118 protein-coding genes and 1 pseudogene (2 of these 119 only partly in view) are annotated in these 115,343 nt (G+C 28.3%); 23 read left to right on the forward strand and 96 right to left on the reverse strand.

The genetic code is table 11. The features are described 5' to 3' along the window. From MTX53_RS06990 to glyA, 10 genes and pseudogenes are all read right to left on the reverse strand, one after another. On the reverse strand, window positions 1-182 hold the 5' end (the start) of the coding sequence (locus MTX53_RS06990) for a PFL family protein (RefSeq protein WP_244833005.1). 1,174 nt of this gene lie to the left of the window's left edge; 182 of the gene's 1,356 nt are visible here — the first part of the coding sequence; the start codon lies at window positions 180-182; its stop codon lies off the left edge, out of view. Window positions 183-196: 14 nt separating this feature from the next. Continuing rightward, window positions 197-466, reverse strand: a complete 270-nt coding sequence (locus tag MTX53_RS06995; protein ID WP_244833006.1) for an ACT domain-containing protein — start codon at window positions 464-466, stop codon at window positions 197-199. A gap of 198 nt (window positions 467-664) precedes the next feature. Then, complete coding sequence (locus MTX53_RS07000; RefSeq protein WP_244833007.1) at window positions 665-1,168, reverse strand: QueT transporter family protein; 504 nt, start codon at window positions 1,166-1,168, stop codon at window positions 665-667. A gap of 249 nt (window positions 1,169-1,417) precedes the next feature. Continuing rightward, window positions 1,418-1,768 (reverse strand): DUF1667 domain-containing protein, encoded by a 351-nt coding sequence (locus MTX53_RS07005; protein WP_244833008.1) that lies wholly within the window; start codon window positions 1,766-1,768, stop codon window positions 1,418-1,420. A gap of 28 nt (window positions 1,769-1,796) precedes the next feature. Then, window positions 1,797-2,756: pseudogene (locus MTX53_RS07010) on the reverse strand (NAD(P)/FAD-dependent oxidoreductase); the annotation flags it as partial. 18 nt (window positions 2,757-2,774) lie between these two features. Then, a complete protein-coding gene (locus tag MTX53_RS07015) occupies window positions 2,775-4,205 on the reverse strand; it encodes an NAD(P)/FAD-dependent oxidoreductase (protein ID WP_244833009.1) in 1,431 nt (476 codons plus the stop codon). Window positions 4,206-4,217: 12 nt separating this feature from the next. Next, window positions 4,218-4,961: an SDR family oxidoreductase gene (locus MTX53_RS07020; RefSeq protein WP_244833010.1), complete on the reverse strand. Its 744-nt coding sequence runs from the start codon at window positions 4,959-4,961 to the stop codon at window positions 4,218-4,220. Window positions 4,962-4,976: 15 nt separating this feature from the next. Then, a complete protein-coding gene (locus tag MTX53_RS07025) occupies window positions 4,977-5,897 on the reverse strand; it encodes a metallophosphoesterase (protein ID WP_244833011.1) in 921 nt (306 codons plus the stop codon). Between the two features lie 58 nt (window positions 5,898-5,955). Further along, window positions 5,956-7,068, reverse strand: a complete 1,113-nt coding sequence (gene aroB, locus MTX53_RS07030; protein WP_244833012.1) for a 3-dehydroquinate synthase — start codon at window positions 7,066-7,068, stop codon at window positions 5,956-5,958. 70 nt (window positions 7,069-7,138) lie between these two features. Next, complete coding sequence (glyA, locus tag MTX53_RS07035; protein ID WP_244833013.1) at window positions 7,139-8,374, reverse strand: serine hydroxymethyltransferase; 1,236 nt, start codon at window positions 8,372-8,374, stop codon at window positions 7,139-7,141. Between the two features lie 188 nt (window positions 8,375-8,562). Here glyA and MTX53_RS07040 point away from each other — a divergent pair, with 188 nt between their 5' ends. Beyond that, window positions 8,563-9,336, forward strand: coding sequence for a threonine/serine exporter family protein (locus MTX53_RS07040; protein ID WP_244833014.1), 774 nt, complete (start codon window positions 8,563-8,565; stop codon window positions 9,334-9,336). Between the two features lie 84 nt (window positions 9,337-9,420). Here MTX53_RS07040 and MTX53_RS07045 read toward each other — a convergent pair whose 3' ends face one another. Then, on the reverse strand, window positions 9,421-10,722 hold the full coding sequence (locus MTX53_RS07045; RefSeq protein ID WP_244833015.1) for an IS110 family transposase: 1,302 nt from the start codon (window positions 10,720-10,722) through the stop codon (window positions 9,421-9,423). A gap of 419 nt (window positions 10,723-11,141) precedes the next feature. On the opposite strand from MTX53_RS07045, the gene MTX53_RS07050 reads away from it, so the two are divergent. Next, the gene (locus tag MTX53_RS07050) at window positions 11,142-11,585 is read left to right on the forward strand and encodes a threonine/serine exporter family protein (RefSeq protein WP_244833016.1); all 444 of its coding nucleotides are present in this window, start codon (window positions 11,142-11,144) and stop codon (window positions 11,583-11,585) included. Here MTX53_RS07050 and MTX53_RS07055 read toward each other — a convergent pair. The 3 genes from MTX53_RS07055 to MTX53_RS07065 form a co-directional block, all read right to left on the reverse strand. Then, window positions 11,576-12,028, reverse strand: coding sequence for a Ger(x)C family spore germination C-terminal domain-containing protein (locus MTX53_RS07055; RefSeq protein WP_244833017.1), 453 nt, complete (start codon window positions 12,026-12,028; stop codon window positions 11,576-11,578). The two genes, MTX53_RS07050 and MTX53_RS07055, sit on opposite strands and share 10 nt — an antisense overlap. A 64-nt stretch (window positions 12,029-12,092) precedes the next feature. Beyond that, window positions 12,093-12,752, reverse strand: coding sequence for a DUF6483 family protein (locus MTX53_RS07060; protein ID WP_244833018.1), 660 nt, complete (start codon window positions 12,750-12,752; stop codon window positions 12,093-12,095). A 16-nt stretch (window positions 12,753-12,768) separates the two neighbouring features. Next, a complete protein-coding gene (locus MTX53_RS07065) occupies window positions 12,769-13,890 on the reverse strand; it encodes a ComEC/Rec2 family competence protein (RefSeq protein WP_244833019.1) in 1,122 nt (373 codons plus the stop codon). Between the two features lie 141 nt (window positions 13,891-14,031). Between MTX53_RS07065 and MTX53_RS07070 the strand changes: the two genes are divergently transcribed. Together MTX53_RS07070 and MTX53_RS07075 are read left to right on the forward strand one after the other, a co-directional pair. Further along, complete coding sequence (locus MTX53_RS07070) at window positions 14,032-15,216, forward strand: AI-2E family transporter (protein WP_244833020.1); 1,185 nt, start codon at window positions 14,032-14,034, stop codon at window positions 15,214-15,216. Window positions 15,217-15,222: 6 nt separating this feature from the next. Next, the gene (locus MTX53_RS07075) at window positions 15,223-15,693 is read left to right on the forward strand and encodes a hypothetical protein (RefSeq protein WP_244833021.1); all 471 of its coding nucleotides are present in this window, start codon (window positions 15,223-15,225) and stop codon (window positions 15,691-15,693) included. A gap of 114 nt (window positions 15,694-15,807) precedes the next feature. Here MTX53_RS07075 and MTX53_RS07080 read toward each other — a convergent pair whose 3' ends face one another. From MTX53_RS07080 to MTX53_RS07095, 4 genes are all read right to left on the reverse strand, one after another. Next, the gene (locus tag MTX53_RS07080) at window positions 15,808-16,584 is read right to left on the reverse strand and encodes an alpha/beta hydrolase (RefSeq protein WP_244833022.1); all 777 of its coding nucleotides are present in this window, start codon (window positions 16,582-16,584) and stop codon (window positions 15,808-15,810) included. A gap of 18 nt (window positions 16,585-16,602) precedes the next feature. Next, entirely contained in the window at window positions 16,603-17,052 is a 450-nt protein-coding gene (locus MTX53_RS07085; RefSeq protein WP_244833023.1) for a GNAT family N-acetyltransferase, read from the reverse strand. 1 nt (window position 17,053) lies between these two features. After that, window positions 17,054-17,854, reverse strand: coding sequence for a pseudouridine synthase (locus MTX53_RS07090; protein ID WP_244833024.1), 801 nt, complete (start codon window positions 17,852-17,854; stop codon window positions 17,054-17,056). An 81-nt stretch (window positions 17,855-17,935) separates the two neighbouring features. After that, complete coding sequence (locus MTX53_RS07095; RefSeq protein ID WP_244833025.1) at window positions 17,936-18,109, reverse strand: hypothetical protein; 174 nt, start codon at window positions 18,107-18,109, stop codon at window positions 17,936-17,938. Between the two features lie 133 nt (window positions 18,110-18,242). Here MTX53_RS07095 and MTX53_RS07100 point away from each other — a divergent pair, with 133 nt between their 5' ends. Next, entirely contained in the window at window positions 18,243-19,799 is a 1,557-nt protein-coding gene (locus MTX53_RS07100; protein ID WP_244833026.1) for an ABC-F family ATP-binding cassette domain-containing protein, read from the forward strand. A gap of 216 nt (window positions 19,800-20,015) precedes the next feature. Beyond that, the gene (locus MTX53_RS07105) at window positions 20,016-20,438 is read left to right on the forward strand and encodes a YjdF family protein (RefSeq protein ID WP_244833027.1); all 423 of its coding nucleotides are present in this window, start codon (window positions 20,016-20,018) and stop codon (window positions 20,436-20,438) included. Between the two features lie 39 nt (window positions 20,439-20,477). On the opposite strand, the gene MTX53_RS07110 is transcribed toward MTX53_RS07105, so the two are convergent. The 15 genes from MTX53_RS07110 to MTX53_RS07180 form a co-directional block, all read right to left on the reverse strand. Beyond that, on the reverse strand, window positions 20,478-21,062 hold the full coding sequence (locus MTX53_RS07110; protein WP_348521773.1) for a YdcF family protein: 585 nt from the start codon (window positions 21,060-21,062) through the stop codon (window positions 20,478-20,480). A gap of 96 nt (window positions 21,063-21,158) precedes the next feature. Then, the gene (locus MTX53_RS07115) at window positions 21,159-22,127 is read right to left on the reverse strand and encodes an SDR family NAD(P)-dependent oxidoreductase (protein ID WP_244833029.1); all 969 of its coding nucleotides are present in this window, start codon (window positions 22,125-22,127) and stop codon (window positions 21,159-21,161) included. A 236-nt stretch (window positions 22,128-22,363) separates the two neighbouring features. After that, the gene (locus tag MTX53_RS07120) at window positions 22,364-22,579 is read right to left on the reverse strand and encodes an aspartate dehydrogenase (protein WP_244833030.1); all 216 of its coding nucleotides are present in this window, start codon (window positions 22,577-22,579) and stop codon (window positions 22,364-22,366) included. Window positions 22,580-22,710: 131 nt separating this feature from the next. Next, window positions 22,711-22,956 (reverse strand): hypothetical protein, encoded by a 246-nt coding sequence (locus MTX53_RS07125; protein ID WP_244833031.1) that lies wholly within the window; start codon window positions 22,954-22,956, stop codon window positions 22,711-22,713. Between the two features lie 67 nt (window positions 22,957-23,023). Next, entirely contained in the window at window positions 23,024-23,737 is a 714-nt protein-coding gene (locus MTX53_RS07130; RefSeq protein ID WP_244833032.1) for an acyl-ACP thioesterase domain-containing protein, read from the reverse strand. An 83-nt stretch (window positions 23,738-23,820) separates the two neighbouring features. Beyond that, window positions 23,821-25,062 (reverse strand): cation diffusion facilitator family transporter, encoded by a 1,242-nt coding sequence (locus tag MTX53_RS07135; protein ID WP_348521774.1) that lies wholly within the window; start codon window positions 25,060-25,062, stop codon window positions 23,821-23,823. Window positions 25,063-25,095: 33 nt separating this feature from the next. Beyond that, on the reverse strand, window positions 25,096-26,520 hold the full coding sequence (locus tag MTX53_RS07140) for a SpoIIE family protein phosphatase (protein WP_244833033.1): 1,425 nt from the start codon (window positions 26,518-26,520) through the stop codon (window positions 25,096-25,098). Between the two features lie 32 nt (window positions 26,521-26,552). Further along, entirely contained in the window at window positions 26,553-26,834 is a 282-nt protein-coding gene (locus tag MTX53_RS07145) for an STAS domain-containing protein (RefSeq protein WP_244833034.1), read from the reverse strand. After that, the gene (locus MTX53_RS07150; RefSeq protein WP_244833035.1) at window positions 26,835-28,844 is read right to left on the reverse strand and encodes a methyl-accepting chemotaxis protein; all 2,010 of its coding nucleotides are present in this window, start codon (window positions 28,842-28,844) and stop codon (window positions 26,835-26,837) included. A 22-nt stretch (window positions 28,845-28,866) separates the two neighbouring features. Continuing rightward, window positions 28,867-29,253 carry an ATP-binding protein gene (locus MTX53_RS07155; protein WP_244833036.1) on the reverse strand — a complete coding sequence of 129 codons (387 nt, stop codon included), beginning with the start codon at window positions 29,251-29,253 and terminating at the stop codon, window positions 28,867-28,869. A gap of 145 nt (window positions 29,254-29,398) precedes the next feature. After that, on the reverse strand, window positions 29,399-30,610 hold the full coding sequence (locus MTX53_RS07160; protein ID WP_244833037.1) for a DUF819 family protein: 1,212 nt from the start codon (window positions 30,608-30,610) through the stop codon (window positions 29,399-29,401). Between the two features lie 216 nt (window positions 30,611-30,826). Beyond that, entirely contained in the window at window positions 30,827-32,437 is a 1,611-nt protein-coding gene (locus MTX53_RS07165; protein WP_244833038.1) for a cell shape-determining protein, read from the reverse strand. Window positions 32,438-32,516: 79 nt separating this feature from the next. Further along, window positions 32,517-33,176, reverse strand: a complete 660-nt coding sequence (locus MTX53_RS07170; RefSeq protein ID WP_244833039.1) for an HAD family phosphatase — start codon at window positions 33,174-33,176, stop codon at window positions 32,517-32,519. Continuing rightward, entirely contained in the window at window positions 33,163-34,368 is a 1,206-nt protein-coding gene (locus MTX53_RS07175; RefSeq protein ID WP_244833040.1) for an AI-2E family transporter, read from the reverse strand. Before MTX53_RS07175 ends, MTX53_RS07170 begins: the two co-directional genes overlap by 14 nt. Window positions 34,369-34,470: 102 nt before the next feature. Then, a complete protein-coding gene (locus MTX53_RS07180) occupies window positions 34,471-35,130 on the reverse strand; it encodes a hypothetical protein (protein ID WP_244833041.1) in 660 nt (219 codons plus the stop codon). A 307-nt stretch (window positions 35,131-35,437) separates the two neighbouring features. On the opposite strand from MTX53_RS07180, the gene MTX53_RS07185 reads away from it, so the two are divergent. Then, complete coding sequence (locus tag MTX53_RS07185) at window positions 35,438-35,917, forward strand: CarD family transcriptional regulator (RefSeq protein ID WP_244833042.1); 480 nt, start codon at window positions 35,438-35,440, stop codon at window positions 35,915-35,917. A 57-nt stretch (window positions 35,918-35,974) separates the two neighbouring features. Here the strand turns inward: MTX53_RS07185 and MTX53_RS07190 are convergent, their stop codons facing one another. From MTX53_RS07190 to MTX53_RS07325, 28 genes are all read right to left on the reverse strand, one after another. Continuing rightward, a complete protein-coding gene (locus tag MTX53_RS07190; RefSeq protein ID WP_244833043.1) occupies window positions 35,975-37,267 on the reverse strand; it encodes a homoserine dehydrogenase in 1,293 nt (430 codons plus the stop codon). A 182-nt stretch (window positions 37,268-37,449) separates the two neighbouring features. Next, the gene (aspS, locus tag MTX53_RS07195) at window positions 37,450-39,246 is read right to left on the reverse strand and encodes an aspartate--tRNA ligase (RefSeq protein ID WP_244833044.1); all 1,797 of its coding nucleotides are present in this window, start codon (window positions 39,244-39,246) and stop codon (window positions 37,450-37,452) included. A gap of 240 nt (window positions 39,247-39,486) precedes the next feature. After that, window positions 39,487-40,917, reverse strand: a complete 1,431-nt coding sequence (locus MTX53_RS07200; protein WP_244833045.1) for a coproporphyrinogen III oxidase — start codon at window positions 40,915-40,917, stop codon at window positions 39,487-39,489. Window positions 40,918-40,930: 13 nt separating this feature from the next. Then, window positions 40,931-41,530: an MBL fold metallo-hydrolase gene (locus MTX53_RS07205; RefSeq protein WP_244835475.1), complete on the reverse strand. Its 600-nt coding sequence runs from the start codon at window positions 41,528-41,530 to the stop codon at window positions 40,931-40,933. A 14-nt stretch (window positions 41,531-41,544) separates the two neighbouring features. Then, entirely contained in the window at window positions 41,545-41,994 is a 450-nt protein-coding gene (dtd, locus tag MTX53_RS07210; RefSeq protein WP_244833046.1) for a D-aminoacyl-tRNA deacylase, read from the reverse strand. 17 nt (window positions 41,995-42,011) lie between these two features. Then, the gene (locus MTX53_RS07215) at window positions 42,012-44,216 is read right to left on the reverse strand and encodes a bifunctional (p)ppGpp synthetase/guanosine-3',5'-bis(diphosphate) 3'-pyrophosphohydrolase (protein WP_244833047.1); all 2,205 of its coding nucleotides are present in this window, start codon (window positions 44,214-44,216) and stop codon (window positions 42,012-42,014) included. A 111-nt stretch (window positions 44,217-44,327) separates the two neighbouring features. After that, window positions 44,328-44,849: an adenine phosphoribosyltransferase gene (locus MTX53_RS07220; RefSeq protein ID WP_244833048.1), complete on the reverse strand. Its 522-nt coding sequence runs from the start codon at window positions 44,847-44,849 to the stop codon at window positions 44,328-44,330. After that, complete coding sequence (locus MTX53_RS07225) at window positions 44,833-45,747, reverse strand: DHH family phosphoesterase (protein WP_244833049.1); 915 nt, start codon at window positions 45,745-45,747, stop codon at window positions 44,833-44,835. The genes MTX53_RS07220 and MTX53_RS07225 overlap by 17 nt, the downstream gene beginning before the upstream one ends. 113 nt (window positions 45,748-45,860) lie before the next feature. Beyond that, window positions 45,861-46,745, reverse strand: a complete 885-nt coding sequence (gene secF / locus MTX53_RS07230) for a protein translocase subunit SecF (RefSeq protein ID WP_244833050.1) — start codon at window positions 46,743-46,745, stop codon at window positions 45,861-45,863. Then, entirely contained in the window at window positions 46,738-48,009 is a 1,272-nt protein-coding gene (secD, locus tag MTX53_RS07235) for a protein translocase subunit SecD (RefSeq protein ID WP_244833051.1), read from the reverse strand. Before secD ends, secF begins: the two co-directional genes overlap by 8 nt. 165 nt (window positions 48,010-48,174) lie before the next feature. Further along, entirely contained in the window at window positions 48,175-49,200 is a 1,026-nt protein-coding gene (locus MTX53_RS07240; protein WP_244833052.1) for an AI-2E family transporter, read from the reverse strand. After that, a complete protein-coding gene (locus MTX53_RS07245) occupies window positions 49,181-49,681 on the reverse strand; it encodes a PRC-barrel domain-containing protein (RefSeq protein WP_244833053.1) in 501 nt (166 codons plus the stop codon). Before MTX53_RS07245 ends, MTX53_RS07240 begins: the two co-directional genes overlap by 20 nt. A 125-nt stretch (window positions 49,682-49,806) precedes the next feature. Continuing rightward, on the reverse strand, window positions 49,807-50,883 hold the full coding sequence (gene mnmA / locus MTX53_RS07250; RefSeq protein WP_244833054.1) for a tRNA 2-thiouridine(34) synthase MnmA: 1,077 nt from the start codon (window positions 50,881-50,883) through the stop codon (window positions 49,807-49,809). Window positions 50,884-50,895: 12 nt separating this feature from the next. Continuing rightward, window positions 50,896-51,327 carry a Fe-S cluster assembly scaffold protein NifU gene (gene nifU / locus MTX53_RS07255; protein ID WP_244833055.1) on the reverse strand — a complete coding sequence of 144 codons (432 nt, stop codon included), beginning with the start codon at window positions 51,325-51,327 and terminating at the stop codon, window positions 50,896-50,898. Between the two features lies 1 nt (window position 51,328). Continuing rightward, the gene (gene nifS, locus MTX53_RS07260; RefSeq protein ID WP_244833056.1) at window positions 51,329-52,507 is read right to left on the reverse strand and encodes a cysteine desulfurase NifS; all 1,179 of its coding nucleotides are present in this window, start codon (window positions 52,505-52,507) and stop codon (window positions 51,329-51,331) included. A gap of 1 nt (window position 52,508) precedes the next feature. Beyond that, window positions 52,509-52,964, reverse strand: a complete 456-nt coding sequence (locus MTX53_RS07265) for an Rrf2 family transcriptional regulator (protein ID WP_244833057.1) — start codon at window positions 52,962-52,964, stop codon at window positions 52,509-52,511. Window positions 52,965-53,071: 107 nt separating this feature from the next. After that, the gene (locus tag MTX53_RS07270; protein WP_244833058.1) at window positions 53,072-54,316 is read right to left on the reverse strand and encodes a replication-associated recombination protein A; all 1,245 of its coding nucleotides are present in this window, start codon (window positions 54,314-54,316) and stop codon (window positions 53,072-53,074) included. A gap of 172 nt (window positions 54,317-54,488) precedes the next feature. Further along, complete coding sequence (locus MTX53_RS07275; RefSeq protein WP_244833059.1) at window positions 54,489-55,304, reverse strand: acetyl-CoA carboxylase carboxyltransferase subunit alpha; 816 nt, start codon at window positions 55,302-55,304, stop codon at window positions 54,489-54,491. Then, a complete protein-coding gene (gene accD / locus MTX53_RS07280) occupies window positions 55,297-56,175 on the reverse strand; it encodes an acetyl-CoA carboxylase, carboxyltransferase subunit beta (RefSeq protein ID WP_244833060.1) in 879 nt (292 codons plus the stop codon). The genes MTX53_RS07275 and accD overlap by 8 nt, the downstream gene beginning before the upstream one ends. Beyond that, entirely contained in the window at window positions 56,168-57,520 is a 1,353-nt protein-coding gene (locus MTX53_RS07285) for an acetyl-CoA carboxylase biotin carboxylase subunit (RefSeq protein WP_244833061.1), read from the reverse strand. The genes accD and MTX53_RS07285 overlap by 8 nt, the downstream gene beginning before the upstream one ends. Window positions 57,521-57,528: 8 nt before the next feature. Beyond that, a complete protein-coding gene (fabZ, locus tag MTX53_RS07290) occupies window positions 57,529-57,951 on the reverse strand; it encodes a 3-hydroxyacyl-ACP dehydratase FabZ (RefSeq protein WP_244833062.1) in 423 nt (140 codons plus the stop codon). Next, entirely contained in the window at window positions 57,951-58,451 is a 501-nt protein-coding gene (gene accB, locus MTX53_RS07295; protein WP_244833063.1) for an acetyl-CoA carboxylase biotin carboxyl carrier protein, read from the reverse strand. The genes fabZ and accB overlap by 1 nt, the downstream gene beginning before the upstream one ends. Before the next feature lie 23 nt (window positions 58,452-58,474). Beyond that, the gene (fabF, locus tag MTX53_RS07300) at window positions 58,475-59,710 is read right to left on the reverse strand and encodes a beta-ketoacyl-ACP synthase II (RefSeq protein WP_244833064.1); all 1,236 of its coding nucleotides are present in this window, start codon (window positions 59,708-59,710) and stop codon (window positions 58,475-58,477) included. Window positions 59,711-59,728: 18 nt separating this feature from the next. Beyond that, a complete protein-coding gene (gene fabG, locus MTX53_RS07305) occupies window positions 59,729-60,469 on the reverse strand; it encodes a 3-oxoacyl-[acyl-carrier-protein] reductase (RefSeq protein WP_244833065.1) in 741 nt (246 codons plus the stop codon). A 16-nt stretch (window positions 60,470-60,485) separates the two neighbouring features. Beyond that, window positions 60,486-61,424, reverse strand: coding sequence for an ACP S-malonyltransferase (gene fabD / locus MTX53_RS07310; protein WP_244833066.1), 939 nt, complete (start codon window positions 61,422-61,424; stop codon window positions 60,486-60,488). Next, entirely contained in the window at window positions 61,414-62,358 is a 945-nt protein-coding gene (gene fabK / locus MTX53_RS07315) for an enoyl-[acyl-carrier-protein] reductase FabK (RefSeq protein WP_244833067.1), read from the reverse strand. The genes fabD and fabK overlap by 11 nt, the downstream gene beginning before the upstream one ends. Before the next feature lie 99 nt (window positions 62,359-62,457). Continuing rightward, entirely contained in the window at window positions 62,458-63,432 is a 975-nt protein-coding gene (locus MTX53_RS07320; RefSeq protein ID WP_244833068.1) for a beta-ketoacyl-ACP synthase III, read from the reverse strand. A gap of 11 nt (window positions 63,433-63,443) precedes the next feature. Next, window positions 63,444-63,890: a MarR family transcriptional regulator gene (locus MTX53_RS07325; RefSeq protein WP_244833069.1), complete on the reverse strand. Its 447-nt coding sequence runs from the start codon at window positions 63,888-63,890 to the stop codon at window positions 63,444-63,446. Between the two features lie 198 nt (window positions 63,891-64,088). On the opposite strand from MTX53_RS07325, the gene MTX53_RS07330 reads away from it, so the two are divergent. Next, window positions 64,089-64,700 (forward strand): hypothetical protein, encoded by a 612-nt coding sequence (locus MTX53_RS07330; RefSeq protein ID WP_244833070.1) that lies wholly within the window; start codon window positions 64,089-64,091, stop codon window positions 64,698-64,700. Between the two features lie 59 nt (window positions 64,701-64,759). Here the strand turns inward: MTX53_RS07330 and MTX53_RS07335 are convergent, their stop codons facing one another. The 16 genes from MTX53_RS07335 to MTX53_RS07410 form a co-directional block, all read right to left on the reverse strand. Continuing rightward, entirely contained in the window at window positions 64,760-65,926 is a 1,167-nt protein-coding gene (locus MTX53_RS07335; protein WP_244833071.1) for a pyridoxal phosphate-dependent aminotransferase, read from the reverse strand. A 170-nt stretch (window positions 65,927-66,096) separates the two neighbouring features. Beyond that, window positions 66,097-67,347: a phosphoribosylamine--glycine ligase gene (gene purD, locus MTX53_RS07340; RefSeq protein WP_244833072.1), complete on the reverse strand. Its 1,251-nt coding sequence runs from the start codon at window positions 67,345-67,347 to the stop codon at window positions 66,097-66,099. Window positions 67,348-67,371: 24 nt separating this feature from the next. Continuing rightward, complete coding sequence (gene purH, locus MTX53_RS07345) at window positions 67,372-68,877, reverse strand: bifunctional phosphoribosylaminoimidazolecarboxamide formyltransferase/IMP cyclohydrolase (protein WP_244833073.1); 1,506 nt, start codon at window positions 68,875-68,877, stop codon at window positions 67,372-67,374. A gap of 11 nt (window positions 68,878-68,888) precedes the next feature. Beyond that, window positions 68,889-69,503, reverse strand: a complete 615-nt coding sequence (gene purN, locus MTX53_RS07350; protein WP_244833074.1) for a phosphoribosylglycinamide formyltransferase — start codon at window positions 69,501-69,503, stop codon at window positions 68,889-68,891. Beyond that, window positions 69,491-70,492 (reverse strand): phosphoribosylformylglycinamidine cyclo-ligase, encoded by a 1,002-nt coding sequence (purM, locus tag MTX53_RS07355; RefSeq protein WP_244833075.1) that lies wholly within the window; start codon window positions 70,490-70,492, stop codon window positions 69,491-69,493. The genes purN and purM overlap by 13 nt, the downstream gene beginning before the upstream one ends. A gap of 8 nt (window positions 70,493-70,500) precedes the next feature. Continuing rightward, window positions 70,501-71,919: an amidophosphoribosyltransferase gene (gene purF / locus MTX53_RS07360; protein WP_244833076.1), complete on the reverse strand. Its 1,419-nt coding sequence runs from the start codon at window positions 71,917-71,919 to the stop codon at window positions 70,501-70,503. A 22-nt stretch (window positions 71,920-71,941) separates the two neighbouring features. Continuing rightward, complete coding sequence (gene purC / locus MTX53_RS07365; protein ID WP_244833077.1) at window positions 71,942-72,649, reverse strand: phosphoribosylaminoimidazolesuccinocarboxamide synthase; 708 nt, start codon at window positions 72,647-72,649, stop codon at window positions 71,942-71,944. Continuing rightward, complete coding sequence (gene purE, locus MTX53_RS07370) at window positions 72,649-73,128, reverse strand: 5-(carboxyamino)imidazole ribonucleotide mutase (RefSeq protein WP_244833078.1); 480 nt, start codon at window positions 73,126-73,128, stop codon at window positions 72,649-72,651. The genes purC and purE overlap by 1 nt, the downstream gene beginning before the upstream one ends. Before the next feature lie 69 nt (window positions 73,129-73,197). Further along, window positions 73,198-76,941 (reverse strand): phosphoribosylformylglycinamidine synthase, encoded by a 3,744-nt coding sequence (locus MTX53_RS07375; RefSeq protein WP_244833079.1) that lies wholly within the window; start codon window positions 76,939-76,941, stop codon window positions 73,198-73,200. 210 nt (window positions 76,942-77,151) lie between these two features. Further along, window positions 77,152-78,408 carry a chloride channel protein gene (locus MTX53_RS07380; RefSeq protein ID WP_244833080.1) on the reverse strand — a complete coding sequence of 419 codons (1,257 nt, stop codon included), beginning with the start codon at window positions 78,406-78,408 and terminating at the stop codon, window positions 77,152-77,154. A 71-nt stretch (window positions 78,409-78,479) separates the two neighbouring features. After that, window positions 78,480-78,647 carry a zinc-ribbon domain-containing protein gene (locus tag MTX53_RS07385; RefSeq protein WP_244833081.1) on the reverse strand — a complete coding sequence of 56 codons (168 nt, stop codon included), beginning with the start codon at window positions 78,645-78,647 and terminating at the stop codon, window positions 78,480-78,482. Window positions 78,648-78,784: 137 nt separating this feature from the next. Continuing rightward, a complete protein-coding gene (locus MTX53_RS07390) occupies window positions 78,785-79,471 on the reverse strand; it encodes an amino acid ABC transporter ATP-binding protein (RefSeq protein ID WP_244833082.1) in 687 nt (228 codons plus the stop codon). Window positions 79,472-79,484: 13 nt separating this feature from the next. Beyond that, window positions 79,485-80,126 (reverse strand): amino acid ABC transporter permease, encoded by a 642-nt coding sequence (locus MTX53_RS07395; RefSeq protein ID WP_244833083.1) that lies wholly within the window; start codon window positions 80,124-80,126, stop codon window positions 79,485-79,487. Between the two features lie 25 nt (window positions 80,127-80,151). Further along, window positions 80,152-80,976 (reverse strand): amino acid ABC transporter substrate-binding protein, encoded by an 825-nt coding sequence (locus MTX53_RS07400; RefSeq protein ID WP_244833084.1) that lies wholly within the window; start codon window positions 80,974-80,976, stop codon window positions 80,152-80,154. A 316-nt stretch (window positions 80,977-81,292) separates the two neighbouring features. After that, the gene (locus MTX53_RS07405; protein WP_244833085.1) at window positions 81,293-82,234 is read right to left on the reverse strand and encodes an SPFH domain-containing protein; all 942 of its coding nucleotides are present in this window, start codon (window positions 82,232-82,234) and stop codon (window positions 81,293-81,295) included. After that, complete coding sequence (locus tag MTX53_RS07410) at window positions 82,231-82,662, reverse strand: NfeD family protein (protein ID WP_244833086.1); 432 nt, start codon at window positions 82,660-82,662, stop codon at window positions 82,231-82,233. The genes MTX53_RS07405 and MTX53_RS07410 overlap by 4 nt, the downstream gene beginning before the upstream one ends. Before the next feature lie 210 nt (window positions 82,663-82,872). Here MTX53_RS07410 and MTX53_RS07415 point away from each other — a divergent pair, with 210 nt between their 5' ends. The 3 genes from MTX53_RS07415 (at window position 82,873) to MTX53_RS07425 (ending at window position 86,672) form a co-directional block, all read left to right on the forward strand. Continuing rightward, window positions 82,873-84,855 (forward strand): NAD(+) synthase, encoded by a 1,983-nt coding sequence (locus MTX53_RS07415; RefSeq protein ID WP_244833087.1) that lies wholly within the window; start codon window positions 82,873-82,875, stop codon window positions 84,853-84,855. Between the two features lie 255 nt (window positions 84,856-85,110). Further along, a complete protein-coding gene (locus tag MTX53_RS07420; protein ID WP_244833088.1) occupies window positions 85,111-86,139 on the forward strand; it encodes a branched-chain amino acid aminotransferase in 1,029 nt (342 codons plus the stop codon). A gap of 137 nt (window positions 86,140-86,276) precedes the next feature. Next, on the forward strand, window positions 86,277-86,672 hold the full coding sequence (locus MTX53_RS07425; RefSeq protein ID WP_244833089.1) for a hypothetical protein: 396 nt from the start codon (window positions 86,277-86,279) through the stop codon (window positions 86,670-86,672). 10 nt (window positions 86,673-86,682) lie between these two features. Here MTX53_RS07425 and MTX53_RS07430 read toward each other — a convergent pair whose 3' ends face one another. After that, complete coding sequence (locus MTX53_RS07430; protein ID WP_244833090.1) at window positions 86,683-87,546, reverse strand: NAD(P)/FAD-dependent oxidoreductase; 864 nt, start codon at window positions 87,544-87,546, stop codon at window positions 86,683-86,685. A gap of 145 nt (window positions 87,547-87,691) precedes the next feature. On the opposite strand from MTX53_RS07430, the gene MTX53_RS07435 reads away from it, so the two are divergent. Then, window positions 87,692-87,946 (forward strand): hypothetical protein, encoded by a 255-nt coding sequence (locus MTX53_RS07435; protein WP_244833091.1) that lies wholly within the window; start codon window positions 87,692-87,694, stop codon window positions 87,944-87,946. Here MTX53_RS07435 and MTX53_RS07440 read toward each other — a convergent pair. Genes MTX53_RS07440 through MTX53_RS07455 form a run of 4 tightly spaced genes read right to left on the reverse strand, consistent with a single transcriptional unit; the run spans window position 87,943 to window position 90,806 of the window. After that, the gene (locus MTX53_RS07440) at window positions 87,943-88,608 is read right to left on the reverse strand and encodes an ABC transporter ATP-binding protein (protein ID WP_244835476.1); all 666 of its coding nucleotides are present in this window, start codon (window positions 88,606-88,608) and stop codon (window positions 87,943-87,945) included. The two genes, MTX53_RS07435 and MTX53_RS07440, sit on opposite strands and share 4 nt — an antisense overlap. Continuing rightward, entirely contained in the window at window positions 88,592-89,359 is a 768-nt protein-coding gene (locus MTX53_RS07445; RefSeq protein ID WP_244833092.1) for an ABC transporter permease subunit, read from the reverse strand. Before MTX53_RS07445 ends, MTX53_RS07440 begins: the two co-directional genes overlap by 17 nt. Beyond that, the gene (locus MTX53_RS07450) at window positions 89,334-90,341 is read right to left on the reverse strand and encodes an ABC transporter substrate-binding protein (RefSeq protein WP_244833093.1); all 1,008 of its coding nucleotides are present in this window, start codon (window positions 90,339-90,341) and stop codon (window positions 89,334-89,336) included. Before MTX53_RS07450 ends, MTX53_RS07445 begins: the two co-directional genes overlap by 26 nt. Before the next feature lie 42 nt (window positions 90,342-90,383). Beyond that, window positions 90,384-90,806: a YaaR family protein gene (locus MTX53_RS07455; protein WP_244833094.1), complete on the reverse strand. Its 423-nt coding sequence runs from the start codon at window positions 90,804-90,806 to the stop codon at window positions 90,384-90,386. A 130-nt stretch (window positions 90,807-90,936) separates the two neighbouring features. On the opposite strand from MTX53_RS07455, the gene MTX53_RS07460 reads away from it, so the two are divergent. After that, a complete protein-coding gene (locus MTX53_RS07460; RefSeq protein ID WP_244833095.1) occupies window positions 90,937-91,239 on the forward strand; it encodes a hypothetical protein in 303 nt (100 codons plus the stop codon). Between the two features lie 42 nt (window positions 91,240-91,281). Here MTX53_RS07460 and asnB read toward each other — a convergent pair whose 3' ends face one another. Beyond that, a complete protein-coding gene (asnB, locus tag MTX53_RS07465) occupies window positions 91,282-93,126 on the reverse strand; it encodes an asparagine synthase (glutamine-hydrolyzing) (protein WP_244833096.1) in 1,845 nt (614 codons plus the stop codon). Between the two features lie 147 nt (window positions 93,127-93,273). Here asnB and MTX53_RS07470 point away from each other — a divergent pair, with 147 nt between their 5' ends. Beyond that, on the forward strand, window positions 93,274-94,689 hold the full coding sequence (locus MTX53_RS07470) for a spore germination protein (protein ID WP_244833097.1): 1,416 nt from the start codon (window positions 93,274-93,276) through the stop codon (window positions 94,687-94,689). Between the two features lie 13 nt (window positions 94,690-94,702). On the opposite strand, the gene MTX53_RS07475 is transcribed toward MTX53_RS07470, so the two are convergent. Further along, on the reverse strand, window positions 94,703-95,536 hold the full coding sequence (locus tag MTX53_RS07475; RefSeq protein WP_244833098.1) for a S1-like domain-containing RNA-binding protein: 834 nt from the start codon (window positions 95,534-95,536) through the stop codon (window positions 94,703-94,705). A 116-nt stretch (window positions 95,537-95,652) separates the two neighbouring features. On the opposite strand from MTX53_RS07475, the gene MTX53_RS07480 reads away from it, so the two are divergent. Next, window positions 95,653-96,654, forward strand: a complete 1,002-nt coding sequence (locus MTX53_RS07480; RefSeq protein ID WP_244833099.1) for a histidinol phosphatase — start codon at window positions 95,653-95,655, stop codon at window positions 96,652-96,654. 34 nt (window positions 96,655-96,688) lie between these two features. On the opposite strand, the gene MTX53_RS07485 is transcribed toward MTX53_RS07480, so the two are convergent. After that, entirely contained in the window at window positions 96,689-97,027 is a 339-nt protein-coding gene (locus MTX53_RS07485) for a hypothetical protein (protein ID WP_244833100.1), read from the reverse strand. A 181-nt stretch (window positions 97,028-97,208) separates the two neighbouring features. Here MTX53_RS07485 and MTX53_RS07490 point away from each other — a divergent pair, with 181 nt between their 5' ends. Further along, window positions 97,209-97,676 (forward strand): Lrp/AsnC ligand binding domain-containing protein, encoded by a 468-nt coding sequence (locus MTX53_RS07490; protein WP_244833101.1) that lies wholly within the window; start codon window positions 97,209-97,211, stop codon window positions 97,674-97,676. Between the two features lie 291 nt (window positions 97,677-97,967). Further along, the gene (locus MTX53_RS07495) at window positions 97,968-98,723 is read left to right on the forward strand and encodes a putative ABC transporter permease (protein ID WP_244833102.1); all 756 of its coding nucleotides are present in this window, start codon (window positions 97,968-97,970) and stop codon (window positions 98,721-98,723) included. A 24-nt stretch (window positions 98,724-98,747) separates the two neighbouring features. On the opposite strand, the gene MTX53_RS07500 is transcribed toward MTX53_RS07495, so the two are convergent. Continuing rightward, entirely contained in the window at window positions 98,748-100,508 is a 1,761-nt protein-coding gene (locus MTX53_RS07500) for a phosphoenolpyruvate carboxykinase (protein ID WP_244833103.1), read from the reverse strand. Between the two features lie 192 nt (window positions 100,509-100,700). On the opposite strand from MTX53_RS07500, the gene MTX53_RS07505 reads away from it, so the two are divergent. Next, the gene (locus MTX53_RS07505; RefSeq protein ID WP_244833104.1) at window positions 100,701-101,549 is read left to right on the forward strand and encodes a ComEC/Rec2 family competence protein; all 849 of its coding nucleotides are present in this window, start codon (window positions 100,701-100,703) and stop codon (window positions 101,547-101,549) included. Between the two features lie 64 nt (window positions 101,550-101,613). On the opposite strand, the gene MTX53_RS07510 is transcribed toward MTX53_RS07505, so the two are convergent. Further along, window positions 101,614-102,309, reverse strand: a complete 696-nt coding sequence (locus MTX53_RS07510) for a class I SAM-dependent methyltransferase (protein WP_244833105.1) — start codon at window positions 102,307-102,309, stop codon at window positions 101,614-101,616. A 332-nt stretch (window positions 102,310-102,641) separates the two neighbouring features. Next, complete coding sequence (locus MTX53_RS07515; RefSeq protein ID WP_244833106.1) at window positions 102,642-103,187, reverse strand: NADH peroxidase; 546 nt, start codon at window positions 103,185-103,187, stop codon at window positions 102,642-102,644. A 212-nt stretch (window positions 103,188-103,399) separates the two neighbouring features. Here MTX53_RS07515 and MTX53_RS07520 point away from each other — a divergent pair, with 212 nt between their 5' ends. From MTX53_RS07520 to MTX53_RS07530, 3 genes are read left to right on the forward strand one after another with little or no spacing between them, the layout of a single operon-like run. Continuing rightward, window positions 103,400-104,311 carry a DUF5685 family protein gene (locus MTX53_RS07520; protein ID WP_244833107.1) on the forward strand — a complete coding sequence of 304 codons (912 nt, stop codon included), beginning with the start codon at window positions 103,400-103,402 and terminating at the stop codon, window positions 104,309-104,311. Beyond that, window positions 104,298-104,924 carry a DnaJ domain-containing protein gene (locus MTX53_RS07525; protein ID WP_244833108.1) on the forward strand — a complete coding sequence of 209 codons (627 nt, stop codon included), beginning with the start codon at window positions 104,298-104,300 and terminating at the stop codon, window positions 104,922-104,924. The genes MTX53_RS07520 and MTX53_RS07525 overlap by 14 nt, the downstream gene beginning before the upstream one ends. Window positions 104,925-104,937: 13 nt before the next feature. Then, entirely contained in the window at window positions 104,938-105,432 is a 495-nt protein-coding gene (locus tag MTX53_RS07530; RefSeq protein ID WP_244833109.1) for a hypothetical protein, read from the forward strand. Between the two features lie 21 nt (window positions 105,433-105,453). Here the strand turns inward: MTX53_RS07530 and MTX53_RS07535 are convergent, their stop codons facing one another. Further along, window positions 105,454-106,470 carry a pyruvate kinase gene (locus MTX53_RS07535; protein WP_244833110.1) on the reverse strand — a complete coding sequence of 339 codons (1,017 nt, stop codon included), beginning with the start codon at window positions 106,468-106,470 and terminating at the stop codon, window positions 105,454-105,456. Window positions 106,471-106,596: 126 nt separating this feature from the next. Between MTX53_RS07535 and MTX53_RS07540 the strand changes: the two genes are divergently transcribed. Together MTX53_RS07540 and MTX53_RS07545 are read left to right on the forward strand one after the other, a co-directional pair. Beyond that, on the forward strand, window positions 106,597-107,079 hold the full coding sequence (locus tag MTX53_RS07540; RefSeq protein ID WP_244833111.1) for a DUF4883 family protein: 483 nt from the start codon (window positions 106,597-106,599) through the stop codon (window positions 107,077-107,079). Between the two features lie 34 nt (window positions 107,080-107,113). Then, complete coding sequence (locus tag MTX53_RS07545) at window positions 107,114-107,947, forward strand: PHP domain-containing protein (RefSeq protein ID WP_244833112.1); 834 nt, start codon at window positions 107,114-107,116, stop codon at window positions 107,945-107,947. Window positions 107,948-108,000: 53 nt separating this feature from the next. Here the strand turns inward: MTX53_RS07545 and MTX53_RS07550 are convergent, their stop codons facing one another. The 7 genes from MTX53_RS07550 to MTX53_RS07580 all read right to left on the reverse strand — a co-directional run. Next, window positions 108,001-109,392 (reverse strand): aminopeptidase, encoded by a 1,392-nt coding sequence (locus tag MTX53_RS07550; RefSeq protein ID WP_244833114.1) that lies wholly within the window; start codon window positions 109,390-109,392, stop codon window positions 108,001-108,003. Window positions 109,393-109,415: 23 nt separating this feature from the next. Beyond that, on the reverse strand, window positions 109,416-110,330 hold the full coding sequence (hprK, locus tag MTX53_RS07555; RefSeq protein WP_244833116.1) for an HPr(Ser) kinase/phosphatase: 915 nt from the start codon (window positions 110,328-110,330) through the stop codon (window positions 109,416-109,418). 15 nt (window positions 110,331-110,345) lie between these two features. Next, entirely contained in the window at window positions 110,346-110,534 is a 189-nt protein-coding gene (locus MTX53_RS07560) for a DUF896 domain-containing protein (protein ID WP_244833118.1), read from the reverse strand. Between the two features lie 413 nt (window positions 110,535-110,947). Further along, window positions 110,948-111,343 (reverse strand): hypothetical protein, encoded by a 396-nt coding sequence (locus tag MTX53_RS07565; RefSeq protein ID WP_244833119.1) that lies wholly within the window; start codon window positions 111,341-111,343, stop codon window positions 110,948-110,950. Window positions 111,344-111,401: 58 nt separating this feature from the next. Beyond that, window positions 111,402-113,669, reverse strand: a complete 2,268-nt coding sequence (gene helD, locus MTX53_RS07570; RefSeq protein ID WP_244833121.1) for an RNA polymerase recycling motor HelD — start codon at window positions 113,667-113,669, stop codon at window positions 111,402-111,404. 120 nt (window positions 113,670-113,789) lie between these two features. Continuing rightward, window positions 113,790-114,323, reverse strand: a complete 534-nt coding sequence (locus MTX53_RS07575) for an ECF transporter S component (RefSeq protein ID WP_244833122.1) — start codon at window positions 114,321-114,323, stop codon at window positions 113,790-113,792. Window positions 114,324-114,394: 71 nt separating this feature from the next. After that, window positions 114,395-115,343 carry the final stretch of a homocysteine S-methyltransferase family protein gene (locus MTX53_RS07580; RefSeq protein WP_244833123.1) on the reverse strand. 1,424 nt of this gene lie beyond the right edge of the window, so the window shows 949 of its 2,373 coding nt (coding positions 1,425-2,373); its start codon lies beyond the right edge, outside the window — the gene reads right to left on this strand; it ends in the stop codon at window positions 114,395-114,397.

Here is a 115,343-nt window from a genome sequence, read left to right on the forward strand (position 1 = left end):
TCATTTCCTACTTTTACAAGATTTTCTGCTGATTTAGTTATTTTATCATAAATCTTATCTCTTGACTTTTTTCCATCACTATCAATACAATCTAGGAGAGAAATACCCATTGTAATAGTTCTGATATCGAGTTTTTCTTCCTCTATCATTTTTATTGTTTCTAAAATTTTATTACTATCCATATTCTCCTCCAAAATTATAATGTATGCATAGACTTAAATATTTCTTCTCTTTGAATCTTTACATCTACTCCAAGATTTTTTCCTTTATCTTGAAGACCTTTCTTTATCTCATCAAAACTGCATTTAACGTCTTTACAGTCTAATACCATTATCATTGTAAAAAAATTATGCATAATTGTTTGGTTAACATCAAGAATATTAATATTATATTCTTCAAGTTTAGCACTTACACCTGCTATAATTCCTACTTTATCTTGCCCAATTACTGTTAATATTGCTTTCATGCTTATCGACTCCATTCATCTTTATTAACTTTACAGTTTAACACTCTTAATTTTATTATTATAATCAGTCTTTGTCAATTTTTAGTGAACATTTTTAATAAAAATATTATTCTTGTTCGTAATTTGTCTAAAAAGTGAAAGCAATATTAAATATTTTTTTAAAATACCTAAATAAATCGTCAAAAAAGTGAATATTTACTAACAAGATGTGAGTATTGACTTTAGTTTTTCTTTTAATAATAAAGTAATAGGTACACCTATAATAGTTACTACAACAAATTCTCCTGCCGCAACTTGACCCATAGTTAAAAATAATGGCAAAGAGTATACTTTATTAAGCATCCATCCAATTATAAGTCCATTAAAAATGGTTGGCCAAAGTGAAGCAATTACTAATGATACTTTTTTTATCTTTACATATCTTCCTGTTAAATAAATAAAACTTACACTTATAAATGTAGCAATTGTTCCAAATACTATATCCATTACACCATTAGGACCAAGCATGTTTGCGATTAAGCATCCGAGAGTAAGTCCTCCTATATACATAGGATCAAATAAAGCTAGAAGCACCATAATTTCAGATATACGAAACTGTATATTTCCATAACTAAATGGTGCAAGTGCTAAAGTTATAGCCGCATAAATAGCTGCAATAACTGCTGTTTTTACTATTCTTTCTACTGTTTGATTTTTTTCCATAAAAAAATCCCCTTTAATTATTATTTTTAATACTTAGGATTTTTATCTGATTTTAAATATAAACACAATAAAAAATCGCAGGAAAATCCTACGATAATAAAACTGCATTAGAAACAAAGCTTCAAATCATAAAAATTGAAACTTAATTTTGAAATACCGTAGTTTTATTTAAAGTCAGGAGGCTTTCGAACTGACTAAGTATTAAATTCGTAATTTATTATATCAAGCTTTATTTTAAAATGCAAATATTTACTCTAAAATAGTTTTTGAAGCTACAATATTTACTCCTGTTTCTAATACATCTTTAAGTAGTACATCCCCTACTTTAACAGGACACTTCGCATTTATTTTATTTATTTCTTTTATGCATTTTAGCATAAGATCTTTTTTTATTGGTTTATCTGTCTTTACTGGAATAACAGCAAAATTTATGCTGTTAATTTTAGCTGTAGAAGTTACTGTCCTAACAGGATTTGTAACCTCATTTATTCCATACTCCTCTCCTTTTATACATGAATTTCCTTCTACTTTTTTTAAGTCAGTATCTACTTTTAGATGACATCCTTTAGGACAACATATGCAAATAAGATTTTTAATCATTATAATCACCCTGCTTTTTTTCTAATTCTTTTATAAAGTAAGCTGCCGATTTTCCTGCTTTTTCAGCTTCATAAGTAACCTTATCAACTATATCATGTACTTTTGCAACATTTCCACATGCAAAAATTCCTTTTTTAGATGTTTGCATATCTTTATCAGTAATAACTCCATTTGTTAAAGAATCTATTTTAAGACCTGCATTATATGATATTTCATTTTCAGGTATAAGACCTACTGATAATAAAATTGTATCAGCGTCAAATTGAATTTCAGAGCCTTCTATAGGAGCTTTATTTTCATCAATCTTTGATATAGTAACTTTTTGAAGTCTGCTTCTGCCTTTTATATCAGTTATAGTATGAGATAAATATAAAGGTATATCAAAATCTTCAAGGCACTGAACTATATTTCTTCTAAGCCCTTTAGGTTTATCTAGAATTTCAACTACTGCTAAAACAGTAGCACCTTCAAGAGTAAGTCTTCTTGCCATTATAAGTCCTATATCTCCTGAGCCTAAAATAACTACTCTTTTTCCAACCATATATCCTTCAACATTTACATATCTTTGTGCTTCGCCTGCTGTAAATATTCCAGATGGTCTATCACCTGCTATGCTTATAGCACCTCTAGTTCTTTCTCTACATCCCATAGCAAGTACAATAGCTTTTGATTTTATTTTTAAGAGTCCATTTTCTGATACAGCTTTTATTGTATAATCATCTCCAATTTGAAGAACCATTGTATTTGTTAAAATCTTAATATCTGTACCCTTTAATTTATCTATAAATCTCTGTGCATATTCAGGACCTGTCAGTTCTTCTTTAAATATCTGAAGACCAAATCCATTATGTATACATTGATTTAAAATTCCACCAAGTTCTATATCACGTTCAAGTATTACTATATTTCTTACTCCATTTTCGTATGCTGAAAGTGCTGCTTCAATTCCTGCAGGACCTCCACCGATAACTGCCAGATCATACTCCATATTTCTAATTCTCCTTTCCTACTTTGTTTTACCATCTAAAATGTAAGATCCTTCTCTATCTTTTAATACCTCATCTTTAGAAATGTTATATTCTCTACTTAAAATATCAATAACTCTAGGTCTACAAAAGCCTCCCTGACATCTTCCCATTCCTGGTCTTACTCGTCTTTTTATTCCATCAGTTGTAAGTCTTATAGGGCTTCTTTTAATTGCATCTACAATTTCTCCTTCAGTTATGCTTTCACATCTACATACTATTTTCCCATACTCTTTATTTTTCTTAATTAAACTATCTTTTTCTTCATCACTTAATTCACTAAAACGAATTATATCTCTATATTTATTAAAATTTTTCTTATTTTTAAGATCTAAACCTGCATCAGACAAAATATTTATAACTTTTTCTGCTATTGCAGGTGCTGATGAAAGACCTGGAGATTTTATTCCTGATACATCAATAAATCCTTTAGTTTCTTCATCTTCACAGATATAAAAATCACCTGTATTAGATACAGCTCTAAGACCTGCAAAATTTCTTATATTCTTTTTAAAATCAAGTTTTTCTGTTATCTTTAAAGCTGCTTTTTTTACACTTGATAAGCCCTGTGCATTTGTAGAAAAATCATATTTTGAATCAGTATCTCTAGCATCTGGTCCAACTAATATATTTCCATGTACAGTAGGGGTTACAAGTATACCTTTTGATATTTTACTAGGTACTGTAAAAATTGTATGGCTAATCTTTTTTCCTTCAGTTTTATCTAAAACAAAATATTCTCCACTTCTTGGAGTAATTTTAAACTTTTCTTTGCAAACCATATTATGAATGTCATCAGAATATATGCCTGCTGCATTTACAATATATCTTGTTTTAAAAGCATCGCCTTTTTTCGTATAAACATAAAAGAAATCACCATTTTTCTCAATTTTTACAACATTCTCATTAACTTTTATATTTCCACCATTTAATACTCCGTTTTCACATAGTGCATATGTAAAATCAAATGGATCTATTATTGCACTGTCTTTTACATATAATGCAGATGACACATTTTTGTTTAAATTTGGCTCCATTTTTAAAATTTCTTCATTTTTTAAAACTTTCATATTTTTAACGCCATTTTTTAAGCCATTTTCATAAAGATATGAAATTCTTTTTAAATCCTCTTCAGTAAAGCCAATTACTAGTGCGCCATTTTTCTTATAGGGAACATTTAAATCTTTTACTAAGCTTTCAGTCATTCTGCTTCCTTTTACATTTAATTCAGCCATAGATGTTCCATTTTCAGGATCATGCCCTGCGTGAATTATAGCAGAATTTGCTTTTGTAGTTTCACATGATACGTCATTTTCTTTATCGATTAGTAGTACATTAAGATTAAATTTAGTAAGTTCTCTGAAAATTGAAGAGCCTATAATTCCAGCTCCTATTATTAAAACATCAGTCATAAAAAAACCTCCTTAAATAAGAGCACCATCTACTCTTAATATTTGACCTGTAATATACGATGCATCATTGGAACATAAAAATGATACAGTTTTAGCTATTTCTTCAGGTTTTCCAAATCTTCCAATTGGAATTTCTTCTTCAAGATCCTTTCTTTCATTTTCACCTAAAAATGAATTCATAGTAGTATCAATTACTCCAGGTGAAACTGCATTGACTCTTATATTTGAAGGGGCCATTTCTTTAGCAAGCGCCTTAGTAAAAGAATCTATTGCACCTTTTGTCATTGAATATAAAACTTCACATGATGCTCCTACCTGTCCCCACATTGAAGATATATTTACTATGCTTCCTTTTTTAAGTGGTGTCATTACTTTTAAAACTTCTCTTGAAAGATAAACTGCAGCTTTTAAATTTGTATTTATTATTTTTTCAATATCCTCATCTTTTGAGTCTTCAAAAATACCAACAATACTTATTCCTGCATTATTAACAAGTATATCTATTTTTCCAAACATGTTTTCTATTTCTTTAACAAATAATTTTATATTGTTTTTATCAGATAAATCACATTTTTTTAATATACCATATCCACCCTGCTTCTTTATCAATCTTAAAGTTTCGTAAGCTCCTTTTTGATCTTTTGAATAATTTATAATAACAGATGCACCACATAAAGAAAGTTCTAAAGCTATTGCTCTTCCTATTCCTCTTGATGCACCTGTAACTACTGCTATTTTACCTGTTAGTTTTTCCAAATTTTACACCTCATTTTATAATCTTTTTGCAAAATTTAAATAATCATCAATCTTCTCAGGTCCTTTAGTAATTGTTCTTTTCACACATAATACATTTTTATTACTTACCTCAATGCTCCATTTAATAAGAGATATTTTTCCTTCTTCAATTTCAATGCATGTTTCTGATGTAGGAAAAATAATACATCCATCATTAAAATAAATACTTTTAGAAGCTTCAGGGAAAATATCATTATGAGTGTGTCCACATATAATCATTACTCTTTCTCTTTTTGATAGATCATCAAGTTTTTGATCTATTAAACCACCCTTTTTATAGTTGTTAGAAGGACTTACCGGTTCTTTAAATCCAGCAATTCCTTCTAAAACTTTCCATACATATCTTACTAAAAATCTAGAAAATTTATTTAAAGTGCAATTCATAAAATCAACCTGATGACCATGAAATGCAATTATATCTTTATTATTTTTTAGATATTTAATAACGACACCTTCATAAAAATTTATATTAGAAAAAAGTTCAACTACTTCTTTGCCAAATCCAAGACTTATTCTATTTAGTATCTTTTCCTGTTTTTTAATAAAATTTTTATCTTTCTTTACCATATCGTGGTTGCCATAAACCATATATAATCTTTCATCTTTATTAAACTCAAGGAGAATCTTAAAAATATCACTATAAGAATATGATATATCTTTCATACTCTTATTTTTCCAAAGTTCATCACCATCTCCAAGTTCTATTAAAGTAAAATCATTTTTCAAATAATATCTAAGTGAAGACTTATATATATTCTTATTATGAATAAGAGTATCATTATAAGTTCCATCTCCTCTATGACAATCACTCATAAAAACTACTCTTGAGCTATCATCAATTTCAAGTTTAGCACTATTTTTTAAAATCTTATTTATAACTTTGCTTTCATACTTCAAAGTGTCTGCTCCTAGTAAATTAATTATAATTATATATACTAGAAATACACACTTAAAATTACATCTTAATTATGATGTTTCGTACTGTATCTTCATCTATAACTGTAGCATAATTTCCTTTTTCAAATTCTACAATCTCACCAATACCTCTTTGAATTACAAATCTAAGCTTTCCATTTCTTACTTTTTTATCGGTATAAAGTTTTTTAACTAAAGATTCTTTATCGATATATTCTGGTATTTTAACTGGAAGATGAGCCTTCTTTAAAAGGTTAATAACTTTTAGACATTCTTCATCTGTCATAAATCCAAGTTTATTAGAAAGTTTTACTTCAAAGCTTAAACCAATTGAAACTGCTTCTCCATGTAAAAGTTCATAATTACTTACTGTTTCAACCGCTCTTCCTACAGTATGACCAAGATTTAATACTTCTCTAAGTCCTGCTTCCTTTTCATCTTTCATTACTACGCTGTCTTTAATTTTACAATTTTCTTCAGCCATATGCTGACATACTTCTTTCTGACAATCTAGTATTTTATCCATATTGTCATCAAGATATTCAAAGAAATTTTTATCAGCAAGACATGCTTGTTTTATAGTTTCAGAAAGTCCATTATAAATATGTTCTTTAGGCAGAGTTTTCCATGATGCTATGTCTATGTATACTTTCTTAGGCTGGTTAAAAAGTCCGATAAGATTAGTTGCACGAGGAGTATCAACTGCAGTTTTTCCTCCAACTGATGCATCAGCTGCTGCAAGAAGTGTTGTTGCATAATTTATGAATGGTATGCCTCTTGCAAAAGTTCCTGCTATAAATCCTGCAATGTCTGTAACAACTCCTCCTCCTACAGCTATTATAAGAGAATCTCTTCTATAATCGCAATTAAGCATTCTGTCTTCAATCTCTTCTTTAGTTTTTCTTGTTTTGCTTTTTTCCCCTGCTTCAAATGAAAAAATATTGCATACAAATCCTTCATCATTTAATTTCTTATTGATTTTTTCTGCATATAATTTTTCAACGTTACTATCTGTTATTAAAGCGATTTTAGAAAAATTTTTAACAAGACCCTTTTTTATATCTAAACAAAGTTTATCTATCAAATCAAATCCTATTTCAATTTGATACGAATCATCTACGATTTTTTTTAATTCAACATTATATATACTCATAAAACGCCCCCAAAATATAATTATACCCCCAGCATAAGATTAGTTAACTGGGGGAAAAATATTAATTTGATTATTTGTATAAAGGATATTTAGCGCATAAAGCATTTACTCTATTTTTGTATGGAGTTAAATCTTTATCTCTGTTTTGGATAGTATCATTTATGATTGATGCTATTTCTTTCATATCTTCCTTCTTAAATCCTCTTGTAGTTATTGCAGCTGTTCCTACTCTAATACCAGATGTAACAAATGGACTTCTTGTTTCGTTTGGTACAGTGTTCTTGTTAGCTGTAATTCCAACTGAATCTAAAAGAGCTTCTGCTTCTTTACCTGTTATATCCTTGTTATTTAAATCAACTAAGAATACATGGTTGTCAGTTCCTCCTGAAACAATTTTAAATCCGTTATCTTTAAGTCTATCTGCAAGTTCCTTACAGTTTTCAATAACATTTTTAGCATATTCTTTAAATTCAGGTTGAAGAGCTTCTTTAAGGCATACTGCTTTAGCAGCAATAATATGCATTAATGGTCCTCCCTGCATTCCTGGGAATATGTTCTTATTTAAAGCCTTAGCATATTTTTCTTTGCAAAGGATAAGTCCACCTCTTGGTCCTCTTAAAGTCTTATGAGTAGTTGTTGTTACAAAGTCAGCATATGGTACTGGTGATGGATGAAGTCCTGCTGCTACAAGTCCTGCAATATGAGCCATATCTACCATTAAGTATGCTCCAACTTCATCACAGATTTCTCTGAATTTAGAAAAATCTATTGTTCTTGAATATGCACTTGCACCTGCAACAATAAGCTTTGGTTTGCATTCTTTTGCTATCTTTAAAATTTCATCATAGTCAAGCATTTCAGTTTCTTTATTTAATCCGTAAGGAACAAAGTTAAATAATTTTCCTGAAAAGTTAACTGGTGAACCATGAGTTAAATGTCCGCCTTGACTTAAATCCATTCCCATAACAGTATCTCCTGGCTCTAATACTGTAAAGTATACTGCCATATTAGCCTGAGATCCTGAATGTGGCTGAACATTAGCGTGTTCTGCATGGAATAATTCTTTTGCTCTATCAATTGCAAGCTGTTCAACTTTATCTACTACATAGCATCCGCCGTAATATCTCTTTCCTGGATATCCTTCAGCATATTTATTTGTAAGGTATGAACCCATAGCTTCCATAACTGCTTTTGATACTATATTTTCAGAAGCAATAAGCTCTATCCCATTTTGCTGTCTTTCTAATTCTTCATTTATAAGATCATAAATTTCTTCATCATCTTTTTGTAAATTTTCAAAATTCATCTATTTGCATCTCCATTTCTAATTATCCTTTTTATTAAATTATATGGGTATTCATCAACATTTTCAAGTGATTTCTACATAAATTCTGTATAAATTAATTAATTTTCTAAGAAATTTATATTAAAATAACAGATTATATATACTGTTTTATGGTATAATTTTGATAATAAAAAATGAAAGGGAAAAAGATGAATCTAAATAAATTATTAAAAATTTCTACGCTTGCTGGAAAGATATTAATTGAAAACGGTGCTGAAACATATAGAGTTGAAGAAACTGTAGTAAGAATATGTCTTTCTTTTGGTGCAAGTTCATGCGAAACCTTTGCGACACCAACAGGAATTATAGCTACTGTTACTTATAATGAAGAAGTTTCATCTCTTGTAAGACGTATAAAAAAACGCACAGTAGACTTAAATAAAATTGATAGTATAAATGATCTATCAAGAAAATGTCAGCAAAACACGTATTCACTTGACCAATTTTATAGAAATCTTCTTAAAATTGAAAATGAGAAAAGATATTCAAAGAATTTAACCAATTTTTTATCAGGTATATCTGCTGGAAGCTATGCTGTAATGTTTGGTGGAAATTTTCAGGATTTTTTTGCTGCATTTATAATAGGATATTTAATTAATATATTAGCATCATTTTTTTCAAAATTTCAAGTTAATGAATTTTTCATTAATTCATTATGTGCAGGATTTTGTGCCTTCATTGCAGTTATTCTCACAACTTTTGGCTTAAATGGTCATTACGATAAAATAATAATGGGTTCTATTATGCTTCTTGTTCCAGGTCTTGCTATAACAAATGCAATAAGAGATACTATTGCAGGTGATCTTTTAGCTGGCATAACAAAAGCTATTGAAGCTGTTTTAGTTGCTATGTCAATAGCAGTTGGTACAGGTGCAGTATTAAGTATACTTTTAAATTTAGACCAGCTAATAATAGTCAAGTAAATTTCTAAAAAATATTAATTCTAAAAAAGTGCATAGCAAACAAACCGTTCAAAAACACGAACGATTACAAAAACAGGAAATAAATTAAGCTACCTTATGTAGATGCTTATTTTCTAAAAACATTTGTTTATGTAGTTTAGGATCTCTTTGTTCAAAGGGCGTTTGATCTCGAAGAACAGCAAAAATATAATTCAATATTTTGTGCATTATAGCAACCAAAGCAACTTTAGCTTTTTTGCCTTTTAGATTAACTTGATAGTATTCCAATAAAACTTTGTTTATAGGGATTCCATTACGATTACGCCTAATTGAGGCAAGAGCTACAGCATACAATGCTCTTCGACCGATTCGAGTTCCACGTTTGGATATTTTGCATTGGTCACCTTGAAATTTACCAGACTGATTAATAGAACTGTCTATACCAAAGAAAGCTACAAGATGTTTAGGCTTAATAAAGCCGTTAATATCACCTATTTCAGCTATTAAAGTAATAGCTGTTAAGCGTCCTATTCCTGGAATTGAATTTATTAATTCAATATTATTTCTGATAGATTCAGGAAATTCAGATGATTCAATCAGTGTGTTGATTTCATTTAATAAGTTATCTATTTGTTCTTCAAAAGCTTTTATTAATGCCAAAGAACTAGATATTTTAACAGACAAACCGCTTAGCGGAACGCCAATAGTCGCAGCTTCTTTTGCAACAGCAATTAACTTTGAATAGATGTTTTCAGACCAAGTTAAACCTTTTTTAGATTTTTCAACAAGAATTTTTAGTATATCTTCTTTTGAGGCATCTATTATTGATTTTGGAGTTGGATAGTTACTTAAAATTTCAAGTGATGTATTAGATGTGGAATCTGAAAATACAGTATTGTAATTTGGAAAGATAACTCTCAAATCAGCAGATAACTTCTTTTTATAAATAGAACATGTATCTGTAAGCTTATAGTATTCTCGCACGATATTTTTCAAAAGAAAAATATCAAGATCATTTGGCGTAGATAACTTAATATTTTGAAATTCTCCTATGTTCGCAATAGATAAAGCATCTTTTTTATCATTTTTCACTTTTCTTATATCCACATTTTTGTTACACTTAGTAACGAGTGGATTGATAACAAATGTGTTATCAAAATTATTATTAAGATAGTGGAAAAGAGATAAGTGGTACACACCAGTGGACTCCATGAAAATGCCAGTTTTCATGTTAAACTCTTCTTCCACTTTTTTTATTTCATTAACTAAGTAATTGAAGCCGCTTACGTCATGCTTTATCTTAAATGATTTTTTATAAACATCACCATTAGGTGCGAGTATTGCAGCATATGAAAAATCAGCTGAAACATCAATTCCAACTACAGGACTATTAAAAAATTTAGACATTGTATATATCTCCTTTAAATTAAATTTGAGATAGAATAGAACTTCCAATCTATCAGATAGCTTATAACCTTGTTTGTGACACGGGTAATTCCCAAAGGGAAACCCAACCAGCTAAACATAGAATTCTACCTGATGGAATGATACGCTAACTTACGGGTATAGGTTCTAAATAAACCTCCCAGGAGGGATACATCTATCTTCTATTCAGGAGTATTATACTAAACTATATTAAATTTGGTTAGATTCCTTTTGGAATTTAAATAAAAAACTATTTTAAGTATGAAATGCATATTCCCTATCGGGGCGTAGGCAGAGTAATAAATAAGAATATTAAGAATAATTAGAAATGTAATGTTCGTTAGTAGACTAAATGGTTTTCTATCAAATGTTACAACTAGATTATACAAGGAGGGAAATAAATGTTTATTCATTTAATATCATCATTTGCAGCCTCTATAGGTTTTGGAATATTATTTAATATAAAAGGAAAAAAACTTTTATTTGCCGCTATTGGTGGAAGCATAAGCTGGATGTCTTATTTAACTTTTAAAAATCTAGATTACAGTAACGTTTTATCATTTTTCTTATCAGCTGTAATTTTTAGCATATATTCAGAAATCTTTGCACGAATTTTAAAAACTCCAGTTACAACTCTTATAGTAGTTGCTCTAATTCCTTTAGTTCCAGGAACAGGGATGTATAACACTATGTATGAAACAGTAACAGGTGATATAAATAGCGCTTCTTTAACCGCAATAAACACTATAGCAAGCGCTGGAAGTCTTGCTCTTGGAGTTATTTTTGTTTCTTCTATAACAAGGCAAATTGCAAAAATAAAACATATAAAGCATAATCATTTTTGAAGCTTTTTTAAAGTCTCTTTTATTTCTTCTATTTCCTGCTCTAGCTTTTTGATACGTTCATCTTTATCATAATTATTTGAATTTTGAGATTTTTCCATATTATCTTTAGTAGCTGAGTAGGAATTTGTTTCACTTTCATCATTACTTCCAGATTGTTTAGTACAAAAAGGATTTGATACATTGTAATCTCTTCTATCAAAATATCTTCCAGGGCCTCCTTGAAAATACTGCTGCTGAGAATTGCATGTAAGAATCACCTGTCCTACAAGCTCAAACCAATTTCCAAGCGCATTTTGAACATTAAAAGGGACTTTTCCAGCAATTACATTTCCAAGTATTTCTCCAACCATAGTAAAAAATTGAGGATCTAGTCCTTGAAATCCACATGGTATATCTTTGCAATTTTTTATAAATTCATTCATATCAAAATAATTATTGTTCATCACACTATCCTAAACTAAAAAGAGTTCAATCTATTATATTAGATTGAACTCTTTTTAGTTAATGTTAATTGCATAATCGTTTTTCTATTTCTTCTATGCCGTCTGTAACCTCATTAATTGGCAGATTACCTTCTTTAAGTGTATCTTCATCAAGTAACTTAAGCCTATTATAAAATTTCATTCCATTTATAAGTTCTGTACTGTTATTATCAGTTTTTCTCAAAATATAAAATAGAGTATCTTCTGCCTTATCATACATTTGTGAAATTTCATAAAGGTAAAAAATCTCTTTATCAGAGCTTAGTTCAAGATTATATGCTGATAAAGAAAGAAATGTGTCTTTCAAATTTTTTAAGATTTCTTTATCAAGTTCATCATCTATAGTATACGCAATATATAATGAATGAATTGATTTCAACCCATTATCTATAGCATATTCTTCTTTCCCCTGTTTCTTTAAAATATTAAAATAAAGTGCTAAGTATACTCCAAGTGCAAGGTATTTATAACCATTATGCTCATTTTCATCTTCAATCATATTCTTTAAACTTTCAAAAGATAAAACTGATATAGTATTAAGTTTAAGACCTGTAACTATACGCAGTGAATTATCAATCTTATCTATTGCAGAATTAGTATCATCATTTAATAAATCTTTTTTGATTTCAATTTCTAAATTCTTAAGTGTATCTTCAATTTCTTTATGAAAATTATTTTTTAACATAATATTTCCCTCCTCTCTACTTAACGCATCTATTACATGGATCTGTTTTAGGACATTCACCGAGTTTTCCACTTAATATATTTTTGCTTTTAGAAAGCCCACTGCAATTTTTATCATAATGATATGATTTACCATTTTTAGTCCAATATACAGTTTTATTATCAGAATCATCATTTTTAACGCTGCTTTGTGATGTATCTACATTACTCTGTGCATCTTTATCAAAATTTATATTTTTACCGTCAGAAATACATACAATGCTTCCACACTCATCAGTTCTATAAATTGTTGTTCCAAAATTTTCAAGCCTTTTGATTATTTCATCGTTTGGATGTCCATAATCATTATCTTTTCCAACACTTATAACAGCGAATCTAGGACTTACAGCATTTAAGAATTCTTTAGTTGTAGATGAGTGACTTCCATGGTGCCCAACTTTTAAAACATCCGCTTTAAGATTTAAATTTTTATTAAGCATTTCTTTTTCAGAAACATCTTCAGCATCACCTGTAAATAAAAATGATGTATTTTTATATTCAACTTTTATTACAATTGAATAATTATTTAAATCCTCATACTTTTCAGAATTTGGCGCCATTATAGTACATTTTGCATCTCCAAGCATAAATGTATCAGACACTTTAGGCACAGTGAGACTTAAATTTTTATTTTTACATGCATTTATAAAATTTTTAAAAGTTTTAGTAGTTGTAGTTACTTTAGGAAAATATACTTTATTTACATCGTAATTATTAACTATGTAATCTAGAGAACCTATATGATCTTCATGAGGATGAGTTCCTACGACATACTTAAATTTTGATACATTAACTTTTTTAAGATAATCTTTTATTGTATTTTCATCATCATTATTTCCAGCATCTATAATCATTGATTCATCGCCTTGCTGAATTAGTATACAGTCTGCTTGTCCAACATCAATGTAGTGAATCTTTAAAAGATCTTTTAAATCTTTATCACCTATTTCATATTTACTGTTATCATCACTTTGTTCTAGATCATTACTACTGTTTTCTAATGGCAGTGACGATTTTGCAGAACATCCAGAAAATAATAAAAACAGCGACATTATAGTAGTTAATATAAATATTATTTTTCTTCTCTTTATTTTTTTCAAAATAACACCTCCCTGTCTATTTTATAATACTTATCTTTTTTATCAATACAATACATAGAATTTTTTATATAATTATTGTAGAATTTATGATAAAGTAGTAAAGTAATAATATATAGTCATTAATTGAAAGGATTGAAATATTTGAAACTTGATATAGATAAAAAATTATTAAAATTTTGTATATATGTAGTTTGTACTGCAATAACAATTTACTTTTCGTTTGCAATTCTCCAAAATACAAGGAATATTTTTGATTTTATTATTGATAATACTGTAAAGGTTTATAGCATGGTAAAACCTCTTATATTTGCAATTATAATAAGTTATTTAATGTTCCCTATTATGAATTTTATAGAAAATTTTCTAAGTACGAATAAAATATATGCTATTAAAAGTAAATCAAGATGCAGATTTATAGGAATAATAACATCATATGTCTTTATACTATCTATCATAGTTAGTCTGTTTTTAGGAATTTATTATATGGTTGGAGGACAAATTTCAAAAAACACAACAATTACCAAGATGATAAATGAAGTAATTACATATGTACAGACAAATTCATTTTCTACTTTTTCAGTAAAAGCAACATTAGAGAGTTTAAATGTTCCTTTTGCAAATACTATTGAACCATATATAGTAGATGCACTAACAGGATTTCAAAATTATCTTGTTGGAAATTTAAATAATTTTACTGATTATTTAATGTCTATAGGAAGTGGAATTATTACATTATTCATTTCTATAATATTAAGCATATATATTCTTAATGATTATGAATACTTTATTAACCTATGGGAAAAAATATATTTTCTTATATTTAGAAACAGTATAGTTGGTAAAAGAATAATATATGTATTCAAAATTATGGATACAAACTTTGGTAAATTTATAAAAGGGCAATTATTAGAAGCATTATGCGTAGGAATTCTTTCTGGAATTGCATTATATATTGTAGGAATTGATTACGCATTTGTAATAGGTATGATTGGTGGCTTATGCAACATAATACCATATCTTGGGCCATTAATAGGTACCATACTTGCAGCGATAATTGGTCTTTTAAGTGGTCATCCTATTAAAATACTTTATGCTGTACTTGCTATGCAAGTTGTCCAGCAGATAGATAATAATCTTTTAGCTCCTAAAATAGTTGGAGATAGTGTTGGACTTCATCCTGTATTTACGCTTATTGTAATATTAATTGGTGGTAATATTGGAGGCTTACTTGGAATGCTTCTTGCAGTTCCTCTTGCAGCATCATTTAAAGTAATATTTAATAACTGGTATGACTCATATTCAAAAAAAATTAAAGAAAAGGAATGATAATTTATGAAAAAATGGGAAATCAATATCAAAGGTAATATACATAAGATTGAATTTAAATCATTTTTTAAAAACATTCTTATAATAGATGGGAAAGAATATAATTTAAAATCTGAATATTCTTTTGTAAGTAAAATAGATTACAAATTTTATTTAGATAATAGCGTTCTTCATTTTGTTAAAGTTGGAAAAAAGACTGATATATCACTTAATGGAAAATATATTGATAGCCAAAAAAATTATAGCCCTCTTCCTCAAATACCAAAATGGGTTTATATTTTAAGTGCAATAAGTATAATTGGTGGTTTTCTTTTATTTGGAGGACTTATAGCATTAATAGTAGGTATTATTTTCTCACACTTTTATTTTACTAATTTTATAAATGGTAATCCTAAATACACAAAAGAATGTTTTATTGCTTGCACTGCATTTCAAATAATTTTATGCTTTACTATACTAAGTACAATGGCAAGATAAAAAATATTTTGTACAAGCTAAAAAGCTACAGGAAATATATATTTTCTGTAGCTTTTTTATTAATATAATTAATTTATCAATCTGTTTTATATGATTTAAAATATACTTGTCCTTTTATTTTAAATTCTTTAAAAAGTTTAATGATATTTTATTTACTTCATCCGGGCAGTCTATGTTTATAATATGTCCTCCATTTTTTATAACATGAATCTCTGAATTTTCATCTTCCTTAGCAAATTTTATAGTTGGTTTTAAAAACATATGATCGCTATCACCCATTACAAATAATTTAGGTATATTATTATGAAATGATGATACTGGATGGAATTTTTCAAAATCAATAATTATTTTATACCATGCAATAAATTCTTTTCTATCCATCTTAGTAGCCTCACGTATAAACATCTTTCGTGATAATTTATGATTAGATTTTGGTATCAAAATATTTACAAAACAAATATATAAAAACTTAAAACTAATAAAATTTTTAAAGATATAACCTGTTTTTAGAAGAATTCTTGCAGTATTATTAAATGAAGTCGTATTTCCAAGAGCAATAACTGACAATATCCTTTTCTTTATCATAGTTGTAAGAACTGCAATTATCATAGTTCCAATAGAAAGTCCTAGAAGATGAACCTTATCTATTTTTAACAAGTCTAAAAGTTCTATTATCTCTTCTGCTATTTTTTCTATAGTAGGCGATTTAAGATCAGTTAGTTTTACATCTTTAGATAAACCATGACTCCTTAAATCTATTAAAATAATATTATACTTTTTTGAAAAATCATCAATCTGCTTTTTAAATACGTTTGAATTACCTCCAAATGCATGTATAAATAAAATAGTTTCCCTATTTTCTTCTTTATAGAATTTTTTATAATTTATCAAATAATACCTCCCTTAAGTTTACTTCCATTTTTTTATCATTTTTATAAGCGGATAACCTGTCTTTTCGGAAATAAACTCTTCCCCTATTGTAATAAAACCATTTTTCATATAAAAATTAACAGCAGAAGTTCTAGCATCAAGTTCTACATATGAAAGATTTAATTCTCTTGCTTCTGATACAAGCTTATTTATAAGTTTGAATCCTATCTTCATACCTCTATAATTTTCATCTACAACAACTTGTGAAATTTTTGCCCATTTTTTATTAACCTTAGTAAATCGTGCATGTCCTATAACCTTTTCATTAAAAACAGCAACAATATGGTGTGCATTTTCTTCATATATATCATCCATCATCTCACGTGGATGGTTATATTTTTCGAAAAACTCCATAAATGCCATATATAGCCCATCTTTAAAATAATCTGTTCCTTTTTCTGCAAATATGAATTTTGTTTCATCTTTCAATTTAATCCCCTCTAAATTCATTTTTATTTAATTTTCTAAGTTTTCCTGTTTCAAGCCCATCTAAGTGTATCTTATCTATTCTTATTCTTTTTAAAAACGTCACATTATATGAGAATTTTTTACACATTCTGCGTATCTGTCGATTTAGTCCTTGCTTTAGAATTATTCTAAATTCATAATCTGAAATTTTTGAAGCTTTGCATTGATCTGTCTTTACAATCTCATCTTTAGATATAATCTTTTTCAAATTTTCAAAAGTATCTTCTATTTTTATCTTACTGCCTTTGTCTACTATCTCAACAAAACCCATCTTATCTGTTAAACGATTTATCTTAGTTTTTCCTCTTTTTGACAAAACAACTCCATTTTTTATATTCTCTATAAAGTCATCATCAATTTTTTTATCAACTCTCACAACATATTCTTTTTCAAAATGTGATAAACCATTTATTATTCTATCTGAAAAATCTCCATCGTTTGTCATTAAAATAAGACCTTCTGAATCTTTATCAAGTCTTCCTACAGAAAAAATATACTGATTATAATTTATGTAATCTATTATATTATTTTTTACATCATGATCAGATGTACATATAATTCCTTTTGGCTTATTAAAAGCAAGATATATACCTTCCTTTTTCTTTATTCTTTTTTTATCAAGCTCAATTACAGATTTCTCTGTAACCCACTGCCCTAAAGAGCATTTTTCTCCATCTACAGTTACTCTACCCTCTTCTATAAGCTTATTAGTTTCTTTACGTGAACATATTCCATAATTGCTAAATAATTTATTAATTCTCATTTCTTATTGCCTTTTCTTTTTATAATGTGTACATATACTTAAATATGTACACATTATATTTGATTTTCATTATAATTTCAATTACATATGATCTTTATCAAAAGCATCTTTGACATCATCTTTTATATTACTAAATGTATGTTTTACCTGATGTGCTTTTTCTTTGATATTGTCTCCTGCAATTTCTGCATCTTCTTTTATTATATTACTAATTTCTCTCATGTCACCCTTTAAATTCATTTTTGAATCTTTCATTTAAAAATACCTCCTTATTATTATATACATAATAAGTTTGTGTATATTTTCAAATAATATGAGTGATAAAAAAATTTTGACAACTTTAAATACTATAAGTAAAATAATAATATCACACTTTTTGGAGGAATATATGAGTATACTTACATTAAAACACGTTAATCACGGCTTTGGTGACAGAGCAATTCTTGAAGATGTATCCTTTAGATTATTAAAAGGAGAACATGTAGGTTTAATTGGTGCAAATGGTGAAGGTAAATCAACATTTATGAATATAATAACAGGAAATCTTATGCCTGATGAAGGAGACGTAATATGGTCTAATAATGTAAGAGTAGGCTATATGGATCAGCATGCCGTTTTAAAGAAAGGAACTACAATAGGAGATTCTCTTAAAACTGCTTTTAAATATTTATTTGATCTTGAATCTGAAATGAATTCTCTCTATGAAAAAATGGGCGATGTAGATGAAAATGAAATGAATAAAATGCTTGAGAAAACTGCTGTAATTCAAGATATGCTTGATCATAATGGATTTTACATAATTGACAGTAAAGTTGAAGAAGTTGCTAAAGGTCTTGGGCTTTTAGATTTAGGACTTGATAAGGATGTAGATGAATTATCTGGTGGACAAAGAACTAAAATTCTTCTTGGAAAACTTCTTCTTGAAAACCCTGATATTCTTCTTTTAGATGAGCCTACAAATTATCTAGATGAAGAACATATTAACTGGCTTAAAAATTATCTTATAAATTATGAAAATGCATTTATTCTAATTTCACATGACATTCCATTTTTAAATTCAGTAGTTAATCTTATTTACCATGTTGAAAATAGAATTTTAACAAGATATGTTGGAGATTACAACGAATTTTTAAGACTTTACAATTTAAATAAAGAAAAATTAGAGCAGGCTTACGAAAAACAGCAGAAAGAAATTGCAAAGTTAAAAGATTTTGTTCAAAGAAAGAAAGCAAATGTAGCAACAGCTAATATGGCAAAATCAAGACAAAAAAAGCTTGATAAAATGGATATAATAGAACTTAATAAAGAAAAGCCAAAACCAGAATTTAATTTTAAAATTGCAAGAACTTCTGGAAAAACAATATTTGAAACTAAAGATCTTGTAATTGGATATGATTCTCCTCTTACTAAAAAGCTTAATATTCTAATGGAAAGAAATCAGAAAATTGCATTAGTTGGAGCAAATGGTCTTGGTAAATCTACTCTTTTAAAAAGCCTTCTTGGAATAATAAAACCTCTTGACGGAGAAGTTATAAGAGGTGATTATCAAGAAATAGGATACTTTGAACAGGAAGAAAGAGAATCTAATAAAAATACATGTATTGAAGAAGTATGGAGTGAGTTCCCAGGATTTACTCAATATGAAGTACGTGCAGCACTTGCAAAATGTGGACTTACTTCAAAGCAGATAGAATCACAGATAAGAGTTTTATCAGGTGGTGAGGCTGCAAAGGTAAGACTTTGCAAAATTTTAAACAGAGAAACTAATATACTCGTTCTTGACGAACCTACAAACCATCTTGATGTTGATGCAAAAGATGAATTAAAAAGAGCATTAAAAGAATATAAAGGAAGTATCCTTCTAGTTTCACATGAACCTGAATTCTATAAAGATATAGTAACTGAAACATGGAACTGTGAAAATTGGACATTAAAGACAATATAATAATTCTTACTATAAAAGAAGCTGGTTTTAAAATAACTAGCTTCTTTTATTTAGCATAATATTGTATTTTATAAACTGCTTTGATAAAATGGTAAACAGAGATAAAAACACAGTTTCTGTTGGTAGTCAGAACCTATATAAATTTAATATAGCAGTAACCTGCCCTCCTGGGGTTGTCCATTCTCTGAGATTTTTACTTAACAGGAGGAGATGTTTATGTTAACATCAATTAAATTAACAGTCCTTTTTAAAGAACCTTTTTGGATAGGTGTCTTTGAAGTATATGAAAATGCCGGCTATAAAGTATGTAAAGTTACTTTTGGAGCAGAACCTAAAGACGAAGAGATCTATAGCTTTATATTAAAAAGATTTAAAAAATTAAAGTTCAGTAGTTTAATTACTAATTCAAATCAAAAATCAGTTATAAAGCGAGAAAATCCTAAAAGAGTTTTAAGAAAAATAAAAAAAGAAATTAAAAGTGATGGTATAGGAACTAAAGCTCAAATAGCTTTAAAAAAACAGTTTGAAGAAAGTAAATTAATTCACAAGAAAAATAACAAAAAGCGAAAAATTGAAACAGAGGACAGAAAATTCAAATTAAAGCAGCTAAAAAGGAAAGTAAAACATAAAGGACATTAAATTTTAAAACAAAAACTAAAATAAGTTAGATTCTATATGTTAGTATCCTAATATGTAGAATCTAATTACTGCAGGAATTTCTCTTAGGAAACCTATTCTTTCATGATTTTTATATGGAGTAACATATACACCTGAATAAGAAGCATTAAGATTTATTTTTTCAGCCATTAAAGATGCCCTTTTTAAATGAAACTTATTTGATACTATTATAGCTGTTTTAAATCCTTTCTCATCCATAATCTTCTTTGAATTAATTAAATTTTCCATTGTGGATTCTGATTCATCTTCTACTATAATTTTCTCTTCATCAATTCCATTTTCTGATAGTTCTCTTTTTATAGCTTCTCCTTCTGAAATATTTTCTCCAGATCCTTTTCCACCAGAAGCTATTATGTAATCTGCATATCCTTCTTTTATAAGCCTTTCTCCTTCTTCTATTCGCCAACTTAAAAATGGACTAGGTGTATCTCCATATACACTACAACCAAGAACTATAATACAATCGGCTTTTTCAGCTTTAGCATTTTTACCAAAACTCTCTACATTAAATCCTACTAAAATAATAATAGCAAAACCTATTATAATAAATGAACTAATTATTTTTATAAATTTCAAATATATCACCTCCTATAAGCACTATTATATCAAATAAAAAAAGCTAATGAAATTAATAAAATTTCTTTTCATTAACTCTTTTAAATAAAATTATATTTACTTAATTTATTTATCTGCTTCTATATATTCACGTAATTTTGTAAGTCCTTCTTCTAATTTTATATTAATTTCCCATCCTAATAATTCTTTTGCTTTAGATGAATCTAATACTGAACGCTTTACATCGCCTTTTCTTGGCCCTTTAACTATAATATTAGGTTCAACATCAAATACATTCACTATTTCATCGTATATATCAAGAATAGATACTTCTTCTCCAGAACCAATATTAATAACCTCATTAGTAAATTTTTCTGTTGCAAGTAAATTTGAATTAACAATATCATCTACATACACATAATCTCTAGTACATCCTCTAGGCATATCATCATACGTCATTAATATAGACTGCTTGTTATTATAAATATTATCTAAAAATATAGGGATTACTCCACATTCCCCGTCTGCTATTTGTCTTGGCCCATATACATTTGCATAACGTAGTACATTATACTGAAAATCATATTTTTCAGCATAAATATTAATATATTTTTCTGCTAAAAATTTATCTATAGAATATGGAGATATTAACTGAGGCATGTCTGTTTCTTTAGATTTTTCATCTCCAATAATTTCCTTAGAAAGTGCGCCACCCGAAGAAACAGTTATAATTCTTTTTACATCATATTTATGTGCTAAATCAAGTAGATTTAAAAAACCAATTATATTTATACTTAAATCATATCTTGGATTTTCTACCGAATATATTACAGATTTTTGTGCTGCATGATGATTTATTATATCTGGCCTATACCGCTCAAATACCTCGTCTAATCTTCCAAAATCTCTAATATCTACATTACAAAAAGTTAAATTTTCATTATCTAATAAATGCTTAATGTTATTTAAAGATCCTGATGATAAATTATCTACTATTATAACTTCATATCCATCACGTAAATACCCTTCTGCTATATTAGAACCTATAAAGCCTGCCCCACCAGTCAATAATACCCTCTTGTTAGTTGAATTCATAAAATTTGTCCTCCTAAAATTTACCAGCTATATATATTATACACTATAAATACTATTCTTTTAAATTAAAATTTATTTTTACCATAAAATAAATCCTGCATTCTTACATAAATAATAGGCAAAAAATAGCCTGCATATCCTTCATTTAATATTTTAATCATCATTATTGAAGAATGTGCAGACTATTTAATCTGAAAAATTTTTAGTATTCAGTTTTTATGAATTAAGTTTAATAACTAATATATCTTCTCTACATTATCTACTTTATAATCGCTCTTAAATTTTTGTAAATCTTTATCATTCTTAATTAAACATATATCAATAAATTTACCAGTTTTAATTTCCATGAATCCTGCTGTTTTTTCTCCTGTACATACACTACATTTTAATACAGGCTTGTACTCTTTAGAGTCAAACAAAACTGTCATTTTCTTCTTTTTCTTAAAAAACATTAAATTCACTCCACTATAAAAAAATATTTTGATATATTATATTCGTATAGTTTTAAAAAATACTTAAAGCCTAAATCAAAATGTATAAAAATTTCTTTATTTATTTTTCAATTTTATAACATAAAATCTACTTAAATGAATATAACTATCCCTGTGCATATAACCCATACTGCAAGTACAGCTGCATTTATTTTTGCATCTTTTTTTGTTATTTTATCTTTATGCTTTCGCATATATAAATTATCTGCCAAAGATAAAATAGCCCCAAATAAAAACAATAAATTCCATAAGCTATACGGAAGTACTTTAAAAAATACGAGTACATTTGCTGCTGAAAGAATTAACATTGCTATATTATATAGTTTAAATATTAACATTTGTTTATCACCCCTTAAATTAAGTTTATCATATTATTTTACATTAAAAAGAAATTATTTTAAATAGCTAATATAATTCAATAACAGCACTTTTTTTATCATTGCTTTTTACTGTAATAATATGTTTACCATCTACTTTTGAATAAAAGCACATAATTTTGCTTCCATATACTATTTCTTTTTTATATAAAATTCTTACATTATTAAATATTGAATTTTTATATATGTTTTCAGGAAGAATTTCATATGCCATATCAAGATAGCTTAAATTATGCATATGATTATTTAAATCAATATCTCTTCTCTGAATTTTAAATTCCTTTTCAAATAAAAATTCATTAACTCTGACATCTTTAATTTCTTCAGAAAATGCCTGCTTTTGAGGTTCTACTTCATATAATTTTTTAATATCATCTGTTATTTTAATAGGTCTTCTTTTTTCAGTATCCATTAATATCCATCTTGATGTTCCAAGTGCTATGCTATTACAGCCTTTATCTATAATTTCAAAATCACGATACGCACATAGACTTTTAATTTTTCTTGGCCATGTCTTTGCAATTACTATATCATTATACATAGGTCTTTTATTAACTTTAATCTTCCAGTCAAGCAGTATCCATACTTTCTTTTTACTTTCTATATCTAAAACTCCATAATGAACAGTCTGAGAATGAAGACATGCAATATCTTCCATTATGCTAAGAAGTGCTTTATTAGTAGCATAATTATTTCTGCCTATATATTCTATCCCTATTCTATAATTTTTCTCAAATATCAAAATAGTCACTCCTTTATCTTATCATGTACTTTTTTAAAAAAGCAGACAAGCAATATTTTTTAAGATTCTTATCTGCTTTTCTTTTAAACAAATGGTTTATCAACTTTTATAACTGCATTATAGTTTGGCCATTTTTCTTTTATACTCTTTGATATTATGCTTTTTATTTCTTCATCTGATTTATTAATATCAAATGGAACAACAACATCAAAAATCAAATTCGTATGAGTATTACCATTAACCATTCTAAAATCATGTATTGAAAGCTCATTATTATATTCCTTAACTAAATCATTAACTTTCATCTTCATATTCATTACCTCTTTATTATTAATATCAAGAGGATCCATATGAATAACAGCTTCGCAGTTAAGTTTTTTACTTAATTCAACCTCTATTCTATCTATGCAATCATGTATCTCATAAATATCAGAACTTCCAGGAATTTCAGCATGAAGTGATATTATACGTCTTCCAGGGCCATAATCATGAACTATAAGATCATGCATTCCACATATTTCTTTATGTGCTAACACTATCTTTCTTATACTATCTAAAAGTTCTTTGTTTGGAATATTTCCAAGAAGTGGATTTATTGTATCTTTTGCAGCACTATATCCTGAATATAATATAAATGCAGATACTAAAATTCCAGATATCGAATCAAAATTATAACCTGTAATTTTATAAACAATTATAGAGATTAAAACTACAAATGTTGCTATAGAATCTGTAAAACTATCAAGAGATGTAGCACTCATTGCTGAAGAATTAATCTTTTTAGAGATAACTTTATTATAATAAGACATATATAATTTTGCTATTATTGATATTATAAGTATTGCTATTATAATAGGACTTCCATCTAAAGGCTCTTTATCAAAAAGCTTTGAAAATGAAGATTTAAAAAGTTCAAATCCCATTAAAATAATAGCCATAGAAACTATAAACCCTGAAATATATTCTATCCTTCCATGACCAAACGGATGCTCTGTATCTGGCTTTTTATCTGCCATCTTAAATCCTATAAGAGTGACTATTGAAGAGCCTGCATCTGAAAGGTTATTTACTGCATCAGCAGTAATTGCTATAGAACCACTTACAGAACCTGCAATAAACTTTACTATGAATAAAAATATATTAAGAGTTATTCCAAGAACTCCGCATACAATTCCATATAACGTTCTAACTTTAGGATCATTTACATCTTCACTATTTTTTATAAAAATTCTTGTAAGTATTTTTATCATACACTTTATATTAAAATTTATTAAAAACCTTAATATTTTTCCTCCTTTATCTTTTATCCATCTTATAGTATACACTCTTTTATGTTTCTATTTCAATATTTTCTATGTTTAAAGTATCTGCATACCGATAAAAGTACAGTCATCTTTTAAAGATCCCTCTTCTATTATAATATCTTCTATATAATCATTTAAATACTTTATAAAATCCTTCATTAAAACTTTCCCAAGGTACTTTTTTATAATATCATCTAATATAAAATCCATTCCATCAGTAAATAAATAAAATTTATCTCCCTTTTCAAACTTTATTGTAATTTGAGAAAATTCACTATTATCAAACATTCCTAAAAAAGATCCTGGAATACTTATAGTTTTTGCTTTATCTTTATTTTTCTGATAGATAAAACTATTCATTCCAGCACCTACTATAGTAAACTCTTTCTTTTCAAAATCTATAGAAAATGAACATACTGCAATATAATTTTCTTCATAATAATTTATTAATCTCTTATTTAAATTTTGTACTATTTTCATAGGATCAGGTTTATTTGTATTTTTAAGTTCCTGCATATATAAAATATCAAAAGCTGATATATTAAGTGCTGCCGATACTCCTTTTCCCTTTACATCTGTAATCATTCCTATTAGATAATTATCATTAACTTTTTTGATTCTATAAAAATCTCCACTTACAATTCCTGATGGTTTATATATTTTTTCAATGTTTACTTTATCTATCGGATAATCTAATTGAAGACTATTTGTCTGATATGTATATGCCCTATCAAGTTCTTTTTTCTCATCTGTAATATCTTTAAAAAGTACAATCATCTTAGAATGTCCATTATGCTCAAAATAGCTGCTTGAAATACTAGCATTCAATTTCTTCCCATTTTTTAAATTAAAGTTGTAGCAGTCATAATAATTTACTTTCTTATCCATCTTTAAATTCATTATTTTTTTATGCATTCTCTTTTGATCTTTCTCATTTAAAAATGAATATAAACTCTTCCCTATCATTTCTTCTGGCTTTATACCTATGAGCTTAGATGCATGCTCATTCATTTCTACAACCCTATTATCTTCTAATATAATTATTGCAATTGGAAAGTTATTCATCATATTAAAGTACTTGCTATTTCTATTTTCTATTTTTTTATCATAAACTTCTTTTTCTGTAATATCAGTACTCCTTACAAGCATCTTTATAATCTTTCCATTAATATCTCGTATAGGATTATACGAGATATTAATAAATTTATTAAGTTCTGGAATATAAATATCACCTGAAATAGCTTTTCCTATCTTTAAACTTTTTTCAAAAAGACACCCTTTGCATGTCTCATTTCTATTTAACATTTGATAACATTTCTTTTTTATAATTTTATCACTTTTTATACCATAAAAAGAATATCCTGATTTATTAAGAAAATAAACTGTCTTATCTAGATTAAGCACATTTATTATATCTTTTACATAATCTAAAGCATCTAAATGTTTCATATCTTCTTTGCTATCAGTTTTATCTGTCATATCTAATTCTTGTCCTCTCTTATTAGCCTTAATTAGATTATTTTAAAAACTTTATTAAGTCTTGTCATTTTGAATAATTTTAAAACATCTGGCTTCATTGATTTAAGTACAATATCACCATTTTTTTCAACACATTTTTTATAAACTGAAACAATAGTTCCAAGTCCTGTACTATCAATAAAACTACATCTTTCAAAATTGAAAATAAAATTTATAGTTCCATCATCTATATATTTATTTATATTTTGTCTAAATTTCTCTACTTCATCAACTATAAAATTATCAGGTATATATATTTCCTTTTCACTAATCATTTATTTCACCTCATATTTAAATTTCTCAACAAGTTTTAAAAGTTCTTCAGACATAGCACTTGTTTCTTCTGCTGTAGATGTAAGATTCTCAACAGCTTCAACCTCTTGATTTATTGCTGTAGCAACATTTTCACAGTTTGCGCTATTGTTTTCACTTATTGTTGCTACTTCATTTATTGTCTTTACAATCTTATCTGAAGATGCAACCTCATCATTTGTGATATCAAGTATTCCAGATATATGTTCTATAATATTTTCTATTGCTTTTAATATATTTAAGAATGCTTTATCAGTTTCTGAAACAATATTCACACCATTTTCTACTTTTTTATTAGCTCTTTCCATACATGATACAGCATTTTTAGTTTCATTTGTCATTCTATTTATTAAATCTGAAATTGCCTTTGCTTTATCATTAGATTCTTCTGATAATTTTCTTATTTCTTCTGCTACAACACTGAATCCTTTTCCATGTTCTCCTGCTCTTGCAGCCTCAATAGATGCATTAAGTGCGAGAAGGCTTGTCTGATCTGCAATATCATTTATTGTTGTAACTATTCCATTTGCTTCTTTTGATAAATCAGAAACTGCAAAAAGAGCTTTAGATGTTTCTTTGCTTTCATTTTTTATTCCATCTATTGCGCTAACTGTCTCTTGAACTTTTTCTCTTCCAAGAGAAGCTACGTCTTTAGATTCAAGTACATTTTTATTTGCTGATTCTGCTCTATTTTTAGCAAGTTGTACAAGACTTGATAACTGCACAAGAATTTCAGATACATTAACAACTGACTTGTTTTGAGTTTCTGAATCATTAGCAACATTTGTAATCGCAGCATCTATCTCTTCTGTTGTTGCACTTATTTCCTGTGATGATGACGATAAATCTTCTGAAGCCTTAGTAAGCTGTTTTGATGCACCTTCAACATTTCTTACAATATCTTCTATATTGCAAAGCATATCGTTAAATTCTCTTTCAAGTTCACCAATTTCATCTTCATTTTTAGTCTCTGTCTTTACTGTAAGATCTCCCTGTCCTGCTAATACCATAGCTTTTTTAAGTTTTTTAAGTGGATTTATTATTCCTTTTACAGAATAAAAATATGCCCATATTAAAGCTATAATAATTGCAACTAATGAAATCCCTATAGTATTATTTCTTATTTCTGTTGCTGCTTTCATGCATTCATTATAATCAGCAGTTACGCAAATACACAAATTATCTGCTACATGGAATGAACAATATTTTTTATTCTTCTCATACATATATAAACCTTGAGCTTCATTTTGATTTTCTGCTAAATCATACATAGATTCAAGGTTAGAATCTCCTAAATCACTTATCTTTTTATCTGAACCTAAATCCTGATCTGGATGATAAACAATATTTCCTTTATCATCTAATATGCATATGTATCCCTTTTCTCCAATTTTAACATCTGAAATATAGTCTGCTAAACTTGAGAATTTTATATCAGCTACAATAGTTCCTATAACACTTCCATTATTGCTTAATGGGTAAGAAATACATATTGAAGAATTATTTGTTGATCTTGAAACTAATACTCCACTTATAGATTCTTTCTTATCAGATAAAGTTTCTTTTATATAATCTCTATCACTTAAATCTATATCTGGATTTTTACTACTACTATTAAGTATTACTTTTCCATTACTATCTGTAATAATAATATCTTCAATAATTGCACTATTCTGATTTTTAACATCACCTATGTATTCAAAAACTGAATCTTTATATGATTCATCAGAGCTCTTCTCTAAAAGAGAAATCTCTTTATTTAAGCTCACATTTTTAGCTACACTTTTTGCCAAATTAATTTGTCTGTTTATTAATTTTGCATTTTCAGAAGATTCTATATCCACTTGCTTTTTCATTGAAGATTCAAGGGCTTTTGCGGCCATATTATAAGAAATAACTCCAAGAATAAACATAGGTGCAATTATTAGTATAATAAATCTAATCATTATTTTTGTTTTCAGTGAAATTTTCATTTTTTACACTCCTTTTTAGATTTTAAAGTAAAATTTTCTTAATGCTGATAACGCCTTTTCCTATTTTTACTTCATCGCTATATGATTTTATAATCTCTAATCCTCTACCCGATTCTGATAATATATTATCATCTGATTTTTTAATATCTTCATAACCAAATTTTCTACTTCCACAGTCTTTTACAGAAATATTTATACTATCTTTGTCTAAAGACCATGTTATAATTATTGGTTTTTTAGAATTACCCATATTTCCATGATAAAAAGCATTCGTAATTGCCTCTATCATTATGAGCTTTACTTCAAATATTTTTTCTTTTATATTCAGCATAGCTGTTACATTATCAATCTTACTTGCTAAATTTTTTATACCATATAAAACTATTTTACCATCTGAATATTTAAACATAGTTCCCCCTTTCCTTGTATTATTATACATCATTATTCATTATATGCTAATTTTTTTACATTAAAACTTAATTACAATTTTTATCCATATAAATAATCAGTAAAAAAAGGCTGTCATATTTCTATGACAGCTTTAAAATTAAAGTTTAAGCTCCTAAAATGCTTCCTATTATTATTCCAAGATACGTTCCAAGAACATATCCTAAAGTTCCAATAAGCATAACTGGTCCAACAAGTTTAGTCCATCCCTTTGATATTGCCATCGCAGCTGCAGTTGTAGGTCCTCCTATATTTGCATTTGATGCAAGAACAATATCTTCAATATCAAATTTTAATATTTTACCAAAGACAAGACAAAAAATAATATTTGTTGCTGCTATAGTAAATGTAAATACGAATAATAATGGAGCATTCAAAATTATCAATTTAATCGATGCAGGTACACCTATTACAAAGAAAAATAAATAAATTAAGTAAGTTCCTATTTCATTATAACCTGATAAAGTTTTAATTCTTTTTTCAAATCCAGTAGATATAATAATTGAAATTGTAGTAATCCATACATACTGACTCCCAAAGAAAGTATTAAACATATCAAGTACCATATTACCTTTAGGTATTATACTAGATAATGAAGATGATATAAATTTTGATAATGTAACAACAAGTGCTGCATATGCAAAATCTATAGCAATATCTTTTAAAGAAATTTCTTTTTTTGACCAATATTTTGCTACTATATTCTCATCCTCAGATTTACATGATTTTGATTCAATTAAATCAATATGTGGATGTTTGAAATGTTTTTTTATAAATTCCATAGATGGAATCGTAAGAAGCGCAAATATTGAACATGCTGTAACTAAATTATCTGCTACTGTAGTTGCCGATATTATTGTTTTTGATGTATTAAAAGCATCAGCTAAGGCAGTATAATTAATACCTCCTCCTATATATGATCCTGTCATCATAGCAGCTACTTTATTAAGCTCAGGAATATAATCTTTAAGCATAAAGAAGCTAAAAACAGCACCTATACATGAACCTAAAGAGCCAATTAAAAATATTATAAGCATTCTTCCAGATTCTTTCCATATTTTCTTCATATTGCATTGAATTAAAAGAAGAGGAATAGCCATTGGAACTGCAAATCCCCATATTACATCATCATATAAAGGACAGCTTGTCGGAATTATATTTAAGTTTGTAAATACAAGCGCAAATATTAAAACTATAATTGCTCCTGATATTTTAGATGCCCACTTATATTTCTGTTCAAGATATATTGAAACTGCAACAGAAATTAACATTATCGATAATAATGTCCATGTATCATCAGCCTTAATTAATGTATTCATTAAAATACCTCCATATCATTTGTCATCAATTATATAATATAACAAAAGATTTCTATTAAAAGAACCAGCAGCATACTTTTTTTTACTATACGTGACACTAATTCATTCTATTATAGACAATTAATATGAAAATATACTAAAAAAAGATCCTCACAAAATGTGAAGACCTTTTTATATTAAATTATTAGATTAATATTATGAACATTTACTTTAATTTTATTTTTGCTCTTCTTCATTATTTGAAGAAACATTTGAAAATGAATTAACAATTATATATTTGTTGTCTCCAACTTTAATATATTTTATATCTACAGTATCTCCTATCTTTGTAAGTGCTGCTTCTCGTGCTATTTCTGTAGATACTGAATAAATGTTATCATCACCTTTAAGCTTTATATCATAAATACTATTTCCATCTTTTAATACGAGCCCAATTCTTTCAACCTCTCCACTAATTTCTTGGTCATTATTTCCACCTTTTAAAGAAATATTAGTATCAGTAAGAGATTCTAAGTATTTATTAAGTGCTGACTGAACACTATCTCCTACACCAATAGTATTATAATTTTTCACATTAACCATGGCATATTGTTTTACAAGACCATTAGAATCTTTAAGTGTCATAAAATAAGTAGGTTCATTCTGTATATTAATTAAATATGGGAATGTTGCTGTATATTCATACTGCTGAACTTTTCCTTCTGCAGATTTCATTCCTGCATTTTCAGTTGCTCCTGATGTTTTATACATCATAGTCTTTCCAGTTCTTGTATCTGTAAGAGTAAAACCAACTAATGATTCATCACTACCTACTGAAGTTATTCCAGTATAATAATAACATTTATTATTATTATTATATATCATTGTCATTCCATCAGTTGTTTCAAGCTTATCTTTATCAGTAAAGTTTAAAATACCATGAACAAGCTTTCCCCACTTATTAAGATATCTATTTGTATACTCCATTGGCTGTATTCTATCTATCCACTCTGGTGCATCTTCTATGCCGTAAGTATTTGACTCACCAGTTTGAGCATCCATAACAAGTACACCTATAGCTTTACTTTCTTCAATGCCTACTGCATTATCGTATCTTGTAATAACGTAATAAGGTTTTCCTGTATCATCTAATTCAAAAGTAAAATCAGTGTGTCCTGCTTTCATATCTCTTAAATATGCTGCTCTTTTAAGGCTACTAAAGATATATGATGAATCAAGATACTTAATATGCAGATCTTCTCCATTAAGATTTGTTACAAGCTGCACATCATTTTGGTTAGTAGCACTAACCTTTATGTATCCTTGAGTACCAACTCTATTAGAAAACCATTTTAAAAATGATGAATGCTCAAGAGGTGCAACATAATAAAGTTCGCCATTTATTGACTGAAGAGTTAACTCACCAACTGTTACCTGACTTCCAAGACTAGATATTTCTCCAAGTTTTTTGTCTGCAAGCTTAAATGCTAAATCTTTATCAATAGTAGGAAGCTGATTTAAATCTATATATTTAATTTCACTCGAAAAATCTACTTCTTCTATATTTCCTATTAAATTTCTATGAGATTTATAATTTATAATAGGACTAAAAAATAATGCGGTAACCGCATATACTAAAAACACTATAGCAGATGCCATTATATATCTTTTATCCTTTTTTAGTATTCCAAATCCTAATGAACATAACACAAAAATTATTGAAATAAGAAATGCATTTAAACTAAAATCAAATATAAGTCTGTTAAAAATGAGCAAAAGTAGTGCGATTATAATATACACTGGTATCAGAACTGTTATAAACTTAAATATATTATTTTCTTTATTCATAGATTAATCCCCCTATTTCTTTTATAGTAACTATTATATCATAAAAGGTTTTTAATTACCATATAAGTATGATAATTTTTTAATTATTTTTTATAAGATACTCTTTAACCTCGCTAAGATCATTAAGCACTGCTATTGGAAGGTTTTCATTTGTTTTTTCTAATTTCTTTAAATCAGGAACCTGGATTGATTTTATTGATGCTCTACTTGCTGCTATAACTCCTGCATCAGAATCTTCTATAACAAGACAGTTATCTACATCTAATTTTAATCCTGCTGCAGCTTTTAAAAATATTTCAGGATTTGGTTTTGAATTTACTACCTGATCTCCACATATTAAATAATCTGATATATTTAAAACTCCTATTCTATCTAAAAGTTCAGATGCTCTTCCCCTTGATGTTGATGTTGCAACAGCTATTTTATACCCATTATCTTTAAGATATCTCATTATATCATCTAGACCTTTTTTAGCTATATTAGGAGTATTATCAACTGTATCTATAGATATTTTTCTCTTTTTTTTATAAATTTCATCAAATGGAATATCATCTCCATAAAAATCCATAAAAAGTTTTTTACATGCTTTTACATTTCTTCCTATTAAGGTTAGATAAAATTTCATATCCATTGAATATCCATAATCTTTCATTACAGTTTTAAAAGCATTAAATGATGGTATTTCTGTATCAACTAAAACTCCATCCATGTCGAATATTACACCCTTAATTTTCATCATCACTATGCGCCTCATTTCTATTTTTTATATAATCTTCTGTTCTTATTTTTAATCCTTTTTTTCTTAAACGATCCTCTATCTCATTTTTAATTAATACATATATTACAGCAAATAAAGGAACCCCTATTATCATTCCTATAATTCCAAGGAACTTACCTGTAACAAGTATTGCAAATAATATCCAAAATGCAGAAATACCTATTGAATTTCCTAATATCTTAGGTCCTATTACATTACCATCAAGTTGCTGAATTATAAGTATTATCAAAATAAACCATAAAGCCTTTATTGGTGATACAAATAAAATTATTATAATTGCAGGAACAGCTCCTATTATTGGTCCAAAAAATGGAATAATATTAGTTATTCCTATTATTACTGCTATTAAAAGATTATACGGCATCTTAGTTACAGTAAGAACAATAAATGTAAGCACTCCTATTATAAATGAATCTAATATTTTTCCAACAATAAAATTTCCAAATGTATCATTAGTCATATTTACAATATAAAGCAATTTATCAGATATTCTCTTGCTAAATAATGCACAGACTATTTTTTTTGAAAGAGCACAGAATCGCTCTTTATCAATTAAAAGATACATTGATATTATTGTCCCTAAAATAATATTCCATATGCTTGATGCAATCATTCCTAAAACGCTTCCAATTATAGGTATGAAATTTGTTCCTAGTTTTATTATGTAATTTATAAATTCATTAAAATTTCCATTCAATATTCTAAGATATTCATTCTGAATGTTTAAATTCATCAAAAGCTTGTCTGTAAACTTAACTGATTCATTTATGTACAACGGAATATCATTAACTAGTCCAATTATACTAGAAACAAGCTGAGGAAGCATAAATTTTGTAAATGTAAAAATCAAAAGTGCTGTTACTATATATGTTAAAAATAATGAAAAACACCTTTTAATTTTACTATTTAAATTTAGTTTTTTTATAAAACCTATACTAAATATATTATTTTCAAAAAATTTTAATACAAAATTCAAAATATATGCAATTGCAAATCCTATAATAAATGGCTCTAGTATACTTAGTGCAGCGCTTATTTTATCCAGTAATTTTTCAAATTCTGATATACATTTAAAGAAAATAATTACTGCACATGATACTAGAAAAGCATATATGGAAATTGTAGTATATTTCTTATTCCATTCAATTTTCATATTCAATACTCCTCTTCTATATAATATCTTACTATATTTTACTACATTATTTAAAAGAATTATATCAAATATTAATTAATTATAAGATTTTATCTATCTTTCTTAAGCTTTTTTTCTATAAAGATAAATCGTGAGATTGTTTTCATTTTTTGAATCTTTAAGTTTTACGACCTGTTTTTTACTACCATCAAAAAATTCTACTGCTTTATCAAAATACATAATTTTACCATTGTTAACACAGCACAATATTCTTTTATCATCATTACGAATTTTATTTATATTAATTTTACCTTTAGTATTATTTTTTAGGAGTTCTTCTATTTTAGTAATAAATTTTTCTATCATGCTTATTGTTTTTAAAAGTTCTTTATACTCAATAGATTTACATGGATACTGATTTTTAAACTCATAAAGCATATCATCAATTTTATTTCTGTCAAATATTCCTTTAAAAGATATGTCATATGATATTTTATCAATAATACAGTTCATTCTATAAAAACGTATATTACTGAATGATATAAGAAGGAAAATTATAGCAGTTAAAATTAGTGGAATCGCTAAATAATATATTTTGTACAAAAGGAAACTAAGAATAACCATAGCAATAAATTTTTTTCTTGCTTCTTCATATCTTTCTATCCCATTTTTTATAATCACACTATATGAATTCATTCTATCCATTATTAATTTTTTATTCTTATTATTTATCTTTGCTTCTTCCAAATACTTTTTACAATATAATCCTCTTCCCTTTTTCATAACCTCATCCCTTAATTAATTTAATTTACTTTATTTTACATTATGTATTTCTTATCTTCAATGAATAAATTTAGAGTATATTTCTTATATTCTATTAAAAATTCATAATATTAATTTTGAAATAGTAAAATACTTCATCATTTGTTAGAAAATTATTGTAAAAAATGTTTATTACCGTCGTTTAAAATTTTCTTTAACTATTTGTCCTATACTTATTGACTGTTATATCTATATATGCTATTATAAAGTTTTATATTTTTTGAGTTTTGTGGTATAATATAAATATATAATAAAGGAGGTGATATAATTGTTTTCTATCGGTGACAAAGTAGTTTACCCTATGCAGGGGATAGGTATTATCGAAAAAATAGAAAATAAAACAATATCAGATGAGGAGAAAGAATACTTAAAAATCAAAATTCTATCTAACGACATGGAAATAATGATTCCAACAGATAGAATAGAGACTTCTAATCTAAGAAAAATTAGTGATAATTCAGAATTAACAAATGTTATAAATGTTTTAAGTGATGATGATAGTTCATCTGAATATAACGATTTATCATTTAAGGAAAGATACCAATTGAATTTTAATAAAATAAAAACTGGTACTCTTGAAAATAGTGCTGAAGTAGTGCATGATTTGATGCTAATAAAAAAGAATAAGAATTTAAATTCTTCTGAAAAACAACTTTTAAAAACGGCACGAAGATTTCTCGTTGATGAAGTTTCTGTTATGAAAAATATTTCAACCACTGAAACGACCGAGCTATTAGGCTTAAATTAATTATTTCAATATAAAAGAAGGGCTATTAAAGCCCTTCTTTTATATTACTAATAAATATTATTTAAAATCTTCTATTCTTATCATATTCTCAATCTCAACTACATTTTTAAGATCTCCAATTTGTTTCATAGCTTTTTTAAATTCGCCTTCTGTTGTCATATGTGTAACTATTACTATAGTAACGTTTCCGTCTTCATTTTCTTCACCTTTTTGAATGACTGATCTTATACTTACATTATTCTTTCCAAGCACTGAAGTAATATCAGACAATACTCCTGGTTCATCTTTTACAGAAACTCTAAGATAAAACTTACTCTTTACATCCTTCATAGGAAGAATTTCTCTATCCCAAAGATTATTATTAACTTCTGAAACTTCATTTTGAATACCACTTCTTATTATAGAGACTATATCAGAAACAACAGCACTTCCTGTTGGAAGATCCCCTGCTCCTCTTCCATAAAACATAACATCTCCAACTGCATTACCATTAATAAAAACAGCGTTGAATGAATCATAAATGTTTGATAAAGGATGCTTTTTCGGTACCATTGTAGGATGAACTCTAAGCTCTATTTTACCATCTGTTTCTTTAGCAATAGCAAGAAGCTTAATACCCATCTTAAATTCTTTTGCATACTGCATATCAACAGATTCAATCTTTGTAATACCTTCTCTATATACTTTTTCAAGATCAATCTTTGTTCCAAATGCAAGAGATGCTAAAATAGCAAGCTTATACTGTGCATCATATCCTTCAACATCTGATGTAGGATCTGCTTCTGCATAGCCTTTATCTTGAGCTTCTTTTAATGCATTTTCAAATGAAGAACCTTCAAGTTCCATTTTACTTAAAATATAGTTTGTTGTTCCATTTACTATACCATAAAGCTTTTCTATTTTATTTGCAGTAAGACTTTCATCTATACCTTTAATTATAGGAATTCCACCTGCTACACTAGCCTCATACTTTAGCATAACTCCCATATTGTTAGACATCTTAAATAGTTCATCACCATCAGTTGCAAGAAGCATCTTATTTGCTGTTACAACATGTTTCTTATTTTTCATGGCTTTTAATATATATTCTTTAGCAGGATTCATCCCACCCATAACTTCAATAACTATCTTTATAGAATCATCATTTAATATATCATTATAATCAGTCGTAATTAAATTGTCAGGAACATCTACCCCTCTTTTTTTATTTTTATTCCTTACAAGTATTTTAGATACTTCTACTTCATATCCTGCTCTTTTTCTTATTTCTTCTTTATTTGAATTTAATATCATCCAAACACCTCGGCCTACAGTACCTAGACCTAAAAGTGCAATTTTAATCTTCTTCATATACCTGCCCCCTTAAAAATTGTAAAATGAATATGTTATTTTTATTATAATGCTATTTAAGCCTTTTTTCTAGTTATTTTTAGCAATCTATTGAAAATCTAGCTGAATAAATGATAATTCAGATAAAAAAAGAATAAGATTAATGCAATTTTGCATCAATCTTATTCTTTTCGTACTTATTTCTATTTATCAGAATCTTCTTCGATTTTAGTACTTGATAACTTTAATTCATCAAGCTGTTTCTTATCTACAACATTTGGTGCTTCAGTTAAATAACAGAAAGCATTTTGATTCTTAGGGAATGCAATAACATCCTTAATATTTTCTGTTCTTGCTAAGAACATAATCATTCTATCAAGTCCAAATGCAAGACCACCGTGTGGTGGTGCTCCATATTTTAATGCTTGAAGCAAGAATCCAAAATTGTTCCATGCAGCTTCTTTACTAAATCCAAGTGCTTTAAGCATTCTTTCCTGAATAGCTGTATCATGTATTCTTATAGATCCTCCACCAAGTTCTTCACCATTTAATACTAAATCGTATGCTTTTGAACGTACTTTTCCTTGATCTGATTCAACAAATTCAAGATCTTCATCCATAGGTGCTGTAAATGGATGATGGCATGCCATGTATCTGCCTTCTTCATCGCTCCATTCGAATAATGGGAATTCAGTTACCCATGTAAAGTTATATTCATTTTTATCTTTAACAAGATCAAATTGTTTTGAAAGTTCAATTCTTAAAGCACCAAGGCTCTGGAATACTACAGGATTCTTATCTGCAACTATTAAAATTGCATCTCCTGTTTCAGCATCCATTGTCTTAACAATCTTTTCTGTAACTTCATCAGTTAAGAATTTTGCAATTGAAGATTTAATTCCATTTTCTTTAAGCTGAATCCATGCAAGACCTTTAGCTTTATATGTCTTAACGAATTCTCCAAGTTTATCAAGAGGCTTTCTTCCAAGAAAAGCTCCACCTTTTAAACATAATGCTCTTACTGATCCACCATTTTCAATTGCTGATTTAAATACATTAAAGTCCATGTCTTTAACATCATCTGAAATATCAGTTATAAGCATTTTAAATCTTACATCTGGCTTATCTGATCCGTATTTTTCCATTGCTTCTTTAAATGTCATTCTCTTTATAGGAAGTTTAACATCTACGTTAGCAATTTCTTTAAATATGTATGCAATAAGACCTTCAGCCATTTCCATTACATCGTCTTCTTCAACGAAGCTCATTTCCATATCGACTTGTGTAAATTCAGGCTGTCTGTTTGCTCTTAAATCCTCGTCTCTAAAGCACTTAGCTATCTGAAAATATTTATCAAATCCAGATATCATAAGAAGCTGTTTTAAAAGCTGTGGTGACTGTGGAAGTGCATAAAACTTTCCAGGGAAATTTCTTGATGGAACAAGATAATCTCTTGCACCTTCAGGAGTACTCTTTGTTAAAATTGGTGTTTCAACATCTAAAAATTCCTTATTATATAAGTATTCACGAATAGCTTTAGTTGTCTTACTTCTTATCATAAAAATCTTTTGCATATCAGGTCTTCTAAGATCAAGGTATCTATACTTAAGTCTTATATTTTCAGCTGCATCAAGATTTTCTTTTATATAAATAGGCGGAGTTAAAGATTCTGAAAGTATTTTTATACTTTCGCACTGAAGCTCTACATATCCTGTCTTCATCTCTTCATTTATATCTTGTCTTTTTACAACCTTTCCTGTAACTGCAATACAGTATTCAGGTTTAACTGTCTTAGCTTTTTCAAAAGCTTCTTTATTTATTTTTTCTCCAAAAACGACCTGCATAATTCCAGTTCTGTCTCTTAGATCAATAAATTCAAGACCTCCAAGTTTTCTATTTTTCTGAACCCATCCCATTAACGTAACTGTTTTATCAATTTCGTTTTTAGATGGTTCTGCGCACATCATAGTACGTTTTAATCCATTTAAGGCTTCACCCATTTTTATTATTCCTCCTTTAATATTTAACATTTCTCTCTTTTTTTATACATCTTTACTTTAAGATGCTTTTTAGCTAAATATTATTTTAAAATATTTTTTGTTATTATTATTACATACAATTTTAAACTAAAATGTCTTTTTATATACAATTTTACAATAACAATTCTAAATTTGTTTATCGTTAATTGCCCATAAGTATTATAATACTCTTTGCAATATAAATAAACAATGATTTAATCTTTATTTATATATAGTATCTAATAAACTAATTTTACCATCAATAAGTGAATCAACTCTATTTACATATTCAGTTACATTTTTTAAATTAGGATATCTATCTATCTTATTTCCAGAAAAATTAACAATTTTAGAAACCGCTCCTGCTCCTAGAGCAATTGTTGTCTCTCTTTCCTCAATCATCTGAATATTATAGTGACATTCTTTTCCATCTTTACAATAACCGACATTTTCAAGATTTCCCACCATGTTTTTCTGTCTATACATATAGTAAGGAGAAAGCTTAAGCTCAGATACTAAATTTCTCGAAATCTGATACATTTTAAGTATTTCTTTATGTTCTGTCATCTTTATTCCCTTATTAAGTACAAACTCTTCATGCATTCTCGAGCCTCTTTTTAAAGAAAGTCCATGTACTGTAATACTATCAGGTTTAAGTTTTAAAAGTTCATTTTTAGTTACAGTCATTTCAGATTGAGTTTCATTAGGAAGTCCTATAATTATATCCATATTGATATCATCAAATCCAAGCTTTCTTGCAAGATTAAATTTTTCAATAATATCACTTTTTGAATGAGTTCTTCCAATTAAGTGAAGAGTCTTATCATTCATAGTTTGAGGATTTATACTGATTCTCTTAACCATGCATTCTTTCATTGTCTTAAGCTTATTTTCTGTAATTGTATCAGGTCTTCCACATTCAACTGTAAACTCAGTTTCATTCGAATCTTTTATAAACGCATTATAGATTTCATCCATAACCATCATAAACTCTCCATCACTCACAGCTGTTGGAGTACCTCCTCCAAAATAGACACACTCTATTTTTAAATTTTTTTCTTTTATGTAACTTCCTAAAGCTCTTATTTCTTTTCTAAGGGCTTCAAGATATGGTACGACCATCTTGCCATTTGTTTTAAGAGAATTTGATACAAAAGAGCAGTACAAACATCTAGTTGGACAAAAAGGCATGCCTATATATACAGAAACAGTATTTTGATCTCTGTTAACAAACTTTTCTTCATTTTTTGCAACTTTAATACAAAGTTCTGCTTTTTCTTTAGATGCAAGATATTTATTCTTAAAAATATCTATTATCTCTTCTTCTGATTTTTCTTCTTTTAGATAATTAAGTGCTATCTTAGATGGTCTTATACCTATAAGTATTCCCCATGGATGCTCATCGCCTGTAATTTCTTTTAGACATCTAAAAAGAAACCTTCTTATAGAGTCTTTAACATCATAGGCATCTAGTTCAGATTTTTTGTTTAATTTCATACTATTAAATGTAATATTATTTCCATCTATGATAAGTCTATATGAAGATTCATCATATGACGTAAATTTTATTTCAGTCATTGGGAAATAAACATTAAAAAGCTGAAATACCTGATAATTATAATTTGTGTCATTTAAATAAATATTTATTTTCATAATTCTGTCCTTTTTAATCAATATACGGATTCATCGCTTTCTCATATCCAAGATTTGTTTTTGGTCCATGCCCTGGATAAACATCAATATCATCTGAAAGTTTAAAGAGCTTATTTTTTATGCTTTTAACAATCTCCTCATAGCTACCGCCTTCAAAATCTGTTCTTCCTACAGAACCTTGGAAAAGAGTATCTCCAGTAAATAACATATTATCTATCAAAAACGATACCGAACCTTTTGTATGCCCAGGAGTTTCTATTACTTTTATCTTTTTACCTGCAAAATTAATTTCATCATTTTCTTTTAAATATTTATCTGCTTTTCTTAATTTTCCAAATATTTCTGTATTTTTCATCATATATTCTTCATCTTTTTTACTAAGATAAAATGGAATATTGTAAAGTGATGAAAGTTCTTCTACGGCATCTACATGATCAGCATGACCATGTGTTAAAAGGATAAGCTTTGGAACGCCGCCTATGCTTTTAATCGCTCTTATTATCTTTTTACTATTTCCACCTGGATCTATTATGCAAATTTCATTTTTGTCTTCATCTAATAACAGATAGCAGTTTTCTTCATAAAGTCCTGCCAGTATTGAATTTACTATTATCATCTACTTCACTCCTAAAATGTTTTTTTGCTGTCTAAAAGTATTGTTACAGGGCCATCATTTACGATATTTACTTCCATATCCGCTCCAAAAATACCTGCTTCAATCTTAAGACCTGATTCTTTTAATAAAGAAATAAATTTATTATATAAATTTATCGCTTCATCACCATTCATAGCTGCCATAAAATTCGGTCTGCGACCTTTTCTACAGTCTCCATACAATGTAAACTGAGAAATACATAAAATTTCCCCATTCGTATCTAAAATAGAATTATTCATCTTTCCTTTTTCATCATGAAAAATTCTTAGATTAATTATTTTATCTTTTATATATTTAAGATCATCTATTGTATCATCATCTGTGATTCCTATAAGCACATTAAATCCTCTATCAACTGAGCCTACAATTTTTCCAGAGACTTTAACAGATGATGATTTTACTCTTTGAATTACCGCTCTCATTTTTATCACCTTTTTATCTAATTGTTAAGCCTATAAACATCAATTACACCTTTTATCTTTTTCATTTTTTTCATAACATCTTTTAGTATATCAACTGAAGGAATCTTCAATTTTATATTTATAAAAGCATATACTTGTTTATTTAAATTGGCATTAATTGCATTAAGCTGAAGCTTTTTATCAGAGATTACGCTCATTAAATCCGAAATAAGCCCATTTCTATCCTCTGCTTTAACCTGTATTTCTGCAAAATACTCATTTCCCTTAGAAGTTCCCCAACTTACATCAATTACTCTTTCCTTATCAGTATCTATAAGATTTTTTAAATTCTCACAATCTTTTCTATGAACTGATACGCCTCTTCCTTTTGTTATATATCCAAGAATTGCATCTCCCGGCACCGGATTACAGCATTTAGCAAATCTAACCATAAGATTGCTTTCACCCTTAACAAAAATTCCATATGAATTATCAGATTTTTTGTTTTCAGTTTTAACTATATGTTCATCAATAGCTTTAGTTATAGCCTCTTGATCCTCTTTTTCATGTATAGGCTTTTCTATTCCATTTTCTTCTTTAAGTTTTGAAATAAATGAAGATACACTTATATCTCCAACACCAATTATATCATAAAGATCATCAATATTATGTACATTATATCTTTTTATAAGTCTCTCATAAGTATCACCTTTTGAGATTTCAGCTAATGAAACATTCTGTTTTTTAAGTTCTTTATCAAGCTGTTCTTTTCCTTTTGCAATATTTTCTTCTTTTTTAGCTTTTTTAAACCACTGTTTTATTTTACTTTTAGCCTGATTACTTTTTGCAATATTAAGCCAATCCATTTTAGGGCCTTTTGAATTTGAAGATGTAAGAATTTCTACTATTTCACCTGTTTTTAATTTATAATCAAGAGGAACTATTTTACTATTAGCTTTCGCACCTATACACCTATTGCCAACATCTGTATGAATTCTATATGCAAAATCAATAGGGGTTGCTCCTGCACATAAATTAATAACAACACCTTTTGGAGTAAATACAAAGACTTCATCTGAAAATAAATCTATTTTAAATCCTTCCATAAATTCTTCTGCATCAGATGTTTCCTTCTGCCACTCTAGCATATCACGAAGCCATGCAAGTTTCTTTTCAAATCCTTTATCTTTTGAATCTCCGGAAGCATTACCTTCTTTGTATTTCCAATGCGCAGCAATACCATATTCTGCTGTCTTATGCATTTCAAATGTTCTTATCTGGATTTCAAATGTTTTTCCTTGTGGTCCAATTACTGTAGTATGAAGCGATTGATACATGTTTGGCTTAGGCATAGCTATATAATCTTTAAATCTTCCTGGTATAGGTCTATATATTGTATGTACTATTCCAAGTACTGCATAGCAGTCTTTTACTGAATTTACCAAAACTCTTATTGCTGTAAGATCAAATATCTGTTCTATACTCTTATTTTTATTGACCATTTTTCTATAAATACTATAGAAATGTTTAGGTCTTCCTTCTATATCAGATGTAATTCCAGAATTTTGTAATCTTTCGTGAAGATCTTTTACGATTTCATTTATATAATTTTCACGTTCAACTCTTTTTTCAGCAATTTCATCAACAAGTTTATAATATTCTTCTTCTTTCAAATATCTAAAGCAAAGGTCTTCAAGTTCCCATTTGATTTTAGACATACCTAATCTATGTGCTAAAGGAGCATAAATATTAAGTGTTTCTTTCGCTTTTCTCATTTGTTTTTCTTTTGGTGTGAATTTAAGCGTACGCATATTATGAAGTCTATCAGATAGCTTAATTATTATCACACGTATATCTTTAGCCATTGCAAGAAGCATTTTTCTTACATTATCAGCTTGCTGTTCTTCTTTTGTTTTATACTGCATTTCACCTAACTTTGTAAGTTTTGTAACACCTTCAACAAGATCAGCTACTTCCTTGCTAAAATTTTCTGCTACAAGTTCATATGTAGCATTTGTATCCTCAATTACATCATGAAGAAGACCTGCAATAATTGTATTTGTATCCATCCCGAGATCTGCAAGTATCTCAGCAACCGCAATCGGATGAATTATATATGGCTCTCCGGACTCTCTTTTCTGTCCGTTATGAGATTTCTCTGCGAAATCATAGGCTTTTTTTATCATATCGATATTGACATTATGGCAATTTTTATCAATTTTTTCAAGTAATTTTTCAATCATAAGGTGTTCCCCTTTTTTTGTCAAATAGTTTTGAATTAAATTCAAAGGCTGGTTAAAAACCAGCCTTAATTAAATTTATTATATATTATTTTATATATTTTTTCAACAAATTTAAATATTATACTTTACTAAAGAGAATACATCATAATCTTTAAGTAATTTTTCTTTTGCTTTAAGATCTGTAAGCTCAACAACAAAATCAATAGAAACTACTTCTACTCCACATTTTTTTGCAAGTTTTGCAACTGCCTCAGCAGTTCCTCCTGTTGCAAGTAAATCATCTACAATTGCAACTCTCTGACCTTTTTTTATAGCATCTTTATGAATTTCAAGTTTATCAGTTCCATATTCAAGATCATATTCCTGATCAATAGTTTCTGCAGGAAGTTTTCCTGGTTTTCTAACTGGGATAAATCCAGCACCTAGTGCATATGCTACAGGCATACCAAATAAAAATCCTCTCGCTTCAGGAGATAAAATCAAATCAACATTCTTGTCTTCTAAATGTTTAGCTAATCTATCAACTGACTCTTTTAAACCATCTTTATCTGCTATAAGTGTAGTAATATCTTTAAAACTAATTTCTTCTTTTGGAAAACCATTTATTACCCTTATTTTATTTTTTAAATCCATCTAAGATACCTCCATCAACAAAACTAATTTTTGAATTGTCAAGTAATTTATCTTTTTTTAAATTATACAAATACTTAACAATCTGATCTGCTCTATATTTGCTGTTTGTAGTAAGAAGTTCAAGAACAATTCTAGCATTGTCCATAATTCCTACTGCTCCATTAGGAGGTATAATAAACTGAATAATTCTCTCTACCCCCTGCTTATTAAAATCTTTTATATTATTAAACTCAATAATAGATAATAATCCATTATTATTAGTATTTATTAAAAATTTATTTCCTTCTTTAACAAATAGACCATTTTCACCTTTTAAAGATACATCAGCCCATTCAACACCTATAAGAATAAGATCTAAATATTTATTTATACTCTTCATATTATAATAAATCGCAATTGCCTGCATAAGCTTAAAAGTAAGCCCACTTACAGATAAATTTTTATATCTGTACTGACAACCTTTCTGATTCGGGTTTATATAGATATAGCCATCAGACTCGACATCCTTCTTATTTTCAAGGACTATCAAATCAATATTAAGTAATCTACATAATTCAACTTCTTCATTCGATTTTAATCCAACTCCTAAAGTAATAAGTAAATCTGCACCTAGAAAATCAACATTATCTTTTATATCGTTCTTATTTATTCCTTCACATTTGTCTGACTTTTCATATATAAGATACTCTACATCAGCATTTAAATATCTAAGAACAAGTATAATTGATGAAACAGCACAGATTCCGTCTACATTATATGTACCATAAACAACAATTTTCTTTCTATTATTAATTGCTAATGACAATTTTTCTATTGCACGATTCATTCCTTTAAGAATAAACGGATTATAGCCTGATATATAATTTGGGCTATAAATACTCTCCCAGAATTTACGCATCGCCTTTTTCCTCCATAAAATAGAAAACAACTCTATTATTATATACGATTATTAATAATATTACAAATAAAAATATAAAAACCTCCATTTACTACTAAAAGGAGGCTTTTTATTTAGGCCTTTTTAAGCTTATTTTTTCTATTTTTCTTGCCTTTGATTTTAGTTTTTAAAATCACCCATACAGGGGAAGCAATAAATATTGATGAATAAGCTCCAGTTATTATACCGATCATAAGAGGAAGTGTAAATTCTCTTACTGTTGGAACTAACACATTAATTGCAATAATAGTAACTAATGTTGATACTGATGTATTAATTGATCTTGCCATAGTTTCTGTAAGACTTGTATTGGCGATTTCATTAATATCTGATCTTCTCATTATCTTATTATTTTCTCTTATTCTATCGAAAATAACTATTGTATCATTCATTGAATATCCTATTATTGTTAATATAGCTGCTATAAACGCTGTATTTACTGGTATATTAAATATAGCATAAAAACTTACTGTGATTAAAATATCATGAAATGTTGCAACAATTGCAGCAATTCCAAATCTAAATTCAAATCTTATAGCTATATATATAAGCATTACTATAAATGCAGCTAAAAGTGCAAGAAGTGAATTTTGTGTAAGTTCTTTACCTATAGATGCACCAATTTCATTCTGCGAAATAAGCGCTGTCTTATCTAAAGAATATTTATCTTCTAAAGCCACCATAACAGAATTAACTTTATCACTGTCAAAATCAGTTGCTTTAATATCATATTCATATTTATCAGATATTGTTGTAACTGCTTCTGAATCAATATCTTTTACAATAGAATCTACATCTGCTTTATCTATATCTTCATTAAGTTGAATTGAGACTTCTGTACCGCCTTTGAAATCAATACCAAAATTTAATCCTTTTACTGATAAAAAGCCGATACCAATAATTATAATTGTTAAGGAAAGACAAAACCAGATTTTACTCTTCTCAATTATTTTATACATCTTTCTCGTCCCCCTTTTTCTCCTTTACTCCAAAATATGATGTCTTATTTAATAATCCAGAATTTACTGCTAAATTAATTAGAGTTTTTGTAATTATAAGAGCAGTAAACAAACTTACTAAAATACCAATCATAAGTGTTATAGAGAATCCTTTTACTGAACCTGAACCTATAAAGTATAAGATAAGTGCACATAATATAGTTGTTACATTAGAATCTACTATAGAAGATAATGCATTATCATGTCCTTTCTTTATAGATGATTTTATTGAAACTCCTTTTTTAAGTTCTTCTTTTGTTCTTTCAAAAATTAAAATATTTGCATCAACAGCCATACCAATTGTTAAAAGGAATGCTGCTATTCCTGGAAGTGTTAATGTTATACCAACTTCCACAAATAATAAAAGTGCAAGTGTAATATATAATGTTAATGCAATATCTGCAAAAAATCCCTGTACTTTATATAAAAGTATCATAAATAAAAATACAATGCAGATACCAATAATTCCTGCTTTAACTGCATTAGGAAATGCTTTTTCTCCAAGCTGCGCTCCTACATTTTTTACTTCTACTGCTTTTACTGTTGTTGGAAGTGCACCAGAATTTATAATTCCTGCTAATTTTTTATTAGCTTCAAGTGTATCATGTGTTTCAATTCTAGCTTCTCCATTAGTAATCTGAGACTGTACTGTAGGTGACATTATAACATCATCATCCATGCAAATTGAAATTGCTTTACCAATATTTTTAGCTGTAGCATCAGAGAATTTTTGCTGTCCATCTTCATTAAGCTGCAGAGCAACTTCATACTGTCCTGATTCCTGATTTAACTGAGCTGTCGCTTTTTTTATATCCTTACCTGTTAAAATTTCTTCTCCATCTGGACCTTTGAATACTAGATTACCTGCTTGACTTAAGCTATCTACTATTTCTTTAGAATCACTTTGACCAGGCACCTCTACTCTTATTCTTTTATTTCCTTCTGTTGTAACAACAGTTTCTGCAACACCTAATTTATTAACTCTAAGTTCTAGATGCTGTTTTGTACTTTCAAGTTCTTCCTGTGTCACATCATCATCCTGAATCTCCATAACAACAGAAACTCCACCCTGAAGATCTAATCCTTTTGTAAGTACTTTTTCAAAAGATTTAAATTCATATCCAAATAAATAAAATCCTCTGAAACATGCAAAAGCTAGAGCTACTATAATAGAAATAAGTAAAACGAGCAGCACTGCTGATAAACTTTTGCTCTTCTTTTTCATTTTAATCCTCCTCCACAAGTTCCTTATCAAAATATAAAATATATTTTGAAGATGCTTTAATAAACATCATTATAGATTTAATCGATGTCATAATTTCATATAAATAAGCACATTTTTCATTATAGCATACAATAAAATCATATTAAAGTTTTTTATATTTGCTTTTTAAAACAGATAATAATTTATGTCATCATAAATTACTTTTATACATACGATAACAGGTATAATTATAATCATCCCTAAAAAGCCTCCAAAAGTATCTCCTAGAAGAAGAGAAATTATTATAATAGCAGGATGTATCTGTGTACTATCTGATGTTACCATTGGAGCTAATAGATTTCCTTCAACTTGCTGAATCAAAAACATTCCAAGCAAAGTATATACTGCTTTTGAAGGAGATATACTAAATGCAATTAAAACAGCAGGTACAGCCCCAATAAAAGCTCCAAAATAAGGTATTATATTAACTATTCCATTAAGAATAGCTAAAACTATTACAAATTTTATATTTAAAATCCATAGCAAAATAAGTGTTAGCATAAATACAACAAAAGATAAGATAAGTTGACTTGATATATATCTTGTCATAACTTTATCTATATCAAAAAGTATGTCTTTTGAAATTTGTCGTATTTTAGGTGGAATCAAAAAAATCATTTTATCTATTATCTGCTTTCCATCTGCCAGAATATAGTATATTATTATAGGACTTACAAAATATGATATTATATTTTGTGAAAATTCAACAATAAAAAGTGCTGTCTTCCTTGGAAGATTTTCAGCTATATATTCTTCTTTTTCAGATATCATATTATATAAATCACTTATTACAGGAGTACTTTTTAATTTGAATCGACTAGTAAAATCCTCTATATACCCCTGAGCTTTTATTTGCATATCTCCTGCAGCTGACATTTCACTGATTACTACTGGTATTATAATAAATACACTTATTATAATTATATTTATTATAAGTATTATTACAAAAAATGAAGCTTTTCTATGACTCATATTAAACTTATTTTCAAAAAAACTAGCAAATGGTTTTAATATATATGCAAAAATAAAAGAATAAATTAATAGATTTATAATACTCTTTACTGATTCTGAAAACATATAAATTATTATAAATAAAATTATACTTATTAAAATACCTATAAATATTAATCTTTTAACATCTTGTTTTTTCATAAATACACTCCATGCTATGAGGAATAGATTTAAATGAAACTGTATCAGTATTTGTATATATGACAAAATTTTCTCCTAATATACAGTCATTTATAAGTAATATCTTCTTTCCATTTATAAGCTTATCAAAAAAGCCTGAAGAAACAATAAGCGCTTTAATTGAAAAATCTCCTTTGTTTATAATAATATCCTCAATTGCTCCTTTTGTAGTTCCATTAGAATTTTTTACTTCCATATTTTTTATAGATTTAAATTCAATTCCTTCATTCTTTTGTGCCTCCAAAGCAATAACACAGTCTGATATATCTATCACTTTATCAATAGGTACAAAATTTCTTTTTGATAAGATAAATCTATTACTAACTTTAAATCCTAAAAGTATACCTTTGTAAAAATCTATGACAACATCAACAATAGTTCCTAATTTTCTTCCATTAAGATCAATTACTTTTTTTAAATAAAAATCTTTTACTCTATACATAATTTAGTCCTCCACCATTTTTTATCTTTAATAATTTCTCCAAAATTATATGTTTTAATACAAAAAAAGCTCCTAAAACTTGATGAATTACTATCACCTAAGTTTTAGGAGTAAAAAAGTATTTATTAAAGAATCTTAGATATTATTCCGCCGCCTACTACTATATTTCCATCATAAAATACAACCGACTGTCCTAAAGTTATAGCACGTTGTTTTTGAAGGAACTTAACATGTACACTTCCATTTTTATAAGGTTTTATAACAGCATCAGCTTGCTTTGCTGAATATCTTATTTTAGCTTTTACGTTCATTTCTTTTTCAAGATTATCAAACGGTATAAAGTTTAAATCTGTAGCAATCAGTTCATCTTTAAATATATCATCTTCAGCACCGATAACAACTTCATTTGTTCTAGCATTTATACCAGTAACAAATACAGGTCTTCCAAGTGATAATCCAAGACCTTTTCTTTGACCTATAGTATAATATACAATTCCTTTGTGACGACCTAATATATGGCCATCTTTATCTACAAAGTTACCAGGTCTTACTCTATCTGGTTTACATGACTTTATATATTTTCCATGATCATTGTCTGAAATGAAGCATATCTCTTCACTGTCTTTCTTATTATGAACTGCAAGACCAATCTTTTTTGCAATCTCTCTTATTTCAGGTTTCTCATATTCTCCACATGGCATAAGTGTCGCACTTAATTGATCCTGAGTAAGATTATATAATGCATATGTCTGATCCTTATGGTCATCATCAGACCTTAAAAGAAGAAATCTGCCATCTTTTTGAGTAACTTTTGCATAATGACCTGTTGCCACATAGTCTGCGCCTATTCCCCTTGCTCTTCTTAAAAGCTCATTGAATTTCAAATATTTATTACACTGAATACATGGATTTGGAGTTCTTCCGTCTATATATTCTTGAACAAAATTATCTATTACTTTGTCTTTAAAATAATCTCTAAAATTTAAAACATAAAAAGGTATACCAAGCTTATCGCAAACCATTCTTGCATCATTTACTGCAGAAAAAGAACAACATCCACCTTCTTTTTCTTCATAGTCATTGTCTTCCTGCCATATCTGCATTGTTGCACCTATAACATCGTATCCCTGCTCTTTTAAAAGATATGCAGCGACAGAACTATCTACTCCACCACTCATACCAACCAATACTTTCTTTTTCATATAACACCTCTACTAATTTTCCTGTACTTGTTCATGAACATCATCGCTATGTGAATTCATTGGCTTTTCTTCAAGATTATGTTTTTTTCTGTAATCATTAATAGCTTTATGAATAGCATCTTCAGCTAAAACTGAGCAATGCATTTTTATAGGAGGAAGTCCATCAAGTGCTTCAGCAACCGCTTTATTTGTAAGTTCCCATGCTTCATCTATTGTCTTGCCTTTTATTAATTCTGTAGCCATAGAAGATGATGCAATTGCACTTCCACATCCAAAAGTTTTAAACTTTACATCTTTAATTATGTTGTCTTCAACTTTTAGATATATCTTCATTATATCACCGCACTTAGGATTTCCAACCTCTCCTACTCCATCTGCATTTTCTATTTCTCCTACATTTCTTGGGTTTTTAAAATGTTCTAATACCTTATCACTATATATCATATTATTTTTCTCCTTTCTTAAATTCATCCCATAAAGGTGACATATTTCTTAATCTCTCTATAATTGGAGGAAGTTCTTTTAAAAGATAATCTACATCTTCTTCAGTAGAACCATATCCAAGTGTAAGTCTTAATGAACCATGTGCAATTTCATGAGGAAGTCCTATTGCAAGAAGAACATGAGATGGATCTAATGAACCTGATGTACATGCACTTCCACTTGATGCACATATTCCTTTAAAATCTAAAGAAAGAAGTATTGATTCACCTTCAATAAATCTAAAACATATATTTGTATTTCCAGGAAGACGTTTATCGCCCCTTGGACCATTTAATCTTGAATATGGTATCTTTAATAAATTATCAATTAATTTATCTCTAAGTTTTGTCATCTTTTCCATATGAGGTTTAAGATTCTCTGTAACAATCTCAATAGCTTTTCCAATTCCAACTATAGAAGCTATATTTTCTGTTCCAGCTCTTCTGCCTCTTTCTTGTCCGCCTCCATGAATTAGATTGTCAATCTTTATACCTTTTTTTATATAAAGGACACCTATTCCCTTTGGTCCATAAATTTTATGACCAGCAAGAGAAAGCATATCTATATTCATTTCTTTTACATCTACTGGAATATTTCCTACTGCTTGAACCGCATCTGTATGAAAAATCACATTCTTTTCTCTACATATTTCGCCAATTTCTTTTATTGGCTCTATAGTTCCAATTTCATTATTTGCAAACATTACAGATACAAGTATTGTCTTATCTGTAATCGCATTTTTTAATTCATCAATATTTATAAATCCTTCTTCATCAACATCTAAATATGTAATATCAAATCCAAGCTTCTCAAGATACTGACAAGTATGAAGAATTGCATGATGCTCGATCTTAGTTGTTATTATATGATTTCCTTCATTTCTATGAGCTGATGCTATACCTTTTAGAGCCCAGTTATCCGACTCAGATCCTCCACCTGTAAAATATACTTCCTCAGGAAGACAATTAATAGCCTTAGCTACTCTTTCTCTTGCTATATCTATAGCTCTTTTAGTCTCTCTAGAAATTCCATAAAAAGATGATGGATTTCCAAATTTTTCAGTAAAATATGGAAGCATCTCTTGTAGAACTTCAGGCTTTACATAAGTTGTTGCTGAATAATCCATATAAACAGTTTTCATATTATTTATCACTCCCGTCTGCAATTTTTATTTTAGAATTTTTCTCTGATGCTTTTTTATAATCATCAATAATATCTTTAAGAGTAATAGAATTTAGAACATCATCAATGCTCTTTTTCACTTTCTCCCATACTTTTTTAGTCGCACATGTATCAACATTATCACATGATAGACCATCTATACAATCTGCTATTTCAATTGGTCCTTCAAGTACTGTTATAATATCTCCAACAGTAATTTCATTTGGCTTTCTACATAATATATATCCACCTTGTGCTCCTCTTATACTTCTTATTAGATTCGCTCTCCTTAAAGGACTAAAAAGTTGTTCTAGATAATATTCTGAAAGATTTTCTCTCTCGGATATCGTTTTTATAGAAACTGGGGTTGTTCCATAATTAGATGCTAAATCTACCATGGCTCTTACTCCATATCTTCCTTTAGTTGAAAGTTTCATTTCAAATCACCCCTACATTTATCTTCTTTTCATATATATCATATCAAAATACTATGAATTTGTCAAAGTATCTTTTTTAATTATATTTTAAAGAAAATTAAATCTTTTTAAGACTTAATTTTCTCCCAGTATTTTTTAAGACTTTGCTCATATTTATTCTGTTTTTCAATATAATATTTTTTGTTTTTAAGTTCTTTTGGCATATATTCCTGTTTTACATAATCGTAATTATAGTCATGAGGATATTTATATCCTGTAACTCCTAATTTTTCAGCACCAGAATAATGTGAATCCTTTAAATATACTGGCATATCACTACATTTAGTATTATCTAGATCAGAAAGTGCACTTTCTATTGCAAGATATGCACTATTTGATTTAGGAAGTGTTGCAAGATATATAACCATTTCAGATAAAACTATTCTACATTCAGGGAAACCTATTTTTAAGCAGAGTTCAATTCCAGAATTTATTACAGATAATGCATTTGGACATGAAAGCCCTATATCTTCTGCAGCTATTACTCCAATTCTTCTAACGATTGCATTTAAATTTCCACTCCTAACAAGCTTTGCAAGATAGTGAATAGATGCATCAGGATCACTTCCCCGTATGCTTTTTTGAAGAGCACTTAAAAGATTATAAAATTCATCGCCACTATTATCTGCTCTCATACTTGACTGACCTAAACTTTCAACATATTTTTTATCTATTTTAATTATTTCTTTAACTTGAGAGTTTACTGAAAGTTCTAAAATATTATATGCTTTTCTATAATCGCCTTGAGAGATATCTGCTATATATTTAAAAGCATCATCATCACATTCAACTTTTATTCCTTTATCTATAAGCTTTTTTACTGCTTTTTGAAGTCCATCTATAATATCTTCAGTCTCTAAAGGTTCAAATTTAAATATATTACATCTACTTATAATAGCTTTATGTAAAACAAAAAAAGGATTTTCAGTAGTGCTTGCAATTAACGTAATTCGTCCATCCTCTATAAATTCAAGAAGCGACTGTTGCTGCTTTTTATTAAAATCCTGTATTTCATCAATATATAAAACAATACCATTATAATTTAATAAATTTAATGAATCGTTTGTTATTTCTTTTATATCACTTAAATTTGCTATTGTTGCATTTATTTTATAAAATTTCTTGTCAACATATTTTGCCATTATATTAGCAAGTGTTGTTTTCCCCGTTCCAGGAGGTCCATAAAATATGCAATTACATATATTTTTATTCTTTATAAGATTATAAAGAGGCTTTCCTTCACCTATAATGCTTTTTTGTCCTGCAAAATCTTCAAGTAAGGAAGGTCTCATCAAATCTGCTAACGGCCTCATAAACACACTCCTTAAAATTTACTAGCCTAATTAAACACAAAATAATTAGCATTTAAATAGGCTAAACTTTATCTTCTATTATACATTAAAGAATAAAATATTGCATTTTAAAATCTTATTAATGTTAAAAATGGCTTAATACTAAATTCGATTTAGTATTAAGCCATTTTTATTATATAAGATTACCAATCTTTCGATACTTATTATATCTTTCAGCAACTAGTGAATTTTTTTCTTTATTTATTATTTCGTTTAAAGACTCACTTAATGCTTCTTTTAAATATTCACACTGTTTTTCAGGATTCTTATGTGCTCCTCCTCTAGGTTCTTTAACTACTTTATCTATAATATCATAATCATAAAGATCTTTAGCAGTTACCTTCATTACAGAAGCAGCTTCTTTAGCTTTTGATGCATCTTTCCATAAGATAGAAGCAAATCCTTCAGGAGATAAAATTGAGAATACTGAATTTTCCATCATTAAAAGTCTATCTGATACTGCAAGTGCAAGTGCTCCTCCACTTCCACCTTCTCCAGTAATTACAGAAATTATAGGAGTTTTAAGTCTTGCTAAAGTAAATAAGTTTCTTGCAATAGCTTCTCCCTGACCTCTTTCTTCAGCTTCAACTCCACAAAAAGCTCCAGGAGTATCAATTAAACATATTATAGGTCTTTTAAATTTTTCAGCCTGTTTCATAAGCCTTAAAGCTTTTCTATAACCTTCAGGGTTTGGCATACCAAAATTTCTTTCAATATTTTCATTAGTATTTGATCCTTTAGTTATTGAAATTACAGTAACAGGTCTGCCTAAAAAGAATCCTATTCCACCAATAATAGATTTATCATCTCCAAAATTTCTATCACCATGAAGTTCAATAAAATCAGTAAAAATATTATCTATATAATATTTTCCAGTAGGTCTATCTTTATACCTCGCTATCTGAACTTTATCCCAAGCAGAAGACGATAAAATAAAATCTTTATTCATCAGAATTCACCTCATGTATCTTTAATATTTTATATATACATTTTCTAAGCTCAGATCTCTTTACAATTGCATCTACAAAACCTTTCTCAAGTAAAAATTCTGCCTTTTGAAAAGTATCAGGAAGTTTCTCATTAATTGTATTTTCAATTACTCTTCTTCCTGCAAATCCTACAAGAGCATTAGGTTCACTTATAATAATATCTCCAAGCATAGCAAAACTTGCAGTAACTCCTCCAGTTGTAGGATCAGTTAAAACTGTAATATATAAAAGTCCAGCTTCATCATGTTTTGAAAGAGCAGCACTCACCTTTGCCATCTGCATAAGAGAGAACATTCCTTCCTGCATTCTAGCACCACCTGATGTTGTAAAAATTATAAGTGGAAGTCGTTTTTCTGTTGCATATTCAGTTAATCTAGTTATTTTTTCGCCAACAACAGTTCCCATACTTCCCATCATGAAGAAACTATCCATTATAGCACATGCAACTTCTATTCCATTTACTTTTCCAACTCCAGTAACTGCTCCTTCGTTACTTTCTGTTCTTAAGCTACTCTTTTTTATCTTTTCTTCATATCCCTTAAAATCTAAAGGATTATTAGTCTTTAAGTCAGACCACATCTCTTTAAATGAATCTGTATCAAAAAATATTCTTATTCTTTCTTTAGCTTTAAGTCTAAAATGATGACCACACTTTGGACATACTTTTTTATTTTTCTCTAAATCTTCATAATATATAAGTTCATGACATTTATCACATCTAACCCACATTCCATTTGGAATATTAGGTTTTTCTTCATCTGAAATGCTTCTTCTCTGAGGCTGCTGTTTTACTGTAGCATAATGTTTTTTTGTAAATAAATCTTTAAGCATCAGTCTTCACCATCTTTTCTTTAAGCGTAGATGTATTATAATCTCCTCTTATAAATTCGTCTGAAGATAATATCTCAAGTTCAAAATCTATATTTGTTTTTACTCCACCTATTGCAAATTCAGAAAGTGCTCTATCCATTTTTACAATTGCTTCTTTTCTGCTTTTTCCATATGCAATTATTTTTGCCATCATTGAATCATAACAGTATGGAATCTTATATCCACTAAATGCAGCAGAATCAACTCTTATTCCCATTCCTCCAGGAAGGCAGAACTCTTTAATTACACCAGGGCATGGTCTAAAATCATGTTTTGGATCTTCTGCATTAATTCTACACTCAATAGCATGACCTAGTATTTTTAAATCTTTTTGAGAAAATGATAATTTCTCTCCAGATGCAATTTTAAGCTGTTCTTTTACAAGGTCAACACCAGTAATCATTTCTGTTATAGGATGTTCAACCTGTATTCTTGTATTCATTTCCATAAAATAAAAATTATTATCTCTATCAAATAAAAATTCTATTGTTCCGGCATTTTTATAGTTAACAGCCTTTGCAGCTCTAACAGCTATATTTCCCATTTTTTCTCTAAGTTCTGGTGTTAATACATTAGATGGTGCTTCTTCTAAAACTTTCTGATTCTTTCTTTGCATAGAACATTCTCTTTCGAATAAATGTACTACATTCCCATGTTCATCAGCAAGAATTTGAAATTCAATATGCTTTGGATGGTCTACAAATTTTTCAAGATATAATGTATCATCATCAAAACATACTTTAGCTTCTCTTTTTGCAGTTTTATATCCTAAAAGGAATTCTTCATCATTATTAACGACTCTGATTCCTTTTCCACCACCACCTGCAGAAGCTTTTATCATAATAGGATATCCTATTTCTTTAGCAATGCTTAGTGCCTGCAATTCATTTTCTATCTTTCCTTCATATCCAGGAACTACAGGAACTCCAGCCTTTTTCATTACTTCTCTTGCCTTAGCTTTGTTTCCCATAAGATCCATTGCCTGATAATCAGGGCCTATAAATTTTATATTGCACTCTTTACACATCTTAGCAAATTTTGAGTTTTCAGATAAAAATCCGAATCCTGGGTGTATAGCATCCGCACCAGTTAAAACACATGCACTTAATATAGCTGCTATATTTAAATAGCTGTCTTTAGGTGCTGCTGGTCCTATACATACAGCTTCATCTGCAAGCTGAGTATGAAGTGCTTCTTTATCTATATCAGAATAAACAGCAACAGTTGAAATGCCCATTTCTCTACATGCTCTTATTATTCTTACTGCTATTTCTCCTCTGTTCGCTATTAAAACTTTTTTAAACATTTAATCACCTACTCTATAGCAAATAGTATTTCCGCTTCACATGCAAGATTCCCATCAACACTTGCTTTTCCTTTTCCTATTCCAATGTGTCCTTTAAGTCTTACAATTTCGCATTCTAAATCGAGTCTATCTCCAGGAATTACTTGTCTTTTAAATCTCACTTTATTTGTTCCTGCAAGTATTGGTAATTTCCCTTTAAATTCGTCCATTCTAAGAATTGCAACAGCTCCAGTCTGTGCTAAAGCTTCTATCATAAGAACTCCTGGCATTACAGGTTTTTGTGGGAAATGTCCCTGAAAAAATTCTTCATTAGCTGTAAGATTTTTATATCCTTTTACTGACTTTCCTTCTACTATTTCAGTTACTCTATCTACTAATAAAAGTGGATATCTATGAGGTAAAATTTCTCTTATCTGTTCAATATCAAGCATTATTTATCCTCCTCTACTTCAAAAATTGGCTGTCCATATTCAACCATATCGCCATCTTTAATAAGGCATTTTTTTATTATTCCATCGTATTCAGATTCTATTTCATTCATAAGTTTCATAGCCTCTATAATACAAATTACTTTTCCTTTTGAAACTTTATCTCCCTCTTTTACAAATGAATCACTTTCTGGTGATGCTTTTGAATAAAATGTTCCAACCATTGGAGATTTAATCTTTGTGTACGAATTTTCTTCAGAAGATTTTTTTTCTTCAGGTTTAACATCTTCTTCATCTGTATTATCAGAAGATTTTTCTATACTCTTACTTAATTTTTCTGAAGTCTCTTCACATTTTCTATCAGATGAAACTTTATTATTTTCAGTACCTCTTGTAAGAGATTTATCTATTTTTATATAATCTTCGCCATTTTTTAATTCTAAAAATGCAAGCTTAGACGAATCTATAATATTAATAAGTTCTTTAACTTTTTCAAAATCCATTTTTTTGCCTCCCTAAGACATAACTATTTCCATTTCTTTAAAAGAATTGCTGCATTATGTCCTCCAAATCCTATTGAGTTACTTAATGCATAATTAACTGTAGCTTTTCTTCCTTCATTAGGTACATAGTCAAGATCAAGTTCTTCATCTTTAACTTCATAACCTATTGTTGGAGGTACAAAATCATCCATAGTAGCTTTAACTGCTATAATAGCTTCAATAGCACCAGCTCCACCTAAAAGATGACCTGTCATAGATTTAGTTGAAGATATAGGAATTTTATATGCAGAATCTTTAAAAGTCTCTTTTATCGCTTTTGTTTCGCATAAATCATTTAAGTGTGTTGAAGTTCCATGCGCATTTATATAAGAAACTTCAGAAGGGTCTATTGAAGCTTCTTTTATAGCATCTTCCATAGCTTTAGCTGCACCTAATCCTTCAGGATCTGGAGCTGTAATATGGTGTGCATCACATGTTGCAGAATAACCTACAATTTCAGCTAAGATATTAGCTCCTCTTTTTTGAGCATGTTCAAGTGATTCAAGTATAAGAGCACCTGCTCCTTCACCTATTACAAATCCACTTCTTTCCTTATCAAAAGGTATAGAAGCTCTTTTTGGATCATTATTTGTACATAATGCTTTAAGACCAGAGAATCCACCAACTCCCATATGGCATACTGGAGCTTCAGCTCCTCCTGCAAGCATTATATCTGCATATCCATGTTTAATCATTCTATATGACTGACCTATATTATCATTTCCTGTAGCACATGCTGTTACTACTGAAGAACAAGGTCCTTTAAGTCCATGTCTTATTGCTATGTTTCCTGCTCCTAAATTAATAATTGACATTGGTACGAAAAATGGAGATACTCTCTTAGATTTTCCAACAGCAATTTTTGCACATTCTTTTTCTATTGAATGTATTCCACCAATTCCAGAACCAAACATTACGCCAAATCTATATAAGTCTTCCTTTTCAAGATCAATTTTTGAATCTTTAATTGCTTCATCTGATACATATAAAGCAAACTGTGCAAATCTATCTAATCTTTTAACTTCTTTTCTTCCAAAATAACCTTCAGAATCAAAGCCTTTTACTTCTCCTGCAATTTTAACATCACAGAGATCTTTATCCATAAGTGTAATAAAATCTATGCCTGATTTACCTAATTTAGCATTATCCCAAAAAGCCTCTACATCATTTCCTATTGGTGTAATTGCTCCCATTCCTGTAATAACAACTCTTCTTTCCATAAACATTTTTCTCCTTTATTACATAACCATTCCGCCATCAACATGAATAACCTGACCTGTAACATATGAAGCTTCATCAGATGCTAAAAATGAAACAACTTCTGCAACGTCTTCAGGTTTTCCAAGTCTTTTAAGCGGAATATTATTTACTGCTTCTTGTTTTAATTTTTCTCCTAATTTATCTGTCATATCAGTCTCTATAAATCCTGGTGCTACTGCATTTACATTTATTCCTCTTGATCCAATTTCTTTTGCAAGAGATTTTGTCATACCAATTACACCAGCTTTAGATGCTGCATAATTTACCTGTCCTGCATTTCCTGATATTCCAACAACAGATGAAAGATTTATTATTTTACCATGTTTTTGTCTCATCATAACAGGAGTTATACTTTTAAGACAGTTAAATACTCCTTTTAAATTAACTCTAATTACATTATCAAAATCTTCCTCTTTCATTCTCATTATAAGACCATCTTTTGTAATTCCAGCGTTGTTTACCATAATGTCGATTTTTCCAAATTTTTCTTTAGCTTCTTTTACAAGTTTTTCAGCTTCTTCAATATTAGAAATATCAGCTTTTACAAGCATAGCTTCTACGCCAAATTTTTTAACTTCTTTCGCTACATTTTCAGCTTCACTTTCACTACTTCTATAATTTATTACTATAGAAGCGCCAAGTGATGCAAGCTTTATTGCTATAGCTTTTCCAATTCCTCTTGATGCACCTGTCACAATAGCACATTTTCCTTCTAACATAAAAACATTTCCCCCTTTAACCTTTAGCATTAACAACTACATTATTTAATGAATCCATATCTTCAGTATTTAATAGTTTCTTTGTTCTGTCAAGTTTTCTTACAAAACCTCTAAGTGTCCTTCCAGGTCCTACTTCGACAAAAGTATCAACACCTCTATCTATCATATCTCTTAAACATTTTTCAAAATATACTGAACTTCTTATATGACGTTTTAATATATCTTTTACATCATCATTATTTTCATACTTAGAACCTTTTGTATTTGAGTATATAATTTTATTAAAAGGCTTTATATCTATATCTTTTAAAGTTTCAAAAAATTCTTCGCTTGCAGGAATTAAAAGTGATGAATGGAAAGGTCCACTTACTTTAAGAGGAATACCTTTTCCTCCCATTTCTGTAGCAAGTTTAACTGCTTCATCTATAGCTTTATTATCTCCTGATATTACTACCTGATTAGGGCAGTTATAATTTGCTCCTTCACAAACTCCAAACTTTGATGCTTTTTCAAGTAATTCATTTACTTTTCCATCACTAAGTCTTAAAATAGCAGCCATCTTTCCAAGACCTTTAGGAAGTGCACTTCCCATAATTCTGCCTCTCTCTTTAACTACTTTAAGTCCTTCTTCAAAAGTTAATGCTCCTCCATAAATAAGTGCTGCATATTCTCCAAGACTTAATCCTGCTGCATAATCTGCGCTTATACCATTTACTTCAAGTGCTTTAAGACACATAAGTGAAGCAACTAAAATTGCAGGCTGAGCATTTTCTGTAAGTGTAAGATCGCTAATAGGTCCTTCAAACATTAATTTTTTAAGCGGCATATTTAATATATCTTCTGCAGAGTCTAATATATCTTTACATTCTTTTATGTTTTCATAAAGATCTTTAGCCATTCCTACTTTTTGCTCTCCCTGACCTGCAAATAAAAAAGCTGTTTTACTACTTTTCATAATATCCCCCATACATTTTAAATAATTTATTTGAATCTTCAATAAGTTCTTCTATTATTTCTTTACATGTCTCTTCTTTCTTTACAAGACCTGCAATCTGACCTGACATAAGAGAGCCATTTTCTACATCTCCATCAACAACTGCTTTTTTAAGACAACCAATTCCTATTCTTTCTACGTCCTCTATACTTGCTCCTTCTTTTTCAAGTTTCATATATAATCTTGCAAGTTTATTTTTTAATACTCTTACTGGATGGCCAGTAGATCTTCCAGTTACTTCTGTATCTATATCTTTTGCTTTTAAAACTTTATCTTTATAATTCTGATGTACATTACATTCTTTTGCTACTAAGAATCTAGTTCCGAGCTGAACTCCTTCAGCGCCAAGCATAAAAGTTGCTGCCATTCCTCTTCCATCGCCAATTCCACCTGCTGCAATTACAGGTATCTTAACAGCATCTTTCACTTGAGGAAGTAAAGCCATAGTTGTAAGACTTCCTATATGTCCTCCAGATTCAGTTCCTTCTGCAACTACTGCATCTGCTCCTAATCTTTCCATTCGTTTTGCAAGTCCTACAGATGCTACAACTGGAATTACTTTTATTCCATGCTCTTTCCATTTATCCATGTATTTTCCCGGGCTGCCTGCGCCTGTTGTAACAACTTTTACTCCTTCTTCACAAACAAGATTAGCTATCTCTAAAACATTTTCAGCCATAAGCATTATGTTTACTCCAAATGGCTTATCAGTCATTTTTTTAGCTTTTCTTATTTCTTCTCGTACCCATTCAGTAGGTGCAGCTCCTGTAATTATTCCAAGACCTCCTGCATTACTTACAGCAGATGCAAGTGATGCATCTGCAATTCTTGCCATACCACCTTGAAATATTGGATATTTTATGTTAAGTAATTCACAGACTCTATTTTTTATCATCTTATTAACCCCTCCATGATTTCTTTTTTATATTCTACTATTATTAGTATATTTTATCAATTTATATAAGAATAATTAAAAATAAGTTTACATTTACACTTACCATTCAATAAGCGTTGAAGCATAAGTAAGTCCTCCTCCAAATGCTACTAAAATAATCTTATCTCCTTTTTTAATAAGATTTTTTTCATAACATTCACATAATGCAATAGGTTCAGATGCTGCCGATGTATTTGCTACTCTGTCAATATTTATAAAAAACTTATCTATATCTAAATTTAATTTTTTTGCAGTATAAGTTATAATTCTTTTATTTGCTTGATGTGGAATTATAAATTTTATATTTTCAAGTTTTTCATCGTTATATTCGAGTGCTTTTAGAATTGCTTCTCTCATTGCATTTACAGCAAATTTAAATACTTCTCTTCCATTCATTCTAATAAATGGATCCTTTTTAATAATAGATTCTGCAAACGGTGAATCTAAATCTCTTGCTCCAACTTCAAGTGCACTGCTTTTACTTCCTAATGCGCGAAGATATGATCTTTTTACGACTCCTCTATCACATCCTTCTTGAAGAATACATGCACCAGCACCGTCTCCAAAAAGAACACATGTTGATCTGTCTTTCCAATCAATAAGTTTTGATAGAACTTCTGCTCCAATTACTAAAGCATTTTTATATCCATTAACCATCATCATACTTTTAGCTATTTCAATTCCATAAACAAATCCAGAACATGCAACACTTATATCAAAGCACGCTGCATCTTGTGCATTTAATTTATCCTGAAGAATACATGCAACAGATGGAACAAATTTATCAGGACTTATAGTCGCTACAATTATCAAATCAAGATCTTCTCCTCTTAAATTAGCATCTTTTAATGCTTTTAAGGAAGCTTTATATGCTATATCTGAAGTATCTTCATTTTTTGATATTCTTCTTGTATTTATTCCAGTTCTCTCAACTATCCATTCATTATCAGTATCTACGATTTTTGATAAATCTTCATTTGATACTATAAAATCTGGAACGTATGAACCAAGCCCCTTAATTCCTATATTTTTCATTGCAATCTCCTTTATTTTTCTAATTTCGAATTAATAAATTCATTTATTTTCTTTAATGAAGAAAATAATATTTTCTGTTCTTTTTCGCTTAATCCCTCAACTGATGTATTTACCATCTCTCTATGAAATCTTGAATGAAGTCTATATGCAAGTCTTCCTTTATGTGTAAGTGTAATAAGTACGACTCTTCTATCTTCTTCAATTCTTTTTCTTTCTACATATCCTTTTTTTATTAGTTTCCCAACACCTGTTGTTAATGTACTTACAGTAATGTTTAATATTTGTGCAACTTCTGTCATTGTTTTTTTACTATACATTCCAATTGCTTCAATTGTATGTATCTCTGTTATCGATAGATCCTTAAGTACTCCTTTTTTCAGAGTATTTTCTTCCATCTGCAGAATATCATTAAACAGCAGTACAAGTAACTCATTTATCTCTTTCTGTGTTTTATCCATTTTTTTACCTCTTTGAATAAATGTGTTAAATTTTGTTAAAATACTTTGATAATCAAAATATACTATATTCAAAATAAATTGTCAATAATTTATCAAATTATATTAACATAATATATAATTCTTTTTTAATTATTTTAACTATGATATAATCTTTATGATGTAATAATTAAATTATATGATAAAAGAGGAGGTATTCCTATGAAAAAGAAATTATTTTTAGTATCTACACTTATCATAAGTAGTCTTTTTTTAATTTCATGTACTTCAAACAAAAATTTAGCAACTGATACATCATCAGAATCAAATGATATTTCTGAAAGTACTGAAGAAAGTTCTCCAGCAGCAGATAATAAATCGAAATCTGAAGAAAAAGACGATACTAAAGTTGCTGAAAAAAAAGTTTCTCTGTATATTTACACAGAAGATGCTAACTCAATGGAACTTCAGCAATCTAAAGCAATTGAAATTAATGAAAATGCAAGTTTATCTGACAAGCTTAAATATTTAGCTGATGGAATATCAAAAAATAATTTTGATTCTCTTCCAATCGAAGTTAAATCTATAGATAAAGTAGGAGACAAAACTATTGCAACCATTAATCTTAAAGATCCATCTAATAAGAAAAATGCATGGTATCAAATGCTTCAAGGCTCTACAGGCGGTCAGATAACATCTGATACTTTAATTGAAACATTTATTCAGACTAAATATAAAGGTGAGTGGATAGATGGCGTTACATTCTTAATGAATGGAGCTAAAATAGAAGCAGAACATGCTCCTACACTTTCTGATACAGTTTATAGAAATTAAAAAAAATGTTACAAAAGAACAAAAATTCTTTTGTAACATTTTTAATTTAACTTAAACAATTATTTATTTTTCTTATATTTTTTCAATTCTGATAATCTCTTTAAAGCTTCTTTTAAAGTATCATCTTTTTTTGCAAAATGAAATCTTATATATTTATTTATATTTTCTTTAAAAAAGCTTGAGCCAGGCACTCCAGCGACTCCAATATTTTTAATAAGCCATGTAGCAAACTCATTATCATCATCAAATCCAAACTCAGATATATCAACCATTACATAATACGCTCCTTGAGGATTAAAATATTTTAATCCAATTTTATCAAGCCCTTTTGTAAATAGCTCTCTTTTCTCTGTATACAATTTAGTAAGATTTTCATAATAATCATCTTTAAAGTTAAGTCCTGTAACTGCTGCTTCCTGAAGTGGTGCAGCTGCCCCTACAGTTAGAAAATCGTGAACCTGTTTGCATCTTTTAATTATATTTTTATCTGCAATTACATACCCTAGTCTCCATCCTGTTATTGAATATGTTTTTGATAATGAGCTACATGAAATTGTTCTCTCTTTCATTCCAGGAAGAGATGCCATATAAATATGCTTATATGGAGGATAAACTATATGCTCATAAACTTCGTCTGTTATTACATACGTATCAAATTCTTTTGCCAAATCTGCTATGTATAAAAGTTCTTCTTTTGAAAACACTTTTCCTGTTGGATTAGAAGGATTACATAATATAAGTGCTTTAGGATTCTCTCTAAAAGCATCTCTTAATTCATCTTTATCAAAGTTAAAATATGGTGGCTTAAGTTCTACATAAATAGGTGTACATCCTGATAAAATTGCATCAGCTGCATAATTTTCATAAAATGGTGAAAACACAATAACTTTATCATCGCTATTACATACACTCATCATTGCAGTCATCATAGCTTCAGTGCTTCCACATGTAACAACTATATTTTCATCCGGATTTATATCTATATTCATAAACTTGTTCTGTTTGCAAGCTAATGCTTCTCTAAAATTTTTAGCTCCCCATGTAACAGAATACTGATGTGGTCCCTTATCTGCAACTTCTTTAAGCCTGTTTGTAATTTCCTTTGGTGGATCAAAATCTGGAAAACCTTGAGATAAATTTATTGCTCCATACTTATTTGATATTCTTGTCATTTTTCTTATGACTGATTCAGTAAAACCATCAAGTCTTTTACTTAATTCTTTCATAATTTTCCCCCTCTTTTTCATATAAAATTCTATTAAATTAACAGAATCCTTTTATATATTATTGCATATTTTTTGATATATTACTATTATTTATAACAATATAACACAAAATAGGTTGCTGCACTAAATTATTAGTGCAACAACCTATTTTTGTCGAAAAATATTGTAATTTATTTAAAAGTACCTATATCTTTTCTATAATAAGCACCATCAAACTTAACATATTTTAAATTGCTATATGCGTCATCTCTTGCTTCAGATTCATCTTTACCCATTCCTATAACTGAAAGAACTCTTCCCCCATTAGTTTTTAAAACAGAATCTTCTTTTTTAGCTCCTGCAAAGAAAACTTTGCTCTTTATTTCTTTATCTATTTTTATTTCATATCCTTTATTATATTTTAAAGGATAACCTTTTGATGCGAGCACTACATTTATGCATACACCTTTTTTCCAAGTAACATTTTCTTCAGATAGTTTTTCATCAATAGATGCTTCTATTAAATCTACAAGATCACTATCCATCAAATATAATACTGACTGAGTTTCAGGATCTCCCATTCTTACATTATATTCAAGAAGATATACTCCTTTTTTAGTCATCATAAGTCCAAAGAAAATTATTCCATGATAATCAAATCCCTCTTCTTTAATTCCTTCAAGAGTTTTACTCATAATATTTTCTTTAAAATCTTTTAATATATCAGAAGTAACAAAAGGATTTGGTGCAACTGCTCCCATACCACCTGTATTAGGTCCTTTTCCACCATCGTATATCTGTTTATGATCTTTAGCTGATATAAAAGGCACTATAACATTTCCATCAGTAATAGATAAAATTGATGCTTCTACTCCTTCTAAGAATTCCTCAATTATAATCTTTTTACCTGCACCATTAAATATATCATCAATCATATATGCTTTAACTTCTTTTTGTGCTTCTTCTTTAGTAGCACATATTGAAACGCCTTTACCTGCTGCAAGTCCATCAGCTTTTATAACTGCTGGATATGGACATGTCTCTAAATATTTTAAAGCTTTATCTGCATCAGTAAATTTCTCATAAGCTGCAGTTTTTACCCCATATTTTTTCATAAATTCTTTTGAAAAGCTCTTGCTTCCTTCAAGCATAGCAGCTTTTTTAGATGGTCCAAATATTCTAAGTCCTTCATTTTTAAATGTATCAACAATTCCGCAAGTTAAAGGATCCTCTGGTCCTACAACTGTTAAATCTATTTTATTGTCTTTTGCAAATTTAAGTAAGTCTTCTATTTTAGTTAAATTTACATTTTCGCACTTATCTTCAATTGCAGTTCCTCCATTTCCAGGAGCTACATATATTTTTTCTACATTTTTATTCTGAGCCATTTTCCATGCAAGTGCATGTTCTCTTCCACCTGATCCTATTAAAAGTATCTTCATTTTTTAAGACCTCCAAAACCTATTTTAATGTTTAAAATGTCTAAGTCCTGTAAATATCATTGATATTCCATATTTATTACAAACGTCAATTGATTCCTGATCTCTTATAGATCCACCTGGCTGAATTATAGCCTTTATTCCTGCTTTTGCTGCATTTTCTGCTACATCTCCAAATGGGAAGAATGCGTCAGATGCAAGAACAGTTGCTCCTTTTCCTCTTCTAAGAGCATCTTCTGTTGGCCAGATTCTATTAACCTGTCCTCCACCAATTCCAGTTGCAACTCCATCTTTTGCTACAACAATTGCATTTGATTTAACATATTTTACAACTTTCATTGCAAACATTAAGTCTTTCATTTCACTATCTGTAGGCTGCTTTTCAGTTACATATTTAACTTCATCTATTAATTTTTTATCTTCTTCTTGAATAAGCATAGCTCCATCAACTGAAAGCATAGCCATTTTTGCTTTTGGAGTATTATGGAATTTAAGCACTCTTAAATTCTTTTTCTTTTTTAATACTTCTAATGCATCATCATCATAATCAGGTGCAGCTATAACTTCAAGGAATATTTTAGCCATTTCTTCAGCTGTTCTCTTATTTACTTTTCTATTAAATCCAACTATACCTCCAAAAATAGATGTTGGATCAACTTCATAAGCTTTCATATAAGCTTCATAAACATCTTCTCCAACAGCTACTCCACATGGTGTGTTATGTTTTAGTGCACAGCATGCAGGTTCAGTAAATTCGTTAGCACATTTCCAAGCGATATCAACATCTTTAAAATTATTGTATGATAATTCTTTTCCATTTAATGTTTCAAATGTATTCATTGCACCATCAAGCATTGTTGATGAATATACACAAGCTTTTTGATGAGAATTTTCTCCATATCTTAAACCATGCATCTTTTTATAAGAAACAGATAAGTATTCAGGAAATTCTTCAACTCCATCAAGCATAAATTTAGCGATTGCTGCATCATAAGCACTCATTAAATTAAACACTTTACCTGCTAAATGTTTCTTTGTATCATAAGAAACTACTCCATCAGCTTCAATTTCATCCATTACTTTTTTGTAATCTTCTTTATTTGAAATTACAGTTACATCTTGGAAATTCTTAGCAGCAGCTCTTAACATTGTTGGTCCACCAATATCTATGAATTCAACCTTTTCTTCAAATGATAAATCTTCTTTAACTTTTTCAAAGAATGGATATAAATTTACAACAACATAATCAATTGGATGAATATTGTTTTCTTTTAAAGTATCCATATGTTCTTTTTTATCTCTAATAGCTAAAATTCCTGCATGTACTAATGGGTGAAGTGTTTTTACTCTTCCATCTAACATTTCAGGGAAATTAGTTACCTCTTGAATTTCAATTACATCTATTCCATTATCTTTTAAATACTTATATGTACCACCTGTTGAAACTATTTCAACATCTTTAGAAATTAAAAATTTAGCAAAATCTAAAATTCCATCCTTATCAAAAACACTTATTAAAGCTCTTTTTTTCATCAAAATTCCTCCTAATTTTCATTAAGTTTAACTCGCCCATTTATTATTTGAGTTTTACCTTCACTTATAAGTTTTATTGCTTTAGGCAAAATCTTATGTTCTTCAATTAAAATTCTTTTCTGAAGTGTTTCAGGATCATCTTCAAAATAAACTGGAACAGCCTTTTGGAGTATTATTGATCCTCCATCTACTTTTGAATTTACAAAATGAACTGTACATCCTGAATATCTTACACCACTTTTAATTACAGCCTCATGCACATGAAGTCCATACATCTTAGGGCCACAAAAAGATGGAATAAGAGATGGGTGTATATTGATTATTTTATCAGAAAACTTTTCTAATATTTTACCATCTAAAATTGATAAAAAGCCTGCAAGAACAATCAAATCTACTTTTCCATCTACAAGCTCTAATATTTTATCTGAAGATTTTTCTCCATATTCTTTTTTTGAAACAACATATGTTTTTATATTATGGGATTTTGCTCTTTCAAGAGCAAAAATCCCATCCTTACTTCCTATTACCATCTCAAGTTTTACATTGAGATATTTACTTTCAGCTGCATCTATTATTGACTGAAGGTCTGTTCCGCCACCTGAAACAAGTACTGCTATTTTAAACAAACACCTTCACCCCCAGAGATTACGCTTCCAATTTTGTAAGCTTTTTCTCCCATTTCATTTAATTCATTTATTATACTTTCTGCATCTTTATTATCTACTGCAAGAACAAATCCAATACCCATATTGAATGTATTATACATATGTTCTTTATCTACACCTTTTTCAACAATTTTGTCAAATATATGAGGCATTTCGTACGAATCTTTCTTTATTACAGCAGTTAAATTTCTTCCATTAAACATTCTTGGAACATTTTCAATAAATCCTCCTCCTGTTACGTGAGCCATTCCTTTTATATCAAATTTTTCAAGAAGTTTAAGTACAGGTTTTACATATATTTTAGTTGGTTCTAAAAGTGTTTTCCAAACAGGTCTTCCTTCAAAATCTTCATCTAAATCTGTAAAAAGCTTTCTTACTAATGAATATCCATTTGAATGGATTCCTGATGAAGCTATTCCTATAAGTGCATTTCCTTCTTCTATTTTACTTCCGTCTATTATCTTATCTTTATCACATACTCCTACTGCAAATCCTGCAATATCATATTCACCTTCGCCATAAAATCCAGGCATTTCTGCAGTTTCTCCACCAATTAATGCACAATCTGAATCTACGCATCCGTCTGAAACTCCTTTTACAAGGTCAGATGACACTTTGGCTTCAAGCTTTCCACATGCAATATAATCAAGGAAAAATAGTGGCTTTGCTCCATGACATAGTATATCATTTACGCACATAGCAACACAGTCAATACCAACTGTATCATATTTTCTATTTTTAAATGCAATTTCAAGCTTTGTTCCAACTCCGTCAGTTCCTGAAATTAATACTGGTTTTTTATAGCCTTCTGGGATTTCAATCATTCCTGCAAAACTTCCAAGACCATTTAAAACATATTCACTCATTGTTCTCTTGGCATATTCCTTTATAAGTTTAACTGATTTATATCCTTCCTCTATATTAACTCCGGCTTCTTTATAAGTTATCATCTTTTTTCCTACCTTTCAGAATTTTCTACTGGTGCTGCTACGGGATACATTCCATTAAAACATCCCATGCAGAATTCATCTCTGTTTCCACAACTTTTTATTACACCCTGTTCACTTAAATATCCTACATAATCTGCGCCTATTATATCTCTAATCTCTTCAACTGAATGATTAGCTGCAATAAGTTCACTTCTATATGGAGTATCTATTCCAAAGTAACATGGGAATTTAACTCCTGGTGAAGCAATAAGAAAATTAATTTCTTTAACTCCTGCTCTTCTTAAAGATTCTATAAGATGTTTAGATGTTGTTCCTCTAACAATTGAGTCATCTATTAATACAATTTTTTTACCTTCTACATTTACCTTTAAAGGATTTAATTTTACAGCTACTGCTCTTTCTCTAAGTTCCTGCGATGGAGAAATAAATGTTCTTCCTACATATCTATTTTTGATAAATCCAATATCATAAGGAATTCCTGAAGCCTGAGAATAGCCAATTGCAGCAGGGATTCCACTGTCTGGAACAGCAACAACTAAATCTGCATCAATTGGATGCTCTTTATAAAGCTGCTTTCCTGCGTTTACTCTTGTTGTATGTACATTAAGTCCATCGATTTTAGAATCAGGTCTTGCAAAATATATATATTCAAAAGCACATGTTTGACACTTAGTATTTTCAGAATATCTATATGATTCTACACCATTTTCATCTATTACAACTATTTCGCCTGGTTCAATATCACGTACAAACTCAGCTCCTATAGCATCAAGAGCACAGCTTTCTGAAGCTAAAACATATCCTTCTTTAATTTTTCCAAGACATAAAGGTCTTATTCCATGAGGATCTCTTGCTCCTATAAGTTTATCTTTTGACATTATTGTAAGTGCAAACGAACCTCGTATAGCTTCCATTGCGTCTACAACAGCTCTTGCAAGGCCTTTTTTTGCATTTCTTGCTATAATACAAGCTATTACTTCAGAATCACTTGAAGTATGAAAAATGTGCCCTGCATCTTCTAAAAGTTCTCTTATGACATCGGCATTTACAAGATTACCGTTATGGGCCATAGCTATTGTTCCAACTTTTGAAGTAGTTAATATAGGCTGAGCATTTTCAATTCCTTTGCCTCCAGCTGTTGAATATCTTACATGTCCTACAGCAATGTGTCCTTTTAATTCTTTTACATTTTCCTCTGTAAATGCTTCAGTTATAAGACCTAATCCCTTATGAACTTCTATCTTTTCTCCATCTGCTACTGCTATTCCTGCGCTTTCCTGTCCTCTGTGCTGAAGTGCATAAAGACCATAGTATGTCATAGATGCAACATCAACAGGACTATTTACATAAACGCCAAAAACTCCACATTCATCTTTAAACTTATCCTGACTAGGATCCATAATTAATTCAAAATTCGGATTATTCATTAATACAGCCCTTTCACTTAAATTATTTTGAAATTCTCTTTAATATTTCTATATAAGCATCCTTAACATTTCCAAGATCTCTTCTGAATCTATCTTTGTCTAACTTTTCTCCAGTAGTTGCATCCCAGAATCTGCATGTATCTGGTGATATTTCATCAGCAAGAACAATGCTTCCATCACTGCATCTTCCAAATTCAATCTTGAAATCTACTAAATTAATGTTATCTTTTAAGAATGCTTCTTTAAGTATATCATTAATTTTCTTTGTCATCTTTAAAATTTGATCAATTTCTTCAAAAGTTGCAGCTCCTATTGCTACTGCATGATAGCTATTTATAAGAGGATCGTTTAATTCATCATTTTTATATGAAAATTCAAATACAGTTGTTTTAAGTTTAGTTCCTTCTTCAAGTCCTAATCTCTTAGCCATACTTCCTGCTGCTACATTTCTTACAATAACTTCAAGAGGTACTATCTGAACTTTTTTGCAAAGTTGTTCTCTATCATTTAGTTTTTTAATAAAATGAGTTTTTATTCCCTGTTCTTCTAATTTTTCAAATAATATAGAAGTAATTTCGTTATTCATAACTCCTTTATCTTCTATCTGACCTTTTTTAGCACCATTAAATGCTGTTGCATCATCTTTATAATAAATTACTACTTCATCTTTATTATCTGTAGCATAAACCTTCTTAGCTTTTCCTTCATATAACATTTCTTTCTTTTCCATTATAATTCCACTCCTTCAGCGTTATCTTTTATAAATTTTTCTTTCATGTTTTTTCTATATTCTATTAATTTATTTTTTAAATCTTCATTATTTACAGAAAGCATCTGTACTGCTAACATACCTGCATTAAAACTATTATTTATTCCAACTGTAGCAACTGGGATTGCTTTTGGCATCTGTACAATTGAAAATAATGCATCAAGTCCTTCAACGGCTGCTTTAACTGGTATACCTATTACAGGTAATACTGTTTGTGATGCTATAACTCCTGGAAGATGTGCAGCAAGTCCTGCTCCTGCAATTATTACTTTACATCCTTCTTTTTCAACGTTTCTAATTGTTTCCTCAAGTTTTTCTGGTACTCTATGTGCTGATAAAACATATGCTTTAAATTCTATTTTAAATTCTCTTAATGCATCTGCTGCACCTTTCATAACTTCAGTATCAGATTTACTTCCAAAAATTATTGATACTTCCAATTTGTGACCTCCTAAAATATATCTATAATATTTCTTAGCACCATATTATATGATGCTAAGTTTTTTTACTTATTTAAAATAATTAACTCCTGATTTGAATATCTTCTGATCAAAGTTACCTTCCATATTTCTATAAAGGTCTTCCCCGATTCTTTCAGAATGTCCCATCTTACCAAGTATTCTTCCATCAGGACTTGTTATTCCTTCAATAGCATCCATTGATCCATTAGGATTATATGGCATATCTAATGAAGCTTTTCCATCAAAATCAACATATTGTGTTGCTACCTGACCATTTTCAAATAACTTTTTAATTAAACTTTCTGGTGCAACAAATCTTCCTTCACCATGTGAAATTGCAACACTGTGGATATCACCGGCTTTAACTTCATTAAACCATGGTGATTTATTAGATACAATCTTTGTTCTTATTATTGATGACATATGTCTATCAATATTGTTATAAGTTAATGTTGCCATATCTTCTTTTATATCTACAATTTCGCCATAAGGAACTAATCCTAGTTTTATAAGTGCTTGGAAGCCGTTACAAATACCAAGCATAAGTCCATCTCTGTTCTTTAAAAGTTCCATTACTTGTTCTTTAACTTTTTCATTTCTAAATACATTTGCAATGAACTTTCCAGATCCATCAGGTTCATCTCCTGCTGAGAATCCTCCTGGTAGCATTATTATCTGTGATTTTTTAATCTCACTGCTTAATCTTTCAATTGATTCAACAAGTCCTTCTTTAGTAAGATTATTAAATACTACTAGAGAAGTTTCTGCTCCTTCTTTTTTGAATGCTCTTTCACAGTCATATTCACAGTTTGTTCCAGGGAATACTGGTATTACTACTCTTGGCTTTGCTGTCTTTATACAAGGTGAAATATTTTCTTTTCTTTCATATAAAGGAGTTTCAACTGTTTTTCCTGTTTCTTCAGTTTTTATTGGGAACACTTTTGATAGCTTTTCTTCATAAGCTTTTTCTATTTCATCAATTGATAATGAAATTCCATTTACTTCTATAGCTTTTTCTTTTTTAGTGTTTCCAACTTCTTTATATAATAAGCCATTAAACGCTTCTTTTATATCTACATCTTCTTTTACTTCTACTAAGACATCTCCGTAGTTAAATCCGAATAATTCATCAGATGTTAAATTCTTAAGATCTGCTCCTACTCTATTTCCAAGACTCATCTTAGATACATTCTCACAAACTCCTCCAAATTTAACTGCTGATGCAGAAATAACTTTTTCATCTTGTATTAATTTATAAAGTCCATCCATGTTATTTATAAACTTATCTATATCAATTGTCATATCATCTTTTTTCTCAGTAGTTAATAATACAAGTTTTGAACCTGCCTTCTTAAACTCTGGTGAAATTACTTTTGCTGCTTTTTCAACACCAACTGCAAAACTTACAAGGCTTGGTGGAACATCTAAATCATCAAAAGTTCCAGACATTGAATCTTTTCCTCCAATTGCTGCAATTTCAAGTCTCATTTGTGCTTCAAATGCACCAAGAAGTGCTGCAAATGGTTTACCCCATCTTTTTGGATCATTGCCAAGATGTTCAAAGTATTCTTGGAATGTTAAATGTGACTTTCTGAAATTACCACCCATAGAAACAAGCTTCGTAACACTTTCTATTACTGAATAATAAGCCATATGATAAGGGCTCCAAGCTCCTAGATATGGGTTAAATCCGTAAGTCATTAATGTTGCATCTTTACTTAATCCATTTAAAACTGGTATTTTAGCAGACATTCCTTCTGCAGGAGTTTTAGAATATTTTCCTCCAAATGGCATAAGTACTGTTCCGCCGCCAATTGTTGAATCGAATCTTTCAGATAATCCTTGTTCTGATGCTACATTTAATCTTCTTAAATTATCTATCCATGCTTTTTTAGTATCTTCTTTCTTAACTTCATATGGATATTCAGAAGGTGCATTAACTATAACTTTTGTTTTCTGTGTAGCTCCGTTTGTATCAAGGAAAGTTCTCTTTAAATCAACTATGTTTTTGCCTCTCCAGAAAAGTCTTAATCTATCTGTATCAGTTACATTCGCAACTAAGTTAGCTTCTAAGTTTTCTTTGTTTGCAGTTTCTATAAACTCGTCTGCGTTTTCTTTTGAAACTACAACAGCCATTCTTTCCTGAGATTCTGATACTGCAAGTTCTGTTCCATCTAATCCTTCATACTTTTTAGTAACCTTATCAAGATTTATATCAAGGCCTCTGCAAAGTTCTCCGATTGCAACTGAAACTCCACCAGCACCAAAGTCATTACATCTTTTTATCATTTTTGCAATTCTTGCATTTCTAAATAATCTTTGAAGTTTTCTCTCTGTTGGTGCATTACCTTTTTGAACTTCAGCACCACATTCACTAAGTGAAGAAACTGTATGTTCTTTTGATGATCCTGTAGCACCACCTACTCCATCTCTTCCTGTTCTTCCACCAAGAAGAATTATTACATCACCAAGAGCTGGTTCTTCACGTACTACATTTTCTTTAGGTGCTGCAGCAATTACAGCTCCAACTTCCATTCTCTTTGCTGCATAGTTTGGATGATATAATTCATAAACTCCACCAGTTGCAAGTCCGATCTGATTACCATACGAACTATATCCATGTGCAGCTCCAAGTGTTATTTTTCTCTGAGGGAGCTTACCTTTTAATGTTTTCTCTATAGATACTGTAGGATCTGCAGCTCCTGTAACTCTCATTGCCTGATAAACATAAGTTCTTCCTGAAAGAGGATCTCTTATAGCTCCTCCAAGACATGTTGCAGCTCCTCCAAAGGGTTCAATCTCTGTAGGATGGTTATGTGTCTCATTCTTAAACATTACAAGATAATCTTCTTTTCCTTTATCTGTATCAATTGTAACGTTTATTGAACATGCATTTATTTCTTCTGAAATATCAAGATCATTAAGTTTTCCTGTTCTCTTTAATTCTTTCATAGCTACAAGAGCAATATCCATTAAAGTTTTGTTCTTTTTCTTCTTTGTATAAAGATTTTTTCTAACTTCTAAATACTCATCATAACTTTTCTTTAAAGGCTTTAAGTATTTGTGATCTTCAATTTCAACATTTTCAAGTATTGTTGAGAATGTTGTATGTCTACAATGATCAGACCAGTATGTATCTATTACTTTTATCTCTGTAATACTAGGTTCTCTTTTTTCTTCATTCTTAAAATAGTCTTGAATCATAACTAAGTCGTCTATGCTCATTGCAAGACCATTTTCTTTATGAAATTCTTCTAATTCTTTAACTGATTTTTTTGAAAAGCCATCTAAGATTTGAACATCTTTAGGTTTGTTTGAAACTGTAGATAATTCTTTGCTGTTTATATCTACTTCTCTTGAATCGACAGGATTTATATAATAATTTTTAATTTTTTCTAAATCTTCTTTTGATATGCTACCTTTTAAAGTGATTATTTTAGCAGATTTTATTGTTATTTTATCTTCTTCTGCAAGTAAAGCCAAACATTCAGATGCTGAATCTGCTCTCTGGTCATACTGACCTGGTAAATATTCTACTGCAAAAGCAATTTCATCATCAGGAATCTTAATCTCTCCTTCAGTTAATGTGTCAACTGTTGCTTCAGAAAATATAGTATGTAATGATTTTTTGTAATAATCTTCTTTTAAATCTCCGATTATGTACTTATTTATAAGTCTTACATTTTTAAGATTTTTAATTCCTAAATTTTCTCTGAAATCTCTAAGTAAGCTTTGAGCTTCTACATTAAACCCATTTTTCTTTTCTACAAATATGGTTCTAATATCTGACATCTTAATTCCTCCAAAACATTTTAAGATTAGTCTTAATTACGACATTGTAACGGCGAATGTTTTTTTCGCTTTTATTTTTAATTTTCGTGTCCATACATAAAGATTATCATTTTACGAACTTTATGTCAACTAAAATAGAGAATTTTTTTAATTTATATGAAATAATCCGAATAATAGCGTTTTTTAAAAATGCTATTATTCGGATTGATTTTACGAAGCATTCTTGTTTATAAACACTCCTTTTAATTTCGAATAAACTATTTTTTGACTACTATATAAGCTACAATATCCAGAAAGAACATAGCTTATTGCGATAGCTATTGAAAACATTATAATTCCATTTGAACCAAAAAGTTCAATGCTTAAAATAAGCGATGCTGTAAGTGAATTTGTAACTCCACAAAAAAGTGAAACAAGTCCAACCGCAGCACCGAATGCAGGATCAAATCCAATAAATGAAGAAACCGTGCACCCGAGCGTTGAACCTATGAAAAATGCCGGTACTATTTCTCCTCCTTTATAACCCGCAGAAATAGTAATTACAGTTAAAATTATTTTTAAAATAAATGCCTCCGGTCTTGCATTCCCATTCATTGCATTCTGTATTATATCCATTCCAGCTCCATTATAATCTCTTGTACCACTTATAAATGTTATAAGAACTACAAGTACACCGCCAATAAATATTTTCAAATAATCATTTTCTACATATTTTGAAAATATCCTAGATCCATTATGAAGCAGTGTACAAAATACTATGCTCACAGCTGCACATAATACAGATACAATGGCAAGTTTAGAGACATTTAGAATAGTTAAATCCGGAAATATCTTAAGTTCATACATAACAGGATTTAAATTAAACATTCTAGATATAATATACGCAATAACTGAAGAAACTATACACGGAAAAAAACTAGAGTAATAAATTATCCCAACACTTATTACTTCCATGGAAAAGAACGTTGCAGTAAGAGGTGTTCCAAATAGTGCAGAGAATACGCCGCTCATTCCACACAGAGTTATAAGATGCTTGTCTTTTTCATCAAGTTTAATAATTTTTCCAATAGTTGAACCGATACTTCCACCAAGCTGAAGTGCTGCTCCTTCTCTTCCAGCAGATCCTCCAAACATATGAGTAAGGACCGTTCCTATAAATATTGCAGGAGCCATGGCAAATGAAACATTTCCATCCGTTCTTACAGAATCTATAACTTCATTTGTTCCTGTGCTATTATCTTGTTTCAAAACTTTATAACAAAACGCTGATAAAAGTCCAGCAAAAGGAAGAAAATATAACATAATACCATTTAAGTTTCTAAACCTTGTTGCTTTTATAACGCTTATATTAAAAACACTTCCGATAGCCCCACCAACTAAGCCGGTAAGACCTGCAACAAGAATCCACTTAAAAAATGCTTTTAAATATTTTTCTACTAAATTTAACTTATTTTTTAGAATATCCATAAAACCACCTTAAATCATTTGAATAAAAAAACTGCTACAAAGCAACGCTTCATAGCAGTTCAAGATATTATCTATCTTTCAAAGTTTCTGTTATTTCTCTGAGCTTTTCTCTTTTTTCTGCACTCAGGACATCTAACAGGATCGTTTTCGAATCCTTTTTCTTTGTAAAATTCCTGTTCTCCAACAGTGAAAACGAATTCTTTTCCACAATCTTTACAAACTAATGTCTTATCTTCCATTATAAAAATCCTCCCTTTCTCAGATTATAACCGGTATACTAGAACATAATCTCTGAAACAGAGGAAATAATAGTACTGATTAAATCTTAATTTATCTTACGTATTTATAATAACACATATATCATAAGATTTCAACATTAATTATCAATTTCATCAAATATTATTCCTTCTTTTAAAACACCCTGATCCATTGACATTATTTTGTCTGCTACATTCCTTGCAAAATCCATATCATGAGTTATTATAAGCATTGCCATTTTTGTTTCATCTTTTAATTTTTTAATTAAATTTGCTACCTCCAGAGTAAGACCTGGATCAAGTGCTGAAGTTGGTTCATCAAAACACATTATTTTAGGTTCGGTCATAAGAGCTCGTCCTATAGCCACTCTCTGTTTTTGTCCTCCAGAAAGTTCAAATGGGTAATTTCTTTCTTTTTCAGATAAGCCTAAAAATCCTAATATTTTTCTTGCTTTTTTTATAGCCTCATCTTTTTTAATATTAAATACTGTGATTGGAGCTGAAATAAGATTTTCTAAAATATTCATATGAGGAAAAAGATTAAATCCTTGAAATACAAGTCCTATATCTTTTCTTATTTCAAGTGTATTTTTATACGATCCATTCTCACAAAATTTTTTTCCATTCACTTCGATATTTCCGCTATCACAATGTTCGAGTTCATTTATACATCTTAAAAGTGTTGTTTTTCCACCTCCAGAATGTCCAACAATAACTAAAATTTCTCCTTCAGAAATTTTAAAATTTATACCTCTTAAAACTTCAGTATCACCAAATTTTTTAGTCAAATTGCTTACGTTTAACATATGCTTATTCTCCTTAATTATAGTAGTCAAATTTTTGTTCCACTTTACTGAGCATTTTGCTTAAAATAGCTATTACCAAAAGATAAACTACACCTACCATTATATATGGCACAAGAGATACATCTCTATTTGCAGCAATTTTTCCTATCTTTAGCATTTCATCTAAACCCACAACATATACAAGTGATGTGTCTTTTACTAATGTTGTTATTTCATTTGCAACAGGTGGTACGACTTTTTTAATAGCTTGTGGAAGTATAATTTTAAAAAATGTTTGTTTTTTATTAAATCCAAGAACTTTAGAGGCTTCAGTCTGTCCTGAATCAACAGACTGAAGTCCTGCTCTAAATATTTCTCCAAAATATGCTGCATAATTTAATACAAATGCAAGTATTGCAGCTGGGAATCTATCAAATTTAATATTTAGAATCGGAAGACCATAAAATATTACAATTATTTGAAGTAATAAAGGTGTTCCTCTCATTATAAGTACATATAATTCACTAAGTTTTTTTAATATTATACTTTTTGATGTTCTTAATACTGCTACAATCACTCCAAGAGGCAATGATAACAAAAGTGTAATTGCGAAAAGTTCAAGTGTAACTGTAAGTCCGCTTAAAATTTGCGGCATTATTTTAATTAAATAACCCAATTTATTTCCTCCTAAAATGTATAACCTATTCCGAAATTATTATATTGTCTCCGAACCATTTTTCAGATATCTCTTTTGCATCATTATCTTCAATAACTTCTTTTAATGCTTTATTAAAAGCATCTTTAAATTTATCATCATTTTTTCTCATTCCAACTGCATACTGCTCTTTACCAAAATCATCACTTAAAACATTATACTTATCATTTCCTCTTTCATTTATATAATACTTTGCAAGGATTTCATCAGCAACTACTGCATCAAGTCTTCCAGCTTCAAGGTCCATAAATGCATCATTATTAGTTTCAAATGTTATAACTTTTCCAGAATCAAATTCCTTTTCAATTTCTTCGCTATCTGACTCAATTGCATCTACAGCAGTTGATTGATTCTGTGCTCCAACTTTTTTACCTTTTAAATCTTGTTTAGATTTAATTGACGAATCCGAAAGAGTTATTATAACCTGCCTATTATTTAAATATGGTGAAGAAAAATCAACTTTTTCTTTTCTTTCGTCTGATATAGAATATCCATTCCATATTAAATCTATATTTCCATTATTAAGTTCAGTTTCTTTCATTGACCAATTAATTGACTGAAATTTTATAGTTTTTCCCATCTTTTCTCCAACTTCTTTTGCAAGTTCAACATCAAAGCCAGTAAGATTTCCACTATCATCTTTAAAGCCCATTGGTACAAACGTATCATCTATTCCTATTATAAGTTCATCTTTATCAAGTGCACTCTCAGTAGCTGATGATGAATTTGATTTACAACCAGTAAGACATACACCTAGTAACATCACTACTAAAAAGCTACATATTTTCTTCATATTCTTTTTATAATTCATCTCTCTCATCCTTTCAATATATCTATCACTAAATTTACTATATAACTACTTTAACATATTAAAGCGATAAATTCAAGTTTATTTTAAATTTAATGATTTATTATCTTCTTCAATATATTCAGCTTAATATATCTACAATATTATAGTAACTCCATATTTTAAAAATATCCGTATTTAAATATATTATGTATTTTAAATTTCTATTTAAACATAAACTAATTATATATTTTTCTAAATCTTTCTTATAAAAAAACATAGCCTGCACTCCTTCATTATATATAATAAAGAAGTGCAGACTATGTTATCTCTCTAAATATTATTTATTTTTTCCTTTTAAAATATCTGCAATAGCTGCAATGCTACCAAGTGAAGATAATGTTTCATTTGGAAGTATGAGCTTATTTGCTGGATTATTTGCCATCTCTTTAAGTGCCTCAACCTGCTTTAGCGCAATTACTCTTTCATCAGTTCCTGAATCTATTATTGCCCTATTGACTTTCATTATTGCATCAGACTGAGCCTTTGCTATAGCTTCTATAGCTTTTGCTTTTCCTTCTGCTTCAAGAAGCTGTGACTCTTTAAGTCCTTCTGCCTTTCTTATGTTAGCTTCTTTTTCTGCTTCAGCTCCTAATATTCTTGCTCTCTTTTCTCCTTCTGCTTTTTCAATCTGAGACTGCTTTGCTCCTTCTGCTTGAAGAATCATAGCTCTCTTATCTCTTTCTGCTTTCATCTGTTTTTCCATTGCCTGTTGTATCTCTGCAGGTGGAACAATATTCTTTATTTCTACTGATAATATTTTTATACCATATGCATCTGTAACTTCATCAATTATGCTTAAAAGATTTTGATTTATTGTATCTCTTCCTGAAAGAATTTCATCAAGTGTCATATTTCCTAAAATATTTCTCATATTTGTTATTGCTGAATAAACTATACCTGAACTATAATCTTCAATATTATATACAGCATCTTGTGCATTTAACAATTTAAAAAATATTACATTGTCTACAGAAATTTTAACATTATCTTTTGTTATTACTGATTGGGGTGGTACGTCTAATATCTGCTGCTTAGTTGAAACCTTTCTTCTTACAAAATCTATAAAAGGCAAAATAAAATGCCATCCTGGTTCCAAAACTTTATCAAACTGGCCAAATCTTTCAACTACATAAAGATAACCTGTATTTACAATTTTAATTGAAGAAATTAATATACCAAATATAGCGATTAATAATACCGCAAAAATAATAATGATCATTTTTCATCAACCTTTCTTATTTCTAATTTAATACCCTTTATTGATACAATCTTAAATTTTTCTCCTTTTCTTATTATATCTCCATTATTAATTATTTTCCAATAGTTTCCGTTTATTTTTATTTCACTGCTTTGATGAATATCATTCTTAGCAACTATAACTTCTCCAATGTATGTTTCTTCCATTCTTGGAGTTTTCTTTATTTTAGATGTAAATTTTTGTTTTAGAAAAGGATAACCTATTGCAAGCGAAATAATTCCTATAATAGTAAATACTATTATTTGAACAAAAAAATTTATATTCGCTGCTGCAAGAATAGCCGAAACAAAAGCACCCAATGAGAAAAGTACAAAAAAGAAATTACTTGTTAATAAATCAATAAGACAAAATACAATTGCTGAACAAATCCAAAAAAGAACACTTTCCATTACTTTCTCCCCCTTTCAAAAACATAAACATTGATTACTTTATTATTTTATCATACATATTACTATATTAAAGTAGAACTTTTAAATTTTTAATAATATTTTAAGTTTATATTGACTTAAGTATTAATATGACTTCAAAAATAGGCTATACTATAACTTATAATATATATTAGTTATAATAGATAAATAAAAAATAGGAGAGATGAATAAATGAGTAACTTATTAAATAACGGAATAGTTGAAGTAGCAACAATAACGCCTACTTCAATTCAGATAGGTAATCCAAGATATAATATAGATAAAATGCTAGAACTTATAAATGAGATTAATGAAAAAAATAGGACAGGAGAACGACATACAAGGATAGTAGTTTATCCAGAGTTATGTGTAACAGGTTATACTTGTGGCGATCTTTTTAATCAATCAGCTTTATTAGATAGTGCAAAAAAAGAATTAAAAAGATTTATTAAAGAGTCTAACAATGAATTTAACCCTATTATCTTTGTTGGTATGCCCATTAGAAAAGATAATCAATTATTTAACTGTGCTGTTGCAATACATAAAGGAAAGATTTTAGGAGTCATTCCAAAAACATTTATTCCTAATTACGGGATTTATTATGAAGCAAGATATTTTAAGCCATCTACATATAGACTGGATGATGAAATTGTATTGTACAATGATAAAATTCCATTCACATCAAACCTTCTTATCGAAGATGAACAAACAGGAGCAATTGTCAGTGCTGAAATTTGTGAGGATTTATGGGTTCCTATTCCCCCATCTTCATATCACTCTTTGCATGGAGCAAATATAATAGTAAATCTTTCTGCTAGCAACGAAACTATAGGGAAAACAGATTATCGTGAAAATTTAGTAAAAATGCATTCAGCAAAATGTATGTGTGGCTATATATATGCCTCAGCAACAAATGATGAATCTACAACTGATACTGTTTTTTCAGCACATAGCATTATTGCAGAAAATGGTTACATTATTTCTGAAAGTAAATTTATGAATAGCAAAGATATTACTTATGGAGAAATTGACATTGAAAAATGTATGAATGATAGAGCAATTAGTAGCTCATATATGGGTGTTCAAGATAGACAAGAATATAAACATATTTATTTAAGAACATTTAACCCTAAATCAAATATATTTAAATCTAATAGAGAATTACCTCTCTTACCTTTTGTACCACACGATATTGATAAGCGTTCAAAAGAAATTCTAAATTTACAATCTATGGGTTTAGCCCAAAGATTAAAGAAAATTAATTGCAAAAAAGCTATTATTGGTATATCTGGTGGATTAGACTCTACATTAGCATTAATAGTTACCGTGGAAGCATTTAAAATAAATAAATATGATACAAATGGTATTATTGCTATAACAATGCCTGGTTTTGGAACAACAAATAGAACACTTGATAATTCAAAAAAATTAATGAAAATATTAAGTGTTACTTCTTGTGAAATTCCAATTAAAGAAGCTTGCATTGAACACTATAACAATATTGGACATGATATTAACATACATAATATTACTTATGAAAATGTTCAAGCAAGAGAAAGAACTCAAATTCTAATGGATATGGCTAATAAACATAATGGTATAGTTATTGGAACTGGTGATTTATCAGAACTAGCTCTTGGGTGGTGTACTTACAATGGAGACCAAATGAGCATGTATGGTGTTAATTCTTCAATCCCAAAAACATTAGTTAGAAGTATTGTTAACTCTTATGCAAAAAATCAAAATAAAGAAATCAAATCAACTTTACTTGATATTTGTGATACTCCTATTAGTCCAGAATTACTACCACCTAATCCAGATGGCACAATTGCTCAAAAAACAGAAGATTCTATTGGTTCTTATGATGTACATGATTTCATCTTATATTATATGCTCAGATATGGATTTGGGCCTAAAAAGATATATGATTTATATATAAACTCTAAAATATTAAATGCTAAAAATAACGCAAACACTGAAAAGAAAATTAATAAAGAAAAAATATTAAAAGATATGAAGGTTTTTTATAAGCGTTTCTTTACTCAGCAATTCAAACGTTCTTGTATGCCTGATGGCATAAAAGTTGGTTCTGTTTCTTTATCTCCAAGAGGTGATTGGCGTATGCCAAGTGATGCTTCCTCTGAAATATGGTTAAGAGAACTGGAGGAAATTTAAATTATTTAACTATTAATTTTTGCAAGTATAGTATATAGTTAATTCAAAAAAGAGATCTAAAAATACAATAAAGTACTTCTGTAAAGAATATCAATAAATAATTTGATTAATAAATATGCATTCTATTAATATTATGGCAAATTTTTTTCATTTTTTTTGATAATATGTAGAATATATTGAAAAATAGTGCTATTATATTAAATATAAACTATATCATATAGCAATAAGCTATATTAAGAATTTGGAGGAATAAAAATGGGGAAAAAATTAGACATCGATTGGAAAAAGTTAGGTTTTGATTATATTAAAACTGACTATCGTTATGTATCTTACTTCAAAGACGGAAAGTGGGATAATGGAAAATTAACTGAGGACAATATGCTAAAGATTAGCGAGGCTGCCCCCGTATTACATTATGGTCAAAGTTGTTTTGAAGGTTTAAAAGCTTACAGAACTAAATCAGGAAAGGTTCAGCTTTTTAGACCAAATAGAAATTCAGCTCGTATGAATGATAGTTGTGATAGACTATTAATGCCAAGAGTTCCTGAAGAAAAATTTATAGATGCTATAATGCAAGTTGTTAAAGCAAACATTGATTACGTTCCACCTTATGGAACTGGGGCTACTTTATATATAAGACCTATTCTTTTAGGTGTTGGAGACAATATAGGTGTTAAACCTGCTTCAGAATATATATTTACAGTATTCTGTATGCCAGTTGGACCTTATTTCTCAGGTGGTTTAAAGCCATGTAACTTTATCGTACAGAATGATTATGACAGAGCTGCTCCTCTTGGAACAGGAAGACAAAAAGTTGGTGGTAACTATGCTGCATCATTAATGGCTCATGCCAAAGCTTCAAAAGCTGGATATGCAGATTGTATTTATCTTGATCCTGCCACTCACACTAAAATTGATGAAGTTGGGGCTGCAAACTTTATAGGAATAACTAAGAATAACGAATTTGTTACACCAAAGTCACCTTCAATACTTCCAAGTGTAACTAAATATTCTTTATTATATATCGCTGAACATTATCTTCATATGCCAACATATGAAAGAGAAGTTTTTGTTGATAAATTAGACGAATTTAAAGAAGCTGGTGCATGCGGAACTGCTGCAGTAATCACTCCAATTGGTGCAATCCAATATCATGATAAGAGATTTGTATTTGGTAGTGAAACAGAAGTTCAACCAACAATCAAAAAGCTTTACGATATTCTTTACGGAATTCAGCTTGGTGATGTTGAAGCTCCAGAAGGATGGATTTACGAAGTTAAATAATGGACATGTTATTTATAATATATTTCTAAAAAATAGAACGAGTTTTCTCGTTCTATTTTTTCTTATAATAAAGTATTAAGAATGTTTAATTTTTATACGAATATAATAATAATATAGATAAAAAGGGGGAATCTAATATGTCATTTGATAACAGAATTCTTGCTCCTATTAGACCATATAGTATAAATAGCATAAAAGCAATACAGTCAATAAAGAAAATAAAAAAGGAAGAAAAAAGAAAATCTTTTTCAAAAGAAAAGAAGAAAAATACAGATAAAAATGAAAATGAATTTACTTTTAATAATTTCTCAAATAATGATCATACATTAGATAATCTTCCTAAAAACTATGACATAAATTTAAGAAATAGTATTCTACAAAACAAAGAAGAAAATTCTAAGAAAAAATCTGATTCTGATAAAAATCCTAAAATTGCGCTTCATAAAAAACTTAATGATGCAATGAATATAAACGTAAGTGAGGATTTAAAAAATATTATTGATAAAATAGAATATCTAGTAAATAAAAAATAGAGCTTAAGCTCTATTTTTTATTGTCAAGATATTTAACTGCACTTAAAGATGCAATATTTCCTTCTCCAGCAGCCTTTATATATTGATATGGAAACCCAGTGCAATCTCCTGCTGCAAAACATCCAATTATACTTGTTTCCATTTTTCTATTAACTTCTATATGATTTCCATCCATTTTTAAACCCGGTACAAGATCTTTTGGTGATATAGCATCTTTAACTAAAAATACACCATCAGTTTCTATATTATTTTCCTTTAAAATAATTTTTTCAACTTTTTCTTTTCCTTCAATTTTTATAGGTTTATCACGAATTACATTTATATTGTCATCAAGATTGAGTTCTCCTCTATACATAGGAATATAATAAACTTTTTTAGCTATTTCATTTATATATGAAGCATCTTTTTCACCGTCACTATTATATGCTATTATAGAGACTGTTTTATCTCTATATAACGGTCCATCACATGTTGTACAATAGCCAACTCCTTTTCCTAAATATTCTTCTTCGCCCTCAATAGGTTTTATATACTCTACTCCAACAGCCAAAATTATTGTCTCAGATTCGTACATATTATTCTTATCTGAATTTACTACAAAATAATCACCCATAGAATAAATACTTATTATTTTTTCTTTTGTAATTTTAATTTCCATATCTTCAATATGTTTTTTGAATTTATCTCTTAAATCAGAACCTTTTATACCTGGGAATCCCAAATAATTATTTATTTGTTCTGCCTTATCAAGTTTCAATGATAATTTATCATTTCCAAATATCATAAAGTTCTTTCTTCTTATTTTTAAATTAAGTGCAGCCGAAATTCCTGCAGGACCTGAGCCTATGATAATTGCATCTAATCTGTTTTCCATTTTGATCTCTCCTATCATTCTTTATACTATATATTATTGCCATATACTTTTATTAAAACCATTTTTAATTTTACATATTATGTATATATTAATTTTAATTGTATATAATACTAATATACATAATTGTATCCAAGGAGGAGTATTTATGGTTAAAAAAATACTTAATATAGCTAACTGCATATTTGCAATTTATTTATCATTTCATGGTTTGTTAAGCATAATAAATGGGAATAATCCAAACTCTGTTTTCCCTGTTGTATTTTCAGGATTAGGTATTTCTATTTTATTTTTAGGTATTTCATTTTTTAATGATGGTAATAAAATTCTTGGAATAATAAACTTTTTCTTATCAGGATTTCTTATTACTCTAGCTAGTGCTAAATATATTATAAATTTTTAAATAAGTTTAATAATTTCTTTTTTATGCTCTTTTAAATTTTGAGTAAAAATTTTTTTTACTTTTACTGGTCTATCACCAAATATAATAATATTTCCATTAAAGGCAATAGCTTCATCAACATCATGAGTAACCATTATTATAATTCTTTTTTTATTTTGAAGTATTTTTAAATACTCTTCTATTATTTTATACTTTATTTTATAATCAAGTGACTTAAATGGTTCATCCATTAAAATTACTTTTGATGGTTTTACTAATGCTCTTGCTATATTTACTCTCTGCTTCATACCACCACTTAATTCTGATGGATACTTGTCTTTCGTATCATAAATAGAAACAAGCTTTAAAATCTCATCAATTCTTTTTTGTATTATATTTTTATTATAATATTTTTTTGAACATATACGTAAGTTTTCATTTATTGTAAGCCACTCAATAAGCCTATCTTCTTGAAATATATAACTTATATCTCTAGAATCTATTCCTTTAATATCTCCATCATATGGAATAAGACCCGATATAATATTTAAAAGAGTACTTTTCCCACATCCTGATTTTCCTATTATGCAATTCACTTTTTCATCAGTAAAATTTATATTAAAATTTTCAAATATATGTTGCCTATTATAAGACTTATTTAAATTTCTAATTTGAATTTCCATCATTGCACCTATACATCCTTTTTATAAGTATATACTTAAGTAATTCCATAAACAGTGATATTATCACAATTAAAACAATCCATGCAAAAATAGCAGGTGTATTGAAATTAATTTTTTCAATTTGAATTTGAGATCCAATTCCATATTTAGGCTGACCATGAACCTCTCCTGCAATAACCACTTTAAAAGTAAGTGAAAGTGTTGATACAAAAACACTCATAAGATAAATTTTTATTAGTGGAATATATATTCTAATTATTTTATCAAATGTTGATATTTCATATATTTTAGCCATTTCTAATATCTTTTTATCTGCATTTTTTAAATTATCTCTTATTCCTTCATAAAGTATTGGAAATGTAATTCCTATTCCTACAATATAAGGTGCATAATCTTTATTACACCATACAAGAGCAAGTACTACAAGTACCATTGTTGGAATTGTCTTAACAAACGAATTTAATGGCTTTATAAAATATTCAAAAAAGGGATGCATATAAGAAAGCATCCCCAATATAACTGATAATATAAGAGCAACTAAAAAACTTATTATAGATCTTTCAAAACTAACGACAATATTAAATAGGAATTTATCTCTGCAAGAAATTTCATATATTGCGCTACATATTTCTTTTATATTTGGAAGAAATATATTATTATTTATTTTTTTAGCTATTATATCCCATACGATAATAAAAAATAAACATGATAGCAAAGTATATATTTTACTTTTCCATGAAAATTTTATCATCAGGTAATTTTCCTCCTACACTGCTCTTATCAAAATCATTTAATTTTTCAAAATAATTTTTATATTCATTTTTAGTATCTCCTATTGATACATATTTTACATTTCCGTTTTTTATAGCTTGTGGAATTATTTCTTTTTTAGCTGAAATTCCAATTTCTTCTGAATAAGATGCTACATCTTCTGAATTTGAATTTAGATATTCACACGATTTTTTTACTTCTTGTAAAAATTTTTCAACATATTCTTTATTTTCTTTTAAGAAATCTGAATTTATTATTACTGTAGCCTGTGGATATCCATATTCAGAATTAAATAATTTTTTCCATTCTTCATTTAAATTTATAAATGTATTAAAGTCTGGTTTCTTTGTCTTTACAATTGTAAGTGCTGGTTCTGGAATAACTGCATAATCTGTTTTTCCACTTACTATAACTGGAACCATCTCATTTACACCATCTACATAATTGAAATCTATGGAATCAGCATCTATTCCTTTCTCATTTAAAATTACCCTTGTAATAATATCTGGTGTAAGACCTTTTCCTATGTTATATACTTTATTTCCTTTTAAAGAGTCAAGTGAAGCATCTTTATTTGTAGATCCTATATAAAATGATCCCCATCCTGTTGTCGCTGCTATTACATATTTTCCTTCAGTTTTATTATAAGCAGTTGCAGCTAAGTTAGATGGAACTATAGCAATATCTGCATCACATTTCATTACACTTGTTGCAACATTTTGAGCACTTTTTTCAATTGAATAATCCTCAGAATAATTTTCTACAATCTGAGGTTTCTCTTTTATCATTTTTGCTAAAGATAAAGCTGGGAGACCATCTGGAACTATAATCTTTACTGTCTTTTGCTCTGAAACTTTATTTGCAGAATCAGACTTTACATCATTTCCTCCTCCACATCCAGCAATAAGTACTGAAATTAAAGTTATTATTGTACATAAAATTATACTTGTTCTTTTTTTCAATAAAAAAACTCCTTTCAAAATATTATTATTATATAAATAAAATTATCTATATATGTCTACTATCATTCCTTGAATATCATCAATTGTTGATGCAATATCAATATTTTCTTTTTGCTCTGTCATTACATTTTTTGTAAGTTCTTCAAGTTTTCCATCGATTGTATCTACAGTTATAAAATATTGAGTCTGCCAAAAGCTTATATCTTTTTTAGTTTCATACATATACTGAAGGACTGATTCAAGATATTGTTTTATCATTTTTTTATACATAACAACATCAACATACGTTTTAGTTAATACAAGTTTGTTTCCACGCTTTTTAATATCCTCAACCATTTTTTTTAGCTGTTCGTCTGATTTCTTTTGTCTTTCCTTATTAAAACTATCAGAAAAATTATGCTTTCCATGTATAGTTGTTCTATCTTCTTTAGTAATTGTACCTCTATGTATTCTTCCTATCTCCATTTCATCAAACCCTTTCTAACACATATATTATAGCAAAATAATAATATTCTCTCCACTTTTTTGATATACATATTGAATTTATTATGAATTTATAATAAAATTAAGTATATTAGGAATATGGAGGTAAACTATGTTAGTAAAATGTATAGATAATAATCTTTGTGATTCATTAACAATTGGAAAGGAATATATAGTTATTGAAGATGCACCTGAATATTATGTTGTAATAGACGATAGAAGAAATGAATCGATCTGCAGGAAGTCAAGATTTTCAGTAATAATGGATAGAGATATTGTTAAGAAAGCTAAAGCAACAGTAAATGAATTATCTTATCAAATTGACAATGATTGCAGTGATATAAAACAATTCAACATAAGAAAAAATTCAAAAGGTGAAATTAAAGAAATTTCAATTAAATTTAAATATGAATAGTTATAAAGTAAAAGACTCTTGCAAGATGCAGAGCCTTTTATTTTATAAAAATATATCTATATTATAATCCAAAAGCCAATAGTTTAGCTGAATAAGATATGCAAGAAGCTGTGGTCCTGTCATAAGCTGACCATACCATGGAGATTTATATGATGATCCCTTCGTATCTATTATATTTTGTACAGCTTTTTCATCAATTATTTCATGAATTGGTGATGATTTTTTGTCAAGTATATCCTGAAGCCCTCTGCAAACCATATCTGTATATATAGGATTATGTGTTTTTGGATATGGACTCTTTTTTCTATATACTATATCGTCTGGTAAAATATTTTCAAATGCTTTTCTTAAAAGTCCTTTTTCCCTTCCTTTATATAATTTTATATCATATGGCATATTAAACGCATATTGAACAAGCCTTATATCTGCAAATGGAACTCTTCCTTCAAGACTATTATACATACTCATCCTATCTTTTCTTATAAGAAGATTTACCATAAACCACTTCATATTTAAATAAGATATTTCTTTAAGCCTATAATCTTTTTTTGTCTCATTATCTAAATGCGGAACTTTTTTAAGTGACTTATTATACTGATATTTTATCATTTCTTCAATTGGCATCTTTTTTAATTTGTCATTTACAATAGCTTTTCTATCATTTACAAATCTTGACCATGGAAATGTATCAATATAAAACATTTCGTCTCTTGTATACCATGGATATCCTCCAAAAATTTCATCTGCACACTCACCTGTAAGCCCTACTACATATTTTTTTCTTATTTCTTTAAAAAATAAAAGCATTGATGAATCAATATCAGCCATTCCTGGAAGATCTCTTGCTTTTACAGAATCAAAAATTGAATAATATAAATCTTTGTGATTAAGAACTACTTTTCTATGGCTGCTTCCTATATATTCTGCCATTTTTTCTGCCCAATATTCATCACTTGTTGGCTGAAAAATAGAAGACTTAAAATACTTATCATTATCTATATAATCAATTGAATAAGTAGTTAATTTTTTACCTCTTTTTTTTAATTCATCTGATGCAATCTTAGAAATTATAGATGAATCTAATCCTCCTGATAAAAGAGTACATAAAGGCACATCGGAAACAAGCTGCCTTTTTACGGCATCAGTAACAAGCTCTCTTGTATGCACAATTGCTTCTTCTTCAGTATCTTGAAATTTTTCTGCTTTTACTGACCAATATTCTTTTTTTTCAATACTTCCATCTCTTTTATATATTATATAATTTGCAGGTGCAACTTCTTTTATATTTCTAAACACACCACTTCCTGGTATAGTTGCAGGACCTAATGCAAATATTTCAGTAAGACCATTTAAATCTATTTCCCTTTTTATATTTTCATCAGCAAATAATGTTTTTATTTCAGAACCAAATAAAAGAGTACCGTTATAAACTGTATAAAATAATGGTTTTACACCCATTTGATCTCTTGCTATAAAAACCTCTTCGTTTGATTCATCATATATTGCGAATGCAAAAATTCCAATAAGTTTATTAAGACATTCTTTTTTATATTCTATATATGATGTTAAAAGCACTTCAGTATCTGAATAAGAATTAAATGTGTACCCCTTCTTTTTTAAATCTTCTCTTAACTCATCTGTATTATAAAGTTCTCCATTATAAATTATTGTGTACTTCTCTTCTTTTATACTTTTTGTCATTGGCTGTATTCCGCCTTCAGGATCAACTACTATAAGTCTTCTATGACCTAAAAGTACATTTTTTGTGATATAAGTTCCTTTAGAATCTGGTCCTCTCTTTTTTAAAGTCTTTATCATATCGTCTAAGATATATTTTTTATCAAGAATATTTTTGTTAAAATTAACAATTCCTGCTATTCCACACATTTTTTTACCTCATAAAATTACTTTAATATTAAAATATGGCTATAGCTTTTATCATGTGCAAATATATAAAAAAAATACTAATTTTGAATATAAATTCTTTCACTTGACATACTAAATATATAATATTTTGAAAAGAGGGATTTAAATTTGGACATTTCAAATTCTATTGATAAAAACTTAGATCTTATACATAATATTCTTCCAGTAAAAAAAAGCTATGATATTGTCGAGAGAACATTTGTTTTTGGTGGAAAAAAAGCGGTTACATATTTTATAAATGGATTTATAAAAGATGATATAATGGAAGAAATTTTAAGAAGACTACTTTCTATAAATAATCAGACTATGGATTCATTTAATACAATTGAAGAATTTATGACTAATGAAATTCCACACGTTTCAGTTGTAAAAGAAAAGGATATAGACAAAATTGTATTCTCCCTTTTATGCGGGCAAACAATCTTATATGTAGATTCTTTTGATTATTTTATAATTTTAGATCTTCGTACATATCCAGGTCGAGATTCTGCAGAACCTGCAAAGGAGAAAACTCTTAGGGGAAGTAAAGATGCCTTTGTTGAAAAATTAGTCTTAAATTCTGCATTAATTAGAAGACAAATTAGAGACCCAAACTTAATTTTTGAAGTTCATACTGTAGGTACTGTATCAAAAACTGATGTTTGCATTACATATCTTAAGGATACATATAATAAAAAAGCATATGACTTAATAATGAATTCTCTAAATAAAGTTGACGTTCGTGCCCTTACAGTAGGTGCTCAAAGTTTAGTTGATACAATGCAGAAAAAAAATTTTTTTAATCCATTTCCAAAGGTACGATATACAGAAAGACCTGATACTGCAGCGGCACATATTGTTGAAGGCAAGATTGTAATTTTAATAGATAATTCCCCTATTGCGATAATACTTCCAACTGGAATTTTTGATTTTACTCAAGATATTAATGATTATTTTTTCCCACTTTTTACAGGAAATTATCTTAAGCTCATGAGAAATCTTACATTATTATTTACAATTATACTTACTCCTTTATATGTGCTATATATAGATGGTCATATACTTCTGCCGGAATATTTTGATTTTTTAAAGCCAAAAGATGTTTACCAAATACCTATGTTTTTACAATTTATGATACTTGAACTTTCAATTGATGCACTAAAACTTGCATCTCTTAACACGCCAAGCACACTAGGAAGTTCTCTTTCAATAGTTGGAGGTCTTATTATAGGTGAATATACTGTCTCAACAGGATGGTTTACAAATCAATCAATACTTTATATGGCTGTTGTTGCAATCGCAGGATTTTCACAGCCAAGTATAGAAATGGGGTTTGCACTTAAATTTATGAGAATGATGATTCTTTTATTATCTGGTTTATTTAATTGGTGGGGATTTATAGGCGGAATTATCGCAATGATAACTATAATGGCATCTACAAAAACAGTTATTGGGGAGCCATACTTTTATCCTCTCATTCCATTTAACTGGAAAAAATTAAAGAATTTAATTTTTAGAACTCGTTTATCTAAAAATACTCAATAAAAAAACAAGACTACTAAAGTAGTCTTGTTCCTTCTTTATTCTGCTCTATTAATTTCTTTTTCATAAGTCCACCAAGTGCTATTTTAAAATAATTTTTACTTGTATTAAACTCTTTTCTTATGTCTTGTGAAGAACTTTTGTCACAAAATGGCATAGCTCCACCGTTTCTTTTTAAATACTCTATTATTTGTTTTTCTAATACATCACGAGATTCAAGTCTTGTTTTTCTTGGAGTTACTCCTATTGTTCCATCTTCATATATTCTTTTTACTCTAACCTTTATTTCATCTCCAGGATATATATATGTATAATGTTCATTTGCTAAAATGAGTCCCTTGTATTTTCCATCTATTAAAACATCAAGGCTTCCTGAACTTGTTGTATCATATATAGTAGCTGTAACTTCATCTGTTACTTTATATGATCCTTCTTCAGCAATTTCTATATAATCTTCTATTCTAGTAGTTCCTGCAAGTCTTTCTGTCTTATCAACGTACATAGCAATAGGATACTTTTTATTTTCAACCAAAGTATACTTTTGTTCTTTCATTGGAATAAACAAATCCCTTTCAAGCCCAAAATCAGCAAACGCTCCAATATCTGTAATACTTACTATATTAAGCATTGCAATCTCTCCTACTGAAAAATATGGTTTTTTCATAGTAGATATTATTCTGTCACTCGAATCTCTATATATGAAAACTGTAACATAATCATCAATTTCAGGTTCTTCTCCAACTACAGAATTATTTGGAAGAAGTATCTCCTCATCATCTGCTTCAAGATAATATCCGAAATCAACTTTTTTTATAACTTTTAATTTGCAATAATTTCCTATATCAACCAATTTATTCACTCCTATTATTAATTATATTTTTATTGTAACATTACAGAAAGTTATTGTCATTATTTTAAGTGTAATAGTAATAAAATATACTATAATTATTTTTTTAGAGGTTTATTTTGAATAAGAATAAAATTAATAACGATAATGTTCTGACAATAAATGATTTAAAATTTTTTTATGGAATACCAAGATGTACAAGTACATCTGAACATTACAACATTTCAACTGAACAAATTTTTTATTATGCTAGAAATAATGGACTCAATTTCATATTTTTAAGTGATAATAATAATCTTTTATTAAAAAGAGTATCTATGCAAAATAAGATTATGACAAAATTTGAAAAAATGAAATATACTGCTTTATCATATAGAAGAAAACATAATCATTTTATTCCTCTTATAGGTTTTCAAACATCAACTTCATTTTTAGGAAACATAAGTATAATAAATTCTAATACTTTCTTTACAGGTATAGCAGCGAACATTGAGCTATTTTTATTATGGTGTTCATATAACAATAAATCACTTATTATAATTTCCAATAATGAAAACAATATAACAAATTTTAACTATAATAAGTATTTGAATAAAATAGTACAATGTATAGAAGTGTCAGGTTCAAATAAAAAGAATTGTTCAATATGTGAAAAAAACTATTATCATATGCTTGATATGGGATGGGAATTAAGTGCTGTAAGCGGAGGATATAAAAATATATTAAATAGTTCTAATCTTCATAGTACTACATGTGTTTTATCGCAAGATTTTGCAAAAGATTCTATATTAAATTCATTTAAACTTCATAGAACCTATTCAACAGAATCTTTAAGTTTAAAATTTTACTTTACTATAAATAATCATTTTATGGGAGGCACTATACCTAAAACAGATGAAAAATTATTTTTTTCCATTTATGCAGAAGATAAAAATATAAAAATAAATAGCATATTTATAATTTCACAAAATGGAATAATAATAAAACGAGTTGAAAATTTAAATCTTAATAAAGTGAAATATCTATATTCACATAAACCACGTATGATTGAGCACTGGTATATAATAAAAATTGTTCAAGAAAATAATAAAACAGCTTATAGTTCACCAATTTTTAGATAAAAAAAGATGTTTAAACATAAACATCTTTTTTTATCTATTTATTATTTTTTTTGTTTTTTACTCTGTTAGGCTTTGGCTTAGATTTAATTACTATTTTCTTTTCTTTCTGTTTAGGTCCGCCGGTTTGCATAATATCCATAAACCATAAGAAAAATAATACCGAAACTACTGAAAGCGCTATATTTACATAATTATTAATTATGCCAATTTTACCTGAAAACAGTTGTATTACAAATAGAACTATTGCAATTGCAAGTGGTATATACTTATTAATTCTGACTTTTGTAAATATAAATTTTCTGCAAACATAATATAATGCAAATATTATAACTAACATAAATAAGAAACTTAAAATTCCAAATACAATATTCATTTAACCATCCTCCTATTATATCCATATCTATCATATTAAATTTTAAATTAAAATTAAGATTAATTCAAGTAATATTCATACTTATAAATATTTTTTTATTTTATTTTTTAAAAAACCTTTAATTTATTCGCAAATTTTGATAAAATAGAATTATATTTTAATGAAAAGAGGTTTTTTTTATATGCCTATAAACATTAATTCTCATTTAGATGATTTAGACATTCAAATTCTTAAACTTCTTATTAATGAATGTAGAATTCCATATCTTGAAATAGCTAGGATATGTCATGTAAGCGGAGGAACAGTTCATGTAAGAATGAAAAAGATGGAGGATTTAGGTATAATCAAAGGTTCAAGAATAAATCTTGATCTTCCAAAATTAGGCTATGATGTATGCTGCTTTGTAGGTATATATGTCGATAAAATAGCTCATCTTAACTCTGTTCTTGAAGGAATTAATAGTATAGAAGAAGTTGTAGAATTACATCTTACAACTGGAGATTATACTATGTTTGCTAAAATCGTATGTTCAAATATAAAAGATTTACAGAATATTCTTCTTGAAAAGTTAAATAAAATTGATGGTATTCAAAGAACTGATACATTTTTATCTCTTTCTCAACCTATAGACAGAGATATATCAATTTAAATTTTTTCATATATTATGTAATGTATATTATCTTTATTTTTTCATAAACTATTTTATATTCAGAATGTTTATTTGAAAATTTAATTGATAATATTTTTTCTTGTATTTATTAGATTAAACGGAATTGACTAGAAATTAATAAGATAATTTTATTATTTAACTATAATTAATTTTAAAGGGAACAGGAATCTGTTCCCTTTATTATTTATTAATAAAATTTAAGAATATATTAATTTAATTTTATATATTTTATATTATAATAATTATAAGTACTTACAAAAGGAGGATACAATGCTTAATAATTTAATTTGCTATAATATAATATTCTATTTTATGATTTATTCATTTTTAGGATGGTGTACAGAGGTTTTATATTATTTTAAAATAGAACATAAATTTGTAAATCGTGGATTTTTATACGGACCATTTTGTCCAATATATGGATGTGGAATTATACTTGTTATAACGCTTCTTGATGAATATAAGAATAATTTATTTATTCTTTTTATATCTGCATTTTTCTTAACTAGTATACTTGAATATATAACTGGATATATATTAGAAAAATTATTCAAATCAAAATGGTGGGACTATACTGATGATCCTTTTAATATAAATGGAAGAGTATGTCTATTATATTCTATATTATGGGCTATATCATGTGTTTTTATTATAAAAGTTCTGCACCCTTTGAATATATTAATTTCAAATAATATCTCATTAAACATAAAACTATTTGTTTCATACGTATTCTCAATTTACTTTTTTACAGATTCAATTTTTACTGTTCTTTCTTTAATAAAATTTAAATCTTTATTAACTAAACTTCAGTTGCAGCTTGTAAGTGTTCGTGAATCAGAAATTTTTACAAGAGGAAATGTTATTTTAAATGCAAAGGAAAAAGCTTTAAAAACAGTGCAATCTTTATCAAAAATGAAATTCAATTTAAATCATATACGTCTTATAAAAGCTTTTCCAAATGTATCTTCCAAAAAATTTGGATATATACTAAATTCAATAAAAGACTATATAAAAAAAGAAAAGTAAGATTATCTTACTTTTCTTTTTTTGTTATTTATCTTTTCTAAATTTCTTTATCTCTTCAAATAATTCAAGTGCCGCATTTCTAGGTCCATCTTTTTCTTGTCCTTTAACGCCAAGGCATGTCCTTATCTGTCCTACTTTAACTTGACCTGAATTATACATTGTATCGAAATACTTTTTAATAGTAGCTCCAGTTTCTTTCTGCTTCTGTACAGGGCCAAATGGATTTGCAAAGAATGTTTTACTTAATCCTTTTTCTGAAGTAGTTCCTTTAGCCATTCGTGCTCCCTCTACAAATACAGGCATAGCTTCTTCAACTTTATCAAAATAATTTAAGTATTTTCCATCTTTTTCTACAGATTCATAGTTATTTGCATAGAATAAAAAGTCCACTTTATGAGGCTTATTTATTTCTTTATATGAAGCTGCTGGAACAACAAGTCTTGCATTTACCTTATCAGGATTCATAAAAATACTTCTATCCATTTCTTTAAATGCATAGCCTTGATCTAAATCATCAAGTCTTACAAATGCTCCAATTTCAGTTCCATATGCATTAATTACTCCATCTTCAAGTTTAAATGTACCCATATCATCAAATATAATTGTCATATCTGAAATATACTCTTCACTAAGACTTCTAAATGCTTCAAGACTTTCAGATTTACCTGCTCCACTGTCACCCATAATGACAACATTTGCTTCAGCACCAGTCTTTAATACTACATTTACCATTGAACCATGTATTGGAAGGTATCCTTGCTTAATCATTAATAAATTATAAAGAGTTAATACCATCTTTTTTACATATCCAAAATAATCTATTTCTTCTGAATGATTAATATATCCGAGCATTACATCATTCTTTTTATCATCATAAAATACAGTCTTTAATTCTTCACCATCATCTTTTGCACCGAATACAAAAATCATATCTGGTTTTCTTCCTCTTGTCTCCTGGCTTCTTGCCATCTCAAAAAGATTACATAAAGTCACGCCATGTTCCATAAAATCTCTATGGAAATAGATAAAAATAAGTTTTCCGCCTATTTTAGCAGGATAACAGAACCAATGTTCCTTATTTATATCTGCATACTGAAGTGGATTATAGTCAACTTCTGTAAAAATTCCTTTTCTTGTATTTCTCTTTGGATAAGTAATAAATGGTGTTTCAAGAAGTATGTGATCTATAAAAGGAATACTTTCAAGTGATTCATATCCTTCTGGTATTGCCCATCCTATCTGATTAATCATTATACATGCATTTCCACCTGCAGGAATCTGTCTATAAACCTTTGGCTCATATCCAACAACATTCTTTTCAACTTTTCTATATAATCTTAATATAAGTTTTGAAAAATTACTGTTGGCATCTGTAAAACTTACTGCTGCAATTCCTTGCTGTTCTTTATATCTATGAATTAAAGTATATCTTTCAAGTTTTCTCCAAAATAAATAGAATCCCTCAATAAAAGAAATAAACGAATCTTTATCCTGTAATAACTTTGAATAATCTTCATTATGTTTTACAAGTTCATCTGCACCCATAACTGTAAGACACTTTATTACTTTAATAAGTTTAATTCTTATATCTATAAGACTCTCTGTATCAAATGCGTTCTTTATAAATTTAAATAATGTTGTATTCTTTTTTTTAGATTTTCTTAGATAAATTTCTAATACTCTTCTAAATCCTTCACTTTCAAGTAACGATTCGAAAGTATCACAATACTTTGCAGTAAAATTTAACATAACTTTATCGTTACTAATTGAAAATTCTTTTTTCATAATTTGCCCCCTATATGAATTTTTCTATTAATTAAAATTGCATAATTCAATGTATTTTCACACATTAATTTCATTATACCATAATTTTTGCAATATTCAACATTGTCTTTTTGCATTTTCGCATTTTTTGTAACAATTTACATGGTTAATAAATATTTTTATGTCAATTATTATATATGGAGGTGATTTGTTTTGAAATTAAAGAAATTTATACTTATTTTTTTAGGAATCATACTTACTATTAATATATTTTCATGTAATAAATTTAATACTAATTTCCCATATATGAAAATACATTTTATAAACGTAGGTCAAGGTGATGCAATTTTAATACAGGTAAATAACAAAAATTTATTAATAGATTCAGGACCCTCGGAATCGAAAGATATGATTTTAAATTATCTTGATTCTCAAAATATCAAGAAATTAGATTTTGTAGTTGCAACTCATCCACATGAAGATCATATAGGAAATATGTCTTCAATTATAAATTCTTATCCTATAGACTATTTTTGTGCTCCTAAAGTTACATCTGATGCTAAATATTTTGAAAGAATGATTTATTCTCTTAAAAAGAAAAATCTAAAAATTAATGTTTTAAATATAAACGAAAAATGTCCGATAGATTTAGGTAAAAATACTGAAGTTAAAGTACTCTCCCCTACAAATAGAAAATATGATAATATAAATAATTACTCCTGTGTATTAAAAATAAAATTTTTAAATAATACATTTCTTTTTATGGGTGATGCAGAAAAAGAAGCAGAAGATGAAATATTAAGTAATTTTAATGATATACATGCAGATGTTATTAAGATTGGTCACCATGGTTCTGAAACTTCAACCTCTAATGAGTTTTTACAAAGAGTTTCACCTAAAATATCTATTATTTCATGTGGATACAATAACAATTTTGGTCATCCACATAAAAAAACTCTTGATAAATTAAAAAATATAACCAAAATATATAGAACTGATATGGATGATAATATTGTATTAATTTCTAACGGACATAAAATACTAAAACTAAAGGCACCCTAAATTGGTTGCCTTTAGTTCGTTAAATTAGAAGAATGTGCAATAAGTATTATACTCATAACCTTCGTTATTTTTTTCGTAAAATAACATGATGAAAGAAAGCAATGGCTTTATACTCTTCTAATTCACTTACCTTCAATTCCATTTCTAACATCTGTTCCTGCCATGCCTCATCTTTTTGAATCTCCTGATTTTGCTGTAAATCCCAAAATGTTCTCATACCTAAGATTCTTTCTAATTCAAATTTATCTGACCATTCTAATAGTTCTTTATCCTCATAGTAATTAATCATGCCAAACTTTTGTGCATGTCCATTTTTACCTTCCAATAATTCATTGGCATGTTCAAAATTATTCAGTAATACTACCATCTGCATAACTCTTCCAACCCTATTATGTTTTAAAACAGAAAGATAACCGTTCTTCTTTAATATCCTTGAAAATTCCTTTATGATTTCTTCTCTTTCATTTGCATATTCAAAAACATTGTGACACAATATCACATCAAACGATTCATTTTCAAAATTTTCAAGTTCCTTTATGTCTCCTTTTATTTGTATATAGTTATTTTCTCTAAATCTATCTTGAATCGTATTTTCATCTGGCTCAATTGCTATAACCTCATTGTCTATTGCAAAATGGTTGGCTGTCATTCCATTTCCACTTCCAAAATCCAAGACTTTTTTATTATGTATGTGTTTTAATTGTTTCCATGTCATTTTCTTCTGTAGCAACTCCCAAGGGGCAATATCTTTAGAATCCATTCTTAATACCTCCTAATTATATAAACAATTTTTACTTCGCATTTATTACTATTGTACACTAACTTAATTATATAATACATAAATAGAAGTAACAATATGACATTTACTAAGTAAACCACTAGAACTTGTATATATTTTAAGAAAGAAAGTCAAACAAATCCTTAAATACATATAATCCAGTTGTTTCAGAAGATATAGCTATTTAACTCTGTATAAAATACTGTTTACAATAAGTTATGTACTATAAAATAAGCTGTTGCGTACACAGTATTGTACACAACAGCTTATTTTAATATTCACCATTTAATTGTTTAGGCGAATTGGTTAAAATCTTATTTAAAGTATCTGTCAAGTAATCCCTTGAATGCTTTTCCGTGTCTAGCTTCATCTTTAGCCATTTCATGAACTGTATCATGGATAGCATCTAAATCAGCTGCTTTAGCTCTCTTTGCTAAATCGAACTTACCTGCTGTTGCACCATTTTCAGCAATAACTCTCATCTCTAAGTTCTTCTTAGTTGAATCAGTGATGACTTCTCCTAATAATTCAGCAAACTTAGATGCATGTTCTGCTTCTTCATGTGCTGCTTTTTCATAGTATAAACCAACTTCAGGATATCCTTCTCTAAATGCAACTCTTGACATTGCTAAGTACATTCCAACTTCATGACATTCTCCATCAAAGTTAGCTTGAAGATCTTTATATATATCTTCTTTAACTCCTTTAGCAACTCCTACAACATGTTCAGCAGCCCAGAAAAGTTCGTCTTCTTTCTGTTCTGTAAATTTATCAGCTCCTGCTCCACATACTGGACATTTTTCTGGAGCCTTTTCTCCTTCATATATATAACCACAAACTGTACAAACAAATTTTTTCATAATCTTTCTCCTCCTAAAATATTATAATTATAAAATTAATATTTAATCGCTAATTAGTTTAATGTCTAATCAGTAATCATTTCTTGTCTACAGTCATTATTATATAATAATAGTTCTTATTTGTAAAGCCTTTTTTCAAAAAAATGTTGTATTGTTTATTTATCGCATAAACTGTATAATAATGAAGAGAAAATTGTTAAGGAGTGATTCTTTTGTTTGGATATGTTACTCCACTTATACCAGAGCTTAAAGTTAAAGATTATGAACGTTTTAAATGTTATTATTGTGGGCTCTGTATTCATCTAAAAGAAAACTTTGGTAATATTCCAAGGTTAGCATTAAATTATGACATGACTTTTTTAGGAATACTTTTAGATGCGTTAAGTTCTGATGATGTTTCAGTAAAGAAACATGTATGTATTCTTCACCCTTTTTCAAAAAAAGTTGTTATTAATAATAATAAAGCATTATTATATGCTGCATCTATGAATGTTGCTTTGTTTTATTACAAACTAACTGATGATTATATAGATGATAAAGATATATTAAGTAAAATCAAATCAATGATATTATCGCCTTACGAGAGAAAATTTTCTAAAGAGATTGATATTATAAATTCTGAAATAAAAAGTAATCTATTATCGCTTCAAAAACTTGAAAAAAATAAGAATTTTAATTCTTTAGATGAAATTTCTGATCCTTTTAGTAAAATTGTTGGAATAATACTTAAATATTATCCCTATAAATTAAAAGACGATTCTAAAGAACTAAGAAATACCTTATATAATCTTGGATATTGTCTTGGAAAGTTTATATATATAGTAGATGCTCTTGATGATCTAGAAGATGATATAAAACGCTCAAAATTTAATCCAATTCAATTTCTATATAATAAGGATAATATTCCTTATAAGACTTTTATAAAGCAAATTAAAGATAAAATTGATTTTATAATTTATAATTGTGGATATACAATTAATGAAAATTTAATAAATTTAAAATTGTATAAGAATAAGGATATACTTTATAATATAATTGAGCTTGGTTTAATGGATAAATATAAAAAAATAACTAACCATAAAACTAATGAACATAAAAGGAGTGATTCTAATGAATCCTTATGAAATACTAGGGGTAAAAGAAAATTCAACTCAGGATGAAATAAAAAAAGCTTATAGAAAATTAATAAAACAATATCATCCTGATAAATACGTCGATAATCCTCTTAAGGATTTGGCTGAGCAAAAAATGAGAGAAATTAATGAAGCTTATGATATGCTTACTAAAAACAAAGGACAAAGTTATAATAATAACAATACGTCTTCATCATATTCAAATTCTTCATATTCAGGCTCTTCTTACGGAAATAACGAAACTGCATCTTTTGCATCTGTAAGAAATTATATTCAAATGAGAAATCTTGATGCTGCTTTAAATGAACTTAACTCTATTTCTTATAAATCAGCAGAATGGCATTTTTTATATGGTGTAATAATGGCAAATAAAGGATGGTACGACTCTGCATTTGACCATTTAAATACAGCAGTAGGAATGGATCCAAACAATTATGAATATAGGCAAACTCTAAATAGTTTAAACAGACGAAGTAATGCATATCAAAACCCTTATCGTACTGTGAATACAAACAGACAAGATGCATGTGACTGTTGCATAAATTTATGGTGTCTTGATTCTATATGTGAATGTATGGGAGGCGACTTAGTCCCTTGTATGTAAAGAGGTGATTAAAATGAAAACAAAATCTATAGCTGAAGGCGGCATCTGTGTTGCTCTTACAATAATGCTATTATATTTACATTCAATTATGCCTATAAGCAGGCTTGCTTTTATAACAATTGCGTCTTGTATAATTCCAATATGTGTTATAAGGCTTTCAGTTAAAAGCGCATTTATTATATTTGTTGCGTCCAGCCTGCTTTCTTCATTTATTATGCCTATACAAACAACTATTTATTATACATTCTTGTTTGGACCATATGGTTTATTAAAATATTTTATAGAAAAATTTTCAAATAGGTTTATAGAAATTATTTTAAAGCTACTTTCATTAAATGTATTATCGTCATTTGTATTTTTTTTAATACTTAAAATAACAGGAATAAATTTATTAAAAGAAAATCTATATTTTATTTTATTCTTTATTCAAATAGTATTTTTATTATATGATTATGCACTTACACTTATAATTTCTATATATTATAAAAAAATTCATAAAAAAATATAAATAAGGTAGCGTAAAGCTACCTTATTTATATATATTTATTAAGTATCTAAGATACTCTATAGTCTTTAATGGAAATTTTCCAACAGAAGTTTCAGATGCAAGAAGAAATCCTGATACTCCAAGCTTTATAAATCTATATATACTTTCAATTTCAGGAATAGATGCTTCTTTTTTGTATTTCATACTATCTAAAACATGTGTTGCTATTACTATATCTTTATTTTGCATTCTTGTCTTTTTTATTATTTTTTCTTCTAAGAAAGGAATTTCTTCAAATGTTATTTCAGCAGCAAGATCCCCTCTTGCTATCATTACTCCATCTGAAACATTTACTATTTCATCTAAATTTTCAATTCCTTTTCTGCTTTCTATTTTAGCCCATATTTTAGGACTATATTTCTCGTCTTGCTTATTGTCATTTATAAAGTTTCTTATTAAATTTATATCTTCTTTGCTTTCAACAAACGACTGACAAATTATATCTGCTCTGTTTCTTATTGAATAATTAAGAGCTTCAATATTCTTTGAATCTAACGTTCTGTCAATTATATTAAGATTTTTAATATTACATCCTTTTCCTGCCCTTATTATACCTCCTGTATCAGTAAGTGCAGTAATGACACCTCCATTATTCTTTTTAATAATAAATTTCATTGTTTTATCTTTTATATATATATAGCCTTTTTTTATTGTTTTTAATAATTCTTCAGATATATTAAGCGGTATAATTTTAATAAACGTTTTTCTATTTTTCATATTTTTATATTCGTTTTCTGAACAGAATTCAACCATTTCCCCCTCATATACTTTAAATGAATATTCGATACATTTTGAAACACGAACCTTAAATCCAGGTAAATCATACAAAAGTTTAATATCACTTTGTGAATCTTTTAATAATTTAATTAAGTTGTCAGTATCTTTATAAACTATATGAGAAAAATTTATACGCAAAATTTCTGTTCTCTTTTTATTTATAATACTGTTAAAAGTTTGTTCATTATTAATAGAAGGTCCTACTGTAGATATAATATACATAAATTTTCTCCAAATATTACTATATTTAATAATACAGTTTAATATACGATTTTATTCATAAATACGTTCTAAATAAAAGTAACTGAAATAAATTATTATAGACAATATTCTTAAGGAGAGTTAAATTTGAAAAAATTAATAATATTTATATGTTCTTTCTTTATTTTTATACTTTTTTCATCATGTGCTATTCCTAATATATATACTATAAACACAAAACCTAGTCCCAATTATTACTATACTAACCTAAGTAGTAAAATTTCAAATACTAGTTTTGATGTATCTATAATCGATACAAATTTTTATAAAAATGTAAACTTAACAGATGAATATAAAGATATGTTTAAGAACTTTATTTCTTATATTAATATCCAAGATATAACAGAAGACTCTACAAAAACATTTAATAAAGAAGCTTATAGGATTCATGTAAAATTTAGTGATGGTTCTAAATATCTTATTAAAGTAATAGATAAAGAAACTATTCTTCTAAATCCTGAAGATGGACGTTACTCAGAAGATATTATTTCAATGAAGAATATTCCAGTAAGATACAATCTTTACGATTTATGCACTAATTTATTAAATATGCCGCTTAAAATATCATAATAAATAATGTATACTAAAATCAGGAGATGATTTTATGGAAAAATGCGATTTTCACATTCATACGATTTATTCAGATGGACTTTTATCTCCCTCTGAAATAATTTTGCTGTCAGATGAGCGTAATCAAAAATATATAGCTATAACTGACCATGACACTACAGAAGGCCTTGATGATGCAATTAATCTTTCAAAGAATGCTAACGTGAAGCTTATCCCAGGAATAGAGCTTTCTACATCATATAAAGATAAAAGTGTTCATATACTCGGCTTTTTTAAAAAAGATTCATATAAAAATAAGGACTTAAATTCTAAATTAACCGAGCTTCAAAATTATAGAGTTATTCGTGCAAAAAAAATAGTTCAAAAACTTAAAGATGAATTTAATATTATCATAAGCGTAGAAAAACTTCTTAAAAATTCAAAAGATACAGTTGCACGTCCCAATATTGCAAGAGAAATTATTAATGCAGGATACCCATATACACATGAATATATATTTAATAATTTTATTGGTGAAAATTGCAAAGCTTATGTAAGAACAAAAAAAATAAATACTAAGGATGGAATAAACTTTTTAAAAGATAATGGTGCAGTTGTTTTTCTCGCTCATCCAAAACTTATACATAAGGAATATCTACAAGAAGTTTTAAAGCTACATTTTGATGGTATAGAAGCTATATATTCTCAAAATACAAACGAAGAAAATAGTTATTTTATTGACTATGCAAAGAAAAATAATTTACTTATTTCCTGTGGCTCTGATTTTCATGGTAATCCCACTAAAGATAAAAAGCATGGAGATCTTGGATGTGTTGAACTTTCTAGAGATGATTTAAATAAATTTTTAAGTGCCTTAGATATTAAATAAACTTAACAAAAAAGCTGAGCATTAATTTTAATGTTCAGCTTCTTATTTTTATTTTATGCTTCAAGTAAAAATGCTTTATATCCTTTCATAGTTTCATAAATATCAGCTTTACTTGCTATTTCAAACGGAGCATGCATATTAAGAAGTGCAACGCCACAGTCTACTACCTGCATATTATATTGTGCAAGTATATATGCAATAGTTCCACCTCCACCTGCATCTACCTTTCCAAGTTCTGATGTCTGAAATGATACTTTATGCTTATCCATTATATCTCTAAGTTCTGCCATATACTCTGCATTTGCATCATTACATCCAGACTTTCCTCTCGCACCAGTATACTTATTAAATACCATTCCATAACCAAAGAATGCTGAATTATTTTTTTCCATAACTGATGAATAATTAGGATCATATGCTGCTGTAACATCTGATGAAAGCATTTTAGAATTTGTAAGACATCTTCTTAATTTTATTTCTGAATAATCGCCAATAAGATTTATTATCTCAGCAGCTGTATTTTCAAAAAATCTTGAATGCATTCCTGTTGCTCCTATACTTCCTACTTCCTCTTTATCTACGAGAAGAAGACAACATGTTTTATCTGTTTTTTTAATATCTAGCATAGCTCTTAATGATGAATATGCACATATTCTATCATCATGTCCATATGCCATTACCATACTTCTATCAAGACCGTAATCTCTAGCTTTTCCAGCTGGAACTACTTCAATTTCAGCAGATTTAAAATCATCCTCTTCAAAATCATACTTATCTTTTAATAATTTTAATATATTCTTCTTTACAGCATCTTTTTTACTTCCTTTAAGAGGAATACTACCAACTAAAACGTTAAGATCTTCTCCTTCAATAACTTTATTTCCTTTTTTAGTTAACTGCTCAGAAGATAAATGAACGAGTAAATCAGAAACACCAAATACAGGATCATCTTCATCTTCTCCTATATTTATATTAATAACAGTATTATCTTTCTTTACTACAACACCATGAAGTGCTAGTGGAAGAGTAACCCATTGATATTTCTTTATTCCTCCATAATAATGTGTATCAAAAAGAGCCATATCAGTATCTTCATATAGCGGATTCTGTTTTAAATCAAGTCTTGGAGAATCTATATGTGCTCCAAGTATCTTTAATCCCTTTTCAATGCTTTGATTTCCTATTATAAAAAGTGCAACTGCTTTTTTCTTATTAACAGTATATACTCTATCTCCTGGTTTTAATGTTTTACCTTCTTTTATAATTATATTTAAATCTTTATATCCATTTTCTTCTGCAAGTCTTACTGTTTCTATGACACATTCTCTTTCAGTCTTACATTTTGACATAAAATCTTTATAATCATTACAGAATGCAAAAACATCTTTTATTTCTGATTTACTGTATTTATTCCATGCAATTTTATTCTGCTCTTCCTTATCCATTAGCTAAATCTCCTTTTTATATGTTAATTTATATTATTAACTTCATTCATTCTATTTTCTATAACATCAACAGGTGTCTTATTAGCAAGCTGAAGATATCTGTAATTTACTGCAGCTGCCTCAATAATTACTGCAATATTCCTTCCTGGCCTTACTGGTACAGTAAGTTTTCTTACCTTTATACCTAGTATATCCATACACTCATTTTTTACGCCAAGTCTATCATAATCGTTATCATCTTTCCAATGTTCAAAATGCATTGCAAGATTTATTTCCTTTTTCTGCAAAACACAACTTGTTCCATATAAAGATGTAACATCAATTATACCTATTCCTCTTACTTCAAGCATGCCCATAGTTATTTTAGGTGAAGATCCAATTAGCTTTTCATCTATTTCTTTTATATCAACAGCATCATCTGTTACAAGCCTATGGCCTCTTTTTATAAGCTCAAGTGCTGTTTCACTTTTGCCTATGCCGCTTTCTCCTGTTATAAGTATTCCTATTCCTGAAACGTCTACAAGAACTCCATGTAATCTTGTCTCAGGAGCAAGTTTTTCAGCAAGATACACATTTGCTCTAGTAACAAACTTAGTTGTAACAAGATTAGTTCTAAGAAACCATATATTATGTTTTTTAGCTTCTTTTATGAGTTCACTATGTGGTTCAAGATTTCTTGTAATTACTATACACTTTACTTCAAAACAAAAAAACTTTTTGACTCTCTTTTTTCTAAGTTCAATCTGCATATCATCTAAAAAGCTCCATTCAGCTTTTCCGATAACCTGAATTCTTTCAGGCGCAAAATAATTATAAAATCCTGCAAGCTGAAGTCCGGGTCTATTAATATCATTAACTGATATTTCTACATCTTCTTTTCCTTCAACTAATATCTCTAAATTTAGGTCCTTTATAAACTTCTTTATTGAAACTCCCACTACTTATATCACCCTTTAATTTTTATTTGGTTTTATACCATCAAGCTGCATTTTGAAGTTCCTTTTTACATTATCTATGTATCGTCTTCTAAGCTTAGCTTGAAACCTCTTTTCTTCTTCTACTAATCCTGTTTCTTTACTTTTTTTATATAATAAATTTATATTTTCTATAACTTCTTCAATTTTCATTTCATCAACGTTCATTTACATATCATCCTTTCATATATTAATTTTACCTATTTTGTATCATATAATCAATGATATTTTACTCTATATACTTAAATATGAAAATATTCTTAAACTAGACGTTATAAAGAATAAAAATTTTAGTATAAAAAAGCACCTCTCACGAGGTGCTAATAATTTTTTACTAATATTCCCAACATGCCGTCACTTAAATATTCAATACCTGCTCCTCACAGGTGGGTTAAACTCATACCACTTCTGTCATCTTCTGTAAAAAATTAAAATGAAGTTCGACATCCATAGTAATGTTGTAAATCCCTTTTTACAAATGTAGGTTGAATATGTTAAGCCATTCGTACATCTCAGGAATTTATATTCTTATTATAGCACATCTTCTAAGAAAATCAACCTTAAAGATAATGGGATTTTTGTTAATCGTAATCGTTTAAAATATCTTCTAGCTCATCAACATCAATTTCATCAGATACTGCTACTAAAAACTTAAATTGCACAAATCCTGCGCGACTAGAACTTTCTGTATTATATATGGCAAATACATTAAGTTCATCTTGCATATCTTCTATTATTGCACTCACATCATCTGTAGCTAAATCTTTTAAATATGGATAATAATATTCATTATACCATTCTTCACTTTCTTGTTCATAATCGCTTTCTTCATTAGCGTAGCTTCTTGCAGCTTCATACGATTCTTTATCAAATGCGTATTCAAAACTTAATATAACATAATTAACATCTTTTTTTTCTTCAATAATGTTCTCCACATAATTATCTTCTAAATATTTAATAATTTGATTATTTTCCATATAGTTCACCTCTTATTTATATCTTCTACCCATATTATATGATATTTTTATCATTTGTCTATATAAGACTCGTTATATCTTTGATTTTTAATACAAATTCATAATGAAGTGCCCTTGTAAGAACAACATATAAAAGTTTTTTATCAAGAATATTATCATTATAATTTTCTGATGAAGGATCATATATAACAGTACAGTCAAATTCAAGTCCTTTTGTTAGATACGATGGTATTATTACATTATCACATTCAGATAATTTTTCTTTACCGCCTATTATTTTAAATTTATTCTTACTTTTTTTCTTTAAAATTTTATATAATTTTTCTCCCTCGTCTAAATCCTTAGTAATTATTCCTATACTATTTTTTCCATTTTTATGAACAAAATCAATAATTTCATCTATCGATTCAGTTGGGTTCTCTTTAGCATCTATTATTTTAGGCTTAATTCCATGACGAAGAACAGGTTTAGCACTCTTTAAATTTAAATTCTGCATATTTAAAACTTTATCAGCAAATTCAATAATCTCAACAGTTGAACGATAGCTCTTAGTAAGTTCTACATATGTTGCATCACCATTAAATATATCTTTAATAAGATTATCCCATGTATTTATTCCTTTATAATAATATATCCCTTGGGCTAAATCTCCAACAAGTGTTATAGAATTTCCATATGAAAATCTACTTATAAGATAAACTTGAAACTCACTATAATCCTGTGCTTCATCCACTACAATATGTTTATATTTTTCTTTTTCAGTTACTCCGTCTAAAAGAATTCTAAGATAGAAAAATGGAACCAAATCATCTTCATCAATAATATTATTCTCTCTATTGCTTAAATATTCGTTTCTAATATAGATAGCAAGATCTTTACTTAAATAATTTTTTGAAAGCTCTATATATGATTCCTCTTCAGAAAACATATTATAATAAAGATCCTTAATTCCTATACCTTTCCATTTTTTAAAATAATCCTCAAATATCTTTTTACTATCTTTTAAAATTTTATTTTTTATTGCATCTCTTTCATCATATACTTTTATTATATTTTTTCTTTTTTCTTCAGGATTTTCAAATTCTTCTTTAACTTTTTTTATTTTAGGAATATATAAAAGTTCTACTTTCATTAAAAGAGAATTAATTTTATCTTTTAATTTAAGATTAAAATATTTTCTTATCTCATTTTTCCTTTTATTTATAGGATATGATTTAAAATCCTCAGAATAAAGTTTTATAATCTCTCTCTTTCTAAAAAGAACATAGTCCATAACTTTAATATCTTCAATATCTTTTGCACTCTGATCAACATTATTCATATAATCATCAATCATTTCTTTAAAGCGTATAGAACCTCTAAATCTCGCAGATTCAATACATAAATTTTTCTTTTTTTCATCTTTTTCGTGCATTATATATTTTAGCTTATCGTCTTTAGTATATATACTTCCCCTTATTTTTGCTTTATGTTTTACAAAATCATAAAAAGTAAATTGTTTTACTTCATCTGCACCAAGACTTGGAAGTATATCAGAAATATAATTTAGAAATAATTTATTTGGAGCAAGTACTAAAATATCATTTTCATGAATATCTTCTTTATATTTATAAATTAGGTAAGCAAGTCTATGAAGTGCTACAGTAGTTTTACCAGATCCAGCAGATCCTTGAACTATTATAGGGAAATTTCTTGGCCATCTTATAATTTCGTTCTGCTCTTTTTGAATAGTTGCAACTACTTCTTTTAATTTTTTTCCTCTGCTCTCTTCAAGATTTAGCTTAAGGAACTCATCAACAAGTTCATTTCCTTCTTCATTATTAATTAGAAGATTATCTCCTTCATCAAATATATTCTCAATTACACCATCATGAATTATAAATTTTCTTTTTAAATTTAATATTCCTTCAATTACTCCAGATGGAGATTTATATTCTGCTCTTCCATAAGTACCACTATAATATAAATCTGCAACAGGTGCTCTCCAATCTACAACAACCTCTTCTACTTTGTCATTATTTATTATTCCTTTTTTACCTATGTAAAGAGTCTCTTCACCTCCAAGTTTTTCATCAAAATCTATTCTAGCAAAATAAGGCTTTTTTTTAGCTTCTTCAAAACTTACAATATCATTATTTGTAAGTTTTATTGTCTTTTCAAGTGTTTCTTTTTCTGCATTATAACTTCCTTTTGCCTGTTTTGATAATTTTTTTATTTTATCTAAAATTCCATTTCTATATTCTTCTTTAGATTTTAACTCATCACATATAAGGTCAGTTTTATTTTTTAAAACTACCTTCTCTTCTTCTAATATTTTCTTTTTCATTTTTTGTCCTCTTTTATTGTTAATCTTATTCAATTTTACATTTCATTAATGCATTTATCAACCTTTTTAATTAAAAAAAGAAAACGGAATACAAAATTCCGTTTTCTAAGTTCTTTATACTTATTTAGATACATTAACTGAAAAATCCCCAAATACATTATATATATCTGTCTTCTTTATCTTTGATAAAGATTTTATAAAGAAATATGATATAATGCTATCAACTGAGTGATGAATTACACATCCAACTAATGTTATTATAAGTAGTGGATATGCAGTAACTCCTATAAATGGAATTGAAACTAACATTTCAAGTATTCCATGAATCGGTGCTGTTATAGTAACAGCTTCTAAGAAATTTTTTCTTCTTAATATGATCTCTGCTCCTATAAGACCAACAATAATATGTGTTGCAGCTCTACAGACTACAGGTAAAGGACATCCTGCAATTAAAAAGCCTATTGTTGATCCAATGCCTACAACAACTGCTACAAAAGGAGAAATAAGCATTGAAAGAATCATAGGTACATGTGCACATAATGTTGCTGTATATGTTCCTATAACAACTCTTAAAAATCCAAACTGTATCGGAATTATTATTGCAAATGCAGTAAGAAGCCCCGCATAAGTCATCTGTTTAATTTTATTATTCATTAAAGTACCCCCTAAAATATTTACTGTATATACAGTAGTATACTATAAGGTAGTCCTTCTGTAAAGCTATTTTAGTCTAAAACTTTTTTTGCAATTTCTACGGATTCCTTCGCATCCTTTGCATAAAAGTCTGCACCTATCTTTTTAGCATAATCCCTTGTAAGGACTGCTCCTCCTACAAATATTTTTCCATCATAACCGCTTTCTCTTAAAGCTTTTATAGTACTTTCCATGCTCTTTATTGTTGTTGTCATAAGAGCACTTAATCCTACAAGCTTTACATTATTTTTAATTGCTTCTGATACTACTTTTTCTATAGGTACATCTTTACCAAGATCTATCATTTCATATCCATAGTTTTCTAAAATTACTTTTACTATATTTTTTCCTATATCGTGAATATCACCTTTAACTGTTGCTATTACTATCTTGCCCTTTGATATATTATTTACTGATTTTTTTGACATACTTGTTTTTAATACTACAAATGCATTTTTTACAGTCTCGGCTGCAAGAATAAGCTGTGGAAGAAATAGTATTCCTTTTTCATATTTCTCTCCAACAACATCGAGTGCAGGAATAAGATATTCATTTACTATATCAAGTTCACTTTTTGTTTTTAAAAGTTCTTTTGTAACGTTTGTTGCTTCCTCTTTAAGACCTCTTATTACTATATATTTTAAATCCTTATCTCCACTTTTCTCTTCTATAGCATCTGATAATTCAGTTTCTTTATATTTTTCAATATATGTTGATGCTCCAATATCATAATTGTAAAGTACATTATATGCATCTATAACCTTCATCATTCCTTTTTCATTAGGATTCATAATTGGAAGATCAAGACCATTTGCAAGAGCTAATGCAAGAAAATTTTCATTAATAATTTTTCTATTTGGAAGACCAAAAGAAATATTCGATACTCCAAGAAGTGTCTTAACTTTTAATTTTTCTTTTACCATTCTAACTGCTTTTAAAGTTTCCTTAACTTCTTTCTGCTGTGCTGATACTGTTAAAACT

The organism is Clostridium sp. BJN0001, from assembly GCF_022869825.1.
In the GTDB taxonomy this organism is placed as follows: domain Bacteria; phylum Bacillota; class Clostridia; order Clostridiales; family Clostridiaceae; genus Clostridium.

Excerpts from the sequence above, each read along its gene's own strand:
- MTX53_RS06995 (WP_244833006.1), bottom strand. The coding sequence starts at position 466 with ATGAAAGCAATATTAACAGTAATTGGGCAAGATAAAGTAGGAATTATA.
- MTX53_RS07000 (WP_244833007.1), bottom strand. The coding sequence starts at position 1,168 with ATGGAAAAAAATCAAACAGTAGAAAGAATAGTAAAAACAGCAGTTATT.
- MTX53_RS07005 (WP_244833008.1), bottom strand. The coding sequence starts at position 1,768 with ATGATTAAAAATCTTATTTGCATATGTTGTCCTAAAGGATGTCATCTA.
- MTX53_RS07015 (WP_244833009.1), bottom strand. The coding sequence starts at position 4,205 with ATGACTGATGTTTTAATAATAGGAGCTGGAATTATAGGCTCTTCAATT.
- aroB (WP_244833012.1), bottom strand. The coding sequence starts at position 7,068 with ATGAGTATATATAATGTTGAATTAAAAAAAATCGTAGATGATTCGTAT.
- glyA (WP_244833013.1), bottom strand. The coding sequence starts at position 8,374 with ATGAATTTTGAAAATTTACAAAAAGATGATGAAGAAATTTATGATCTT.
- MTX53_RS07040 (WP_244833014.1), top strand. The coding sequence starts at position 8,563 with ATGAATCTAAATAAATTATTAAAAATTTCTACGCTTGCTGGAAAGATA.
- MTX53_RS07045 (WP_244833015.1), bottom strand. The coding sequence starts at position 10,722 with ATGTCTAAATTTTTTAATAGTCCTGTAGTTGGAATTGATGTTTCAGCT.
- MTX53_RS07050 (WP_244833016.1), top strand. The coding sequence starts at position 11,142 with ATGTTTATTCATTTAATATCATCATTTGCAGCCTCTATAGGTTTTGGA.
- MTX53_RS07055 (WP_244833017.1), bottom strand. The coding sequence starts at position 12,028 with ATGAACAATAATTATTTTGATATGAATGAATTTATAAAAAATTGCAAA.
- MTX53_RS07060 (WP_244833018.1), bottom strand. The coding sequence starts at position 12,752 with ATGTTAAAAAATAATTTTCATAAAGAAATTGAAGATACACTTAAGAAT.
- MTX53_RS07075 (WP_244833021.1), top strand. The coding sequence starts at position 15,223 with ATGAAAAAATGGGAAATCAATATCAAAGGTAATATACATAAGATTGAA.
- MTX53_RS07090 (WP_244833024.1), bottom strand. The coding sequence starts at position 17,854 with ATGAGAATTAATAAATTATTTAGCAATTATGGAATATGTTCACGTAAA.
- MTX53_RS07095 (WP_244833025.1), bottom strand. The coding sequence starts at position 18,109 with ATGAAAGATTCAAAAATGAATTTAAAGGGTGACATGAGAGAAATTAGT.
- MTX53_RS07100 (WP_244833026.1), top strand. The coding sequence starts at position 18,243 with ATGAGTATACTTACATTAAAACACGTTAATCACGGCTTTGGTGACAGA.
- MTX53_RS07105 (WP_244833027.1), top strand. The coding sequence starts at position 20,016 with ATGTTAACATCAATTAAATTAACAGTCCTTTTTAAAGAACCTTTTTGG.
- MTX53_RS07115 (WP_244833029.1), bottom strand. The coding sequence starts at position 22,127 with ATGAATTCAACTAACAAGAGGGTATTATTGACTGGTGGGGCAGGCTTT.
- MTX53_RS07120 (WP_244833030.1), bottom strand. The coding sequence starts at position 22,579 with ATGTTTTTTAAGAAAAAGAAGAAAATGACAGTTTTGTTTGACTCTAAA.
- MTX53_RS07125 (WP_244833031.1), bottom strand. The coding sequence starts at position 22,956 with ATGTTAATATTTAAACTATATAATATAGCAATGTTAATTCTTTCAGCA.
- MTX53_RS07140 (WP_244833033.1), bottom strand. The coding sequence starts at position 26,520 with ATGACAGATAAAACTGATAGCAAAGAAGATATGAAACATTTAGATGCT.
- MTX53_RS07145 (WP_244833034.1), bottom strand. The coding sequence starts at position 26,834 with ATGATTAGTGAAAAGGAAATATATATACCTGATAATTTTATAGTTGAT.
- MTX53_RS07150 (WP_244833035.1), bottom strand. The coding sequence starts at position 28,844 with ATGAAAATTTCACTGAAAACAAAAATAATGATTAGATTTATTATACTA.
- MTX53_RS07155 (WP_244833036.1), bottom strand. The coding sequence starts at position 29,253 with ATGTTTAAATATTCAGATGGTAAAATAGTTTTATATGGTATAAAAAAT.
- MTX53_RS07160 (WP_244833037.1), bottom strand. The coding sequence starts at position 30,610 with ATGAATACATTAATTAAGGCTGATGATACATGGACATTATTATCGATA.
- MTX53_RS07165 (WP_244833038.1), bottom strand. The coding sequence starts at position 32,437 with ATGAATAAAGAAAATAATATATTTAAGTTTATAACAGTTCTGATACCA.
- MTX53_RS07170 (WP_244833039.1), bottom strand. The coding sequence starts at position 33,176 with ATGATGAAAATTAAGGGTGTAATATTCGACATGGATGGAGTTTTAGTT.
- MTX53_RS07175 (WP_244833040.1), bottom strand. The coding sequence starts at position 34,368 with ATGAAAATTGAATGGAATAAGAAATATACTACAATTTCCATATATGCT.
- MTX53_RS07180 (WP_244833041.1), bottom strand. The coding sequence starts at position 35,130 with ATGAAAAAGGGAAGAGGATTATATTGTAAAAAGTATTTGGAAGAAGCA.
- MTX53_RS07190 (WP_244833043.1), bottom strand. The coding sequence starts at position 37,267 with ATGAAGAAGATTAAAATTGCACTTTTAGGTCTAGGTACTGTAGGCCGA.
- aspS (WP_244833044.1), bottom strand. The coding sequence starts at position 39,246 with ATGGGTGAAGCCTTAAATGGATTAAAACGTACTATGATGTGCGCAGAA.
- MTX53_RS07200 (WP_244833045.1), bottom strand. The coding sequence starts at position 40,917 with ATGAAAATAAATATTTATTTAAATGACACAAATTATAATTATCAGGTA.
- dtd (WP_244833046.1), bottom strand. The coding sequence starts at position 41,994 with ATGAGAGCGGTAATTCAAAGAGTAAAATCATCATCTGTTAAAGTCTCT.
- MTX53_RS07215 (WP_244833047.1), bottom strand. The coding sequence starts at position 44,216 with ATGATTGAAAAATTACTTGAAAAAATTGATAAAAATTGCCATAATGTC.
- MTX53_RS07220 (WP_244833048.1), bottom strand. The coding sequence starts at position 44,849 with ATGGATTTAAAAAATAAAATAAGGGTAATAAATGGTTTTCCAAAAGAA.
- MTX53_RS07225 (WP_244833049.1), bottom strand. The coding sequence starts at position 45,747 with ATGCGTAAATTCTGGGAGAGTATTTATAGCCCAAATTATATATCAGGC.
- secF (WP_244833050.1), bottom strand. The coding sequence starts at position 46,745 with ATGTATAAAATAATTGAGAAGAGTAAAATCTGGTTTTGTCTTTCCTTA.
- secD (WP_244833051.1), bottom strand. The coding sequence starts at position 48,009 with ATGAAAAAGAAGAGCAAAAGTTTATCAGCAGTGCTGCTCGTTTTACTT.
- MTX53_RS07240 (WP_244833052.1), bottom strand. The coding sequence starts at position 49,200 with ATGAAAAAACAAGATGTTAAAAGATTAATATTTATAGGTATTTTAATA.
- MTX53_RS07245 (WP_244833053.1), bottom strand. The coding sequence starts at position 49,681 with ATGTATAGAGTAAAAGATTTTTATTTAAAAAAAGTAATTGATCTTAAT.
- mnmA (WP_244833054.1), bottom strand. The coding sequence starts at position 50,883 with ATGAAAAAGAAAGTATTGGTTGGTATGAGTGGTGGAGTAGATAGTTCT.
- nifU (WP_244833055.1), bottom strand. The coding sequence starts at position 51,327 with ATGATATATAGTGATAAGGTATTAGAACATTTTAAAAACCCAAGAAAT.
- nifS (WP_244833056.1), bottom strand. The coding sequence starts at position 52,507 with ATGAAAACTGTTTATATGGATTATTCAGCAACAACTTATGTAAAGCCT.
- MTX53_RS07265 (WP_244833057.1), bottom strand. The coding sequence starts at position 52,964 with ATGAAACTTTCAACTAAAGGAAGATATGGAGTAAGAGCCATGGTAGAT.
- MTX53_RS07270 (WP_244833058.1), bottom strand. The coding sequence starts at position 54,316 with ATGAGGCCGTTAGCAGATTTGATGAGACCTTCCTTACTTGAAGATTTT.
- MTX53_RS07275 (WP_244833059.1), bottom strand. The coding sequence starts at position 55,304 with ATGAATAAAGATTTTATTTTATCGTCTTCTGCTTGGGATAAAGTTCAG.
- accD (WP_244833060.1), bottom strand. The coding sequence starts at position 56,175 with ATGCTTAAAGATTTATTTACAAAAAAACATTATGCTACAGTAAAACAG.
- MTX53_RS07285 (WP_244833061.1), bottom strand. The coding sequence starts at position 57,520 with ATGTTTAAAAAAGTTTTAATAGCGAACAGAGGAGAAATAGCAGTAAGA.
- fabZ (WP_244833062.1), bottom strand. The coding sequence starts at position 57,951 with ATGCTTGATATTGAACAGATAAGAGAAATTTTACCTCATAGATATCCA.
- accB (WP_244833063.1), bottom strand. The coding sequence starts at position 58,451 with ATGGATTTTGAAAAAGTTAAAGAACTTATTAATATTATAGATTCGTCT.
- fabF (WP_244833064.1), bottom strand. The coding sequence starts at position 59,710 with ATGGAAAGAAGAGTTGTTATTACAGGAATGGGAGCAATTACACCAATA.
- fabG (WP_244833065.1), bottom strand. The coding sequence starts at position 60,469 with ATGTTAGAAGGAAAATGTGCTATTGTGACAGGTGCATCAAGAGGAATT.
- fabD (WP_244833066.1), bottom strand. The coding sequence starts at position 61,424 with ATGAAAAGTAGTAAAACAGCTTTTTTATTTGCAGGTCAGGGAGAGCAA.
- fabK (WP_244833067.1), bottom strand. The coding sequence starts at position 62,358 with ATGATAAAAAATAGAGTCTGTGAATTACTTAACATAAAATATCCAATA.
- MTX53_RS07320 (WP_244833068.1), bottom strand. The coding sequence starts at position 63,432 with ATGAAAAATATAGGAATTAAGGGGCTTGGTTCATACGTTCCAGATTTT.
- MTX53_RS07325 (WP_244833069.1), bottom strand. The coding sequence starts at position 63,890 with ATGGATAAAACACAGAAAGAGATAAATGAGTTACTTGTACTGCTGTTT.
- MTX53_RS07330 (WP_244833070.1), top strand. The coding sequence starts at position 64,089 with ATGAAAAAGAAATTATTTTTAGTATCTACACTTATCATAAGTAGTCTT.
- MTX53_RS07335 (WP_244833071.1), bottom strand. The coding sequence starts at position 65,926 with ATGAAAGAATTAAGTAAAAGACTTGATGGTTTTACTGAATCAGTCATA.
- purD (WP_244833072.1), bottom strand. The coding sequence starts at position 67,347 with ATGAAGATACTTTTAATAGGATCAGGTGGAAGAGAACATGCACTTGCA.
- purH (WP_244833073.1), bottom strand. The coding sequence starts at position 68,877 with ATGAAAAAAAGAGCTTTAATAAGTGTTTTTGATAAGGATGGAATTTTA.
- purM (WP_244833075.1), bottom strand. The coding sequence starts at position 70,492 with ATGATAACTTATAAAGAAGCCGGAGTTAATATAGAGGAAGGATATAAA.
- purF (WP_244833076.1), bottom strand. The coding sequence starts at position 71,919 with ATGAATAATCCGAATTTTGAATTAATTATGGATCCTAGTCAGGATAAG.
- purC (WP_244833077.1), bottom strand. The coding sequence starts at position 72,649 with ATGGAAAAGAAAGAAATGTTATATGAAGGAAAAGCTAAGAAGGTTTAT.
- MTX53_RS07375 (WP_244833079.1), bottom strand. The coding sequence starts at position 76,941 with ATGTCAGATATTAGAACCATATTTGTAGAAAAGAAAAATGGGTTTAAT.
- MTX53_RS07380 (WP_244833080.1), bottom strand. The coding sequence starts at position 78,408 with ATGGATATTCTAAAAAATAAGTTAAATTTAGTAGAAAAATATTTAAAA.
- MTX53_RS07385 (WP_244833081.1), bottom strand. The coding sequence starts at position 78,647 with ATGGAAGATAAGACATTAGTTTGTAAAGATTGTGGAAAAGAATTCGTT.
- MTX53_RS07390 (WP_244833082.1), bottom strand. The coding sequence starts at position 79,471 with ATGTTAAACGTAAGCAATTTGACTAAAAAATTTGGTGATACTGAAGTT.
- MTX53_RS07400 (WP_244833084.1), bottom strand. The coding sequence starts at position 80,976 with ATGAATTATAAAAAGAATATGAAGAAAATATGTAGCTTTTTAGTAGTG.
- MTX53_RS07405 (WP_244833085.1), bottom strand. The coding sequence starts at position 82,234 with ATGATCATTATTATTTTTGCGGTATTATTAATCGCTATATTTGGTATA.
- MTX53_RS07410 (WP_244833086.1), bottom strand. The coding sequence starts at position 82,662 with ATGGAAAGTGTTCTTTTTTGGATTTGTTCAGCAATTGTATTTTGTCTT.
- MTX53_RS07415 (WP_244833087.1), top strand. The coding sequence starts at position 82,873 with ATGAGTAACTTATTAAATAACGGAATAGTTGAAGTAGCAACAATAACG.
- MTX53_RS07420 (WP_244833088.1), top strand. The coding sequence starts at position 85,111 with ATGGGGAAAAAATTAGACATCGATTGGAAAAAGTTAGGTTTTGATTAT.
- MTX53_RS07425 (WP_244833089.1), top strand. The coding sequence starts at position 86,277 with ATGTCATTTGATAACAGAATTCTTGCTCCTATTAGACCATATAGTATA.
- MTX53_RS07430 (WP_244833090.1), bottom strand. The coding sequence starts at position 87,546 with ATGGAAAACAGATTAGATGCAATTATCATAGGCTCAGGTCCTGCAGGA.
- MTX53_RS07435 (WP_244833091.1), top strand. The coding sequence starts at position 87,692 with ATGGTTAAAAAAATACTTAATATAGCTAACTGCATATTTGCAATTTAT.
- MTX53_RS07440 (WP_244835476.1), bottom strand. The coding sequence starts at position 88,608 with ATGGAAATTCAAATTAGAAATTTAAATAAGTCTTATAATAGGCAACAT.
- MTX53_RS07445 (WP_244833092.1), bottom strand. The coding sequence starts at position 89,359 with ATGATAAAATTTTCATGGAAAAGTAAAATATATACTTTGCTATCATGT.
- MTX53_RS07455 (WP_244833094.1), bottom strand. The coding sequence starts at position 90,806 with ATGGAGATAGGAAGAATACATAGAGGTACAATTACTAAAGAAGATAGA.
- MTX53_RS07460 (WP_244833095.1), top strand. The coding sequence starts at position 90,937 with ATGTTAGTAAAATGTATAGATAATAATCTTTGTGATTCATTAACAATT.
- asnB (WP_244833096.1), bottom strand. The coding sequence starts at position 93,126 with ATGTGTGGAATAGCAGGAATTGTTAATTTTAACAAAAATATTCTTGAT.
- MTX53_RS07485 (WP_244833100.1), bottom strand. The coding sequence starts at position 97,027 with ATGAATATTGTATTTGGAATTTTAAGTTTCTTATTTATGTTAGTTATA.
- MTX53_RS07490 (WP_244833101.1), top strand. The coding sequence starts at position 97,209 with ATGCCTATAAACATTAATTCTCATTTAGATGATTTAGACATTCAAATT.
- MTX53_RS07495 (WP_244833102.1), top strand. The coding sequence starts at position 97,968 with ATGCTTAATAATTTAATTTGCTATAATATAATATTCTATTTTATGATT.
- MTX53_RS07500 (WP_244833103.1), bottom strand. The coding sequence starts at position 100,508 with ATGAAAAAAGAATTTTCAATTAGTAACGATAAAGTTATGTTAAATTTT.
- MTX53_RS07510 (WP_244833105.1), bottom strand. The coding sequence starts at position 102,309 with ATGGATTCTAAAGATATTGCCCCTTGGGAGTTGCTACAGAAGAAAATG.
- MTX53_RS07515 (WP_244833106.1), bottom strand. The coding sequence starts at position 103,187 with ATGAAAAAATTTGTTTGTACAGTTTGTGGTTATATATATGAAGGAGAA.
- MTX53_RS07525 (WP_244833108.1), top strand. The coding sequence starts at position 104,298 with ATGAATCCTTATGAAATACTAGGGGTAAAAGAAAATTCAACTCAGGAT.
- MTX53_RS07530 (WP_244833109.1), top strand. The coding sequence starts at position 104,938 with ATGAAAACAAAATCTATAGCTGAAGGCGGCATCTGTGTTGCTCTTACA.
- MTX53_RS07535 (WP_244833110.1), bottom strand. The coding sequence starts at position 106,470 with ATGTATATTATATCTACAGTAGGACCTTCTATTAATAATGAACAAACT.
- MTX53_RS07545 (WP_244833112.1), top strand. The coding sequence starts at position 107,114 with ATGGAAAAATGCGATTTTCACATTCATACGATTTATTCAGATGGACTT.
- MTX53_RS07550 (WP_244833114.1), bottom strand. The coding sequence starts at position 109,392 with ATGGATAAGGAAGAGCAGAATAAAATTGCATGGAATAAATACAGTAAA.
- MTX53_RS07560 (WP_244833118.1), bottom strand. The coding sequence starts at position 110,534 with ATGAACGTTGATGAAATGAAAATTGAAGAAGTTATAGAAAATATAAAT.
- MTX53_RS07565 (WP_244833119.1), bottom strand. The coding sequence starts at position 111,343 with ATGGAAAATAATCAAATTATTAAATATTTAGAAGATAATTATGTGGAG.
- helD (WP_244833121.1), bottom strand. The coding sequence starts at position 113,669 with ATGAAAAAGAAAATATTAGAAGAAGAGAAGGTAGTTTTAAAAAATAAA.
- MTX53_RS07575 (WP_244833122.1), bottom strand. The coding sequence starts at position 114,323 with ATGAATAATAAAATTAAACAGATGACTTATGCGGGGCTTCTTACTGCA.